Here is a 111,672-nt window from a genome sequence, read left to right as displayed (position 1 = left end):
GATCTGATATTGGGCGGCGCAATCGGTCATTCTCCTTTTGAATGCGCTTTAGTTCCTTCAGTTGGTCTGTTCCCATGCCACCATATTGCTTTCGCCAGTGATAGAATGTCTGCTCCGTTATCTGCACCTGTCGGATGGCGCCGACACGTGGCATTCCTTGGCCGCAAAGTACCTCAACCTTCCGCAGCTTCGTGACAATCTCTTCGGGTTTGTGTCGTTTGATTCTGAGCAGCCCCAGTTTAGTGGTCCAAATTGAAAGTTAGTGCATGATGGGCCTTTGGTCCATCGGAACGATGGCCTCTGGCGCAGGTGGGCGGTAGCCCAGAGCACTATGTGGTCGTTTGGTGTTGTAATGGTTCCTCCATCTTTCAATGATGATCTGGGCTTCACGCAGCGAGTAGAAGATCTCGCCGTTCAACAATTCATCACGCATTCGCCCGTTGAAGCTCTCGCAATATCCGTTTTCCCAGGGTGACCCGGGCTCAATGTAAGCCGTCTTGGCTCCCACGGCTTTGATCCAATTCCTGACAGCTTCGGCGATGAACTCCGGGCCATTGTCTGACCTGATGTAGGCAGGAACTCCTCGCAGGATGAACAAATCCGTCAGGGCGTCGATGACCTCGGTCGAGTTCAGCTTCCGCTTCACCCTGATCGCCAGGCATTCCCGGCTGTGTTCATCCAAGATGTTGAGCGTTCTAAAGGCCCTGCCGTCGTCTGTTCGGTGATGTACGAAGTCGTACGACCAGACATGATTGCGATACTCAGGGCGCAGCCGGACGCACGACCCATCATTCAGCCAGAGCCGCCCCTTCTTTGGTTGTTTCATTGGCACTTTTAGCCCCTCACGCCGCCACAGGCATTCCACACGTTTGTCATTCACCTGCCAACCTGCGTCTCTCAACAAGGCGGCAACCCGACGGTAGCCATATCGACCAAACTGGCGCGTCAGCTCGATCATATCTGCGATCAAGCGTTCTTCGTCAGCACGCCCACATGGTAACCGTCGCTGCGTTGATCGATGCTGGCCCAACACGCGGCAAACACGACGCTCGGAAACCTTCATTTTGCAGCGCACATGATCAATGCAGGCCCGCCTACGCGAAGGGCTCAGAAGTTTCCCGATGCGGCCTCCTTCAAGATCAACTTGTCCAATGTCAGGTCAGAAACCGCACGCCTAAGGCGCTCGTTTTCTTTCTGTAGCCGCCTCAGTTCCTTGAGCTGTTCTGTGCCCATTCCGCCGTACTTCTTCTTCCAGCGATAATAGGTTTGTTCAGTCACGCTGATCTGACGGATCGCGTCAATCCGGGGCATGCCTTGCCCCATCAGAACTTCAACCTGCCGTAACTTCACGACAATCTCTTCCGGCTTGGGTCTCTTAATGGCCATCTATGGTCCTCCGCTTTCCTAACTATAGGGGCGGACCACTTCAAAGGGGGAGGCTCAGGACGTGATGAACGTCTGCGACACCGTCTACGCCGCGCATCGCGTCGACGACCGCAGCGTTATCCATGTCGGGCGGACTGCCGAGCATCAGGGTTCGGATCGGACCTCCAATTTCCGTAACCGCCAAGTACAGAATGTAGAGCGCGATGCCGATGGTGATGGCCGGATCAACCCACCGCATGTCATAGAGGATGATCAGCGATCCGCCAACGATGACCGCCACCGAAGCAAGCGCATCAGACAAGTTGTGAAGAAACAGAGCGCGGATATTCACGCTGTCCTTCTGCATCGAATAGGTCAGCAGTGCCGTCAGCGTATCGACACCAAGCGCCACACCCCCGATGATCACGACCGTCCAGCCCTGCACTTCCGGCGGATCGATCATGCGCATTCCGCCCTCATAGATCAGGTAGACCCCGACAAGGATGAGCGTCGTGTAATTGATTAGCGCAGCCACGATCTCGATCCGGCCATAGCCGAAGGTCATATTCTCGTCAGCAGAACGGCGGGCGATCTTGCGCGCGCCAAACGCAATGACCAGAGACGCCATATCGGAAAAGTTGTGAAGTGCATCTGCGATCAGCGCGAGGCTGCCCGAGAGCACCCCGCCCACGATCTGCGCGACCGTCAGAAGGCCATTCGCCCAGATGGCAATGGAGACACGCCTGTCGCCGGAGTCCGGGTCAATTTGGGCGTGGCCGTGGTCATGCGGCATGGTTCGTGCCCTCAAGGCTGTGATTTGGCAGGGTGAGGCCCGGGACTCGAGGCACATGCCCGCGCCTGATCGCGCGCACCCGCGCGATGGCGCAGCGTACTATTCACTGATCCCATCGATCCTGACGGCAGCCACCACCGCGAAAAAGCCACATGAATCCTCATTTCAGATCGCTTCGATGGCCTGCCTAAGTAGATCGCGAACCTGACCCGCGACAGCATGCAGCGCCGGATTCTCGATCGCCTGCATAGAGGCCACCGGATCGATCGCGCTGACTTCAACGCCGCCATCGACCTCGCGCAGGATCACGTTGCAGGGCAACATCGCGCCAACACGCGGTTCCATCCCGATGGCCTCAAAGGCCATCTTCGGGTTGCAGGCCCCTAGAATGCGATACGGCCGCATCTCCAAACCCAGTTTCTTCTTCATCGTCGTCTTGACGTCGATTTCGGTCAGAACGCCGAAGCCGTTGTCCGCAAGGGCAGCGCGGGTACGCCTGTCGATCTCGTCGAATGTGGCGTCGATGAAATGGCGATTGATCGTATATGTCACTGGAATGCGCTCCTCGATTTTGCGCCCTGAGACGCCGGCTTGGCGACACCGCGCGGAGATCGATCGTTCGCGACTATTTTGGGCGCTTCGTGGCAAGATCCCCGATTGAGTATCTCGCGTGCAGGTTACCGCAACTCGGCCCTGTCGTATTGATCCACATCAGCGACTGCACCCCGCTTTCTCACTAGGGGTAACGAATGGCGCGATTAGATGCCATGCAAATGGAGACACAGAATGGACCACAGGAAAACTGCAATTGTCTCGGGCATTGTGACCGCAGGCGGGTTTGTCGCGACGTCGGCGATGGCACAGGTCGGTGAAATCCCGGATCGTTACGGCTCCTACGCGCATGGACACGATATGATGTGGGGTGGCAACCAATGGGGCGGCTTCGGCATGGTCCTTGGCCCGATATTCATGATCTTGATCTTGGTCGCGATCGTGGCCGGGATCATTTATCTCTTGCGTCTTTTCGGTGTGGCCGGACCTGGCAGCAGCGGTCACGTCGCGCACGACCGAGCCTTGGCGCTGCTCAAGGAGCGATACGCCAAGGGAGAGATCGACTCCGAGGAATTTGCAGAACGTAAGAAATTGCTGGCCGAGTGAGGCGCGCCTCACTCGGCGCTCGTGACCCCGCAATGGCCCCAGACTTGAGGCCGTTGCGGCAATCCTAATACGTGGATTTAAGCCGACAAATCGGCCCGCTCCAATTCCACAAGCGAACGACGCATCGGGATTTCCATTTGCATAAGCACTATCGGGCACTGAAAGGACAAAATGAAACGACGTAAGTTCCTGACCTCGACCTCCGCAGCACTTGCGACAGCGGGTGTCCTGTTTCAATCGTCTGCCCGGCTGGCATCAGCTCAGGGCCAAGGGCCACTTACGCGCCTTGCCATGCCGCCACTTCTCGACACACGGGCGACGAGTCGGCTGTCCCTTGCGACGCAAGCGGGCAGCAGCGGTTTTCTCGGTGGGCCAAGCACGCCAACCGCCGGGTTCAATCAAGAGTATCTGGGTCCGACCATTGTTCTTCAGAACGGCGAACTAGCCGCCGAGGTGCAAAATACACTCGATGAACCTATCAGCGCGCACTGGCATGGCCTTTTGGTGCCCGGAGAGCATGACGGCGGTCCGCACCTTCCGATCGCGCCTGGCGCGACATGGCAACCAGAAATGACGATTGCGCAAGATCCAGCAACTATCTGGTATCACTCGCATATCCATGAGCGAACTGCCGAGCAGGTTTACTTCGGGCTAGCCGGAGTTATTCACGTGACTGATGGCGAGGACGACGCGCGCGGTCTGCCGTCCACCTATGGGGTCGATGATCTGACATTGGTTTTGCAGGACCGGCGGTTCGATGCCTCTGGGCGCATGGTCTACAATCCATCCATGATGAATAGGATGCATGGGTTCACAGGCAACCGGATGCTCGTCAACGGTCAGGCCGGTGCCACGGCGGTGGTACCGCATGGGATCGTGCGCTTACGTCTGCTCAACGGCTCAAATGCGCGCATCTACACGCTCTTTTTCGATGATACGCAGCCGATGCACCTTGTGGCGACGGATGGCGGCTTTCTGCCCGCGCCTGTTGCGCTCGACACACTGCGCCTTGCCCCCGGAGAGCGGGCTGAGATCCTTGTCGATTTCTCGGGCGATGGGGCTCCGGTACTGATGAGTGATCCAAGCCAGGCCTATGGCGTCTTGCAGTTCGGGACCGACGCGACACTACCCACGCGGATTACCCACCTGCCAGATCAACTGGACGGAGTGCTTGAAGACTTGTTAGGGGCCGAGGTCGCAAACCGGCAGTTCTCGCTCGATATGGGTATGGGTGGCATGATGAGGGGTGGTGGCGGGTTCGCTATTAACGGACGTCCCTTCGATATGCGCAGGATAAATTTCGACGTCGCACTTGGAACGGTCGAGCGTTGGCATGTTCGCAGCTCTATGGTTGCGCACCCGTTCCACGTCCATGGCGTGCGGTTCCGGGTGCTGACCGAGAACGGCGCTCCGCCTCGGCCCGAGAACACCGGCTGGAAGGACACCGTCTTGATACCGGGAGAGGCCGAAATCCTGGCCCGGTTCGACCAGCCCGCAAGCGACACGACACCGTTCATGTTCCATTGCCATATCCTTGAACATGAAGACGCTGGTATGATGGGCCAGTTCACCGTCACCTGACGTCCGCGCCGCGGACCACTAAATGGAGGCTTCGACGGCACAAATGCTCGAGTCCTTTCTTGCCACTGAACCGCAGCTTCGCCTCGTCGTGTTTCTCGGCGTTCTGGTGGTGATGGCGTTGTGGGAATTGGCCGTGCCACGGAGGCGGGTGGAGATCCCGCGCGTCATCCGCTGGACAAACCATCTGGCCTTGGTGGTGGTCGATACGATTGTGTTGCGGCTGAGTTTCCCGATCCTTGCAGTCGGTTTGGCGGTCATGGCAGAGGACCGGGGCTGGGGCCTATTCAATATCTTTGGCACGCCTGATTGGATCGCACTCGCGGTTTCGGTCCTCGTTCTTGATCTGGCAATCTATCTGCAGCACGTGTTGTTCCACGCGGTCCCCGCACTCTGGCGACTACACCGGATGCATCACGCCGACCTCGCGTTTGATGTGACCACAGGCTTGCGCTTTCATCCTTTGGAAATTCTGTTGTCGATGGGGATCAAGCTCGCGGTCGTATTGGCTTTGGGCCCACCCGCCGTTGCCGTGTTGATCTTCGAGGTTCTCTTGAATGCGACGGCCATGTTCAATCACTCCAACATTCGGCTGCCGAGGCTTGCGGACCGCCTCCTCCGTCTGATCGTAGTCACGCCAGACATGCACCGCGTTCATCACTCGATCCGACCGGAGGAGACGAATAGCAACTTCGGTTTTAACCTTCCTTGGTGGGATAGATTGCTCGGCACCTACAAAGCGCAACCGACAGATGGACACGAAGGAATGACGATCGGGATCGAGCAATTCCGGACAAGACGGGACCTTTGGCTCGACCGGATGTTAGTGCAGCCCGTAAAAGGTCCTGCAAGCGGTTATCCGATTAATCGTGAGACCGCGAAGAAGCGGTGAGCTGCATGTGGATATCGAATGCAATCCGACCAACGGTAGAGAAGGACGCATGCATGCTTTTGTCGCATCAAGCATTGAATGACTGCTTAGAGCTGAATTGACCGTCCTTTCGGACTTAGATCGACTAAGAAGGACCCAATCCCTGCGGCGACAGCCAAAGACGTTTGTGTAGATTATTCTGAATTTTAGTCCATTGAATGGGGCTAGTTGCGTCGACAATATCTACTTTCTTTGGTGGCAAGTGACGCCACGAACGCTCCACTTAAAGTTGGGTCGCAACGTCGGCATGCATTCCCTTGCCGATGCCGGGCAACGCCGGCGCGATCCATCGCGGCGCTCCACATCCGATTATTGCCAGCCAGAGTTGCGCTGAGCATTTTCATTTGGCTGAGGGCCGCGTATCCTAGATCCTTTGCAACTCCAGACCAGATCAGGATCAACGATGTCCGCGACTTTGATCCTTCAACTCTTTATTGGGTCATACATGCTTAGCGTGGTGGCTTTCATAATTTCTGAAAACCGCACCCCGAAATCGACCTTCGCTTGGATGCTTGTCTTTGCCTTACTGCCGCTAATCGGCTTGGGCATCTATTTGTTCTTTGGGCGCGGCCATAAAGCGTTTGTGCGAAAATTCAAGATGACGGAACAGGGTGTGCCCGACGCAATGGCCGCGTCGTTTGCGCACATTGAGGCTGAACACAACATCTCTTTGGAGCGGTTTCAATCGACGAACCGAACCGCCTCTCGGTTAGCCAAACTGCTTCATTCCAACAGCAATTCGATGGTCACCACGAACAACAAGTTGCAGGTGTTGCAGAATGCCGACCTCGCCTTTCCTGCAATGATCGCCGCAATGGAGCAGGCCGCGCACTCCATTCATCTGCACTATTACAGTTGGAACGCAGACAGCTTTGGCGACCAATTGTTGAGTCTTCTGACACGAAAAGTTGCGCAGGGGGTTGAGGTTCGCATCCTGTACGACCCCATCGGAAGTTTCTCTATGCTCAGCCGTCGGTACCTGCGGCAGGCCCGTGATGCGGGCATCCAGATCATGCCCTTCTCGTCCTTGTGGCGTATCCACACCATATCCTACCGCAACCACCGCAAAATCGCAGTCATCGACGGGCTCATAGGGTTCACCGGCGGACTTAACATCGGTGATGAGCATATTGCCCCACCCGCCGGATTTGATCGCTGGCGTGATACCCACATCCAAGTTGAGGGGAGTGCTGTTTGGGCTCTGCAAAGCATCTTCTTGGTCGATTGGATAAACGCCACCGGCGAAGACCTAGATCCGGCGCCATATTTCGCAGAGTTGTCTGAAACGACCGATGGAGCCTTTTTGCCTGTGCAGATCTGCTTGTCGGGGCCTGACAGCGAATACGAGGCGATCCGTCAGCTGTATTTCGAGATGATTACAACCGCACAACATCAAGTTTTGATCCAGTCGCCGTTCTTCATTCTTGATGAGACGATCAGTGAAGCCCTGAAAATGAAGGCGCTTTCAGGTGTGGATGTGCAGGTGATGATCTCGTCATCTGGCCCTGGGCAAATCTTGCCCTACTGGGCCGCAAACACTTTCGCAGCCGAAATCGCACGGGCCGGTGTTGATGTCCAAATGTATGAAGCAGGGTACCTACACGCCAAGACAATCTGCGTTGACGGCAAGATTTGCTCGATCGGGTCGGCCAACTGGGACATCAGGTCATTCAGCATCAACTACGAGCTAACGGCTGTCATTTATGATGAAGAAGTATCGGCAAAACTAGTGTCGGCGTTTGTGGAAGACCTCAATGGCTGTCGGCCGTTTGATGTTGACGAATACGCCGCAAGACCTCGCCTGTCTCGGTTCAAAGACAGCATGGCGCGATTGGCGTCACCCCTCCTTTAGGACCAGCTAAATGTCGCCTTGATCGGAAGGTGATCTGACGCAATGCGCGTCAGCGGCGTATCGACCACCACCGGGTCCGACGCTGTCAGGCCTTCGGAATGGAACATTCGGTCAAAACGAATGCAGGGCTCTCCGTCGACTTCGGTGTGATGGCCCCCAACGCACGCCAGGGGCCACTATAGCGTTATTCCGGCAGTACCATCCCGCTGTAATCGCCCCGAACGTAGAGCGTGACTGTCACGTCTTGGTCATCGCGATTGCGCCAGAACCAGCCGTGATTGCCGGTGAAAGCAGCCGTTAAGACACCTTCGGCACCAGGAACTCCACGGCCCCGCTCATAGCTAATGTTTTGTCCTCCACCGTCGCCATGCAGGTCGAAGTTCACGACGCCGTTTTCGGCTACCCAAAGGAACTCGGCTACTGCACTCTCTTCCATTACCAGTTTAACTTCGATGCCTTCGCCTGGGGTCAATGTGACAGTGTATTGATCTGTCCATTCGGCATCGATGGTTTGTGCGTGTGCCGCGCCAACAATGAGACCGAAAACCCCGTCGATGAAGCTGGATTGCTCTTCAATCGTCCCATCGTTCTGAAGTTCCAGCAGGCGGTCGGCTTCGGCCTCTTCGGCAAGTTGTCCTTTGATCTCGCCCATTTCAGCAAGGCCGATCACCCCACCGACGCCAGTTGGATCAATCCCGAATTCCGCAGGCAGAACGACCGTCACAAGGATAACTATCGCCGCGACTGCAGCGATGATTGTGGATTTGATTAGTTGGGCTGAGGTCGGCAACTCGTCGAGGTTTGGTTTGTTTCCATTATGCATCTTCTTAGTCTCCAATAGGATCAAGCGACGAAGTAGCTGGTCATCTGATACCCGATCAGAATGAACCCGGCGGACATCATTGCGACGTTTGCGGTGTATGCGTGTTTCCAGAAGGACGTTGTTTTTCGCCAGTATCCCATCACGATCAGGATCATAGCGAGAGCGATCAATTGACCGATCTCAACGCCCACGTTGAAGGCCAATAGGTTTGGTAGCAGCCCATCTTGAGCGATGTCGTAATCTAGGATTTTGGAGGCCAGGCCTAATCCGTGGAAAAAGCCAAAGATCAAAGTTGCAGCCTTGGTGTTAGGCTGAACCCCGAACCACCGTTGATAGGCACCCAAATTGTCGAGGGCCTTGTAAACCACCGAGAGGCCAATGATGGCGTCGACGAGGTAGGAACTCACGTTCCAGCCAAAGTATACCCCTGCCAGCATCGTGGTCGAATGGCCGATGGCAAACAAGCTGACGTAGATGGCGACGTGCTTCATTCTGTAGAGAAAGAAGACGACCCCAAACAAGAACAGCAGGTGGTCATAGCCGGTGACCATGTGTTTGGCCCCCAGATACATAAAGGGGATCAGGTGCATCCCGCTGATCTCTTGGATGTAGCCTGCGTCACCCTCAGTGACGGCATGGGCAGAGGCTGAACTTGCAAGGGCCAAGAGCGCCAGCAAGACTACGGCAAAAAAGATCAGGGATTGTCGCATTGGATGTGACAATGGCCCCGACCCATGGGATCGGTTGTATATCATTGTGGTTTTCCGCTTGGTGAATATGGAGGAAGACAGCACCTCAAAGGTGCATCTTCACACTCGCGGCGGTCTCTCTAGGCCGAAGTCGCTTTGATCCTCTAAGACGTTGTTGGCCAATGCCCAAGTGCTTCCTGTCGGCAGGACAGTAATGGAGGGTGTTCGTGGCGGCAGGAACGCGATGTTGTGATCGTGATCCGCCACATCATGGGAGTGTCCATGATATGCGTCTATCAGATCCACGGCGTCATCATGTGCATGACCGTGTTCTTCAATCCCGGCGTCATGTTCCGCAACGATTTTCGTAAGTTCAGACAGATCGTGCGAGACCACTCGAACATTGGCCGACAAGACCATGCCCACCACCAGAACGAGGGTCAGCGCAACTTTCACAACGATCTTTGCTTTCCGCCGCATCTAGCTTGCTCCCACGGGTCTTAGCCCGCTTGCCTCATCCTCCCTAGGGGGATACATCACCCATATGGCAAAACTCGAACTTCATGCAACCCACCCTGCTGTCGTAAAACGGCTGAAACGTGCCAATGGGCATTTGATGAGCGTCATCAACATGATCGAAAGCGGTCAATCCTGCACCGACATCGCACAACAGCTTCATGCGGTAGAAAAGGCTATTCAGCAGGCCAAACGCACTTTGATCCAAGATCACATTGACCACTGCCTCGATGAAGCCATTGCCGGGCCCGCCAATGTTCAGGTGGTTGCGGACTTCAAAGCGATTACCAAGTATCTATAGGACATAACCCATGCTTTCCGTCCTCGCCGACCGCACTTACCGCCACCTGTTTCTGGCGCAGATCGTTGCATTGCTCGGCACCGGGTTGGCGACCATTGCTCTTGGCTTGTTGGCCTTCAATCTGTCCGGTGAGAGGGCCGGTCTGGTTTTGGGAACAATCTTCACGATCAAGATGGTGGCCTATGTCGGCATCGCCCCTATCGCAGGGGCATTCGCCAATCGTTGGCCACGTAGAACGATGTTGGTTAGCCTCGATCTGGTGAGAGCAGCAGTGGCTCTTTGCCTGCCGTTCGTTAGCGAGATCTGGCAGGTCTACGTCCTGATATTTGTGCTGCAATCCGCTTCCGCTGCATTCACACCTACGTTTCAGGCCACAATACCCGACATCTTGCCGGAAGAGGATCGCTACACACGGGCGCTGTCTCTTTCCCGATTGGCCTATGATTTGGAAAACCTGATCAGTCCGACACTTGCCGCCGTCTTGCTGATGTTTGTGAGCTATCAGGCGCTGTTTCTTGGCACTGTGATCGGGTTTATCGGCTCCGCAGTTCTTGTCGTCTCAGTGCTTCTTCCCAGTCCGAAACCCAGTGCCCCGCGCGGTATCTACGACCGCACCACACGAGGCCTGAGGATTTACCTCGCCACGCCGCGCCTACGAGGGCTTTTGTCCCTCAACCTCGCAGCAGCAGCAGCGGGTGCAATGGTGCTGGTGAATACCGTAGTTCTAGTCCGATCCGATCTGGGCCTGGGCGACACCCAGGTCGCGATTGCACTCAGTGCATTTGGAGGGGGCTCAATGCTGGCCGCGCTCGTGTTGCCTCGGCTTCTAGATACTAGGCCCGACCGCCCGGTAATGATCGGAGGCGCAGCAGTACTCGTGGCTACTCTATTCGGTCTCTCGGGCATGTCGCTTGTTTTCGGCCAGCAATGGTATCCGCTTTTGCTTGGGTGGCTGATCATCGGAATCGGCTATTCCACTGTATTGACCCCATCCGGACGCCTCTTGAAGCGTTCCGCACACCCTGAAGATCGGCCTGCCGTCTATGCAGCGCAATTTGCGTTGTCACATGCCTGCTGGTTGATAACCTATCCACTTGCTGGATCGTTGATCACCATCGCCGGACCCACCGCTGCCCTTGTGTGTCTAGGTTTGCTTGCATCTATCGGGCTACTTACGGGAGTTTCTTTTTGGCCCACAAACGATGACGAGGCATTGAACCATTCACATGATGACCTCCCAGAAGATCATCCACATGTTCGAGATGGGCGGTCACATAGCCATGCGATTGTGATTGATGATTTCCATCAACATTGGCCGCGCGCCTGAAAGTTGCGGGGCATCTGCATTCGACAATTGCCAAAGCAGGGTGTCCATAAACGATCGTCAACGGATAAAATCGACGGCTCCAAGGCAGATCAATGACTTATTGCGGCCAAATACTTTGTGCAAAACCTGCCGAGTTTGGGAACAATTTTTTGGTCGCGCCACGAAGGCCATCGTTACTTGCAAAGGCTTTCTAGGTAGTTTCGGCCCCTTGCGGCCATCTGTGCATAGTGCAGCATCGGTCAGGACAAGCTCGAAGCAGACCTTTGCTGTGTGGGGCGCAGCTTGCGAAGTGAACTTAGTTTGGAATCTGGGTAGTTTACTTCAGCCCAGCCATTCCTACGTTTTAACAGATACACAAAAATTCAGTCGGCCCCCTGCGGGACGCTTGCTCGTTTAGTCCCAATAGGAAAAATTCCTAACTCATTGATATTAAACACATGCCCTAGCAAGCTGCAGTGTCGGGTATTGAATAGAACGCTCCTCCGCTACCAAATTTTCCCGAACATGACCTGAATGACGACCGTCCGTTGGTCGATTTGTAGTCGCATCGCGAAAGCCCCGCCTGTTGGGGCGGGGCTTTCAGGGTCGCGTTGATGCGCCTGCGTTAGGCAAGGCCGTTACTGCCGGCGGGGCGACGCCGGACAGGGCAACAGGTGCAGTGGTAGCGGTCGGAGGCAGCACTTAGCGCCCCCGCTGCAATCCTTGCGTGCTACGCGCCGATGTGGGCTGTCGCCTCGATCTCCAATAGCGCATCATCTTCGACCAATCCCGCGACAATCAGCATCGACATGGCAGGGAAATGACGACCCAGAACCTTGCGGTAGACCTCCCCCACTTCCCGTTGACGAGCCAGGTATTCGGCCTTGTCGATCACGAACCACGTCAGTCGGGTGATATCCTCGACCTTGCCACCTGCCGCGACCACAACGTCCACGATGTTGCGCAAGGCTTGCTCCATCTGCCCGATGAAATCGTGAGAAGTGAACTTCTGCTCCGCGGTCCAGCCGATTTGGCCGCCGATATACAGCGTGCCGTCAGCGGCTAACACACCATCAGCGTAGCCTTTCGCAGGGGCCCAACCATCGGGCTTGATTGTCTTATTTGTCATTGTTTGCTCCTTAGATAGGGCGAGAAGGCCTGCCGCATCGGATCTGACCAAGGTTTTGGGCGATGCGCGGCGTCGATATGAACAAGGGTTAGGTTGGCAGAGAAGCGATGCGCATCCCTGCCCTCAGCAATCACTGAAACCCCAAGGCTGGCAGTGCCAACACGGGTCAATTCCAGCGACAGTGTAAGGTGATCTCCGTGGCGGCTGGGTGCTTGGAAAGTGGTTTCAACCTGCACCGTTGGTACGCCGCCGTCCTTCAGGATGTCCTCAAACGGGAAACCCACGTGATCGAAGAACGCTTCGACCATATCGTTGATGATCTCGAAGTAGCGCGGGTAAAACACCACGCCCGCGGGGTCGCAGTGTCTAAAAAGCACCTTCATGGGCTGGGTGAACGCGGTGTTTGTCACGAGGTTTCTTTCAACAAAAAACGTTGGATCTTGCCGGTCTGGGTCTTGGGCAGCGCCTCGACAAATCGCACGTCACGGGGGTATTTGAACGGCGCGATGGTTGCTTTCACGTGGTCCTGCAGGGCCTTGACCATCTCGGCGGAAGGGGTGGCGTCGGCCAGCACCACGTGGGCCTGCACGATCATCCCGCGCTCCTCGCTTGGCGCACCGACCACGGCGCATTCCGACACGTTGGGATGGGACAGCAGTGCCGCCTCCACTTCGGGGCCCGCGATGTTGTAGCCGGATGAGACGATCATATCGTCGTTACGGGCGGCAAAATGCAGGTATCCGTCCGCATCCATCGTGAAAGCGTCGCCCGAGATGTTCCATCCGTCCAAAACGTAAGCGCCCTGGCGGTCGTCGTTCATGTAGCGGCAGCCGGTGGGGCCACGCACGGCCAGACGCCCGACTTCCCCTCGGGGCAGTTCCTGCCCGTCCTCTCCGATGATCTTGGCCTCGTACCCCGTGACAGGCCGCCCCGTGCAGGCAGGCCGATGATCGTCAAAACGGTTGGAGATGAAGATGTGCAACATCTCGGTCGCGCCAATCCCGTCCAGCATCGGTTTGCCTGTCTTCGCAATCCAATCATCATAGACCGGCGCGGGCAGCGTTTCGCCCGCTGAAACGGCGGCGCGTAGACTGCTGAGGTCTGCGCCCTCCTCCATTGCGGCAAGCATGGCGCGGTAGGCCGTGGGGGCCGTGAAGCACACCGTGGCTTTATATTTCTCAATGATCTCAATCATATTGGGCGGAGAGGCAGTTTCCAGAAGTGTTGCCGTGGCCCCAAAACGCAGCGGAAAAATCGCCAAACCGCCAAGGCCGAACGTGAACGCCAACGGCGGGGAGCCGACGAATACGTCGTCGGGCGTCACGCCCAAGACCTCCCGCGCGTAGCCGTCCGCGATAATCAGGAGGTCGCGGTGGAAATGCATCGTCGCTTTGGGTGATCCAGTCGTGCCTGAGGTGAAGCCCAACAGCGCCACATCCTCGCGCCCCGTCGCCACGGCGTCGAACTGCACCGGCTTTTCCAGCGCCAACCGGTCGAGCTCGGCGTCATGGTTCGACGTGCCGTCAAAGCCCACCACATGGGTCAGGGTGCTGCACAGCTTGGCGCAGCCCTCCATCTCATCCATCAGGCGCGTATCACACAGCGCATGGGTGATCTGCGCCTTCTCCACGATCTGCGCCAATTCCGCGGCCCGCAGCATCGGCATGGTATTCACCACCACCGCGCCCACCTTGGTGGCGGCAAGCCAACATGCCACCATCGCGGGATTGTTGGCCGAGCGGATCAGCACCCGATTGCCGGGAACGACGCCCAGATCTTCTACCAGAACATGGGCCAGCCGGTTAGTCCAATCGGCCAGCTCCTTATAGGTGCGCCGACGCCCGTTGCCGATAAGGGCCGTGCGGTCGCCGAAACCCTTGGCAACCATTGCATCGGTCAACTCCACGCCGACGTTGAGGGTGTCGGGGTAATCGAACCCCTCCAGCAGGAAATCAGGCCACTGATCTTGCGGCGGCAAGTTATCTCTGGAGAACGTATCTTGATGGGCGCTGGCGCTTAACATGGCATACTCGCTTGCTTCTGGGGGCAGAAAACCGCCGGATTTTGAGGCCAAGGACGCAGAGCGGAAAGGCAAGATGCGATTTCCAGATTGGTCACCGTAACACTCCGTGTTGGTGGGTTCCTATTGACCCAGTGTTTGCCGGGCGATGATGATACGCTGGACGTCTGATGCGCCCTCATAGATGCGTAACGCCCTAATTTCTCTGTACAACTTCTCAACCGCCTGACCCGACCTCACGCCATCGCCGCCGTGCAGTTGCACAGCCTTGTCGATAACGTTTTGCGCGTGATCGGTGGCAAATAGCTTGGCCATCGCCGCTTCGCGGGTGATCCGCGGTGCGCCGCTGTCCTTGGTCCAGGCGGCCCGGTAGATCAGCAGCGCAGAGGCGTCGATATCCACGGCCATATCCGCGATATGCCCCTGCACAAGCTGCAAATCGCTGAGCGGAGCACCCTGCACGTGGCGCGCGCTTACGCGGGTCACGGCCTCGTCCAAAGCCCGACGTGCGAAGCCCAAGGCGGCAGCCGCCACCGTCGAGCGGAAGACATCCAGCACCGACATGGCGATCTTGAACCCCGCCCCGCTGTCGCCGATCAAAGCGCTTGCAGGCACGCGGCAGTCGGTGAAATCCAGCGTTGCCAAGGGGTGCGGCGCAATGGTGTCGAGCCGCTCGGCAATGGTCAGGCCCGGCGTATCTGCGGGCACCACAAAGGCCGACAAACCCCGTGCGCCGGGGCCGTCGCCGGTGCGGGCAAAGACCGTGTAGACATCGGCGATGCCGCCGTTGCTGATCCAGGTTTTCTGCCCGTTCAACACGTAAGCTTCGCCATCGCGCGTCGCCGTCATGGTAGAGTTCGCCACGTCTGACCCGGATTGAGGTTCGGTCAGCGCAAAGGCCGAAATCGCCTTGCCCGCCCGCGTCAGCGGCAGCCATTCGGCCTTCTGCGCATCGCTGCCAAACAGCGAGATCGCCCCGGTGCCAAGCCCCTGCATCGCAAAGGCGAAATCTGCCAAACCGTCGTGGCGCGCCAGGGTCTCTCTCGCCAGACAAAGGCGGCGCACGTCCAGCGGACCATCGGGGTTGCCGGTTTCCTGCAAAATGCCTGCCTCGCCCAAATCCGCCACAAGGGTGCGGCAGGCGGTGTCGGTGTCGGCGTGATCGACGTGCAAGCCCCCGGCCACGGCCTCAACCTGCGCGGCCCAATCGCGGTGCGTGTCCTCGAAAAACGGCCAGTGAAGGAAAGTTTTATCTGCCATCAGTTGCCCTCGAACAGGGGTTTTTCTTTGGCGACAAAGGCGGTGTAGGCGCGTTCAAAATCCGCCGTCTGCATGCAGATGGCCTGCGCCTGCGCCTCGGCCTCGATCGCTTGCTCAATCGACATCGACCATTCCTGCGCCAGCATTGTCTTGGTCATCATGTGCCCAAAGTTCGGCCCCGCGGCGATGCGGGCGGCCATCGTCTGCGCCTCGGCGTCCAGCGTGTCGGCGGCGACCAGCTTGTTGTGGAACCCCCATGCATGGCCTTCCTCGGCGGTCATGGCGCGGCCAGTATAAAGCAGCTCTGCCGCGCGGCCCTGCCCGATGATCCGGGGCAAGATTGCGCAGGCCCCCATGTCACAGCCCGCAAGGCCGACGCGGGTGAAAAGGAAGGCTGTCTTGGCCTCGGGCGTGGCGATCCGCAGGTCGGCGGCCATGGCAATAATCGCGCCGGCGCCCACGCAAATCCCATCAATCGCGGCAATCACCGGCTTGCCGCAGTTCACGATCGCCTTGACCAAATCGCCGGTCATCCGGGTGAAGGCCAACAGCTCCTTCATCGACATTTTGGTAAGCGGCCCGATGATGTCATGGACATCCCCGCCCGAACTGAAGTTGCCGCCGTTAGACGCGAAAACCACCGCGTCCACGTCGTCCGAGTAATGCAGATCGCGGAACCAATCACGCATCTCGGCGTAGCTGTCGAACGTCAGCGGGTTCTTCCGCTCGGGGCGATCCAGCGCGATGGTGGCGATGCGGTCGGCGATCTCGCATTTGAAATGAGTGACGTCAGTGCGCATCAGGCATCCCCTTCTGACTGTAGTTTTGCTTCCAGAATCTCCAGCCGCGCGCCGATTTCAGCGGCTTCTTCTGCCCCGAACCCTTCGAGCGTGGCGTCAATCCACGCTTCGTGAGCGGCGGCTTGGCGGGCGAATTCTTCGACGCCGCGCTTGGTCAACCGCACAACCGAGGCGCGGCGGTCGCCGGGCACGGGCACGCGGACCAGAAATCCATCCTCGGCCAAACGGTCCACGATGCCGGTGACATTGCCGTTGGACACCCGCAACACGCCGGAAAGCTGGCTCATCTTCAGGCCGTCTTCAAAGCGCGACAGCGCGGCCATCACGTCGAAGCGCGGCAGAGTGGTGGCAAATTCCTCGCGCAGTTTCTCGCGCAGGGTGGTTTCAATCGCGCGGCTGGTTTTCAGCAGGCGAAGCCAAAGGCGCAGGCGTTCTTTTGAAGGTGGGGCAAGGACCTCTACAGTCTTGGTTTGCATCAGATTTCACCTCCCGACAGGCTTAGAGTATGTCCGTTAACCGACCGCGCCGCGTCCGAGCAGAGCCACAGCGCGGTTTCCGCAACTTCCTCGGGCTGGATCAACCGCGCCTGCGGGTTGCCCTTGGTCAGCGACTTCACCGCGTCTTCCGCGCTCATCCCTGTGGTGGCGACGATGTTCTCGACCGAGCGTTCCAGCAGCGGCGTATCAATGAAGCCGGGGCAGATGGCGTTCACGGTGATCCCGGTTTTCGCCAGTTCCAACGACAGCGCCCGCGTCAGCCCGACAACCCCGTGCTTGGCCGCGCAGTAACCCGCCACATAGGGGTAGCCTTTAAGCCCGGCGGTGGAGGCGATGGCGATCATCCGCCCTGCCCCTTCGGACTTCATGTCTGCCAAAGCGGCCTGCCATACGTTGAAAACCCCGGTCAGGTTCACGTCCAACATGCCGGTCAAATCCGCCGCACTCATCTTGGCAAATGGCTTCGAGGTCGCTGCGCCCGCGTTCGCAATGACAATGGACACCGGCCCATGCTCGGCGCGGGCTGCGTCAAACGCGGCGTGCACCTGGTCCACGTCGGTCACATCGCACAGCTGGTACGACAAGCCCTGCGCCTGCAATGGAGCCTCACTGCGGCCCATGATCGTGACGGCATAACCCGCCGCCGCGAAGCGCTGTGCGGTTTCCGCGCCAACCCCCGTGCCGCCGCCTGTGACAACCACGTGCTTCATACCTTACCCACCATGTCCGCCGCCCGGTCTGCCAGTCGCCACGCCTGATCGCGGCCGGCATCATAGGGTTGGGGCCAGCTTTCTTGTCGGTCCCCAAGGGCCGTCGCCGCATGGAGCGTCCAATAGGGATCGGCCAGATGCGGCCGCGCAAGGCACACCAGATCGGCCCGACCGGCCATGAGGATCGAGTTCACGTGATCGGCCTCGAAGATATTGCCAACGGCCATGGTCTTGATCCCCGCCTCGTTCCTGATCCGGTCGGAGAAGGGCGTTTGGAACATGCGGCCATAGACAGGCTCGGCCTGGGTCGAGGTCTGGCCCGCCGACACGTCGATGATATCCGCGCCTTGGGCTTCAAACATCGCCGCGATCTGCACGGCGTCCTCGGCCGTGACACCGTCGTCCCCGGCCCAATCGCTGGCCGAAATCCGCACCGACATGGGCTTTTCCTGCGGCCAAACGGCCCGCATGGCGGCGAAAACTTCCAGCGGATAGCGCATCCGGCTCTCTAGGCTGCCGCCGTATTCATCCGTTCGCGTGTTGGACAGCGGCGAGATGAAGGACGAGATCAGATAGCCGTGGGCCGCGTGCAATTCGATCATGTCAAAGCCCGCACGATCCGCCATTTCGGCGCTCGCCACGAAGGCGGCTTTCACCGCGTCCATCTGCGCCCGATCCATCGCCTGCGGCGTCGCATTGTCATCAGACCATGGGATATCGGAGGCCGACAAAAGCGGCCAGTTGCCCTCCGCCAGCGGCTTGTCCATCCCCTCCCATCCCACACGGGTCGAGCCCTTCCGCCCCGCGTGGCCGATCTGGCAGCAAATCTTCGCCTCCGTCTCGGCGTGGACAAAGGCGGTAAGCCGCGCCCATGCGGCCTCATGCTCGGGGGCATAAAGACCGGGGCAACCGGGGGTGATCCGGCCATCAGCGGAGACGCATGTCATCTCGGTGTAGACCAGCCCTGCGCCGCCTTTGGCGCGTTCGCCGTAGTGGATCAAATGCCAATCGGTCGGCGCGCCATCCACCGCCTTGTATTGCGCCATCGGCGACACCACGATGCGGTTCCTCAGCTTCATATCGCGCAAGGTGAAAGGCGCGAACATCGGGGCGCGGGCAGGGGTCGTGGCCTCCCCTCCGGCTTGCTCCATGAACCACGCCTCGGCCCCGGCAAGCCACTTCGGGTCCCTCTCACGCAAGTTTTCGTGGCTGATCCGTTGCGAGCGGGTCAGCATGGAGTAATTCAATTGCACTGGATCAAGGTGCAGATACCGCTCCACATCCTCGAACCATTCCACCGAGTTTCGCGCCGCCGATTGCAGGCGCAACACTTCCAACCGCCGCTCGTCCTCGTAGTTGGCGAAGGCTTCTTCCAGCGTCGGCTTCGTGGCAATATCTTCGGCCAGCGCAATGGCACTTTCCAACGCCAGCTTCGTTCCCGACCCGATCGAGAAATGCGCGGTGGCCGAAGCATCGCCCAGAAGCACGACATTCTCGTGGCTCCATTTTTCGCAAAGCACACGGGGGAACTGAATCCACGCAGAGCCGCGAATATGGTTGGCGTTGGTCATCAGCCCGTGACCGCCAAGGTGGTCCTTGAAGATCGCCTCACACACGGCGATGCTTTCTTGCTGGCTCATCTCGCCAAAGCCGTAAGCATCAAAGGTTTTCTGGCTGCATTCCACGATGAAAGTCGCTGTGTCATCGTCAAACTGATACGCGTGCGCCCAGACCCAGCCCTTGTCGGTATCCTCGAAAATAAAGGTAAACGCATCGTCGAACCGCTGGTGCGTACCAAGCCAGACAAACTGGCATTTGCGGGTGTCGATGTCGGGTCGGAACGTGTCGGCAAACTCCATCCGGGTCTTGGAGTTGAGCCCGTCGCAGGCCACCACAACATCAAAGTCGTCTTTATAATCGGACGCCGCGCCGACCTCGGTCTCGAACCGCAGATCAACGCCCAATTCCCGCGCCCGCGCCTGTAGGATCAACAGCAGCTTCTTGCGGCCGATACCGCAGAAACCATGGCCGCTGGACACCAGCTTTTGCCCCTGATGATGCAGCGCCACATCATCCCAATAGGCAAAGTTCTCGCGGATGATCGCGGCGCTTTCAGCGTCATTCTTGGCAAGATTATCAAGGGTTTCGTCCGACAAAACCACGCCCCAGCCAAAGGTATCGTCGGCGCGGTTACGCTCGAACACCACGACTTCGGCCTGAGGATTGCGACGTTTCATCGAAATCCCAAAGTAGAGGCCTCCAGGACCGCCCCCAAGACAAGCAATACGCATGTTCGACCCACTTTCTTGTTCCGATACAGCAACGCTACGGATCGCAAACCTGTATTTCAAGTAAAAACATTTTATGCTTGAAATAAATTCAGCCGCCTTCTACCCATTTCTGAAATTGAAGCCGATGGAGACTTCCCTTGAGCACCACGACATCCGCCAGCACCTCCCCCCAATCCGCCCGCGCCAAGCCTGCGAGCCTGGTTTGGGACGACCCGTTTCTGCTGGAAAACCAGCTGACGGAGGAGGAGCGGATGATCCGCGACAGCGCCCATGCCTATTGCCAAGAGGCCCTGGGGGCGCGCGTCGTCATGGCCAACCGCCACGAGACATTTGACCGCGATATCATGACCGAAATGGGCGATATGGGCCTTCTGGGCGCGACCATCCCCGAGGAATACGGCGGCATCGGCGCCAACTATGTCTCCTACGGGCTGGTCGCCCGCGAGGTGGAGCGGGTCGACAGCGGTTACCGCTCGGCCATGTCGGTGCAAAGCTCGCTGGTGATGCACCCGATCTTCGCCTACGGCACCGAGGCGCAGCGCCAGAAATTCCTGCCTGAGCTGGCCTCGGGACGCATGGTCGGCTGCTTTGGGTTAACCGAACCGGACCACGGATCGGACCCCGGCTCCATGGTCACCCGTGCAAAGCCGGTGGACGGCGGCTACAGCCTGTCCGGCGCGAAGAACTGGATCACCAACTCCCCCATCGCCGATGTCTTCATCATCTGGGCCAAGTCCGACGCCCATGACGGCAAGATCAAGGGCTTCATCCTCGAGAAGGGAATGAAGGGCCTGAACGCCCCGAAGATCGAGGGGAAATTCTCGCTCCGCGCCTCGATTACGGGCATGATCCAGATGGATGAGGTCTTTGTGCCCGAGGATAATTTGCTGCCTGAAGTCAGTGGCTTGGCCGGTCCGTTCGGATGCCTCAACTGGGCGCGTTTCGGCATCGCCTGGGGTGCTATGGGCGCGGCCGAGGCCTGCTTCCACGCCGCCCGCGACTACACCATGGACCGCAAGCAATTTGGCCGCCCGCTGGCGCAAACACAGCTGATCCAGAAGAAGCTGGCCGACATGCAGGCCGAGATCGCCCTGGGCCTGCAAGGCGCCCTGCAACTGGGCCGGATGTTTGACGATCACACCGCGCCTGCCGAGCTGATCAGCCTGATGAAGCGTAACAATTGCGGTAAAGCGTTAACCATTGCCCGCGAAGCCCGCGACATGCACGGCGGCAATGGCGTCAGCGACGAATACGGCGTGATCCGCCACGTGATGAACCTTGAGGCCGTTAACACCTACGAGGGCACCCACGACGTCCACGCCCTCATCATGGGCCGCGGCATCACCGGTTTGCAGGCCTTCGCCTGACCCCATCGCATGGCCCGGACCCGCTGCAAAGCGCCCCGGGCCATGGCACTTTCTCAACGACACGCCTTACCTGACGCAGGAAGGCGTGGCGTTTTCTCCCCGCCTCTCAACCGTCCAGAACCGCCCTCCGGCGAGAGCGCGCATTCTCTTCACCTGTTATATTCGAATAACTTCGTCAGATTTCTTAAAGGCTTTGTGAGCCCGGTAATGCGCACCGTTCAGGCTCCTCTAGCGCGGCTTCCCAAGACACTCATGCCCAAGGCGCAGCGCCCATGAAATCACCACGCTAAGCCTGACGCGCCATGACTTGCAAAGCTTGGCAACGCCCCAAAGCCATCCGCCCCCTGCAAACGGCTTTCACGCCCCGGTCAAAGGTTTTCAAGCGCCCGCGCGTTTGCCGTTTTCACCGTAAAGCGGTTCATTGCGATATGCATAAGTCGTGCCCTTTGAACTCTGCCCGCGCGTTGCGCCAGATGGGGCAGGATGAACGTCGCATCGGCGGCCGGCCGGGTGTTGACCTGGAGGGCGCAGCCATGGGCCTTGCTGAGAGTCACGTCCGTCATCACCTGTGCCGGTGCCCCCGCCGCAAGGCATCGCCCCCCGATAGAAGCACCATATGGTCGGCGAACATCGCGGTCAGGTTCTGGTCGTGCATGACGGCGATCACCCCGCCGCCGCCACGGGCATAGTCGCGGGCGATTTCCATCACCTCCAGCTGATGTCCGATATCAAGGCTGGAAACAGGCTCATCCAGATTCAGCCACCGAGCCTTTCCGTTCTGGGTCGGCGCCCATACAGCCGCACCCACGGCGGCGGCAACGGTCAGGATCGCGATGGATTTCATCCTCTGCACAGGAATGCCGATATGGGCGGCGGCGGCCTCTCCCAATGCTAAGCCATTAAGGCTCCGCGCCAGAAACGGAGCCGCGGCAAGGGCCGTGACCATCAATGGGGCCACTACGATCAGCTTCACCCAAGTGGCCCCCGCCAGTGAACCCAAGCCCCAGAACGTCAAATCCCGTAGTTGTTGATCGTCTGCCATATAGACCAGAATGCCCGACACAGCCCCGGTCAAAGCCCCCAGGGCGATGCCCGCCAAAAGCATGACCGCGACCGATGTTTTGCCTCGGTTGGTGGCCACAACATAAAGCATGATCGTGCTGAGCCATCCGCCAAAGAATGCCGCGAAGGGCACAAGGTAGAAACCCACAGCCGCCTGTATCGCCACGTGCAGAAAGCCGCCCAGAACAATGGCGACCATCGCGCCGAGCCCGGCGCCCGCGCCAACCCCTACCAGGCCGGGATCAGCCAAAGGGTTGCGGAACAACCCCCGCATGACAGCGCCAGACACGGCCAAGGCCGCGCCCACAAGGATGCCCATAATCAAGCGCGGCATTCGAATGTCGAACAAAACCGTGCGCGTCACCCGATCCAGGCTCTCACCCCGCGCCCAAGTGCCGAAGACTTCCACCAGCGAAATACCCGATGCGCCTGTGGTCAGGCTCGTCAAACTGACCACGCCAGCAAAGCCAACAGCAAGAAACTGCACGCACGGGCGCGGGCTTCCCGGTCGCCTGCAACAGGCAACGGGAGGCTCTGGGACAATTCGGCCAAGGCGCTATTCCCCGTTGGTGCCAAGGGCGGCGGCCAAAAGATGGACCGCCTCAGGTGTGCGCGGGCCAAAGCCAAGCAGAAGCAAGCCGTCGATCTGCACCAAGCTGCCAGTGTCCGCAGCGGGCGTCAGGCCAAGGGCGGGATGGGAGAAGACGCCTTCGGCATCGGCGCCGTGATCTCCGCCGCGATCCATCATCAAGTTCACATCGGGGGCCGCGGCCCGCACCGCTTCATCGGTCAGGGGGCGGTAGACTTCAAAGGCGGTCACAGCGTTTTCGCCACCAGCCATGGCGATGATCCCCGACGCTGCCGTGCCAACGCCCGATGCCATGGCGCGCCCGCCCTGCATCGACAGAATGAACATCACGCGGGGGGCGTCTTCGCTGATGTCTTGCGTGACGGCGGCCAGTTCCACGTCGATCTGATCCGCCAGCGTTATGCCTTCTTCCGCTACGCCCAAAGCCTCTGCCACTGTCAGGATCTTTGTCCGCACACCTGCTGCATCGAAGCTTTCGGGAACGGTCACAAAGGTGATCTCCGCATCGGCCAGCACTTCGATCGTTTCCAGCGGGCCAAAGCCTTCTTCGGCAATGATAAGATCAGGCCGCACCGAGAAAACGCCCTCAGGGGACAGGGCGCGCATGTAGCCGACATCGGGTAGCGCCTCGACCTCGGCGGGCCAGCTAGAGGTCGTGTCGCGGGCCACCAGAAGGTGTTCCATATCAAGCGCATAGATGATCTCGGTGATCGAACCGCCAACCGACAGAACGCGCGGTGCATCGTCTTGCGCCCGTCCGGGGTCGGCAAGGAAAGCGGCAAAAAGGCCAGCCGCCATGATCATTGCAAGGCCGCCCGGTGTCAGGCGGCGGGCAGATAGTCGGGGTGCAAGGCTCATGCCACCTCCTCCGCCTGACCAAGGCGCGGCAAGGTATCTGTCAGCGCACTGAACGCCGCGACGTGATCTTCGCCATCTTTATTGCGCAGGGGGAAGCATTGCAGGATCAACATGCCGCGCGCATCAAACGCCTCGATCGAAATCGCCGGGCCGCGTTTTGTCGGCTTGGTGACAAGCCAGACCTCTGCCACGTGATCGGCCCGCAAGTGCAAGTTGAAGCCGGGGTCCATCACGTTCTGCCACGGGCCCATGGGCACCAGCTTGTTGATCGGGCCCGAGTGGATCTGGATACATCCCTTGTTGCCCACAAAGACCATCACCGACAGCGAGCCCTCGGACATCGCCTGAAGCGCATGGTTCACCGCGGATGGGTCAAGGGCCACGACATAGGGCTCCCCCGCCATGCGGTAGGCGCCCAGTCGGTTCATCTTCAGCTTCGAGGTGAGCCGCATGAACTGGTGCGTATCGGTCATCCGGTCCCATTCTTGCCGCAGAGTCTCTACCTTCACGACATCGCCTTTGGCCGCCTCCACCGGCGCACGATCCTCAAAGACCGGTTCCCCTTCAGGGCCCTCCAGATCGCGCAGCATCAGGTCCCACATCGCAATGTTGGACCGCTCCCGCAGGAATACCTTGTGAACCGCATCGCCGGCCGCGTCGAAGACCTGGATGGACCGGCGGATCGTGCCGTCTACTACCTTCTCGACCGCGAATACATGAACCCAATGGCGCGAGAAGATGCGCAGATCGATATCCGCCGCAATCACGCTAGAGGCATGTTCGCCCGCCCGGAAGTTCTCGTAGATGCCAACCTTTTCGTGCACCGCGCTCTCATTGCGGGTCAGAGCCATGACCTCTCCCAAGGTGCAGATCGCCAGGGTCAACCGTGTGGGGTCAGCGACCAGTGGCACCGCGCCAAAGCCCACCTGTGCGGCCACCAAGGCACCTTCTGGCACGCCAAGCTTATCGGCCAAGTCGCGAGCGCGTGTCTTGGGGTTGTCGGTGATTGCCGCGCGAATCGCGTCGGCCTGAATAGAGGTATCTGCGCCCATGTCTGCGCCTCGTTCCGTTCGTGTGTAAGGGGAGAGGGCTTGCGCGGCCCCTGTAACAGAGGCTCCGAGCTGGCACTTTTGCAACGTAGGCCCGTAGGCTCGATTGCTATTGTTGACGCTTTTAGTCAGATACTTTACGCACCGCAAGTATCGCAGGCCAGCACGGGTGAATTTTCCGCGCATACCCCCACGATCTGCCAGCCGGAACGCCCGGCAAGCACCCAAATCAACAACAGCAAAACACGAGGGGGTATGATGTCATACCGCATGGGACACGTGCGTCTGGGGACGTCTACGGCAATGGCCGCAGCATTGGCCGTTTTGGCCGCACCGGGACACGCACAAGAAACCACACCACTGGGACGGATCATTTTGGGGTGGGGCACCGATCAGGTCGCCCTCGACACGCCTCAGGCGGTCACCGTGATCAACCAGGAAGAGATTGAGCGCCAACAAGCCACCACCATCGGCGAGTTCTTTGATGGCGTACCGGGCGTGCAGGCCATCGGGTCCGACCGCGTTCTGGGTCAGACGTTCAACTTTCGCGGCTGGGGGGAAGTCCCGGCGGGGGACGAGGGCCGTGTGGTCGTTCTGCAAGACGGCGCGACACAGTATTACGAACAATACCGCATGGGCTCGCTCTTCTCGGACCCGAACCTCTTTTGCAATATCGAGGTTCTGCGCGGGCCTGCCTCGGCCACGCTTTATGGCTCTGGCGCCATCGGCGGCGTTGTGCGGTTCGAGACCTGCGATTCCTCGGATTAACTGATTGACGGGCAAACCAGCCAATTCCGCTTCTCTGTGGGCGGCGAGACCAAAGGCGAAGGTGGCAACGTCGCCCTGCGCTACGCCACCCAAGTGGGCGACGACTGGCAAGTCTTCGCAAATCTCAACTACCGTGAGGCCGCCAATTACGTGGACGGGGACGGCAATGCGATTGAAGGCTCTGCGTTCGATGCCACCTCGGGCCTTGTCAGCGCGACTTACAGCTTTGACGGCAACCGCTCCCTCCGCTTCATTTACGAGGCTTGGGACAGCGATCTGGACAATACGTCTTACTCGCAAACAGGCTCGGACGGGTTCGGCAATGTGGACCGCCACACGCGTGACCAGACCTTCTCAGCGATCTACGCCTCGGCCGAAGAGTTTGGCGATCTAGAGATGACGTTGACCTATTCCGACACGGACATCACGCAGGAAAACGCAACCTCACCAAGTCCCAGCGTCTTGTTCGAGGATTCCACCTACGGCTATGACACCCTATCGCTCGACGCCCGCGTGAGCACGGACGTGACTTGGGGCAACATTGATACGACCTTGATCTACGGCACCACGATCTCGCGTCAGAGCCGGGTGGCCGAGGCAGAAACCTCGACCTTCATCGACTTCCATCCTGAAGGCACCGCCACGCGCATTGCTGCCTTTGCCCAAGCCGAGATGGATTTCGGCAACGGCCTGACATCGGTGCCCGGCCTACGTCTGGAATATGCGATCAACGAACCCGGCGCCGACGATGCCGCCGCCACGGCGGACAGCCGCGAAACGGTCGAAATCCTGTCCGTATCGCCAAAGGTGGCGTTTACCTACGACATCTCGGATGAATGGGGCATGTTCGGCTCTCTCTCGCAGACGGAACGGGCACCCAACCTGGATGAGTTGTATTCCAACGACGATTCCGACGGCGAAACTGCCGCCACAGACCTTTTGCCCGAAACGGCACGGTCGGTGGAATTGGGCTTCACCTACTCCCGCGCTGGTTTGTTGAACGGCAACGACGGCTTCGACGCCCACGTCACGGCGCATTACTCCTACGTCGAAAACCTGATCGAGCATGATAGCACAGGCGGCACGCCCAATAACCGCAACATCGCCGAGGCCGAGATCTAGGGGGTGGACCTGGAAGTCGCCTATGTTTCGGACATGTGGTTCAGCAACATGTCCCTTTCCATGATCGAAGGCCGCAACCTGACCGATGATGAGGTCTGGAGCCAGCTTCCCCAAGACAACTTCTCGGTCGCCCTGGGCCGTCGCCATGCGGATATCGGGGTGGAGTACGGCTGGACGATGAACGCCTACGCCGACATCGACTATGCCGATACCACATCCATGGGCGTGAGCTCGGACAACTTCTACGGCGGTTATGCCACCCATGATCTGTTCGCCAGCTACGCCCCGCAAGAAGGCGCGCTGGAGGGGTTGGAGTTCCGCTTCGGCATCGACAACGTGTTTGACCGCACCTACGTCAACGCGCTCGACGGTGACAACGGGCGCGGCATGACGGGCCGCCTCTCGGTTGCTCGTGTGTGGAACTTCTGATGCGTGGATCTGCTATCACCATACTGCTTGGTGCCGCCCTTGTCGCAGCCCTCCCTCTGGGGGCTGCCGCGCAGGACGCGCCTGCCGCGCTGATCGTCCAGTTGAACCGCGTTGTACTGCTGGACGGTGCGTGCCGACTGACCTTCATGGCGCAAAACTACATGGATGCGGATATCGAACAGATCGTGTTTGAAACGGTTCTGTTCACCACTGAGGGCAGCATCGACCGTCTGACCCTGTTTGATATGGCGGCTTTACCCACCGCGCGGCCCCGTGTGCGCGAATTTGATATGCCGGGCCTGTCTTGTGACACCCTTGGCCGGGTTCACTTCAATGGTGTGGATACCTGCGCAGGCGACGGGCTGGACCCTGCGCGTTGCGAAGGCGCGTTGTTCCCCGTCAGCCGGGTGGATGATGTGGAGGTGATTGGATGACGCTGGAGATTGCTTTGTCCAATATCGGCGGGCTCGTTGCCCTTGGCGGGCCCGTCGTTGCCCTCCAGCTCGCGATGTCATTGATATCGCTGGCCGTTGTCGTGTTCAAACTGGACCAATTCCTGCACACAGGCGTCGGGCGCCATGCCCGCCTGATCCGTGCAAGCGCGGCCCTTGACCGGGGCGACCGGGACGCGGCACTGCAACTGGCGGGCGAAAGCCGCAGCCATCTTGCACCGCTGTTCGCCCGCCTGATGAACCAAATGACGGAACTGCAAGACCACGACGGCTTCCGCCCCCGGATGGAGGTGGAGGCCGCAGAACGCCTTGACCGGATTGAGACAGGCTTCCGCCTGCTCGACAGCATCGCCCAAGTTGCGCCGCTTCTGGGGCTGTTCGGCACCGTTCTGGGGATGATCGACGCCTTCCAAGCCCTGCAAAGCGCGGGCGATGCCGTGGATCCGTCAATCCTTGCCGGCGGCATCTGGGTTGCGCTGATGACCACCGCCGCCGGGCTGGCCGTGGCGATGCCAACCTCGCCTATCCTGACGTGGTTTGAGACCCGGATGCAGGCGGAACGCGCCTTGGCCGATAGCATGATCGCCCGTGCCTTCTGCCCCGTGGAAGCCCCCGCCGAGGCGCAACGCGCCCCCACGCCCGACTTCGTGCCCCTTGCCGGTTAGGTCCGCCACATATCGCCGCCGTGCCTTGTCGATGACATCCCTGATTGCTGTCATCTCCCTGCTTTTGCTGTTCTTTATGCTGACGTCGACCTTCACCCGCTTTTCCGAGATACAGCTCTCGGCGGCGGGTGGCGGCGCGGCGGCCCCTGCCGAGACGTCCCCCCTGTTCTTGCAGTTCGGGGCCGAGAGCCTGTCGCTCAACGGCACCGTACTTACCATGTCCGCCCTTCCAGCCGAGATCACCGCGCAACACCCTGAAGCGACCGTGATGCTGGTCAGCGCCACTGACGACGTGACCTCTCAACGTCTAGTTGACCTGTTGGTCACGCTCGCCCCGTTCCCCGCCCTTTCCCTCACCGTGCTGGACTAGCCCCATGTCCCTGCGCCGCGCCCCGTCCCGCCGAGTCAAGGAACCCACGATCGCCCTGATCAACGTGGTCTTCCTGATGCTGATCTTCTTCCTGATCGCAGGCTCCTTTGCGTTGCCATTGGACCCGCGCGTGGCGCTGGTGGATACCGCCACGCTGGAAGGCCGCGCCCCGCCTGATGCCACCGTGATCCTGCCCGACGGCACGTTAGAGCTGCGCGGCCAACCCGTGACATTGGCCGAGATCATTGCCAACACCCCCACACCCCGCCTTGTGCCGGACCGCGCGCTTCCTGCCGCTGAACTGGTCACCATCTCGCGACAATTGCGCGATGCGGGGCGCAGAAAGTCTGGATCGTGACCGAAAGAGGTATGGAATGAAGGGCGCAAAGTACATCGGCCTGATCGCCGCCGTTGCCCTGTCGGGCGGCACCCATCTGGCAATTGCGGGCTATGTCACGCCTGACACGGTCGAGCTTGAGGGCGGCGGTGACCCGGCCCCGGCCCGCCTTGGTGCCTCGTTTGCCGATATGGTCGCGGGGATGTCCGGCAGTGACCGGCCCGAGGTCGCGGACCCGGTCGAGGTCGCAGACCGCGCCAGCCCGGCTCAGGCAGACGAAACACCAGATACAGAATTGGCCGAGGCACCAGACACGCTGAGGGCCGAGCCGACGCCGATTGAGCCGACGTCGGTTGAAGCCACAGCGCCTGCGACGCCGCAGGCCAATGAGGCACCGGAATACACCGCGCAGGTGCCTGTATCGGCGCAGCCTGCTGCAACAGTGGCGGTGGCGATCCAGCCTGTCACCCCGCAAGTAAGGGCCGCCGCCGCCCGCTCAGCACCCGCGCAACCCACGCAATCCGCCCCGGCAGAGGACGTAGTGGTGGCCGAGGATGAAGCGGCGCTGACACCGCTCAGCAGCCCCCGGCCCCGCACCCGGCCCGAAGGCTTGGCCCCGCCGCCCCGGCCCGAGCCTCAGCCCCAAGTCGCCACGGGCCGCCCGCAGCCGCCTGCCGCCACAGGCAACGCCGCCGCAAACGCCACGCGCGGCAGTACGACCGGAACCGAAAGCGCCACCGCAACCGCCACGGCCCCCGCCGCGCAACCGGCACCGCAGGCGGGCAACGGGGCAGCCGTGGCCAATTATCCGGGCCAGGTGCTACGCCGAATCTCTCGCGCCGGGCGCCCTCGGGTCCGCCACAATGGGGCCGATGTGGTGATTTCCTTCCGCATCAGCGGCAATGGCGGCCTGGCGGGCCTCTCTGTGGCGCGGTCCTCGGGCAACGCGGAATTGGATCAGGCGGGCCTGTCCATCGTGCAACGCGCAGTCCCCTTTCCGCCCCCACCGGCGGGGGCGCAAACCAGCTTCTCGATCAACTTCGGGGGGCGCTAAAGCCCCTCTGCCACCGCCCAATCCATGGCCTTGAACTTCTCGCGGTAGGCGAAGGTTTCCAGATGACTATCAATGACATAGCGGGCGGTTCCTAACCCTTCCTCCGTCCCTGCCGTAACCTCGAGCTGCAGCATGTCGTCGTCTGCCCACATCCGAGCCGGCCCCGGCGGCAGCGCGGCGCGGCCTGTCCTCTCATCATAGGACACTTCAACCTTGTGGCCGAAGTGTTTGCACAGTTGCTGCAAGTAGCGGCTTGCGTGCGCTGTTGGGAACGTGCCGATCTGCGTCGCCATGGCTCACCCCTTATCTGACTATAATACTCAACATTAGGTTGCACTGCCCTGCCGCCATCGTCTACCCCTTCGCACAACGGTAGCCGCCGCCACCCCCTCAACCTGAACTCAGCCCTTGAGAGGACCTGACATGGCTACCCGTATCCCCACCACTCTTGCTTGCCTTCTTCTGGCCACCGCAGCCCAGGCCGAAGACCTGACGATCCCGACCGCCATCGGCGACGTGACCGTCGCGTCCGGCCCCGAAACCATCGCCGTTCTGGATGCCGCCGCCATCGACACGATCAGCGCCCTTGGCGTCACAGTAGACGCCGTGCCCGCAATGCCACCACTGTCCTACCTATCCGACGTGTTTGAAACCGCTCAGCCTGCGGGCAGCCTGTTTGAGCCGGATTTTGAGGCGCTGGCCGTCCTCGGCCCTGATCTGATTATCGCCGGTGGCCGTTCCTCCACCCAGGTAGAGCCGCTGTCCGAGATCGCGCCAACCATCGACATGACCATTTGGGGCGAAGACATGATCGCCCAAGCCCAAGACCGCATTGCCGCCTACGGCACGATTTTTAAGCAAGAGGCGATGGCCGCAGAACTTTCCGCCGCACTGGACGCACGCTTGGCCGATGCCGTCGCCGCCGCTGAGGGCCAGGGTGAAGCGCTGATCTTGCTGACCAACGGTGGCAACGTGTCGGCCTACGGCGACGACAGTCGGTTTGGCTGGCTGCATTCGGCCCTGAACCTGCCCGAAGCCTACCCCGACCTGACGGCGGAAACCCACGGCGAGGCCGTGTCCTTCGAGTTCATCGCCGAAGTGAACCCCGATTGGATCCTCGTGATCGACCGTGCCGCCGCCATCGGCCAGGATGGAGAGGCCGCCGCCGCCACCCTCGATAACCCGCTGGTCGCAAGCACCACGGCCGCCCAGGAAGGCCAGATCATCTACCTCAGCTCTGCGCCTCTCTATCTGGCTGGTGGCGGTGTGCAGTCGATGATGCTGACGATGGACGAAATCATCGCAGGCTTTGCTGACTAAATGACGCTCAGGTTCGGCATCATTCTGGCCCTTGCGGCCCTTGTGGTGGCGAGCCTCTCCATCGGCGCTGCCAGCCTTTGGTCTGGCGGTTTTGACGCGGCTTGGCTGATCGCGGTCAGTCGTTTTCCCCGTACCGCCGCCGCCTTGTTGACCGGGGCGGGGTTGGCGTTGGCCGGTGTCATCATGCAGCAAAGCGTGCAGAACCGGTTGGTAGAGCCGGGCCTGACCGGCACGCCCGAAGCCGCAACCCTTGGCCTGCTGGCCGTGACCTTGATCGCGCCGGGCATCGTCATTTTCGGCAAGATGACCATCGCCGCCGCCAGCGCCTTGGCGGGCACCTTCGGCTTCCTTGCCCTGTCGCGTTTCGTGCCCCGCCACGACCCGATGTTGCTGCCCTTGGTGGGCATCATTTACGGCGGTATCCTTGGCGCAGTCGGTCTGTGGTTCGCTTGGAACGCCGATCTTTTGCAATTCGTCGGCATCGCCATGTTGGGCGATTTCTCGGGCGTCATGCAGGGCCGGTATGAGCTGTTGTGGATCATCGCCGCCCTGTCCGGCGTGCTGTTCCTGATTGCCGATCGGATCACGATTCTGGGCTTGGGCGAGGATTACGCCCGCTCGCTAGGATTGAACTATTTTCAGACGCAGATGTTGGGGTTGGTGATCGTGGCGATCACGGTGGCCGTGGTTGTGGTGACGGTAGGCTCCATGCCTTTTGTGGGTCTGATCGTGCCCAACCTGATCTCGCGCTGGCGCGGCGACAACATCCGCGCGAACCTTTGGGTGGTGGCGCTGACGGGGGCGGCGCTTGTGCTGGCCTCGGATATTCTGGGCCGCGTCGTGCGCTACCCATACGAGATCCCAGCCGCCACGATCTTCGCCGTTTTCGGCGCGGCGGTGTTCCTTTGGCTGCTCTATGCGCCCCCGCGGCGGAAGCCGCAGTTGGATGGAAATCGGCGCAAGCCCCTGTTGGGTAGAGATCGGCGCAAGCCGCAAATGGACAGCAATCGCAAAGGGGCCGCGTAATGGTCAGGTCCCGGCTCCTCCTCCTTGCCCTGCTACTGACGGTGATGAGCGTGCTTTTCCTATGCTGGAACCTGCGCGCACCGGTCAGTTTCATCCTGACGCTCCGGGCTGAGAAACTGACGGCCCTGATCCTTGTGGGCGCGGCCACGGGCGTGGCAACCACTCTGTTTCAGACCGTGGCGCAGACCCGGCTGCTGACGCCGGGGATCGTCGGTTTCGACGCCCTCTTCGTGTTCCTGCAAACCGCCCTGGTCTTCGCGCTCGGGGGCGTCGGCTATGTCACCCTGCCCCCCTTTGCCACCTTCCTGACCGAGGCTATTGTGCTGGTCCTCGCCGCCGTCGCGCTGTTCGGGATCATCCTGCGCAAAGGTGCCTCTGATCTGGTGCGGATCGTGCTGACGGGCGTGATCTTCGGCATCCTTTTGCGGGGCCTTGCGGGGTTCATGCAACGCATCCTTGATCCGTCCGAATTTGCCATCGTGCAGCAGGCCAGCTTTGCCTCCTTCGGGTCGGTCGAGGGCGACCAACTTCTGGTCGCGGCCCTACTTCTTGGGGCGGCGATCGCCTGCGCCATGGCCCTTGCCTCTCGGCTGGATGTGGCCGCCTTGGGGCGCGATACGGCACGGTCCCTTGGCTTGGCATATGACCGCTTTGTCTTGGCCGTGCTGGCGCTGGTGGCAGCCCTTGTGGTGGTGTCCACGGCGCTTGTGGGGCCGATCACATTTCTGGGCCTTCTGGCCGCCAGCCTTGCCCATGCCATCATCGGGACCCAGCGCCATGCGCTTCTGATCCCGGCCTCCGGCCTGATCGGTGCGATCATTCTGGTGGCGGGGCAATTCATCTTCGAGAGGGTGCTTTCCATGACCTCCACCCTCGCTGTGCTGATCGAGTTCCTCGGCGGCCTGTTGTTCCTGATCTTGATCCTGAGGAGGCGCACGACATGATCGACGTGCAGACCCTATCCCTGAGCCTCACCGGCAAGCCTGTGCTCAAGGACATCACCACCACCCTGCCCGATACCGGCATCACGGCCATCATCGGCCCGAACGGGGCCGGTAAATCGACGTTGCTGCACACTGTTGCGGCGCTTTTGCAGCCGGACAGCGGCCACGTGTGCCTTGGCGGGGCTGATATTCACGCTCTGCCCGCGTCTGAACGCGCCAAGCGACTGGCGATCCTGACCCAGTCGCAACCGCAAATCCCCCGGCTTTCCGTGCGTGATCTGGTGGCTTTCGGACGGTGGCCCCACCATCGCGGGCGGCCCACGGCGCAAGATCACGCGCTGGTGGACGCGGCGATTGCCCAGTTTGAGCTGACAGCGATCGAGACCGCCCAACTGGACGCTTTGTCAGGCGGGCAACGCCAACGGGCCTATATTGCCATGGCATGGGCACAGGGCACGCCGTATCTGTTGTTGGATGAACCCCTTAGCGCCCTTGATCCGCGCGTCAGCAAGGGCATCATGTCCCGCCTGCACCAACTTTCGCGGCCCGGTCCCGATACCCGTTCTGCGGTCATTGTGCTCCATGATCTGCAAATCGCCGCCCAATGGGCCGATCATGTGGTGGCCCTGAAGGACGGGGCATTGTTTGCGCAAGGACCCGCGCAGGAGGTTTTGGCCGATGCCCCCCTCAGCGTTCTTTATAATACGCCGATCAGCGTGCGCCCGTTGGATGACGGGCGCGTCGCCGTGTTGACCTAAACGCGTAGCTTAGCTTGCCGCTGCCAACTTGGCCTCATCATCGGCGGCCTCGATGTTCTTCACCTTCCGGTGCGCGTCTTCCGCCAAGCCAATCCGCCAATAGCCCGAGGCATAGACATCGCCACGGGGCAGCGCTCGGTCGCCGCGCAGGTGCATCCGCAAGCGCCGGATCACGCCGGTTTCGCCCGCCACAAGGGTCTTGATCCGCCCCTCAGGCAGGTCCAGCCCTTCGATCATGTCCGTGGCCAGCGTCGATTCCACCTCTGCGTTATCGTGGATCAGCCAATGCTGCTCGATCCCTGCGGGGGCATCAATCGGCTGACGGTCCGCTTCGCTGAGCACCTCAAAAATCGCGATGCCTTGGGCGTCTCGGGGTAGCTGCTCCAGCCCTGCGGCGGCGACGGGAAGGGCCGACATGTCGGCCGCAATCAGGTAGTAATCGGCTTCGTGATCCGTCAGCTTGGGGGCACCCGGTCCCGCAAAGCCTATGAAATCGCCCGGTTTCGCCCGCGCGGCCCAGGCAGACGCCGGGCCATTGTCGCCGTGGGCCACGAAATCAATGTCGATCTCACACACCTCGGGCCGTGCATGGCGGATGGTATAGGTGCGCGTCGTGGGTTTTGGCCCCTCTGCCATCTGGCGCGCAAGGGCAGCGGCGTCTTGGCCCTCGGCGGGCAGCATGATCTTGCAATGACCACCCGCCGTACTGGCCGGGATCGCGGCCATCTCAGGCCCTGTCAGGGTGACGCGGATCATGTTGGGCGTCACGCGCCGAGCGGCAAGGACTTCCAACATACAAGTAGCGCGTTTGACGGCGGAGGGTTTGGGCGGTGTCATATCGTTGGGCATTATAGCGTCCTTTCAAGCGGCAGGGCCACCGGCCCCAATGTTTCGGTGCTGGACACCTCGGCCAAGGGGGCAACCGGCGGGTGGGCTGGGTGCGATTGCTTCATCAACCTCGCAAAGGCCAAGCGCGATCAAGGTGATGTTCGCGCTGCGCATGGGGGCACTTACAAACCCGACTGTTTCAGTCGGGTTATTACTCTACTAAAACGCTCAACATCAAGAGCGAAGGTGCGCCCGTCGCGGCCGAGCCCCGGACTGATCCGCTATGGCAGGGCCCCAGCGCCGTGCAAGCGGGCCGCGTTTATCCGGGTGGAAGACCGCTGGCGGCGGTTTGGTCGCGCGACTGCTGCTGGCTGACATCGCCACGATCTCAGGCGCCCGAATAGGCGCCCTGCCCGATCCGGCTCGGTCCCGGCCATCGCGGCCGACCCAAGGGTCCATCACGCAAACTAGCGGGATTCGGCTTGACCATTGCTGCCCGCACCGTTCAACCTTCTTCCATAAAATCAATCCAATGCCGCCCACTGATCGCATATCAGCCCCGGCATTGTGATCCGTGTTCCCAGGCAGGTGCCATCGCCGCCCAACCCCATCGGAGCCCACCTATGCCCAACTGGATCGACGCCTGTGCGGCCGACGATATTGACGAAGAAGACCTGATCCGTTTCGATCACGAGGGTCGGACCTTCGCGATCTACCGCAGCCCTTCGGATGAATATTTCTGCACCGATGGGCTTTGCACCCACGAACAGGTCCACCTCGAAGATGGGTTGGTGATCGACCACACCATCGAATGCCCGAAGCACAACGGGCGGTTTGATTACCGCACCGGGGAAGCCCTTCGGGCGCCTGTTTGCGTGAACCTTGTCACCTATCCGGTGAAGGTCGAGGCTGGCCGGGTGCTGATCGAAATCTAAGATCAGCCCTCCCGGCCCGGACCTGCTTCGGGGCAGCTAGAAGCTGCTGCGCAACGCGGCAACGGAATTGGCCAGCAACGCCAGATCGACGCCCACGGCCGTAAAGCCCGAGCCGTGATCCATGAAGCGCTTGGACTCTTTCGCGTCCAACGTCAGGATGCCCGAGGGCACGCCCAGGGCCGCCAAGCGGTCGAAGGCGTCAAGGATCGCGGTCACCACATCGGGGTGCGTTGTTTGCCCTGGCAAGCCCATGGTCGCGCTCAGGTCCGCGGGGCCAATAAAGACCGCGTCGACGCCGTCGGTCTGGGCAATGGCCTCCAGGTTCTCCATCCCCTTCACGGTTTCGATCTGCACGATCAGGCAGAGGTTTTCTTCGACCTCGGTGAAATAATTTTCCACCTGCCCGTAGCGTGTGGCGCGGGTCACGCCGGCCATCCCGCGAATACCGCGTGGCCCATAGCGCATGGATGCCACCGCCGCCGCCGCCTCCTCGGCGGTTTCGACATAGGGGATCAGCAAGGTCTGCGCCCCCATATCCAGAACGCGCTTGATCAGCATCGTGTCGTTTGCCGCTGGACGCACCACGGCTGAGACCGAGGGGAACCCTGCCGCCGCCTGCAAGGCCGTCTGCACCTCGACCGTTTCCACCGCGGAATGTTCGCAATCAATCAACATCCAGTCGAACCCGGCTGCCGCCAGCATTTCCGGCACCGTGTTGCCGCCGATGGTGTTCCAAATGCCAAGCTGATGCCGCCCCTCTTTCAGAGCCGCCTTGAAGTGGTTTGTTGGGTTTTTCATGGGTCTACTCAGCTTTCCATACGGGCGGCACATCCGCCTCTTGAGGGTTAGAAATGTCAATGTGGGAATGTCTGCGGTGCCTAGTATCCAAACGCCCTGGGCAACCACAGCACGAGGCCGGGGTTCAGCAAAAGGATCAAAAGGGCCACGACCAACACGGCAAGGAAGGCCCAGATCTCTCCGATGATTTCGCGTAACGGGATGCCGGTGACCGCGTTGATCACGAACAGCAATATCCCATAGGGCGGCGTGATCAGCCCGATCATCGAATTGACCACGACCAACACGCCGAAATGCACCAGATCAATCCCCAGCTCTCGGCAGGCGGGGATGAATAGCGGCACGATCACAAGGATGATTGTCGTGGCGTCCAACACGCACCCCAGCAGGAGAACCAGAAGGTTGATCAGCAGCAGGAAAACGATGGGGTGCATGTTGATGCCGACCAGAGCGTCAGCAACCATGGCGGGAATATTCTCGGACACGACAATGAAGTTCAGGATCAGCGCGCCGCCAATCACCACGCCCACCGCCGCCGAGGAACGCGCGCTTTCCACAAAAATCCGGTAGAGCGCCTCAAGAGACAGCGCCCGGTAGAACAACCCCGCCAAAAGCAGCGCATAAAGAGCCGCAACGGCGGCGGCCTCGGTCGGCGTGGTGACGCCGCCGTAGATGCCATAAAGCAAGATCACCGGCATCAGCAGCGCCGGGAACGCATTGGCCGTTTTACGCGGAAGCTCTCGCATCGGGACCGGGTCTTCCATCGCGAAACCGCGCTTGTGAGAGATGTAGGTGTTCATCGCCATCAGCACGACACCCATCAACAGGCCCGGCACGATCCCCGCCAGAAACAGCGCCCCGATGGAGGTGTTGGACACCAACGCATAAAGCACCATCGGGATCGACGGCGGAATGATCGGCCCAATCGTGGCCGAAGCCGCCGTGATCGCCGCCGCATAGCCACGCGGGAACCGTCCGCCCTTGGTCATCATCTCGATAATGATCTTCCCGATCCCCGCCGCGTCAGCCACAGCCGAGCCGGACATGCCGGAAAAGATCAGCGAGGCCACGACATTGACGTGGCCCAAACCGCCCCGGAACCGCCCCACAACCGCAACGCAGAACCCCAGCAAGCGGTCCGATATCGTGCCCGCGTTCATGATGTTCGCCGCCACAATGAACAGCGGCACCGCCAACAGAACGAAGCTGCCGAACAGGCCCTGGATGATCTTCTCTCCGGCCAAGGCAAGATCCAACCCCGCAAGGCCAAGATAGACCAGTGACGCGACAATGATCGCATAGCCAATCGGCGTGCCAATCCCCGCCAGCACGAACAGCGTCACAAGGCAGAGGGCCAGTTCATAGCTCATGGCAATTTCTCCGCCTTCGCGGGCGGATCGGTCTCTGCTCCGGGAATGTCATATTCATCGTCGGGCGGGCCGTTGCGCAGCACGTCCACAAAACGCCAGCCATACCGGGCGATCACGGCCACCATGAAGATGGCGTAGACCGAAAAGATCGTGCGCAGTGGAATACGGTCCCCGGTGAACGGGTTTTTCACCGTCGAGGTGCGCCGCATTTTCATCCAGTCGATGTAGTCCAATGTCGGAAGAAACGAGATCGCCATTCCCACCACAATCGCCGCCGCTGCGATCAAGGCGAACACCTGTCGCCCGCGCCGGGGCGCCATCAGGTAGACGATATCAAACGTCACATGGTCGCTGTCGCGCACATTGAACGCGCAGCCCACAAAGACGATCCAGAGCCACAGGATCAAACACAGCTCCAGCGTCCAGCCAAAGGGCGCTTGCAGCACATAGCGTGAGTATATCTGAAGCAGGAACGTCACAAACATCGCGGCCAGCATGGCCCCCGCGATGGCTTCCGTCCCGATGGAGAACCACTTCCTGAGTGTCTCGATCATGGGTCTTTCCTCCGGGACGGCATTTATCAAAAGTCAGTCAACTCAGGTGCTTAGTTTGCACCAAGGGCGTTGATCTGGTCCAGCACACCTTCGGGCCATGTCTCGGCAAATTCACTGTCGATGTAGGCCGCTTGTACGGCTTCGCGGAACGCGGCGACGTCAGGCTCGTAGACGGCCATGCCCTCACCTTCCAGGAAGGCCACCAACTCATCTTCCAGTGCCAACTGGCGCGTGCGGCCCAATTCCGCGGCCTCATCTGCTGCGGCTTGCACGATGGCCTGTTGCTCCGGCGTGAATTCCTGCCAGACAGCTTCCGAGATGGCGATATAGTTCAGGTCCACCAGATGCGAGGTCAGGACGATCTGGTTCGTGACCTCGTAGAAACGGCGGTCCACCACGGTTGGCAGCGGGTTGTCCTGGCCGTCTACCGCGCCGCTCGACAGGGCGGTGTAGACCTCATTGAAAGCCAGCGGTGTGGGGGACGCGCCTAGGGCGCTGCCCAGGAATTGCCAAGCGTCGGTGCCGGGCATCCGCAGGTTCACGCCCGCCAGATCGGCCGGGGTCATCACCTCAAGCTCATCGCGGGTCTGGCGCAGGTTCACCTGACGGCGGCCCAGATACATGACCGACAACAGCCGCACGCCCAATTCATCAATCACGCGCTGGTGGAAGGGCTCGAACAAAGGGTCGTTGAAGACAGCGACCTGGTGCGCCGCGTCTTGGTGCACATAGCCCGCGGTGAAGATCGAGAATTCGGGGAAGAACTGTGCCAGTTCCTGCGCCGAGGTGATCGACATCTCCAGGTTGCCCCGGCTGATCGCCTCCAACTCGGTGCCTTGGGCAAAGAGCGTGGCGTTATAGCTTGGCTGGTAATCGGCAAATTCTGCAATCGCCGGACCAAAGACTTCGGCCATCGCGACCGAGCGTTGGTCGGTTTCCGAGCCCGATGCAGACAGGCGCAGTTGCACCGCGTGGCCATCGGCCAAAGCCGCGCCGGAAAAGCCGCCCATAAGGGTTGCCGCAAGGGCCGCCGTCAGCGTCGCGCGGCGTGTAAGATTGGTAATCATAGAGTCCTCCCAAGGATCAGTTGATCGTGAATAGTGTCTTAAGCAGTATCTTTCTGACATTATAGAGTTCTTCTACAATATCAGCCGTTTCATATGACCTCCTCTCGTCGGGGGCTGCCCGCGTCGGCTCCCAACCGAACGACCTGCCCGCTTGCGGCTGAAACCTGTATGGCCTCCACCACCTCCAGCGTGCGCAGCCCCTCCCATCCCGACACCAGCGGTGTGGTTTGGCCAAGAATGACGGCCGCAAAATGCGCGAGTTGCGCGACCAATGGGTCCGCTGCCTCTCGGGTTATGCTTGTGGCGCTGATCGGTGTCCACCAATCGGGCTCCGGGCCTGCGTGGGACCAGACTCGCAGGTCTGGCACCGATAGCGCGCCTTTTGATCCGCCGATCAAGTAACAACTCTCAGGGGTGGCGGGGTAGACCGGATGCTCTTGCGCGGTCATTTCCCAACTCCACGGGGCGGCGATACTGTCGGACACGGTCAACGTCCCAATCGCCCCATTCTCCAGTTCCAGAACGGCGGCGGCGACGTCTTCATTGGCAAACCCGCGCCGTGACGGAGCGGCCACGGCCCGCACGCTTCGGACCTCACCGCAAAGGTGGCGGATCAGATCCACGTCATGGACCAGATTAACCGAGATCGGCCCCGCCCCGACCTGTTTGCGCCAGGGTGCCTTCTCAAAATAACTGTCCGGCTTGTAGAACCAACACGTCGCCTGCACCGCCCGAACCTCGCCGATATCCCCGGCTTCAATCGCCTCAAACGCGCGTTTTATCAGGGGGTTGTGGCGGCGATGATGGCCGACCAGAACGGGCACGTCCCCGGCGTCAGCCGCCTGCGCCACCGCGACCCCTTCCGCGACCGAGGGGGCCAGGGGCTTCTCGATCAAGATCGGCACGCCGCGCTCGATGCAGGTCATCGCCTGCGCCGCATGCAACGGTGTGGGCGTGGCGATAATGACCCCGTCGGGGGCCTGCGCCGCGATCATTTCTGCAAGGTCTGTATAACACTGCACCCCAAGGGCCGCTGCCGCGCTGCGCTCGACCTCTCCGGGTTCCACAACGCCGACCAAGGCAACACCGGGCAAGCCCGCGACCGCCTTGGCGTGGCGCTGTCCAATTAACCCAAATCCCGAAATTGCGAGGCGTACGCTATCTGACACTTATCGTTCCTACGCCATTGCAAAGCGATGCCGACCGGCCCCGTGGCAAGTCCAATATTCGGGCGATGCTAGGGCAGCCATTTCCGATTCGCAATAAAATCGGATATTTTGACAAATATTCGATTTTACAGCATATTACAGCTACGCCAGCAGGGCACGCACTGCCCTGGAAACACTGAAAATGGACCCGAATGATGAGTGAGATAAACGCCACGGTCGGGGCCAGCACCTATCAGCAGATCAAGCGCGATATTATCTTTGGCGCCTTGCAACCGGGCGCGAAACTGAAGCTGGATACGCTCAAGCAACGCTACCCCGCCAGCCCCTCGACCCTGCGTGAAGCGCTGAGCCGTCTGGCCAGCGACGGCTTCGTCGATGCGCCCCAGCAGCGCGGCTTCTTCGTGACGCCGGTGTCCCACGATGACCTGATCGAGATCGCCAATCTGCGCACCCTGTTGGAGTGCCACGCCCTGCGGGTGTCCATTGAAAGAGGCGATACAGAGTGGGAGGGAAACCTTGTCGCCGCCCGTCACAAACTGGCGCGGCTGGAAAGGCAAATGCTATCGGGTGATCTGTCCGAGGAAGAAACGTGGAAACGCTATGACGGCGAGTTTCACTTGGCGATGATCCAGGCCTGCAACTCTCGTAACTTGCTGTCCCTGCACGAAAAAATCTATGACAAGTATCTGCGCTATCAAATGCTGGTTCTGACCCACCGCGGGTCCGTCGCGGCCGACGAACACGACAAGATGCTAGAGGCCGCGCTCGCGCGCGATGCCGATCTTGCCGCCACTTTGCTGGAACAGCACATCCAGAACGGCCTTCGCCACGCGGCTTCTGCCCTGCAAGCAGCAGCAACGCCCAAAGCCTGACGCGGTCGCCACCGCAAAGGTAAAGGGCACCCCCGAAGGGATGCCCGCCTCAAGCCCTATGGCTTACATCATTTTGAAGACCGACGGGTCCGGCCCGGTGCGCAGGCCCACATCCAACGTGGTGATCGCCTCGATCTCGGCGTCCGTCAGGGTGAAGTCAAAGACGTCCAGATTTTCCGCCTGACGGTGCGGTTTGACGGACCGCGGGATCACCGCGTTGCCCAGTTGCAAATGCCATCGAATGATAACCTGCGCCGGGCTTTTGCCGGTGCGCTTGGCCGCGTTGACGATGGGGTCCGCCTCGAACGAACGTGCATTGCCAAGGGGCGTCCAAGCCTGCGTCACGATATCATGCTCGGCATGGAACGCCCTCATGTCGGGCTGTTGCAGCTCGGGGTTCACCTCGATCTGGTTCAGCACAGGCACTTCGCCAGTCTCCGCGATGATCCGCTCTAGATGGTCCTTGTTGAAGTTCGACACGCCGATAGACCGCATCATCCCTTCGTCGCGCATCTCGATGAAGGCTTTCCACGTCTCGACGTACTTGTCTTGGCTTGGCACCGGCCAATGGATCAGCACGAGGTCAAGCTGGTCCACGCCGATGTTCTTCAAGCTCCGCTCGACCGAGGCGCGCGCCTTGTCGCGGCCATGGTCGGTGTTCCAGACCTTCGTGGTGATAAACAGGTCTTCCCGCGGGACCGAGGCCGCTTTGACGCCCTCCCCCAAGCCCGGCTCATTCATATATAAGTATGCGCCGTCGATCATCCGATATCCGGTCTCGATGGCGCTTTTCACGGCCTCTCCGGCGATCTCCTGTGGCACCTGCCAAATGCCGAAGCCCAGTTGCGGCATCTCGTGGCCGTCGTGAAATTTGATGGTGGTTGTCTTACCCATGTGCGTGCTCCCGTTTGTTCGGCGGCAACCTAACAGCGTCCCACGGGGATGGCGACCACATAGAAGATCGGGCATGTCAGGGGGCCTCACGGACCTCCGCCATCGCCATTTCAGCCAGAATCGGCACGGCCTTTCCGTACAGATGCGCCGTCTGGGTGTTAGAGGCATTTCCCTCCAACGACCGCCGATAAACCCCCTGCAAGATCGCCCCTAACCGAAAGAAGCTGAAGGCGATGTAAAAGCGCCAATTCTCGATGCCGGGCAGCCCCCGACGGGTGCAATATTGCGCCACGTAATCGGCCTCGTCCGGAATGCCCGTCGCCGCGCGATCCACGCCGCCCAAGCCCTTGAACGCCCCCTCATTGGGCAGCCGCCATTGCATGCACTGATAGGCCAGATCGGCGAAGGGGTGGCCGATGGTCGAAAGCTCCCAATCCAGCACCGCCGCGACGCGGTGGCTTTGGGGATCGAAAATCATGTTATCCATCCGAAAGTCCCCATGCACCAGGCCCGAGCGCCCGTCATCCTCCGGCAAGTTCCCGTCTAACCAGCTGATAAGCTGATCCATTTCCGCGATCCCGTCCGTTTCCGAGGCGCGGTATTGGCGCGTCCACGTCGCAAGCTGCCGTTGGAAATAGTCCCCCTTCCGCCCGAAATCAGCCAACCCTGCCGCCTCTGGCTCCACGTCGTGCAAATCCGCCAGCACTTGGTTCATCGCAGCATAGATGGCGCGTCGATCATCCGGCGCCATGCCCGGAAGGGCCGGGTCCCAGTAGATCTGCCCCGCCACATGGCTCATCACCACGAACATGCGCCCCAGGGGGCCATCGGCGTCGCTTTGCGCCAGGATCCGCGGCACAGGCACCGGCGTATCGTGCAACCCGCCGATGATCCGCGCCTCTCGGTCGACGCGGTGCGCCCCGGGCAGTAGCTGCCCCGGCGGTTGCGCCCGTAGAACGAAGGTGCCGCCGCTGGCGTCGACGCGGTAAGTGGGGTTCGATTGCCCGTCGCCGAACTTTTCGAATCCCCGGCACTGCCCAAGACCCGGCACATGGGCCTCCAGCCACGGGCCAAGGGCTGCTATATCGGCGGGCGTCGCGGTCATCTCAACCTGCCTGCCGAGCGCGGAGAAGCTGACGGGCAAGGCTTGTATGGTGAACTTCATCAGGTCCGTCTGCAATGCGGATCGTGCGGGCATAGGCGAAGGCTTCGGCAAGGAACGTATCCTGGCTGACCCCCATCGCTCCGTGCGCCTGAATGGCCCGGTCGATCACCGTTTGCGCCATCTGCGGCACGACGATCTTGGCCATGGCGATCAGGTCTCGGGCGGCTTTGTTGCCTTCACGGTCCATCTTGTCGGCGGCAGCCATGGTCAGCAGGCGGGCTTGCTCGATCTCGCAGGCGGACAAGGCGATATGCTGCTGGATCACGCCCTGCTCGGACAGGGGTTTGCCGAAGGCCACGCGGCTTGCCGTGCGATCAACCATCAGATCCAATGCCCGCTGAGCGCAGCCGATCAAGCGCATACAATGGTGGATGCGCCCCGGCCCAAGGCGACCTTGCGCAATCTCGAACCCACGCCCCTCACCCAGAAGCATGTTGGACGCGGGCACACGCACGTTGTCGAAGACGAACTCGGCATGGCCGTGGGGCGCGTCGTCCGAGCCGAAGACCTTCATCGCGCGGATCATCTTCACGCCGGGCGTGTCCATGGGCACGAGGATCATCGACTGCTGCTTGTGCCGCTCGGCCTCGAAATCGCTTTTCCCCATGACAATCAGGATCTTGCAGCGCGGGTCCGGCGCGCCGGTCGCCCACCATTTGCGCCCGTTGATCACGTAGTCGTCGCCATCGCGCAGGATCGAGGATTGCACGTTCGTGGCATCGGATGAGGCCACGTCAGGCTCGGTCATGCAGAACGCCGACCGGATATCACCCTTCAGAAGCGGCTCCAACCAATCGGCTTTCTGCTGGTCGGTGCCGTATTGGATGAACACTTCCATATTACCCGTGTCCGGCGCGTTGCAGTTGAACACCTCTGGCCCGATGATCGACTGGCCCATGGCTTCGGCCAGAGGCGCATAGTCAAGGTTGTTCAGCCCCGCGCCATGTTCTTCGTGGGGGCACCACAGGTTCCACAGCCCTTCCGCGCGGGCCTTGGCCTTCAACTCTTCCATGATCGGCGGGATCACCCACCGGTCGTCCGAGGCATCCACAAATTCGTGGTATTCACGCTCTGCCGGGATCACATGGCGTTCCATGAAGTCCAGCACCCGCGCCTTCAGTTCCGCCGTCTTGGCGTTGAGTTCGAAATCCATGCAAGTTCCCCCCTTTTGGGTGCCGCAAAGGCACCTCTTTTCCCTACTCAAGAACGAACCGGCCCCAGATACCAGCGCGAAATACGCGCCTATGCGCGACTGTGGGTCCGACGGTCGAAAACGCGGCGCCCAAACAGCGATGCCACAAGGTCCACCATCAAGTTCGCCGTGCGGCCCCGATCATCAAGAAACGGGTTCAGCTCCACCAGATCAAGGGATGTCACAAGGCCGCTGTCGTGCAACATCTCCATCACCAGATGCGCCTCTCGGAAGGTCGCGCCGCCGGGCACGGTTGTCCCCACCGCGGGCGCGATCGAGGGATCGAGGAAATCCACATCGAGGGAGACATGAAGCACGCCCCCCGCCGCCTCTACCTTGGCAAGGAAGTCCTGCAACGGGGCCGCGATCCCGCTTTCGTCAATCTGGCGCATGTCGATGGCGGTCATGCCGCTTTCGGTGATGAACGCACGTTCCGGCGCATCAACGGACCGCAGCCCGATGAAACAGACGTTTTCCGGCGGCACCGGGGCTTTCAGGGGCGGGAACCCCTCGAAGCCGTCCTGGCCCGTGACATAGGCAATCGGCGTGCCGTGCAGGTTGCCCGAGGCGGTGGTTTGCGGCGTGTTGATATCGGGGTGCGCGTCCAGCCACAGCACGAACAAGGGGCGATCTTGCTTGGCGGCATGGGCTGCAACGCCCGCCACGGTGCCCAGCGATAGCGCGTGATCGCCCCCCATGAAGATCGGGAAGCCGTCGGCCATTGCGGCCTCTGCCGCATCGGCCAGAAGGCGCGTCCATTCGATGGTTTCCGCCAAGGCGTGAAGCTCGCCCTTTGGGGCATCGTCGACCCAGACAGGACCGGGAAGGTTGCCCCGATCCTCGGACGTCCAGCCCAGTTCCGCCAGCGTTTGCGCCAAGCCTGCCGTGCGGTAGGCATCCGGCCCCATGACACAGCCCCGGCGGCGCTTGCCGCAATCCATTCCGGCGCCAATCAGGATGCAAGTCTGCTCGTTCATTGCTTGGTATCCTTCCCTCTCACCCTTGGGTGAAAATCTCTCCGTCGACCATCACGGCCTGCACCTCTAGCGCGTCGTCCATGCACGTGAGAGAGGCGCGAAACCCCGCCTCCACCCGGCCCAGCTCATCTTGCAACCGTAGCGAGGCCGCCGGGATACCGCTGGCCATGTGCAACGCTTGCGCCAAGGTGACACCGCCATGGGCCGCCATGTTGCGCACGCAGGTTACCATATCCACGTGGGCCCCCGCCAACCGCCCGGTCACATCAGTCAATCGGTCGCCCTGCAAGGTGATCGCCTTGCCCAACAGATCGAACCCCTGCGCCGTGCCTGCCAGCGTCAGCATCGCGTCGGTCACAAGGAAGAGACGCCCCGGCATTTCGCGCGCCGCAAGCGCAATGTTGCGCCAGTCCACGTGATGGCCGTCGGCGATGATCCCGGCGAATAACTTGCCCGAGAACATGACGGCCCCCGCAACCCCCGGCTCCCGCCCGGTGAGCTGGCTCATGGCGTTGAACAGATGCGTCGCCCCTTGCAGGCCCTCGGCCTCGGCCGCCTCGATCTGGTCGGCGGTGGCGGCGGAATGGCCCGCGAAGACAAGCACGCCCGCTTTCGCCAACCGCGCGATCACGCCCGCGTCCTGGCACTCGGGCGCGATGGTCAGCAGCACGGGGCCGAGTTTCACGGCGTCTTCCACCGCCTTGATGTCTTCCTCTGCCATCGGACGTATGGCCTCGGCCGGGTGAATGCCGGGACGTTCAGGCGACAGGAACGGACCTTCCAGATGCAGGCCCAAAACACCCGGCACCTTGGCCGCCAAGGCGTCGCCCACCGCTGCAATCGCTTGGCGGTAATCCTGGCCGGGGGCGGTGATGAACGTCGGCAGAATATGCGCCGTGCCGCCGACCCTCGCGCCTTCGGCGATCTTCCCGGTGGCCTCAGGGGTCGGGTCAAAGTTGAACTGCACATCCGCCGCGCCGTTGATCTGAAGATCAAGGAAACCGGGCGCGACGATATCAAAGGCGGGCGCATCGCCCGGCGCGTCAGCCCCGCGCACCGCTGTCACACGGCCGCCTTCCACCTCGATCATCTGATTGCTCAGCGGCTCTGCGCCGCCGCCCACAAACAGACGTCGCGCGAAGATCCGGTCAGGAGTATTCACTCTCTTGCCCTCCGGGATGAACGTGGTGGTAATAGTCGGTCAATTGCAACTTGCTGGCGGCGGCCTCGTCCAGGATCACCGTGGTTTGCGGGTGCATTTGCAGGGCCGAAGCCGGGCACATGGCGCTCATCGGTCCCTCGATCATCGCCGCGGCGGCGTCCGCCTTGGCCTCTCCCAATCCCAATAACAGGCAAGTGCGGGCCTCCAGAATCGAGGCGATACCCATCGTGATCGCATATTTCGGCACCGCGTCGTCACTGTCAAAATAGGGGCGGTTGGCACGCAGGGTGCTGTCGGTCAGCGTCTTGATCCTTGTGCGCGACCCAAGGCTCGACGTGGGTTCATTGAAGCCGATATGGCCGTTCTGCCCGATCCCTAGAAGCTGCAGATCAACGCCGCCCGCCTTGGCAATCCGCGCCTCATAGGCCAGCGCTTCCGCCTTGGGGTCGGCGACATCGCCGCGGGGAAGATGCGCGTGATCCTTGCGCATGTCCGTCAGGTCAAACAACGCCTCGGCCATGTAGTGGTGATACGATCCGGGATGATCGGGGGCGAGGCCCACATATTCATCCAGGTTGAACGAGGTTACCCCCGCCATCGAGAAATTGCCCGCCCGGTGCCGCTGCGCCAATTCCTCGTAAAGCGGCACCATCGTGCCCCCGGTCGCAAGGCCCAGAACCGCATCAGGCTTGGCGGCAACTTCCGCCGCCACGATATCCGCTGCCCGTACAATCGCGGCCTCTTTGGTCGGGACGATCAAGATCTTCATGGCCGACACCCCCGTGCTATCGCCCCTGAACCCGTCGCTAATTTAGTCATTTTCATATCAGTAGCGCCCCCTTTTGCGCCAACCAGGTGAACCGCCTCGCGCCGTGCCTGCGCGTCCCGGTTCCCTGTCGGGGGCACCGTAACCGCCCCAGCGCCACAGGCAATGGGGGAGCCGCCCTATAACGCCGTGCGCATCTGGTAGCCGGGCGCGAACAGCAACCGGACCTTGGTGACCGACGTGGCGCCGTCCCATGTCACCCGGTCCATGGCAAAGACCGCCTCTCCCGCCGCACACAACAGGGCTTCGGCCACGTCATCGGGGGCGGCCACGGCGGAAAAGGCGATGTCGCCGTGGGTGTAGGGCACATGATGCAGCAGCCATTCGTTGGCGCTGATCTCCCTGAAATCCTGATCCAGCGCCTCGGGGGCCACCTCGGGGTTGATCCACCGATCTTCCATCGCATAGGGCGTTCCACTGGCCAGATGCAGGGCGCGCACATGCAACAATTGTTGCGTCGCAGACGTGCCCATGGCGGCGCTGGCGCTGATCGGCGGCACTTGCAGCGTCCGGTAGGCCAGTTGATAGCCGTAGACATCTCCTCGATCCTCAATCTCGTGGCGCAACACGGGGATCGTCAGAGTGGCCCGTGCCGCAGGGTGCGCTGCCACCCGTGTGCCCGCCTTGCGCCTGCGGTCCAGAATGCCCGTTTCCGCCAACGCTCTCAGCGCCCGGTTCACGGTGGACCTAGCACAGCCGAACTCTGCGGCCAGATCGGCCTCGTTCGGGATCAACTCCCCCGGGGCCCATTCACGGGAGTGAATCCGGCGCAACGCCTCGTCCTGCACGCTTTGCCAGTTTCGGAACGAAGGGCTGTTCATAGAGCGGCTTTCAAGGCGTCAATCGTCTGCTTGTAGGCGGCCACAATCTCTGGGCGGCGGCGGTGCTGTCCGCCTGTTACCATGTGACGGCCCGCAGACCAAACATCGCGCACCAGCCTGTCATCGCCCGCAAAAATCCACGCGTCCAGCGCGGTGTCGTCCTTGCGCCCCCACAGATGCTCGGACCCTGTGTCGAGCGTCAGCATGTCGGCCCAAGCGCCCACCTCCAACTTGCCCGCTTGGCGTTGCGTGGCCTGTGCGCCGCCCTCCAGCACCGCATCAAACAACCGCCGCCCGGTGGACTTGTCGGCACTGGCAAACGCCGCCCGAGAGCCATCGCGCAGCCGTTGCGAATAATCCAGCGTGCGCAGTTCCTCTGCCAAGGCGATGCGGATGTTGCTGTCTGACCCCACCGCCATCGCCCCGCCGGCGTTGGCCCACCGGATGCCGTCGAAAATGCCGTCCCCAAGGCTGCTTTCGGTGATCGGGCAAAGGCCCGCCACAGCTTGTGAGCGGGCCAGGGCTTCGGTTTCCTCCGACGTCATCTGAGTGCAATGGATCATGCACCACCGGCTGTCGATCTCCATGTTCTGCAACGCCCACTCCACCGGACGCGCACCCCAGGCGGCCTCAACCTCCGTCACTTCCGCCCGCTGCTCGGCCAGATGCATGTGGATCGGCCCTTGCGGAAACAACTGCGCGACTTGTGCCAGGTCTTCCCGGCCCACAGCCCGCAGGGAATGGGGCGACGCCCCAAGGTTTGCGTCCGGCGCGTTCAACAGCCGCCCCGCGTCCTCGCGCAACGCCGTATACCGTTCCAGATCGTTGCCGAACCGGATTTGCCCCGGCCCCAAGTCGCGCCCGTCACAGCCGCCGAATTGGTAAAGGACAGGCAGCAGGCACAGCCCAATTCCGGTCTGCTCGGACGCGGCAATCACCCGGTGCGCGGTCTCTGCCAACGTGTCATAGGCGGCCCCGCCCGGCTGGTGATGCAGATAATGGAATTCTGCGTTGCAGGCATAACCCGCCTCCAGCATCTCCATCTGCACGAACGCGGTAATCGCCTCGATGTGGTCGGGCGTCAGACGGTCGAGGAAGCGGAACATCAGCTGCCGCCACGTCCAGAAGCTATCACGGGGATCCGGGCCGCGTTTCTCTGTCAGCCCGGCCATGGCGCGCTGGAAGGCATGGCTGTGGACGTTCACAGGGGCAGGCAACAGCATCGGCACCCGCTGGCCCGTTGCCGGAACGCCGGTCTCGATGGCGCTGATGCGGCCCGCATCGTCCACATCCACCCGCACATCTGACGCCCACCCCGAGGATAATAGCGCCGTTTCAGCCCAGATCGTCTGCATGATCACTCCGCTTGACAGATTATTATGTGTGCACATAAAAACATTAAGCACGTATATTTGCAAGTGAGTCGCTCCCATGCTTTTGACAAACGCCCATGTCGTGACCCTACAAACCGATGCCGATTACGGCCTGATTGCCGATGGCGCGATTGCCATGGACGGCGACCGGATTGCTTGGGTTGGTTCCGCCGCACAGGTGCCTGCCGCCTACCGCGACGGGCCGCAAACGGACCTCGGCGGGCGGCTCGTGACCCCTGCGTTGATCGACTGCCACACCCATGTGGTGTTTGGCGGCAACCGCGCGACAGAGTTCGAACTTCGCCTCAATGGTGCCAGTTACGAGGCCGTGGCCCGCGCCGGGGGCGGCATCATCTCTACCGTTACCGCAACACGCGCGGCGTCCGAGGATGCGTTGCTGGCCGACGCCCTCAAGCGGGTAGATGCGCTGATTGCAGAAGGTGTGACGCTGATCGAGGTGAAATCCGGCTACGGGCTGACCCAGGAGGCCGAGCTGAAGATGCTTCGCGTCGCCCGCCGGATCGCTCAGGAACGCCCCATCGAGGTCCGCACCAGCTTCCTTGGCGCCCACGCCGTGCCGCCCGAATTCACCGGCCAGCCCGACGCCTATATTGACGAAATTTGCCTTCCCACCCTGCGCGCCGCCCATGGCGAAGGGCTTGTGGATGCCGTGGATGGTTTCTGCGAAGGCATCGCGTTTGACACGGCGCAAATCGCACGGGTCTTCGACGTGGCGGTGGAACTGGGCCTTCCCGTGAAACTTCACGCCGAGCAGTTGTCCAACATTGGCGGCACGCCGTTGGCTGCGCAGTACGCGGCGCTCAGCGCCGATCACTTGGAATACGCAACCGACGCGGACGCGGCAGCTTTGGCCGCATCGGGCACCGTCGCTGTTGTTCTGCCCGGCGCGTTCTACACCCTGCGCGAAACGCAGGCCCCACCGATCCAATCTTTCCGCGACCACGGCGTGTCGATGGCGCTGGCGACCGATTGCAACCCCGGCTCGTCCCCGCTTGCGTCACCGCTTTTGGCCATGAACATGGCCTGCACCCTGTTCCGCATGACCCCACTAGAGGCGCTTTTGGGCCTGACCGTCCATGCCGCCCGCGCGTTGGGAGAGGCGGATCGAGGCCGGATCACGGCGGGCGCTTGCGCCGATCTGTGCGTCTGGGACGCGCACCACCCGTCCGAGCTGGCTTACCGCATCGGGTTTAACCCGCTTCATTCTCGTATTTTCAGGGGGTCGCTATGACCATCACACTTACACCCGGCGCGGCGACACTGGCCCAGTTGCACGACATCTGGGCCGAAGGGCATCCGGTGGTGCTTGACCCGTCCTCCCATGCCGGGATCAAGGCCGCGCAAGCACTGGTCACCAAGGCCGCCAACGGGGAAGAGGCCGTCTATGGCGTCAACACGGGCTTTGGCAAACTGGCCTCGGTCAAGATCGCCGCAAAGGACGTGGCCACCCTGCAACGCAACCTGATCCTGTCGCACTGCTGCGGCGTGGGAGAGGCGTTGGACGAGGCGACAACCCGCCTGATGATGGTGCTCAAGCTGCTGTCACTGGGGCGCGGCGCGTCCGGCGTGGCGATGACCACGGTAGAGATCATTCAGGAAATGCTGGTGCAGGGTGTGACGCCGGTGATCCCCTCCCAGGGGTCCGTCGGGGCGTCGGGCGATCTGGCACCGCTGGCCCATATGGCGGCGGCGATGATTGGGGAAGGCGAGGCGACGGTAGACGGCGTCCGAATGCCAGCCGCAGACGCTTTGGCCAAAGTCGGGATCACGCCCATTGTGTTGGGCGCGAAAGAGGGCCTGGCCCTGATCAACGGCACGCAGTTTTCCACCGCTTGTGCGCTGGTGGGCCTGTGGGGGGCGTGGCGTAACGCGGCGACCTGCGTGCTGACCTGTGCCCTGTCGACCGATGCGATCATGGGGTCCACCGCGCCCCTGCAAGACGCGATCCACACCCTGCGCGGCCACGCGGGCCAGATCGCCGTCGCCCGGGCGCAGCGCGCGTTGATGGAGGGTTCTGTCATCCGCGAAAGCCACCGCGATGGCGACACCCGCGTGCAGGATCCCTATTGCATCCGCTGCCAGCCCCAAGTGACCGGTGCGGCGATGGACCTGTTGCACTTCGCGGGCCGCACGCTGGAGGTGGAGGCCAACGCCGTTACCGACAATCCGCTGGTTCTTGTAGAAGATGATCTGATCGTGTCGGGCGGCAACTTCCACGCCGAACCCGTCGGTTTCGCCGCCGACCAGATCGCTGTTGCGGTGTCGGAACTTGGCGCGATTGCCCAGCGCCGGGTCGCGCTGATGGTGGACCCGACGCTGAGCTTTGACCTGCCGCCCTTCCTGACGCCTGATCCCGGCCTCAACTCGGGCCTGATGATCGCCGAAGTCACAACGGCGGCTTTGATGAGCGAGAACAAGCATCTCGCCAATCCCTGCACCACCGACAGCACGCCGACCTCTGCCAACCAGGAGGACCACGTGAGCATGGCCGCCCACGCCGCCCGGCGGTTGGATCGGATGAACCGCAACCTCAATGTGATCCTCGGGGTCGAGGCGATGTGCGGCGCCCAAGGGATCGAGTTCCGCGCCCCACTGGAAACAAGCCCCGCCTTGAAATCCGCGATCAACGTGTTGCGCAAAAAGGTCCCGACCATCGCGGAAGACCGCTACATGGCGCCCTCCATCGAGACCGCGAGCACCTTGGTCCGCGACGGGACACTGGCGGCCTCGGTCGAACTGCCGGGCTTCGTGAAGGGCCACGCGCAATGACGCCCGTGACCGTCACCCGTGGCGATGGCCCAATCGTTCTGGGCCTGCCCCATACCGGCACCTTTGTGCCTGAAGATGTGGCGGCGCGGCTGAACGACAATGGCCGCAAGCTGGCCGATACGGACTGGCACATCGACCGCCTTTACGACGGGTTGCTGGAGGGCGCGACCACCGTGCGCGCCAATTTCCACCGTTACGTGATCGACGCCAACCGTGACCCTTCGGGCGAAAGCCTCTACCCCGGCCAGAACACCACGACGCTGGTGCCGTTGACGGATTTCGACGGCTTGGACATCTGGGAGAAAGCCCCCACGGCGGAGGAGGTCGAGGCCCGTCGCAGTGCCTTCCACGCCCCCTATCACGCCGCGTTAGAGGCGGAACTGACCCGCGTGCGCGATCTGCACGGCGTGGCGATCCTTTACGATTGCCACTCGATCCGGTCGCGGATTCCGTTCCTGTTTGACGGCACCCTGCCCGACTTCAACACCGGCACCAATATGGGCACCACCTGTGCCCCCGAGATCGAGGCCGCCACCACCGCGATCTGCGCCGCCTCCCCTTACTCGGACATCGTAAATGGCCGCTTCAAGGGCGGCTGGACCACGCGCCACTACGGGCGGCCCGAGGATCATATCCACGCCATCCAGATGGAGTTGGCGCAATCCACCTACCTGACGGAGGAAGCCGCGCCTTGGCAGTATGATGATGCCAAAGCCGCGAAACTCCGCCCCTATCTTACTGAAATCCTGTCTACATTGGCCGATCTGGCCCCGACCCTTGGAGGCTCTCGATGAACAACCCTCGCCATAACCTGCGTGACGTCTTCCCCCCCACCGGCACCGAGATCACCGCCAAAAGCTGGCTGACCGAAGCGCCGATGCGGATGCTGATGAACAACCTGCACCCCGACGTGGCCGAGAACCCCCATGAGCTGGTGGTTTACGGCGGCATCGGCCGCGCCGCGCGCACCTGGGAGGATTTCGACGCCATCGTGGCCGCGCTGAAGGATCTGGAAGATACGCAGACGCTGCTGGTGCAATCGGGCAAGCCCGTGGGCGTGTTTAACACCCACAAGGACGCGCCGCGCGTGCTGATCGCGAACTCCAACCTCGTGCCCCATTGGGCGACGTGGGACCACTTCAACGAGTTGGATAAGAAGGGCCTCGCGATGTACGGCCAGATGACGGCGGGCTCGTGGATTTACATCGGCACGCAAGGTATCGTGCAGGGCACCTATGAGACGTTCATGGAGGCCGGCCGCCAGCATTACGAGGGCGACCTGAAGGGCCGCTGGATCCTGACCGGTGGCCTTGGCGGCATGGGCGGCGCACAGCCTTTGGCCGCCGTGATGGCGGGCGCCTGCTGCCTTGCCGTGGAATGCGACGAGACCCGCGCCGACTTCCGCCTGCGCACGCGCTACGTGGACGAGAAGACCCACGATCTAGACGAGGCCTTGGCGATGATCGACCGCTGGACCAAGGCCGGAGAGGCGAAGTCCGTCGCCCTGATCGGCAACGCGGCGGATGTCTTCCCCGAGTTGGTCAAGCGTGGCGTGAAGCCTGACATGGTCACCGACCAGACCTCGGCCCACGACCCGATCCACGGCTACCTGCCGCAGGGCTGGACCGTCGCCGAATGGCGCGAGAAGCAGGAGAGCGACCCGAAAGCGGTCGAAGCCGCCGCCCGCGCGTCGATGAAAACGCAGGTCGCCGCCATGGTGGACTTCTGGAACCAGGGCGTCCCGACGCTGGACTACGGCAACAACATCCGCCAGGTCGCGCAAGAGGAGGGGTTGGAGAACGCCTTCGCCTTCCCCGGTTTCGTTCCCGCCTACATCCGCCCGCTGTTCTGCCGTGGTGTCGGCCCGTTCCGCTGGTGCGCGCTGTCCGGCGACCCGGAGGATATCTACAAGACCGACGCCAAGGTGAAGGAACTCATCGACGACCCGCATCTGCACAACTGGCTGGACATGGCGCGTGAGCGGATCGAGTTCCAGGGCCTGCCCGCGCGGATCTGCTGGGTGGGTCTGGGCTTGCGTGACAAACTGGGCCTCGCGTTCAACGAGATGGTCCGCAATGGCGAGTTGTCGGCCCCCGTCGTGATCGGTCGTGACCACCTTGATAGCGGCTCGGTTGCGTCTCCCAACCGGGAGACGGAAGCGATGAAGGACGGCTCCGACGCCGTGTCGGACTGGCCGCTGCTCAACGCTATGCTCAACGTCGCAGGCGGCGCCACGTGGGTGTCGCTGCATCACGGTGGCGGCGTCGGCATGGGCTTTTCCCAGCACTCCGGCATGGTGATCTGCTGTGACGGGTCCGAGGATGCTGACCGTCGCCTGCGCAACGTGCTGTGGAACGACCCCGCCACCGGCGTCATGCGCCACGCCGACGCGGGCTACGATGAAGCGCTGGACTGTGCCCGCGAAAAGGGGCTGAACTTGCCCGGAATTCTGGGGAGGTAACAGCATGTTTCTGAAGAACGCTTGGTACGTGGCCGCATGGGATCATGAAGTCACGCACGACTTGCAGCAGGTCATGGTTCTGGGTGAGAAGATTTGCATCTTCCGCACGGAATCCGGTGATCTTGTCGCCTTGGAGGACGCCTGTCCGCACCGCAAGCTGCCGCTGTCCAGGGGGCGGATCAAGGGCGACACGGTGGAATGCGGCTACCACGGGCTGACGTTCAACTGCGCGGGGACCTGTGTATGGGCGCCGGGCTCTGCCGGGATTCCGTCCAACGCCAAGGTCCACGCCTATCCAACCCATGAGAAATACGGGCTGGTCTGGATCTGGATGGGCAACCCGGCGCTGGCCGATGCGAGCGAAATCTTCGAGATCGAGAACTACGATAACCCCGTCTGGGGCATCAACCGCGGTGCCGCGATGGAGTTGGACTGCAACTATCTGCTGATGTGCGACAACCTGCTGGACCCCACCCATGTCGCTTGGGTCCACCAATCCAGCTTTGCCGCCCCCGCCACCAAGGACACGCCCCTACGGATCAAGAAAACCGATGACGGCGTGATCGTCCATCGCTGGATGATGGATCACGAACCCGCGCCGTTTTATAAGAAGGTGGTGGATTTTGAGGGCAATTGCGACCGTCTGCAACACTACGAGGTGCGCTACCCGTCCCACGCGCTGATCCGCGCGGTGTTTACGCCCGCCGGCACCGGCGGACCGGACGGGCCGCTCCATGAAAACACCTTCATCATGGACAGCTACAATTTCATGACCCCCACCGACGAGGGCCGCACGCGGTACTATTGGTTCCAACTGCGCAACATTCGCCCAGATGATGAGGCATTGTCGCAAATGATGAGCGATGACGTGCAGCACGCCTTCGAAGAGGATCGCGCGGTACTGAACGAGGTGCAGAAGGGCATGGCCAACAAGACGTCGCCTCACATCGACCTGCCGATTGACGGCGGCCAATTGCGGTTCCGCAGGCAGCTACAGGCGATGATTAACGAAGAGGCGCAGGTTGATGCGCAAATGGCGGAATAAGCCTCGCGCTTGGCGCTGAGACAGCGCGGGACACCTGCCCTCTTGCAGCAGTTGGTCCGCTGTCATGGCGAGGCCGGGGCGTTTCCCCAAGGCGGGCTGCGTCGCCCACAACGGGCGGTGCGCCGGCCATGGCAGATTTCTGCAATTACGAGTGAAACCGGCGCGGTGCCCCGACAAGGAAATGGAGAGGGCGGCGGGATGAGAAACCCGCCGACAAATTTCTGCGGATTGCGTTAATCACTTTTTAACCCAGCCAGAGGACAAACTTCTCCGATGCATCACTCACGGACGGTTTGCGCCTTTCCTCAGACCACCCTGACGCCCACGCCCTCAAGACGCCGAAAGGCACGGGATTGTGGGAAAACGGGTGCAGGATAGGCGGCCACTTCAGAGCACTCGCATGGGGGGCAGAACCCCCTTGGCAACCGGGCCTAACCACCCCGGTTCACCCACCGCTCCGCCCTTCGGCGGCGCCGCCACTCTTGACGTTAGCGTCAACTTTAAGCTCTATGCCTTAAGGTAAACGACTAGGTAAGAGCATGGAAACGTTATTTTTATTTGTGGCGTTGGGCTTCATCATCGTTTTAGTGGTGAACCTCTTTCGTCGTGGAAATCCCCCACCCCCAAATCAGCATACCATTGATCTCGACCGGCCAAGAGATCGCCCGGCCTATAAACCAACGCCGCAACGGCGGGTCTCAGCCCCGCCGCCCGCGCCCTATTCTGCTGAAACCTCCCAGCCAACGCCCCGGGGTCAGTGCGTTTCCGGCAGGGCCTATGTCGTGGATGGCGACACGATAAAAATCCAGAAAAAGCAGATCCGGCTCTTTGGCATCGACGCGCCGGAAATGAACCACCCTTTCGGCAAACGCGCCAAATGGGCGATGTTTGAATTGTGCAAAAATCAGGTCGTTACAGCCGAGATCACGGCTACGGACGCATATGGCCGTGTCGTCGCCAAATGCACCCTGAGTGACGGGCGGGATTTGTCGGCAGAACTGGTGAAGCAGGGTCTTGCGCTGGATTGGCCGAAGTTTTCCGGCGGCATCTATCGGGCTTTGGAAACCCCCGACGCCCGCAAGAAGCTCTGGCTTGCGGACGCGCGGCAAAAGGGGCGGATGCACCTGTGGGAGCAATTCGATGCCCGCGAACGGGCAAAGGCCGCGCGGTAAGTCCTGTGGCTAGGACTTAGGCCGCCGAAGCCTCGGCTGCCGCACGGATGGCGCGGATATTGTCTCCGTAGGGGGCGGGGTTTTCCACCGAGCCGCCACGGAACACGGCGGAGCCTGCGACCAGAGCGTCTGCGCCCGCGGCCGCCACGAGGGGGGCGGTGTTCACGTCAACGCCACCGTCGATCTCGATATGCACCTCGCGGTCGCCGATCATCCGGCGCAACTCGGCGATCTTGTCCGCCATGTCGATGAAGGATTGCCCACCGAAGCCGGGGTTCACGGTCATCACGCAGATCAGATCGCACAGGTCGAGCACATGGGCGACCGAGCTGGCCGGGGTGCCGGGGTTCAGGGCCACGCCCGCCTTCATCCCCGCGCCGCGAATGGCTTGCAGGGTGCGATGAATGTGGGGGCCTGCCTCCACATGGGCGGTCAGGATATCGGCGCCCGCATCGGCGTAGGCGTCGATATAGGCATCCACCGGAGAGATCATCAGATGCACATCCATCACCGTGGTCACATGCTTGCGCAGGGCTTTCACCATCGGCGGGCCGAAGGTGAGGTTGGGAACGAAGTGGCCATCCATCACGTCAATATGAATCCAGTCCGCGCCCTGGGCCTCCACGGCCTGCACTTCGGCTCCGAAATTGGCAAAATCAGCGGCGAGGATCGACGGTGCGATCTTGATGGAACGATCAAACGGCTTGGCAAGTGGCATGGGGCTTCCTCCGGGTTTGGCGCCTGTTACCGCGCTTGCGGGCCTCTGTCACGTCCCGACGGTGGAAACCGGGTTTTCGATATTTATGAAAAGGTGAAGCAGGGCGGGCGTGGGTCGGGGGAAAGGGCGGGGCGTGAGGCAAGCGGGGACGGGGTGCCGGGCAGATTTTTGACCGTTTGGTCAACCTTGCCTTTTTGCGCGACCCGTGGGACGGTCAGGAAACACTCGGAATCCCTGGATGCCCATGACTCAAACCACCACGATTGAAGCTGCCACCGCGCAGCGCGACCAGCTGCCTCAGGTGCATCTTCCCCGCAATGAGGGGATGGAATTGGATATGGATTGGGTCGCGCGCGTGCAGGCCAATACCTCGGCCATTGAACGGCGCGCGGCAACCTTGCCCGGGCGGCGGTCGGTCAAGAAGGCCTATCAAGCGGCATGGCTGGCCAAGGCGGTGACGCTGATTGATCTGACAACCCTGTCGGGCGACGACACGGCAGGCCGCGTGCGGCGGTTGTGTGCCAAGGCGCGGCAGCCGGTGAGGGCCGATATTCTGGATGCGTTGGGGCTGCCTGCGATCACGACGGGCGCGGTTTGTGTTTACCACGATATGATAGAGGTCGCCGTCGAGGCGCTGGAGGGCACCGGCATCCCGGTTGCCGCCGTATCCACGGGTTTTCCGGCGGGTCTGTCGCCGTTTCATCTGCGCGTGGCGGAGATTGAGGAAAGCGTGAAGGCAGGCGCCAAGGAGATCGACATCGTCATATCGCGGCGCCACGTTTTGACCGGGAATTGGCAGGCGCTTTACGATGAGATGAAAGCGTTCCGCGCCGCGTGCGGGGAGGCCCACGTGAAGGCCATCCTTGCCACCGGAGAATTGGGGACCCTACGCAACGTCGCCCGCGCAAGCTTGATCTGCATGATGGCCGGCGCAGATTTCATCAAGACGTCCACCGGCAAGGAAAGCGTCAATGCGACCCTGCCGGTTTCGTTAACCATGATCCGGGCGATCCGAGAGTATGAGGCCCGCACCGGTTTCAAGGTGGGCTACAAGCCCGCAGGCGGGATCAGCAAGGCGAAGGACTCGTTGGTGTATCTATCGCTAATGAAAGAGGAATTGGGCGACCGTTGGTTGCAGCCCGACCTGTTCCGCTTTGGCGCCTCCTCGCTTCTGGGGGACATTGAGCGGCAGTTGGAACACCACGTCACGGGCGCTTATTCGGCGGGCTACAGGCACGGAATCGGCTGATGAGTCTTTTTGTGCCTCAGGCCGATCCGCCGGATTTGACTGCCTTCCTACCCTTGGCCGCCCCATTGCAGGACAGCCACAAGGACGGGCGCATCGACGCGTCCCATACGCCGTACCTTTATCAGCCGGTTGACCGCCACCTCTTGGATGCGGGCGCCGCGTTGATGATCGGCAGCGCCGGTGCGGACGGCACTGAATTCGCGTTGCGCAAAGGTCAGCCCGGCGTCTGGATGTATCGCCCCAATGACGATGCGTGGACCGAGATCGCCGCCGATATCCTTGAGTTCGAGACCCTTTGGCTGGCCAGCCAGATAAACGTTTGAAAGCTGAGAGCGCCTCCTTTGCCCCTAGACCTTAACCTTATCTTGCTGGTTCTTCTCGTCGGTCTTTCGTTCTGGCTGGCGCTGCGCGTGAGTCGCCCCTTGCGCGAGGAAGCGGGCAAGCTGACGCTCGAACAGGCCCGAGATTTCCAGCAGAACTATCGCAACAAAGCGAAACGCACCGATATGCCTGCGGAGCTGCGCCCGCTTGCCGCTGCTTCGGATCGCGCAAGGCCCACCATCATCGCCGCTTGTGCCGCCAGTGCGGCCTCCATCGCGGCCTACATTTTCCTTGGGGGATAACCCATGACCACCGCCACTATTTTCGAGACCATGGACTACGGCCCCGCCCCCGAGAGCAGCGCCGAAGCGCTTGCCTGGCTAGAGGCCCGAGGCGGCATCGCGGGCCATTTCATCAACGGCACATGGGGGCCGTTGCGCGATGATTTCGCCTCCAACAACCCGGCTACGGGGCAGAAGTTGGCGGGCGTGACCAAGGGCACTGCAGACGAGGTGGCACAAGCCGTCAAAGCCGCCCGCAAGGCGCAACCCGCTTGGGCCAAGGATGCCGGGAAACGGGCGCGTGTGCTCTATGCCATTGCGCGGTTGATGCAGAAGCATTCCCGCCTGTTGGCCACGATGGAGACCCTCGACAACGGCAAGCCGATCCGCGAAAGCCGCGACATCGACGTGCCTTTGGCCACACGACATTTCTACTACCACGCGGGCCTGGCCCAACTGTTGCCGACCGAAATGCCCGATCACAGCGCCCTTGGGGTCTGCGGCCAGATTATCCCATGGAACTTCCCCCTGTTGATGCTGGCCTGGAAGATCGCGCCCGCCCTGGCGGCTGGCAACACCGTGGTGCTGAAACCGGCGGAATATACCTCGCTTTCCGCTATGGTCTTCGCCGAGATCTGCCAGGAGGCCGGCGTGCCGCCCGGCGTGGTAAACATCATCACCGGCGATGGCGAAACCGGCGCGGCCCTGGTGGCGGCAGACGTCGATAAAATCGCCTTCACCGGGTCAACGGAAGTGGGCCGTCGCATCCGGGAGCAGACAGCGGGAAGCGGCAAGCATCTGACCTTGGAGTTGGGCGGAAAGTCACCCTACATCGTGTTCGACGACGCCGATATCGACAGCGCCATCGAAGGCTTGGTGGATGCGATCTGGTTCAACCAGGGTCAGGTCTGCTGCGCCGGATCGCGCCTGTTGGTGCAGGAAAACATCGCCGACGATTTCCACAAACGCCTGAAGGCGCGTATGGCCAAGCTGCGCATGGGCGATCCGATGGACAAATGCATCGACGTGGGCGCCATTGTGGACCCGGTGCAGCACGACACGATCACGCGCTTGGTCGCGGCCTCCGACGGGGATATCCACCACGCCCCCATCGACACGCCCGAAACGGGCTGCTTCTACCCGCCGACGCTGATCACGGGGCTGCACACGGCCTCCCCGCTGATGCAGGAGGAAATCTTTGGGCCGGTGCTGGTCTCCACCACGTTCCGCACCCCGGTTGAAGCCCTCGAAGTCGCCAACAACACCCGCTACGGGCTGGCCGCGACGCTTTGGACCGAGAACGTGAACCTCGCCCTCGATATCGCGCCCAAGCTGGTGGCCGGCGTAGTCTGGGTGAACGCCACGAACCTGTTCGACGCAGCCGCCCCCTTCGGCGGCGTGCGCGAAAGCGGTTTTGGACGCGAAGGCGGATGGGAAGGACTGGGCGCCTACCTGAAATCGGACGCGAAAACCACGCCCGCCAAGGCGCTTACCCCGCCCAAAGCGCCCGCAACACCCGCCGTCGCAGACCTCGACCGGACCGCGAAAATGTACATCGGCGGCAAGCAAGCGCGGCCCGATAGCGGCTATAGCCAGGCGCATTATTCGCGCAAAGGCACGCTTCTGGGACACACGGGCCGTGGCAGCCGCAAAGATATCCGCAACGCGGTCGAGGCCGCCCGTGGCGCCGCAAAATGGGGCAAAAGCTCTGGTCACCTGAGGGCGCAAATCCTCTACTTCCTCGCCGAAAACCTCTCGGCTCGGTCCGAGGAATTCGCCACCCGCATCGCCGATTCCCTCGGCACGCCCCAAGGCAAAGCGGCAACCGAGGTGGACCAGGCGATCTCTACGCTCTTCACCGCCGCCGCTTGGGCCGACAAATTCGACGGCACCGCCAAAGGCGTGCCCCTTCGGGGCGTGGCGCTTGCGATGAAAGAACCGGTCGGCATCATCGGCGCTCTCGCGCCCGACGACGCGCCCCTCCTCGCGTCTACGACGCTCCTCGCAGGCGCTCTGGCGATGGGCAACCGCATCGTTCTGGCCCCGTCTCAGGCCGCCCCTCTGGTCGTCACAGACCTCTACCAGGTGCTCGACACATCAGACGTGCCCGCAGGCGTGGTGAATATCGTGACCGGCCCCCACGCCGATCTCGCGCCCACCCTCGCGAGCCATATGGAGATCGACAGCCTCTGGGCCTTCTCCCCCCATACCGATCCCGTTGCCCTCCAAGCGGCTTCCGCCAGCAACCTCAAACGCACCTGGACCAATAACTCCGGCAACCCCGATTGGACCTCCCCCAACCTGCGCCCCTTTCTCGAGGCCGCCACGGAAACCAAAACAATCTGGATTCCCTACGGCGAATGATCCCGCAACAAGTAAGGGGGAAGCACGCCGCTCCCCCCTTCATCTTGGCCAATACAACTCAATCCCAAACCCTCGGCCCGCGGTTGCGCCTGTAAACCAGACGCTCTCAAACCCAGCTCACCGCCCCGCAAGACGGTCCTTCAACTTGGCCCATCGCACCGCTGTCCCATCTCGGGCCGGCACAAGGACACGGTCCTCAAACCGCTCCCAGATCCGCCAGATCATGAACAACACCACAGCCAGCAACGCCAAAATCACGATGTTCAGCCACGGGAAGAGCTTCACATCGGGGCCCTCCACAGTTCGGATCGAAATCGCGTTGGGGTAGCTCGACAGCATGTTTGACCGCCAGCCATAGTGCGTAATCGCCACCCAGATCGGCGTATCTCGGGTGGACCGCAAATCCTGGGCCTCGGTCTGCAAATCCTGACTGTCGATCTTGAAATAGGGCGGCCACCCAAACAGGCCCGTGTCCTCGTTGCGGTAATCTATCGGAGAATTATCCGCCCTCACCGCGCTGATGATCCTCACATCCCTTTGTACCGACGTGCCCTCGGCCCCGCTATCGGACTGCGCATAGAACCAGGCGCTCCAGCCGGAAATCTCGGTCAGCTGCAACTGCGTATCCACGATCCGCACGATATCGCGTTGGGGCAGCGTGTAGTGGGCGAACGCCCCCAGCAGCGACACAACGATCAGCAAAAATACAATCCGGGCCCAACGCATCTTCATTCTTCCTTCAGTTGCTGAGCCAGACAAAGGCGACCAACCCGATCACTGGCATGACATAGACGCAGACCACCAGCCAGACCCTTATGCGCGACACCTTTGCCGCGATACGCTCATCAATCCATGCCTCTCGGTCACCGGGGCGCCCCTCATGGACCCAATCTTCCTCCAACCGCATCCTTGCGCCCGAGCGGAGGTAGAAAAACATGCAGATATAGACGACGCTTAGCGCCACCAGCATCACAATGGCCGTGCGTCCCAGTCCTAACATTGCCCACATCTCCTTCGTGCTGCGCATTTCTACATATAGTCGAGGTTAAACCGAATTGGCAGGGCTTGCGGCCACCTCGCGACAGGGCCACTCTGCCCCCATGTCAGACACCGCTCTTCTTGCCGCCGTTGCGGCCCGTCGGGACGCGCTTATTGCGCTGACCCAAGACCTTATCCGTATCCCCACCCTCAACCCGCCGGGGCTGCAATACCTTGATATCTGCGAATATCTCGGGGATCGTCTGCGTGCCCAAGGCTTCACGGTGGAATTGATCCGCGCCCATGGTGCCGTCGCCGACAGTGACACCTATCCGCGCTGGAACATGGTCGCGACCCTGCGCAAGGGGCCGGGCGATTGTGTCCATTTCAACAGCCACCACGATGTGGTTGCGGTGGGCCATGGCTGGACCAAGGACCCCTTTGGCGGAGAACTGGAAGACGGCAAGATCTATGGGCGCGGTGCGTGTGACATGAAAGGCGGGCTTGCGGCCTCGGTCATTGCGGCCGAAGCGTTCATCGCCACGCACCCCGAGTTCAACGGCGCGATCGAGATCAGCGCCACGGCGGACGAAGAATCCGGCGGCTACGGCGGCGTCGCCTATCTGGCCGAGCAGGGCTACTTCACGCCCGAGCGGGTGCAGCACGTCATCATCCCCGAGCCGCTCAACAAGGATCGCATCTGTTTGGGCCACCGCGGCGTCTGGTGGGCCGAGATCGAAACCCACGGTCGCATCGCCCACGGCTCCATGCCGTTTCTTGGCGATTGCGCCGTGCGCCACATGGGCGCCGTGCTGGAAGAGATGGAGGCGAGCCTGTTCCCGCTTCTGGCCACCAAGCGCACCGATATGCCCGTGGTCCCCGAAGGGGCAAAGCAATCGACGATGAACATCAACGCGATTCACGGCGGCGAGCCCGTGCAGGACGATGATTACACCGGCCTGCCCGCCGCCTGTGTGCCGGACCGATGCAAGATCACCATCGACCGCCGCTACCTGATCGAGGAGAACGAGGGCGACGTCCGCGCCGAGATCATCGCCGTGCTGGAAAAGGTCAAGGCGTCTCGCCCCAATTTCCACTACGAGCTGAACGAACTCTGGAGCGTGTCCCCCACCATGACCGACCGCGACGCGCCGGTTGTTAAAACGGTCGAGGCTGCGATCTCGAAGGTATTGGAAACGCAGGCAGAATTTGTCGTCTCACCCGGCACCTACGACCAGAAACACATCGACCGGATCGGCACGCTGAAGAACTGCATTGCCTACGGGCCCGGCATCCTTGATCTGGCGCATCAGCCCGATGAATGGGTCGGCGTGCAAGACATGGAAGACAGCGCCAAAGTTATGGCGCTGACCTTGGCGGAACTGCTGCTCTAGACGTTACCAACCAAGGGCAGCCCACTGCCGCCGGGTGGGAGGAGCCCACTCGCGAGGCATCGTACGGGGATTGGTGAACTGGCTACCGGGCACGCGCCCAACCTAGGGCAGCCGCCGGCCGCCGGGTGGGGGAGAAGCCCCCGCCCGGGGGGGCGGACGGGGGCTGCCCGTGCGAGGGCACGGGCGGTTGGCCGCAAGCGATGCGCATCCCCTCTCACCCTCGCAACGAATTTTAAACGAATTCCCCCTAGCCTCCGTACCGCGCCGTTCACCGGTGCCCTGCCCTTTTCCGGAGCGCCCCGTCATGACAGACCCCAAGACCTTCGATCACCTCCTGCTTGGCGTGGGCGCTATGAAAGCGGGCACGACGTGGATTTATGACGCCCTGAACCGTCACCCCGACATCCACTTCTGTCGCGAAAAAGAAGTGCATTACCTCTACGCCTGCCATGTGAACCCCGGCATCTTGTCGGACAAATCGCGGATGCGCCGGGCGCAGGGATATCTGCATTTTGATCCCGAACGCTCTGCCCTTCCGGTGCTGCAACGGCGGGTGGAATGGACGGCGAACTGGCTGAAGGGGCCGGTCGATGACGCGTGGTTCAACGGGCTGTTTCAACACCGCGGCGCGGCGACTTGGGTGGCGGATTTCTCCAACATGAACGCGCTGGTGCCCACCGAAGGGTGGGCGGCGCTCCACGCCCGCACGGCGAAACTGCGGGTCGTCTACACCCTGCGTGAACCGATGGACCGGCTCTGGAGCCATGTGCGCTTTCACCTGAAAATGCAGGGCGCGACTGAGAAATTGGAACAATGGTCCCTCGATCAGCTGGAAGATCACATCCGCACCGGCGGCGATTATTTGCAGCACAGCAATTACGTCGCCGCGATCAAGCGAATGCGCGCGGCGCTGCCGCCGGAATGCCTGCACATCGCCCTGTTCGACCGCATCCCCGACGCCCCCCGCGCCTTCATCGCGGATATTGAGCGGTTCCTGGGCGTCGCCCCCTTTGACCTGCCCGACAGTATCGTGACCCGTGTGGTTAACCCCTCTCCGCCGCGCCCGATGCCCAAAGGCCTAGCCGAGCGTTTCGCACAAGAGACCGCGCAGCAGGTGGAGGGGCTCACCGCCCTTGGCGTGGCGGTGCCTGCGACATGGAACACACCGGAGGCTTTAACTTTTCAGTAGGCCTCCCGGCTTCCCTGCGGCACACTGGGGCAAAATCAGACCTCAGGGAGAGAGATCATGAAAACCACCCTTCGCCCGATCCTGGGCCTTGGCGCCGCCGTCCTGGCGCTGACCGCTGGCACCGCCATGGCGCAACAGACCACCCTTAGCGTCGGCATGCAGCTGGAACCGCCGATGCTGGACCCCACCGGCGGCGCGGCTGCCGCGATTGACGAGGTGGTTTATTCCAACGTGTTTGAAGGGCTGACCCGCTTCGCCGCCGACGGCGCGGTTATTCCCGGCCTCGCGGAAAGCTGGGACATCTCGGAAGATGGCACCACCTACACGTTCCACCTGCGCGAGGGCGTGACCTTCCACGACGGCGCGGCGATGACGGCGGAAGACGTTGTCTTCTCTCTCGACCGGGCGCGGGCCGAAGGCTCCACCAACGCGCAGGCCGCCCTTTTTGCCAATATCGTCAGCGCCGAAGCGGTCGATGACACCACCGTTACCGTCACGCTCGATGGGCCCGACGGCGCGTTCCTGTTCGACATGGCATGGGGTGACGCGGTGATCGTGGACGCCGCCAGCGCCGACACCAACGCCACCAACCCCATAGGCACCGGCGCGTTCGCCTTCACCGAATGGCGCCAAGGCGACAGCATCACGCTGACCCGCAACGACAATTACTGGGGCGACGCCCCGGCGCTGACCGAGGTGACATTCCGCTTCATCTCCGACCCCAACGCCGCCATGGCCGCGATGATGGCCGGCGATCTGGATGCCTTCCCGGTCTTCCCCGCCCCCGAAACACTGGCGCAGTTCGAGGCCGACCCCCGCTTCAACGTCATCGTAGGCTCCACCGAGGGGGAGACGATCCTTGCCATGAACAACGGCGGAGAGGTTCTTTCCAACCCACTGATCCGGCAAGCGATTTCCCACGCGATCAACCGCCAAGACATCATCGACGGCGCGATGTTCGGCTACGGTACGCCCATCGGCACCCACTTCGCGCCCCACAATCCCGACTATGTGGACCTGACCGGGCAATCCGACTTTGATCCAGAACGCGCCCGCGAATTGCTGGCCGAAGCCGGGGCCGAGGATCTGACCCTGCGCCTGATGTTGCCGCCCCCCGCCTATGCCCGCCGTGGTGGCGAGATCGTCGCCAGCCAATTGCGCGACGTGGGCATTGCCACGGAAATCACCAACATCGAATGGGCCGGATGGTTGGAACAGGTGTTCCGAGGCTATGATTTTGACCTGACCATCATCAGCCACACAGAGCCTGCGGACATCAACATCTACGCCCGGCCCGAGTACTATTTCCAGTACGACAACGCCGAGTTCCAAGCCCTGATGGAGGAGCTTTCCGTGACCACGGACCCGGCGGAGCGCACGCGCATCAATCAAGCCGCGCAGCAGATGATCGCGGATGATTACGTAAACGCCTATCTGTTCCAACTGCCCAAGACCGGTGTCGCCAATGCCAATATCGTGGGCCTTTGGGCGAACTCTCCCACCCAGGCGGTCGACGTGACGGGCGTCAGCTGGAGCGAGTAACCTGCTGCTGAAAACAACATTGTAGCGGGGGGCTGACGCCCCCCGTTGCGCTTCGCTGATTGCGCCTGCGGGCCTTCGGCCCTTCGGCGCCCACGCGCCCTGCGGGCGCGATGCTGTTTCACCCAAGGATTTTCCATGACGCCGCCCCTCAACCTTCTTTCCAGCGCCGCCCTCGCCCTCTGCCTGACCGCCCCCGCCTTGGCCGAAACGCTGATGGTGACGAACTTCTACCCCACCGGCCCCGGCTCTTTGCAGGAGGCGTTGGACGCGGCCGCAGCATCGGACGCGCGGACGGTGATCTACATCACCCAAGCCGACGGCACGATCACCACAGAGGTCGGTTTGCGGTACGAGGGCCGCTCGCCGTTGGTCATCATGGGCAACGGCGTGACCATCGCATCCGACAATGACGTGACGCTGCTGTCGGCCATCGGGCCGCAGGTCTTGGCGATCATCGCCACGCGCTTCACCGGACCGGGGGGCTTTTCCCTGGCCAACCAAGGCACCGGAGAGACACCCGGAAAGGGCGTCTTTCTGGACGTCGCCGAAGATGCCGAGGGCGTGGTGAGCCTTGTGCTGACCAACGTTGCGGTATCGGGCGTGGCGGGCCACGGCATCCACGTGTCCGATTGCACCTTGGCCGACGATTGCGGCAGCGGCGATGGCGGGGCGGGAGAAGGCTCTGCCGCGTCGATCCAGTTGGAGTTGAACCGGGTGCATATCTCGGACGTGGGGCAAGGCAGCTTTGACGCCGACGGCTTGCGGGTGGACGAACGCGGGCCGGGCAGCATTGACCTGACCGGGGTGAACCTTGTGGCGACGGGCGTGGGCGCCGATGGGTTCGAGTTGGACGAGGGCCAGGCGGGCGACGTGATCGTGGACCTGATCCGAGCCAATTTTATCGAGAACGGCAGCTACTGCGACCCCGCGGTGCTGGCCTTGTTTCTGCCCGCCCTACCCGAGGGCGAATTTGAGGACTCCGGGGTCATCATAGCCGACCTGCCCCAGCCCGCCGAGGACACGCCGGACATGGATTGTTTCGAGCTGGAGGTTGAGACCATTGAGGACGGCAGCGTGGAGGAATATGAATATTCCATCGACGTGGACGACGGTTTTGACATCGACGAAGCGGGCCCCGGCAGCATCATCGCGACACTGTCCATCGGGCAAATGCTTGGCAATTTCGATGAGGGCTATGACTTCGACGAACACGGCCCCGGCGACATCGACGTGGTCTTCACCGGGATCATCGGCAACGGCAACATCGACGATGCGATCAAGCTATCCGAGGAAGGGCCGGGCAGCGTCTATGTGACCGCCACGGCGGTTGAAGCCTCGTCCAACGGCGGTGTCGGCATCGTGGCCGAGGAAGACGACGCAGGCGATCTGATGATGACGCTGATCAGCTCGGCCACCGCCGGAAATGATGGCGGCGACCTTGGGGTAGAGGCTGTGCAGGACGGCCATGGAGAGGGCAATGTCTATGTCGTGGACAGCGAAATGGCCGACGGGATCGAGACCGACGGCGTGACGCTGGACGTGGACTAAGCCGCCGCTGCCCGGCCTCCGAAACCGTGCGGGCGGGGCGGCACGATCGCTTCACCCGTGGGGCAGTTGCCGCCGGAAGCGTAGCCCTTCCGGCTAGAGCTTGGCAGAGCGTGCTGCGCCTACCCCGTCATCGGCAGAGGATCGGAGACAACATCGGTATCAAAGGCGCCGAAATCGTGCAGGGCAACGCAGGCCTCCTGCTTGGTGGCGACGCGCAGGCAGGTTGCCTCGGGCCATTGCGCCCCTTGGTCCAGATCGGGGAATATCTGCGTAATCTCTGCACGGGCGGAGGTGGAGAGTGCGTCAAGCATCGTGTCGCCCAGAAACAAGGTCTCGGACCACAGGCCCGCGACATTCACCACTTCGTGGTGGTCCAGCAGGATGTGCACATACTCCACCCCCTGCTTGGCGTTTCCGACGTCAATGCCGGGGCGCTGCGTTAACCATTGTGCAGGCACAAGTACCGCCGCAGAACCCAACGCGACATGGCTTTTGCCTGTGCCCACGGCGATGCGGTGTTGCGGCGACACGCTTACGGGGACGGACGGCACGCCCGGCGCAATGGCATCGGGCGCAATCGCCACGGGGGTGAGATGCGGGTTGCGTGCCAGCTGTGCCGCGCTGATCTTGCGCCGACCGATCCAGCGGATTGGCTTGGCATAGCCCTGCGCCGTCAGCACCATATCGCCGGGCGACAGCGTTTCGATCGCCCGAGGGCCGCGGGGCGTTTCCACCTGCGATCCGGCGACAAAGCAGACGAAATCGGGCAGCGTCGCATAGGTGCTGGCGGGGGCATTCACGATATTATTGTTCGTCCCGGTGATCGTATCGCCCACATCAAACGTGCCTTGGGTGGCCACGATCAAGACCGGGTTGGAGTACTGCAACAGCGTGAAACTCACCGGGTTCCCGGCGAGCGTGCCGTTATAGGCTTCGAACGTCTGGAAGTTGGTCGAATCGCCGATAAAGCCGGGAATGCCGCTGACATCGAGCTGCGGACCGTTCCCATCGGGGTCTTCCAGAAGCGCATCATCGTCAATGACATCAACGACATACTCGTTGAGAACTGTCACGTTGGAGGAGCTGACCGGATCTGTATTGATCTCATATATGACGAGCGTTGGCATGGTTTTGGCCCCCAAATATAGGTCTCTTGGACGTACAAAATTAACCTAGCCCGTTAATTCCGCCGTCAATATGACCACGCACGGCCAATTGCGGCCCTAATGGTTAACGCCGTGTCAGGTGCCCTGATCGACGCAAGGTTAACCATGCCCTCTGGTCCATTCCACGCGCGCGCCGTAACGTCGCCCCCATGAGCCGCTACCTCCTTTTCCGTGCCCTGTCCCTGAGCCTGAGCCTGATCGTCGCCAGCTTTGCGATTTTCGCGGTGGTCGAGGTCATTCCCGGAGACCCCGCCGCCTATATGTTGGGCCTGAACGCCACCGATGAGGCCATCGCCAACCTGCGGGCCGAATTGGGGTTGGAGGGCAGCTTGGCCACGCGCTACCTGTCGTGGGTGACGGGGATGGTGACGGGGGATTTCGGCACCTCCTACAATTACCGTGTCCCGGTGGCCGAGTTGATTGCAGACCGGATCTGGGTCTCGGTCCCCTTGGCGGTTCTGGCGCTGATCCTCTCGACGTTGATCGCCGTGCCTGTGGGTGTTCTGGCCGCCGCAAACAGGGGCCGCATCGGCGATTATCTGACCATGGGCGTGACGCAACTGGGCATTGCGGTGCCGAACTTCTGGTTCGCCATGTTCCTTGTGTTGCTGTTCGCGGTGAAGCGGCAGTGGTTCCCCTCGGGCGGGTTTGGCGGCTGGGACGATCCGGGGGCGGCGCTGCGATCCCTCACCTTGCCCGCCATCGCTTTGGCCCTGCCGCAAGCGGCGATTCTGGCACGGGTCATGCGCTCGGCCCTGATCGAGACGTTGGACCAGGATTACATCCGTACCGCCCGCGCCAAGGGCCTGTCACCGCGCCAGGCAATCCTGCGCCACGCCCTGCGCAACGCTCTGATCCCTGTGCTGACGATCATCGGCTTGCAGTTCAGCTTCTTGCTGGCAGGCGCGATCATTATCGAAAACGTCTTCTACCTGCCCGGCCTTGGGCGGCTGATCTTTCAAGGCATCACCCAGAGGGATCTGATCGTGGTGGAAAGCGTCACCATGCTGCTGGTCTTCGCGGTGATCGTCGTGACCTTCCTTGTGGACATCGCCTATGCCGTGGTTGACCCGAGGCTGCGCCGCACATGAAACTCCTGCCCCCTGCCCTTATCTTCGGCACCCTCATCTCGGGCTTTTTCCTTGCCTTGGCGATGCTGTCGCTGGTCTGGACGCCCTACGACACGGCCAGCCTCTCCATTTCGGAGCGCTTGCAACCGGCCTCGGCCGCCCATTGGTTCGGCACCGATCAATTTGGCCGCGATCTTGTGGCGATGCTGATGGAGGGCACGCAGACCTCGATCGCCGTGGCGCTGATCGCCGTGGGCATCGGCGTGGGTCTGGGCGTGCCCCTGGGGTTGGCGGCGGCGGCCACCAAGGGGTCCCTGCTGGATGAGGTCATCATGCGGGGCAACGACCTGATTTTCGCCTTCCCTTCCCTTGTGATCGCGATCCTGATTACCGCTGTCTACGGCCCCTCGGCCACCAATGCGATCCTGGCGATCGGCATCTTCAACATCCCGGTTTTCGCCCGTGTCGCCCGTGGCGGGGCGCTGCCGATCTGGACGCTGGATTACATCCTTGCCGCCCGCACCGCCGGTAAAACCCCCACAAGGATCAGCTTCGAGCACATCCTGCCCAACATCGCCAACCTGTTGATTGTGCAGGCAACTATCCAGTTCTCCCTTGGCATTCTGGCCGAGGCGGGCCTGTCCTATGTGGGCCTTGGGGCGCAACCGCCCACGGCGTCCCTTGGCAAGATGTTGGCCGACGCGCAGACCATGGTTTATTCCCATCCCCATCTGGCGTTTTTGCCGGGCCTGTCGATTGTGCTTCTGGTGCTTGGCCTCAACCTGATGGGCGACGGGCTGCGCGACGCCCTCGATCCGCGTCTGCGGAGGGCGCGGGGATGATCGAGGTTGAAGGGCTGTCTCTGAGCATCGGGCGCATGGCGATCCTGAATGACGTGGGCCTGTCGATCCGCCCGAAAGAGATCTTCGGTCTGGTGGGCGAAAGCGGCTCGGGCAAGTCGCTGACGGCGCTGGCGCTGATGGGCCTGCTCCCCTTACGCGCCGAGACACGGGGCCGTGCCATGCTGGACGGGGTGGACCTGCTGGCGCTGGATGAACGCGCGTTGCAAGGCCTGCGCGGCAATGACATTTCGATGATTTTTCAAGAGCCGATGACCGCTCTGAACCCGGTGAAGACCATCGGCGATCAGGTGGCCGAAACCCTGCTGATCCACACCCGCACCACCCGTGCCACGGCCCGAGAGATCGCCCGCAACAGGCTTGACCGTGTGGGCCTGTCCCATATCGCGTTGGACCGTTTCCCCCACGAGCTATCGGGCGGCCAGCGCCAGCGCGTCTGTATCGCCAGTGCAATTGCCCTGCGTCCACGCCTGTTGATCGCGGATGAGCCCACGACGGCGCTGGATGTCACGACTCAGGCGCAAATCCTTGATCTGTTAAAGGAATTGATCGCAGAAGAGGGGATGTCGCTGCTGCTGATTACCCACGACCTTGCCGTGGTGTCCGACATGGCCGACCGCATCGCGGTGATGCAAAGCGGCCAGATTGTAGAACAGGGACCAACGGCGCAGGTATTGCGCGACCAGGCCCACCCCTACACACGGGCGCTGTTTGCGGCATCCTCCCATCAGCCCGACCGCACGGCAGAGGCCGCACCCGATGCGATCTTGTCCGTGCAAGACGTGCATCGCCACTACCCCGGCCCCCGCCAGGGCTTCCACCGAGGCCCGCCCGTGCGCGCCGTCGATGGGGTCTCCTTCGATCTGCAACGGGGCGAAAGCCTTGGGCTTGTGGGCGAGAGCGGTTGCGGGAAGTCCACCCTGACCCGCGCGATCCTTGGCCTTGATCCGGTGAGTTCGGGCAGCATCACCCTTAACGGCCACAACGTCAGCCCGCAGATGCCGCGCGCACTACGGGCCGATGTGCAGGTCGTGTTCCAAGACCCCTACGGCAGCTTCAACCCACGCTGGCGCGTCGACCGCATCGTGACAGAGCCGTTCCACCTGCTCGAGACCAAACCCGACCCCGGCCCCGCCGTAGCCGAAGCGCTGGAGGCCGTGCGCCTGTCGCCCGGTGATGCCCTGAAATACCCCCACGAATTCTCGGGCGGGCAACGGCAGCGCATCGCCATTGCCCGCGCGTTGATCACCAAGCCCAAGCTTTTGGTGCTGGACGAAGCGGTCAGTGCGTTGGACGTGTCGGTACGGGCGCAAACCCTTGATTTGCTGGCAGATTTGCAGGAGCGTTTCGGGTTGAGCTATCTGTTTATTTCCCACGACCTGACGGTTGTAAGGTCCATCACGGACCGCGTTATGGTGATGCAGAAGGGCAAGATCGTGGAGAAAGGTGACACGCAAGCTGTCTTCACCAACCCGCAACATGCTTACACCCAGACCCTTCTGAACGCCGCACCCACACTCCCCGGAGGCCCCCATGACACCCTGGTTTGACCCCTCTCTTCTGTTCATCGACGGCCAATGGCGGGCTTGTGCCAGCGGCGAAACCCTGCCGGTGGTGAATCCGTCAAACGGCGAGGACATCGCGCGTATTGCGCGCGGTGGAGGAGCCGACGTGGACGCCGCCGTAAAAGCCGCGACAGCGGCGCTGGAAGGCGACTGGGGCGCGATGACCGCCGCAGAGCGGGGCCGTATCCTGTTGCGCTTGAGCCAGTTGGTTTTGGACAACGCCGAGGCGCTGGCCCAGATGGAATCCGCCGACGTTGGCAAGCCCCTGACCCAAGCCCGAGGCGACGTGACCGCGCTGGCCCGCTACTGTGAATTCTACGGCGGCGCGGCCGACAAGCTGACCGGGGAAACGATCCCGTTCCAGCAGGGCTTCACCGTCTACACCCTGCGCGAACCCCACGGCGTGACCGGCCATATCATCCCGTGGAACTACCCGATGCAGATCATCGGCCGCTCGATCGGCGCGGCGCTGGCCACGGGCAATGCCTGCGTGTTGAAGCCAGCGGAAGAGGCCTGCCTGACGGCGCTGGCCTTCGCCGATCTGGCCCGCCAAGCGGGCCTGCCCGCGGGCGCATTGAACGTGGTGCCGGGACTTGGGGCCGAGGCAGGGGCGGCGTTGACCGCTCATCCGGGGGTGCGGCATCTGTCGTTCACCGGGTCCGTGGCGACCGGGCGACGCGTGCAGATTGCCGCCGCCGAGAATATCGTGCCAGTGACGTTGGAATTGGGGGGCAAGTCGCCTCAGATCGTGTTTGGCGATGCCGATCTGGACAAGGCGCTGCCGTTCCTGGTGAACGCGGGCATCCAGAACGCGGGACAGACCTGTTCGGCGGGCTCTCGTATCCTTGTGCAACGGGACCTCCACGATGACTTAGCCGCCCGCATGGCCGAGGAAATCTCGGCGCTAACGATTGCGCCTGCGGGAGAAGATGCGCGGGTGGGACCGTTGGTCTCGGCCCGGCAAAAGGCGATTGTGGAGGGCTTTCTGGAACAAGCGCGCCCCGACCAGATTCTGGCGCGGGCGGAGTTGCCCGAAGGCTTGCCAGAGGGCGGCAACTACGTGGCGCCCGTGTTGTTGGGCAACATCGGGGCGGAGCATCCCTTGGCGCAGGATGAGATTTTCGGCCCCGTGCAGGTGTTGATCCCGTTCGAGGACGAAGAGGACGCGGTGCGCATCGCCAATGGGACAAAGTTTGGCCTGGTCGCCTCGGTCTGGAGTGCGGACGGGGGGCGGCAGATGCGATTGGCCAAGCGGCTGAAGGCAGGGCAGGTGTTCTTGAACAACTACGGCGCTGCGGGCGGGGTTGAGTTGCCGTTCGGCGGCGTCGGACATTCCGGCCACGGGCGGGAAAAGGGGTTTGAGGCGCTTTATGCTTTCACCACCTTGAAGACGGTAGCGGCCCATCACGGGTGATGGGTGTGTGTGGCAGGTGTCGTTGGGGGGCCAGCCCCCCACGCGGTTTTTCCTGAGGGAAAAACGCGCGTTCCCCCCGGAGGTGTATTTGCCAAGATGAAGGGGGGGAGGCGGATGTGGCGCCAACAGGAAGGGAGTTGACGATGAGACTTGAGGGAAAGACCGCGATTGTAACGGGGGCGGGGTCGGGCTTTGGGGCCGGGATTGCGAGGATATTTACCAGGGAAGGTGCCGCCGTGATGGTGGCGGATGTGAACGAGGGCGCGGCAGGGGCGGTGGCCGAGGAAATCGGCGGGGTCGCTGTGCGGGTGGATGTGTCCAAGGGCGCGGATGTGGCGGCCATGGCGGAAGCGGCGATGGGCCAGTGGGGGCGCATTGATATCGTGGTGAACAACGCGGGCATCACCCATTTGCCGACGCCGTTGGAGGAGGTCAGCGAAGAGGAGTTTGACCGTATCCTCGCGGTGAATGCCAAGTCTGTTTATCTGACGGCAAGGGAGATTGTGCCCCATATGAGGGCCGCGGGAACGGGGGCGATTTTGAACATCGCCTCCACCGCCGGGCTCTCGCCGAGGCCGAACTTGAATTGGTACAATGCCTCCAAGGGGTGGATGATTACCGCGACGAAGACCATGGCTGTGGAATTGGCACCCGCCGGCATTCGGGTGAACGCGTTATGCCCCGTCGCCGGGGAGACGCCGTTGCTGGCAAGTTTCATGGGGGAGGACACGCCGGAGATGCGCGCCAAGTTCCTATCCACGATCCCCTTGGGGCGGTTCAGCCAGCCCGAGGACATGGGGGAAGCGGCGGCGTTTTTGTGCTCGGACGCGGCCTCGATGATTACCGGGACGGCGTTGGAAGTGGACGGGGGGCGGTGCATATGATGGGGCCGGGTCCGCGCAATCTGATTACCGATGTGGCGGGGCTACGGGTCGGGAACGCGCAGGACGCGGGCGTGAAGTCCGGGGCCACCGTATTGGTCGCTGACGCGCCGTTCACGGCCGCGGTGCATGTCATGGGCGGCGCGCCCGGCACGAGAGAGACAGACCTTCTGGCGCCCGACAAGACGGTGCAGAGCGCTGACGCGCTGGTGCTGTCGGGGGGATCGGCCTTCGGCCTTGATGCCGCCTCCGGCGTGGCGGATGCCCTGCGGGCAGAGGGGAGAGGGTTCGAGGTTGGCGATCAAGTGGTGCCGATTGTGCCATCGGCGATCTTGTTTGATCTCATCAATGGCGGCGACAAGGGCTGGAAAGAGAACCCCTATAAAGCCCTTGGCCGTACTGCTTTGGCCGATGCGGCGGCGGAATTCGCCTTGGGCTCGCTCGGGGCCGGAACGGGGGCGTTGATTGCGGATATGAAGGGGGGCCTGGGCTCGGCCTCTTTGCGGATCGGCCCCTATACCGTTGGCGCGTTAGTAGCGGTGAATGCCTTGGGCCGGGTCACAGTGGGCGATGGGCCAGAGTTTTGGGCCGCTCCGTTTGAGATGGGTGGTGAGTTTGGCGGGCGAGGTATGGCAGGCACCTTTGATGCGGGCGCTGTGCCGCCCTTGAAGGGCGGAGACAGCCGCAACACCACCATCGCCATCGTCGCCACCGATGCGGCCCTGACCCAAGCGCAGGCCACGAGGTTGGCGGTGGCCGCCCATGATGGCATGGCACGGGCGATCTACCCCAGTCACACGCCGATGGACGGAGATTTGGTCTTTGCCGCCGCCACGGGCGCTGTGCCCTTGGCGGAGGAGCATGATCTGCTGATGCTGGGGCACGGGGCGGCGCTGTGCTTGTCTCGGGCGATTGCGAGGGGCGTCTATGAGGCGCATCCGGCGGAGGGCGACGTGATGCCCACCTATCGGGAAAAATTCGGCTAGGGCGCCCCCGCCACGCAAACATTTAGCAGAAACGCAAAAGGCCCCGCCGATTTGGCAGGGCCTTTGTCTATTTGTGCGCCAGCGAAGGGTCAGTGCAATTGGCGACCGACTTCTTCAATCGCGTCGTCGATCAGCTTGTTCTGATCGGCGGCGCTTGTGCTTTTGGCGATCACTTCGGCAGCGGCAGCAACGGCCACGGCGGCGGCGTTGTCGCGGACCGAGCGGTTGGCCTTGGTCACAGCGCTGGAGATCTGATCTTCAGCGGCGGCCAGACGACGGGTGATCGACGCGGCGATGTCGGCCTTGGCCTGCTCTGCCGCTGTTTCGGCGTTGATACGGGCTTCGGACACGATGCGGGCGGATTGCTCTTCCACTTCGCGGGCCTTGCGCTCGTAGGAGGCCAGAAGGGTCTGTGCCTCTTCCCGCAGGGCGCGGGCTTCGTCCAGCTCAGAGCGGATGCCATCGGCGCGGCTGTCCAGCATGCCCATCAACATCTTCGGGACACCGAAGTAGAAGATGACGGCAAGGAACAGCAGGAAGCCGAGGAAAACGATCCAATCCGTGTTACCCAGAGAGGGCGACAGCAAGCCGTGGGGCGCGTCTTCCGCCGCGAAGGCAGGGGTTGCAGCAATCGCCAGGAGAATGGTCAAATAGCGCATGATCTTACCCTCTCACTCGGTTGGCGACGGCGCTGGCAACGGCAGCGGTGTCGACGTCATTGCCCGGCCCGAGGGCGCGAACGATTTCGGCGGCAACATCACGGGCGACCTCTTCTGCCGTGGCAACTGCCCCGGCTTCGATCTCGGCGATGCGGGCTTCGCCTTCGGCGGTTTGAGCCGCGATCTGGGCGTCAGCCTTGTCAATCTCGACCTGCAATTGCGCTTGGATCTCCTCACGGGTTTCCTGAGCAATCTTCGAGGCCTCGGCCCGTGCGTTGGCCAGCGCAGTGTTGTAGCTTTCTTCCGCCTCAGTTGCCTGACGCTTCAGATCTTCGGCAGTGGCCAAGTCGTTGGTCAGCGTGCCTTGACGCTCTGCGATAACAGCAGAGATCCGGGGCAGTGCGACTTTTGCCAGAACGAAATAGATCGCCACCAGTGTCAGAACCAACCAGAAGACCTGGTTGTCAAATGTCCCGATGTCCAACTGCGGCATACCTGCCGCGTCGGTCGCACCGTGGTCGGTTCCGATGGCAACCTCTAGGCCGGCCTCAAGCCCGCCATGGGCGTCATCGCCGTGGCCTGCATTTTCGGCTTCGTCAGCCATGGGTTTTCCTCCAACCGGAATTCGGGGTGTTACGGTGGCGCGCTATCACGGGGGACAGCGCGCCGAACGTAAGGATCTTTAGTCTACTGTCTTAGACAGCGAACATCAGCAGCAGAGCGACGAGGAAGGCGAAGATGCCCAGAGCCTCGGCGAACGCGATGCCGATGAAGAGAGTTGCGGTCTGGCCAGCAGCCGCAGAGGGGTTGCGCAGGGCGCCGGCGAGGAAGTTGCCAGCAACATGGCCCACACCGATAGCGGCGGCACCAGAACCGATGGCGGCCAGGCCGGCACCGATGAATTGACCCATTTGTGCGATATCGCCTTCCATGATGTATCTCCTTACGTTTCTTTAATTGCCGGGCCTTTGGCCCGAGTTGGAAGTTATTCATCCGGACGCAGCGCCCGGGGGAATGGTAGACCGGGCCTTGGCCCGGGTTGTCTTAGTGAGCGGGGTGAAGCGCGTCCTTCAAATAAACGCACGTCAGGATTGTGAACACGTAGGCCTGAATGGCCGCCACGAGAACTTCGAGGCCATAGATCGCCACGATGCCGATGATCGGCGCGATACCGGCCAGGCCAAGCGCCCCGGCGAAACCCGCGAAAACCTTCAGAACCGCGTGGCCTGCCATGATGTTGCCTGCCAGACGAATGGAGTGGCTAACGGGGCGCACGAAGTAGGAAATCAGCTCGATGATCGCCAGAACCGGGCGCAGCACCAGCGGTGCGGAGGAGACCCAGAAGAGGCTCAGGAAGCCGATGCCGTTCTTGACGAAGCCAATAACCGTTACCGTCAGGAACACCGCCATAGCGAGGATCGCTGTCACGGCGATATGCGACGTCGTGGTGAAGCTGGTCGGGAACAGGCCAAGGAAGTTGGCGAACAGGATGTAGAGGAACAGCGTGAAGATGTAGGGGAAGTAGGGCAGCGCGTCCTTGCCTGCCACGTCCTCGACCATGCCGCGCACAAAGCCATAGGCCAGCTCTGCAATCGACTGGCTGCGCGACGGGATCACGGCGCGACCGCGAGTGCCCCAAACCATCAGCGCGATAACGCACAGAACCGACAGCGCCATCCAAAGCGTTGCGTTGGTGATCGTGAACATGCCCACATCGCCATGGCCGAACAGGGGCGACACAACGAACTGGTCCATCGGGTGGATCGCAAGGCCGCCTGCGTAGTCGTCCATGTAGGCCGCGATGAAGCCCAGAACGGCAAGGCCGATCAGGACGAAAGCGACCACGCGGCCGGTACCGTTAGAGTCCGTCTTGGTCTCGGTGTTGGTGCTCTCAGTCGCCATCGTGCGTCCCCGTTCCATCTGCCGCGTTTCCGCGTGCTGCTTTATCTTCGCGCTCCAGCGCGTCTCGCTGGACCTCATTGGCCGAGCGGATCATCGTCTTGATCCCGGCAATAAGCCCCAAAATAACAAACACGACCATCAGCCACGGTGTGGTGCCGAACAACCAGTCCAGCCCGTAGCCTATGCCGAAGCCAATGACCAAACCGGCCACCAACTCGATCACCATCCGCCACGCCAATTGCGCCTGGGAGTGATGCTCTTCCACTGTCGAGCGCTCCGGGTTGGCCCGAGACTTTGCCGCCGCAATCCGCGCTTCAAGCGCTTGCATGCGGTCTTCGTCGTTCTCAGACATCGCCATACCGCCTTCGTGGAAAGGTTGCGCGGAAGCTAGGGCGCGCCGCCGTCAGAGTCAACGCGCATGACCTACGTCTAACTAATTGTAATATAACAGTTTTCGAAACAGCCGCCCGACCCAACCGCGCGAATGCCGCCTTGCAGCATATTCAACCATTTGGTTGACGTTTCCGCCCGCAGCCCCCTACTGGCCCCATGGCCATAGCGAACCAACCCTCTCTCGACGCCGTTTTCGCCGCCCTCGCGGACCCGACCCGCCGGGCGATCCTGCACATGTTACTGGAAGATGACATGGCCGTTACCGATGTGGCCGACCCGTTCGAGATGTCTTTGGCCGCGATCTCGAAGCACCTTGGCGTGCTCAGCGCAGCGGGGCTGATCACACAGGAAAAACGCGGACGGGTGAAGTGGTGCAAACTGGAACCTGATGCCTTGAAGACGGCCTCGGTCTGGATGCAGGGGTTTGGGCAGTTTGAGCCCGTCGACGTGGACGTGCTCGAACGCTGGCTCGGACAAGAGGGCCTGTCCGAGGCCATTGGCTTGGATGAAGGCGGACTGGAGTAAGGCGCTGCCGTGGCAGCCCCGCCGCCCCGATGGGCTCAGGCGATCCCGGCGAGGCGCAAAATGACCACAACGACGACAATAAGACCGATGATATAAAGAATATTACGCATTGCGCGCTCCTTCAGATGAAGTTGATGATGGCGACGACGACGACGATCAAGCCGATGATAGTAAGTATTCCACGCATTGCGAACGCTCCTTTTGATGGGTCTTGTGGTATAACGGCTCAAAAGCGCTGCGGTTCCCTCTGCCGGTGAAATGAATCCTTGCCGGAACCCGGAAGCGGGCGCTTAGCCCTGCGCCTGCACCGCCCAGAAAGGACCACGCCATGGCACTTCGCTTATCACTTTTGCTGTCTGTTGCTGCTGGACCTGCCCTTGCGCAGGCCACCTGCGAGGCCCCCGTGGGCCCGATCGAAACCTGCCTCGTGGGGGCTTGGATCGGCACCTCTACCATCCCCGAGGCGCTGGAGCGCGCCATGATGTCCATGCCCGACGCGGTGAGAGCCAACTTCAGCAACCTCGGTCAGCCGGTGGGGATGATCATCTACGACGACGGCTTCTTTGAAACCTTCCCGATCGCCGCCGAAGGCGTGGCGGACTTCGTCGATGACGACGGCGACGTCACAACCTACGAGATGACGGGCCAGACCGTGACCACAGCGGGCTACATCACAGCCCTCGGCGGCACGCTGGACATTTGCTACCTGCCCGGCGGGCAAGGGAACCTGAACGGGCAAATGACCGTCACCACGGGCGGCAACAGCACCACCTTGCCGCTGCCCACGATGCCCGGAAACACCTTCAACCCGGTGATCAGCTACAGCTGCTCAGGCGACACGATGCAGCAAAACGTGGCCCTGCCCGCCCCGATCGGCACCATTACCTATGACATGATCCGTGTGCCGCTTGCGGCCTTCCCTTTCGCCCGAGACGGCGCGGCGGGCGAATGACCTAGTCTTTCAACAGCATCAACAAGGCCAGAACCGTCAGCCCGACGCCCCCCAACACCAAAGCGCCCGGCACCGGTTGGCCCAAGGCGATCTCCCACAAGATCACCCAGGACGGCGTCAGATAGGTGTAGGCCATGACCTTTGACGACGGCAGCCTGAGCGACGCGAACTGGATCAGGAACACCGTCGCCGCACTGGCAAACACCGCCGTATAGGCAATGGTGATCCAGACCAGCGGCCGCAACGCCGCCCAATCGGTCGCCACGATGTCGCCGATGCCCCAGATGGTAATGACACTGGCACAGGCCAAAAGGGTCAGGAACGAGAACACCAGAACCGCTTCACCCCGGTTCAGGACCCTCACCATCGGCGTATAAAGCGCATGGCCAACACAGCCGACAAAATAGATCGCCTCGCCGCGCCCGATCTCGAACGCCATCAGCGCTTCCAAATCCGCCCGGAAAATCACCCAGGCCGCCCCCAATCCGCCGATCACCAAGGCGCCGGCAATCCGCGCGCTGACAACTTGGCGCAACAAGAACCAGCCAAATACGGCGCTCAACACGGGCGTCAGCGTAAACACCGCCGCCGCGGACACAGGCGGCGCGGTCTTCAACCCCTCAAACATCAACACGAAATAGAAGGCGAAGATCCCGCCCAACACCCCATACCTCCACGGCGCTCGCAACGCCGCCCTGGGCACGCCTCCTCTGGCAAAGACGAACGCCCCCATGATCGCCGCAGCTATCGCAAACCGCACCGCGTTCAGCGCCGTGGGCGCCAATTCGTCGGCGACCTGCCCCCCAAGGGAGAACGACCCCGCCACCAGCGCCGAGAACGCCAACATCGCCAGATGCCCGCCCCTCGCCGATCCCATCGCTTCTCTCACACCACTCTCCCCGTCTTCGAAATGCGCCCTCCCCCCTTCACCTTGGCCATACACCTCCGGGGGGGTCTGGGCCCCTGGGGCACAGACGGGGGCAGCGCCCCCAAACCAGGCCAGATCAAACCGCCCGGCTCAGGTTTCCCGCCAGCTCTCCACCTGGTCCTTCAAGTGCCGCACGAAGGTCTGCACCTTGGCGGTCCGGTGCAAATCCATGTGAGTCACGAGCCAGAACTTGGCAGTCCAATCCTCCATCGCGGGCAGAACCTCCACCAGATCCGTGGTCCCATCGCGATCCCATGACGCCACAAAGCCGATCCCGATGCCTGCCAGAACTGCCTCCTTCGCGGCGTCCATCGACGACGTGCGGAAGTAAATCGCGCTGTTTGGGACGTTGTCGGTCAACCACTTGAAATAGGGCGCGCGGGGCAGCTCTTCGGTGGAGCCGACAAACCGGTGCGAGCCGACGTTTTCTTCAGTCAACATCCCGTAGCGCTCCACATAGCTGCGGCTCGCCACCAGCCGCAGGGTCTCGGTGAAAAACGGCTGCACCACGTTGTCGGGTTCGTCAGGCAGCTTGCCGGCACGGATCGCCACATGGGCCTCTCCATATTCCAGCCGGAACACCCTTGTGTCCGTGACAAGGCGCACCCTCAGATCGGGGTGGCGTTCCTGAAACAGGCCGATCGTCGGCACCAATAGGGGTGACAGTGCCGCGATGGAGGTCACGATCAACTCTCCCGTCACCTCGTCGCCGCGGCCCTTGATCCGGCCCGCCAGCTGCGCGAATTGATCGTCGGTCTGCCCCGCGACGGCCAGCAGATCCTGCCCCGCCTCGGTCGGGGAATAGCCTCGGGCGTGGCGTTGGAACAGCTTCGCCCCCAACCGGGCCTCCAGCGCATCAATGTGGCGGATCACCGTGGCGTGGTGCACGCCCAATGCCTCTGCGGCGCCCGAAACGGTGCCGATCTTGGCGACCTGAAACGCCGTTCTGACTTCATCCCAATTGTCCATCTATCCACCTTTGCCCTCATGTGTGCGCCATCCCACACAACCAGCGATTTCCCCCACCATGGGTGCACAGGCCCGCCGTTGCAACGTGTCAGTCGCACCGTCTCCGCCATGATCGTGCGATTTCGCACATAAAATCCTAAATTTCACCAGGTTGCGATCGCAAATGCAGATATCACATTCCGCCCATCACATTCGATCACACTGGCAATCACACTGGATTAACCCAATGACCCATATTCTGCGCATCGACGCTTCCGCCCGCCGGGAAGGCTCTGTCTCCCGGGACCTCACCTCTCAGATCATCGCCCGTCTTGGCGGCACCGTGACCACGCGCGACCTTGCCGATGGCGTGCCCCTGATGACCGAGGAATGGGTCGGCGCCAACTTCACCCCTGCCGACGCCCGCACCGCTGAACAGGCCGAAATCCTGGCCCATTCCGACGTGCTGGTGGCCGAGCTTCAGGCAGCCGATACCATCGTGATCGGCCTGCCAATCTATAACTTCGGCGCGCCTGCCGCCCTGAAAGCATGGGTGGACCAAGTCGCCCGCGCGGGCCTGACGTTCCACTATACCGAGAACGGCCCCGAGGGTCTGTTGACCGGGAAGCGCGTGATCGTCGCGATGGCTTCTGGTGGCACGCAGTTCGGGTCCGAGATCGACTTTGCCACCGGCTACCTGCGCCACGTCCTTGGCTTTATCGGCATTACCGACGTGACCTTTGTGACAGCCGACCGTCTGGCACTGGACGCGGAGAAAACTCTGGCCAAAGCCCGCGCCCAGGTCGAGGCACTGGCCGCCTGATCTTTCAATTTACGAAGGCGGCGCTCTGCCGCCTTCGTTTTGAGACGGGCGAAATCGTGCTATCCTGCCCTCCATGAGCGTCTTCATACCCGTAAACATCTGTCTGTTTTTAATGAGCGCCGCTCCAGCCGCCGCCCTGACCTGCGAGATATCGTTCACGATCGAAGTGACTCAAGGCGTGGGCCCGATCCGCCCCGGCACACACCTGCCCGGCCGCGCCGAATACACCACCACGGGCCGAACTTTTCGACAGGAGGGCGGCTCTACCGCGCATCTGGCGGCTGGCTCCATGACCATCGGGGACAACATCACCGGCCCGATCTGGACGCTGATCGCCACCTCGCGCCCCCATGCCGCCGACCTGATCGGCGTCTATGCCCATCATATCGAAGGGCTCTCTTTCGCCGGGTTGGACTATGAAGGCCCGATGGCGTTGACCCTGTTTGGCGAGCCGGGGTCACGCCCGACGCCAGAACCGCCGATGACGCAAGCAGAATGGGATGACATGGACCTGCGCCGGGCCTTCACCCTTCATGCCGACGGTGACATGTTGGCCGGTGATGTGCTGGATTTGACGGCGGTGTGCAGCTAAACGCAATTGCCCAAAAGATTGCACCAATTCAGGCATAGAATAGCCCAAGTCCAAAGCGATGAACCGGGACATCGCACGCACAAGGCAGACCCCATGAAGATCACCGAGCAAACAGACGAAAGCGTCACCCTTCACAGCGACGTCACCGGAGCGCGCAACACGATCCTTGGGGCGACAATGGCCGCGCTGGTCGTGACTGTCGCAGGTATGGTGATGGAATCCACGCTTCTGGTTATCATCGGCGCGCTCTGCGTCATCGCCCTTTATGGCGCGTTTATCTTTGGTCTGGAGACGCTACATGCCACGCTCGACATTGTGGACGGCACCGCCGAGGTAGAGCGCAAGCGCCGGGGGCAGCCCGTGGCCCGCGCCATTGTGCCCCTCGAAACAATCCTGCCCGCGCCCGATGCCTATGACCCGGAACGCGCCTTCATGCGCAATCTGCACGCCACCGCCGCGACACGGGCCAGCCAATTGCTGCCCGCCCCCGCCATGGCCCCCACCGATGCCCGCCGGGTGCTGGCCTGGGCGGCCAACGCCTGATCCGCCACAACAAGCGGGCGAAACGGCCAACATTGATTGACTCACCCACCATTCCCGCCTAAATCCCCAAGCAATAGCCGGAAAGCCAAGCTTCCCGGTCCCGCGCGCGTTCGTAGGATCGCCCCCCGTCAGCGAGTTTCGCCCACGGGGGTTGTTTCGCATTGAAGCACGCATCACGGGACTTGGGTTTGTTGGCTGCGCCCTTATCTTCAAGGGCAAAGTACCGGGATCGCGAAAGGGGCCATGCCCATGTTTGAGAATCTATCCGAGCGCCTAGGCGGTGTCTTTGACCGCCTCACCAAACAGGGCGCCCTGTCCGAGGATGACGTTCGCACCGCCCTGCGCGAAGTGCGTGTCGCTTTGCTGGAGGCGGACGTTTCCCTGCCCGTCGCCCGCACGTTCATCAAGAACGTCGAAAAGAAAGCCACCGGCGCGGCTGTCACCAAGTCGATCACGCCCGGCCAGCAAGTGGTCAAGATCGTCCATGACGAGCTGATCGCCACCCTGCGCGGCGCGGAAGACCCCGGCGTTCTTAAAATCGACAACCCGCCCGCGCCGATCCTGATGGTGGGCCTGCAAGGCTCGGGTAAGACCACGACCACAGCCAAGCTCGCCAAGCGGTTGAAGGATCGGGAGGGCAAGAAGGTCCTGATGGCCTCGCTCGACACCAACCGCCCCGCCGCGATGGAGCAGTTGGCGATTCTGGGCACGCAAATCGGCGTCGACACCTTGCCAATCGTACCGGGCGAAGACCCCGTCCAGATCGCCAAGCGCGCCAAGACGCAGGCCAGCCTTGCGGGCTACGATGTCTATATGCTCGACACCGCAGGCCGTTTGCACATCGACGCCGAACTGATCGCCCAAGCCGCCGCCGTGCGCGACGTGGCCAACCCGCGCGAAACGCTGCTGGTGGTCGACGGCCTGACCGGTCAGGACGCGGTCAACGTCGCCACGGAGTTCGACGACAAGATCGGCGTCAGCGGCGTCGTCCTGACCCGGATGGACGGCGACGGCCGCGGCGGTGCGGCGCTTTCCATGCGCGAGATCACCGGCAAGCCGATCCGCTTTGTGGGCCTCGGCGAAAAGCTGGACGCGATTGAAACGTTCGAGCCTGAGCGCATCGCGGGCCGTATCCTTGGCATGGGCGACATTGTTGCTCTGGTCGAGAAGGCACAGGAAACGCTGGAGGCCGAACAGGCCGAGCGGATGATGAAGCGCTTCCAGAAGGGTCAGTTCAACATGAACGATCTGAAAGGCCAGCTAGAGCAGATGCAGAAGATGGGCGGCATGCAGGGCATGATGGGCATGATGCCCGGCATGGCAAAGATGTCGAAACAGATCGAGGAAGCGGGCTTTGACGACAAGGTGATCGTGCGCCAGATCGCTCTGATCCAGTCGATGACCAAGAAAGAACGCGCCAACCCCGGCATCCTGCAAGCCAGCCGCAAGAAGCGGATCGCCAAGGGCGCGGGCCAAGACGTATCGGACCTGAACAAGCTTCTGAAGATGCATCGCCAGATGGCCGACGCGATGAAGAAGATGGGCAAAATGGGCAAGAAGGGCCTGATGCGCGGCGGTTTGGGCGCGTTGATGGGCAAAGGCGGCGGCATGCCTGCGGGTATGGACGCAGGCGCCATGGGCGGCATGGACCCCAAGGCGCTGGAACGCGCGGCCAAGCAGATGGGCGCGGGCGGCGGTGGCCTGCCGGGCCTTGGCGGCATGGGCGACCTGAGCGGGTTGGGCAAGAAGAAGTGACACCGCGCCTCGCCCATATCCCCACGCTGGAGACCGAGCGTCTGACCTTCCGCGCCCCCGAGGCGTCGGATTTCGAGGCGTTCAAAGCCTTCGCTCTGTCCAAGCGGGCCACCTTCGTGGGCGGCGGGCCGGACAAGGACGTGGGCTATGCGTGGCGCGTTCTGGCGACCATCACCGGACATTGGCACCTGCGTGGCTTTGGCTGCTTTGCCGTGGTGCGCAAGGATACAGGCGGCGTTGTGGGCACCATGGGCCCTTGGCGACCCGAGCCTTACCCCGAAAACGAGTTCTCCTGGACCGTTTGGGACGAGACCGCCGAAGGCAAGGGCTTCGCGTTCGAGGCCATGACCGCCATCCGCCGTTACGCCTACACCGCCCTCGGCTGGACCACCGCCGTCAGCAATATCGACGCCACCAACACGCGCTCGGTCGCGCTGGCCACGCGCCTTGGCTGCGTGATTGACGCCGACGCACGTGGCCCCCACCCCGATGATGTGGTCTACCGCCACCCCAGCGCGGCAGAGGTCTTGGCATGATGATTATCCCCACCCTCCTGTCCGAGCGCCTGACCCTACGCGCCCCCTCCCTTGGGGATTTCGAGGCAATCGCCGCCTTCCGCGCGTCCGAGCGGTCGCATTTCGTCGGCGGCCCCTCGACCGAAGCGGAAAGCTGGCAATACCTTGCGGCGATGATCGGCCACTGGCACCTGCGCGGCTATGGCCGCTGGATCGTCACCGAGACCGGCAACGAGGAAGAAGCCCTTGGCATCGTCGGCCCGCTCTGCCCCGTGGATTGGCCCGAGCCCGAGATCGCCTGGACCATGTTCGCCAATGGCGAAGGCAAAGGCTACGCCTACGAGGCCGCCCTGCTGGCCCGTGATTACGCCTATCAGACGTTGGAGTGGGAAACCGCCGCCAGCTTCGTGAACGCCGATAATGCGCCCTCTCTGGCGCTGGCCAAGAAACTCGGCTGTCGCATGGATGGTACGTTCGAGCATGGCAAATTCGGCACCATGCAGATCTGGCGTCACCCCTCTCCGGCAGAGGTGCTGGCATGATCCCCGTCCTGCACACCAAGCGCCTGACCCTGCGCGGCCCCGAGCCTGGCGACTGGCCCGGCTTCCGCGACTATTTCGCCTCCGAACGTGCCGCCTATACCGGCGGGCAGAAGGACGAAAAGCAGGCCTGGACGATCTTCGCCGCCGAATTCGGCCATTGGGCGATCCGTGGCTTCGGCATGTGGACGGTGGAACACGCGGGCACCCCCGTGGGCATCGTCGGCTGCTGGTATCCCGCCGGGTGGCCCGAGAAGGAAATCGGCTGGATGCTCTGGGAAAATGCCGAGGGCAAAGGCATCGCCTTTGAGGCAGCGCAGGCCGTACGCGCCCATTGCTACGGGCCCTTCGGCTGGACCTCGGCCGTCAGCTACATCCATCGCGACAACGCGCGCTCCATCGCGCTGGCCGAGCGCCTTGGCTGCCAGCTCGATGCCGCGGCCACTCACCCCAACCCCGACGCGCTGGTGTATCGCCACCCGTCGCCACAGGAGGCCGCCCCATGAGCGACGCAGTCACCAAAGCCGCCGAGGTCCTGAAGGGCCACCGCGAAAGCATCGACCGCCTCGATGCGATCTTGATCTACACCCTGGGTGAGCGTTTCAAGCACACCCAAGCTGTCGGCGCATTGAAAGCCGAACACGACCTTCCCCCGAGCGATCCCACGCGCGAAGCCGCCCAGATCGCCCGGTTAGAAGACTTGTCACAACGGGCCGATCTGGATCCCGCTTTTGCCAAGAAACTCATGCGCTTCGTCATCGACGAAGTCATCCGTCACCACGAACAACATCAATCCTAAGGGCGCATTGCCCGCAGAAATTCACTCAGGAGATACCTACCATGGCTATGAAAATTCGTCTCGCCCGCGGCGGTTCCAAAAAGCGCCCCTTCTATCGCATCGTTGCTTCCGACAGCCGCATGCCCCGCGACGGCCGCTTCATCGAGAAGCTCGGCACCTACAACCCACTCCTGCCCAAGGACAGCGAAGACCGCGTCAAGATGGACATGGAGCGTGTTCAGCACTGGCTCGACAAGGGCGCTCAGCCCACTGACCGCATCAGCCGCTTCCTCGAGGCCGCCGGCGTCGTCGAAAAGAAAGAGCGCGCCAACATGAAAAAAGCACAGCCCGGCAAGAAAGCCGTTGAGCGTGCCGAAGAAAAAGCCGCCAAAGCAGCCGCCGCCGCAGAAGCAGCAGCCGCCCCCGCGGAAGAGCCCGCAGCAGAAGAAGCCGCCGCAGAGGAGTAAATCCTCAACGCGGCCCCCGCGCGCGTCACTTGCGCGCCGCGGCGGCCCACAGCATCGGCATGGGGCAGGACATCTGATCTTGCCCCATGTTCCCATCCCGGCGGTCCCCGGCCCAAACTCCGCACCGCCCCTTTCGCGCTCCAACCGCCCGAGGCCCCCATGCCCCCATCGCCCTCCAAACCCGACCACGTCTGCGTTGGCGCGATTTCCGGCTCTTTCGGGGTGCGCGGCGAAGTGCGCCTGAAAAGCTTCTGTGCCGAGCCTTCCGACATCGGCGCCTACGGCCCCCTCACAACCGAGGACGGCGCCACATCCTACACCATAAACCTGACGCGCCCGGTCAAATCCGGCTACGCCGCGATGCTCTCCGGTGTCGCCACCAAGGAAAACGCCGACGCGCTGCGCGGCACTCGCCTCTATGCGCCCCGCTCGGCCCTGCCTTCCCTGCCCGATGATGAGTTCTACCACGCCGACCTCGTCGGCCTCACCGCCCTGGATACCGGCGGTGAACCCATCGGCAAAGTGGCCTCTGTCGCCAACCACGGCGCGGGCGATATCCTGGAAATCACCGGGCCGGGTCTCGGCAACGGGCTTCTTATCCCCTTCACCCTCGCCGCCGTCCCCACCGTGGATCTCGCCTCTGGCCGGGTCATCATCGACATGCCCGACGGCCTGCTCGACAATGCTCCCGCCCCCAACACGCCCTCCGCGCCCTTGGGACAGGACTTCGACTAGACGCGCCCGGCTCCTTCATCTTGGAAAATACACCTCTGGGGGTGAGCGCATCCTCAAGGATGCGCAGAGGGGGCTAGCCCCCTTAGCGACACTGGCCCCAAACGCCCCGCCTCACCCGGGCCTCAGGCGCGGATGCGCCAGCCGGATTTGAATATCCATCCGATCACGGCAATGCAGGTTCCGGTGAAGCCCAAAATCGCCACCAAGGACCAGGCCAGCGCCACATCGGCCACGCCAAAGAAGCTCCACCGAAACCCCGAGATCAAATAGACCACCGGGTTGAACAGCGTCACGGTCTGCCAGCTCTCGGGCAGCATCGAGATCGAGTAGAACGCGCCGCCCAAGAACACCAAGGGCGTCACCGCCAAAAGCGGGATCAACTGCAACTGCTCAAAGTTCTGCGCCCAAATCCCGATGATAAAGCCGAACAGGCTGAACGACAGGCAGGTCAACACAAGGAACGTCAGCATCCACATCGGATGCAGAATTTGCAGGTTCACAAAGAAGAATGCTGTGGCCAGAATGATTAACCCGATCATGAAACTCTTGGTCGCGGCCGCCAAAACGTAGCCTGCGGTGATTTCCAGAAACGAGGCCGGTGCCGACAGCAATTCGTAGATCGTGCCAATAAACTTCGGGAAGTATATCCCGAAACTGGCGTTGGAAATCGACTGGGTCAGCACTGTCAGCATGATCAAGCCCGGCACGATGAACGCGCCGTAGCTGACGCCCTCCACTTGTTCGATCCGCGACCCGATCGCCGTGCCGAACACGATGAAATACAGCGACGTGGACAGGACCGGCGATACGATGGACTGGGCCAAGGTGCGGAACGTGCGGGCCATCTCGAAGACATAGATGGATTTTACGGCCTGAAGGTTCATGCCTCTTCCCCTTCTTTCACGAGACCCACGAAAATCTCTTCCAATGAACTCTGCTTGGTTTCCACGTCGGCCACGACCAGCCCTTCGCTCTGCAAGGCCGCCAACAGACGGACGATACCGGTGCGCTCTGCGCGGGTGTCGTAGCGGTAAACCAACCGGCCGCCGCCCTGCTCCAACACCAGATCGCGGTCCGCCAAAACGGCGGGGATGGCGTCAATCGGCTCGGCCAGATCAATGCGAAGCTCCTTCTGCCCCATGCGGGCCATCAGGTTGGCCTTCTCTTCCACCAGCAGGATTTTGCCGTTGTTGATCACCCCCACCCGGTCGGCCATCGCTTCGGCCTCTTCGATGTAGTGGGTGGTCAAAATGATCGTCACGCCGCTTTCCTGCAAGCTGCGCACGATGTCCCACATGTCGCGGCGCAGCTCTACGTCCACGCCCGCCGTAGGCTCATCCAGAAACAACAATCGAGGCTCGTGGGACAGTGCCTTGGCAATCAACACCCGCCGCTTCATCCCCCCCGACAGGGTGCGGATCGCGTCGTCCTTCTTATCCCACAACGACAGCTGCCGCAGGATCTTCTCCAGATAGGCATCATTGCGCGGCTTCCCGAACAGCCCGCGCGAGAAACGGACCGTGTTGATCACCTTCTCGAACGGCTCCAGGTTGATCTCCTGGGGCACCAACCCGATCAGGCTGCGGGCGGCACGGTAATCGGTTTGTGTATCATGCCCCCCGACCGAGACCTTCCCGCTGGTGGGCTGCACGATCCCGCAAATCGTAGAGATCAGGGTCGTCTTGCCCGCACCGTTGGGGCCAAGCAGGGCCAGAATCTCGCCCTCGGCAATCTCTAGCGATACGGCATCCAGCGCGGTGAAGCCGCCGGCGTATATCTTCGACAGCTGATCGACGACCAGAATAGGTTTACTCATGGGGGAGGCTCCTTCGCAGGGACGCAATGTACCGATCCGCCCCCCGAGCGACAAGGTGCATGTCTGCGGTGCTTCTGCGCGCTGACGCAGGGGGCCGGATGCGGGATTCCCGCCATGTCAGAGCCACCCGGCAGGCGTTAGACAGGGTGCATCACTTACCCCTTCAAAGGAATTTAATCATGTTCTTCGTTTATGCCGCCCTCGGCGCCGTTGTTTCCGTTATCACGCTGGTTGTAATGCGTGCCCGCCAAGACAAAGACGAGAAGTAATTGATCGCCCGCGCCCGCCCGCGTAGACGGGCGGGATGACACAGCCCCCTACCAAATCACACGGCCGCCTGACGCAATCCGCCAGCCTGAAACCCCGTGAGTTAATGACCGAACGCCCCCGCCTTGCAAAAGCCTGGTGCGCCAAGGTCATCACCTTGTTCCCCGAGACATTCCCCGGCGTGCTTGATGCCTCCCTGACAGGCAAGGCCTTGCAAAAGGGCCTTTGGGCGCTGGAAACCGTTGATCTACGCACCTTCGGGACCGGCAAGCACCGGCAAGTGGACGACACGCCAGCGGGTGGCGGCGCGGGGCTGGTTTTGAAGCCCGACGTGATGGGCCGTGCGCTGGATATCGCATCGCGCGGCACCCCTGCGGACCCGGCTGAATGGCCTGTCGTCTACATGACCCCGCGCGGCAAACCCTTCACCCAAGCCGATGCCGAGCGGTTCTCGAAGGCCAAAGGCATGACCATCGTCTGCGGCCGGTTCGAGGGGTTGGACCAACGGGTGATCGACGCCTACGCCATGGAAGAGATCTGCGTCGGCGACGCGGTCCTGACCGGCGGAGAAATCCCCGCGCAACTGGTTCTGGACGCCACCACGCGGCTGATCCCCGGCGTTTTGGGCAACGCAGAATCCACCCAGGAAGAAAGCTTCTCGGACGGGCTGCTGGAGCACCCACAATACACCAAACCCGCCGATTGGCGCGGGCATCAGGTGCCGCCCGTGCTGCTGTCGGGCGATCACGGCAAGGTCGCCGAATGGCGGAAGGAACAAGCCAAGGCGCTGACGCAAGAGCGGCGGCCGGATTTATGGGCGGCCCATGAGAAAGACGCAGGGTAGCATCAAAGGCCACGTTACACGCTTCGCGATCATGGGCGACGCAAACGCGCGTCGCCGGCCTCTGGAACCGATCACCATGCGGTCCCCTTTGCGGGGTGTGTGTTTCCTAAAATGGTATTAAGTTGCGGCGAGCTTACCGACGTGACACCCTTCTCAGCAACACAAATGGCATGCACGCAGGAGGCTCTTGAAAAAGAGCCTGGTTTTGCCAGAGGCACGTCAATGGATCTGGAGAACGTTTTGAAGGCAGGAAAAAACCGTGCGCATTGGGACCTGGCAACTGCCGGCGCGATGGCACATTCCGTGCGGCATGCGCAGATCCCACTGATCATTTCGGACCCGAACCGACCCGACAATCCCATTGTTTTCGCGAACCAGGCATTTCTGGATCTTGTCGGATACACCGAGGAAGAGATCGTCGGAAAGAATTGCAGGCTTTTGCAAGGGCGCGACACGACAGAAGAAAACGTGAAATTCGTGCGCGCCGCGCTTGATGAACGGAGAGTCGATACCGTTGAACTTGTGAACTACCGTAAAGACGGCACGGCTTTCATCAACGCGCTTCAAATTGGCCCGATCCTGGATGACGATGGCGAGCTAATTTTCTTTTTCGGCTCGCAATTAGATGTTACGGCCAAACGCAAAGCCGAAGCCGAGGCACGCAAGCTTGCCGATGAAGAGCTTATTCACAGGCTGCGAAATATCGTTAACGTGATGAGTTCCATCATTAGGATGTCAGCCCGCGAGCACGATGACGTAAATGATCTGGCGGAAGTTGTAGAAGCGCGTCTGAGGGCATTGAGCGACGCTCACTTCGAGACAATCAGAAAGCCAGAAGGCCAGACCCTTGCCTTTGACACGCTGTCTCAGCGAATCCTTTCTGCCTACGCCCCCCAAGGGGAGCAGCAGTTTCAACTCAGCGGCCCCAGCATAGCACTTTCCAATCACATACTATCGTGTGTTGCACTTTGCCTGCACGAGCTGGCCACAAATTCCGTGAAGCACGGGTCCTTCAGCGCGGACGGTGGTAACGTTCACGTCGATTGGAAAGTTCAAGCCAATGAAGACAGCAACCGATTGATGATGACATGGTCCGAAAGCGGCGGCCCCGCGGTCGCAAAGCCAGAGCGCAGCAGCGGCTCGAGAATTATCAAGAACCTGATCGCCACCGTAGACGGATCTTTCGAAATGGACTGGGCAGAGACCGGATTGGTCGTGCGCGCGGAGTTCCCCCTGTAATCGCCGACACAAGACCTGTCCGCAGACCGCGTGGGCAAGGAGCGGACGCGGGATTTCCGCGCCCCAGGTTCTGGACGCCACCACACGGCTTACCTCCTGCGTTCCGGGCAACGCAGCAGCCCCCCAAAAAGAGAGCGCTCCTCGGACGGGCTGCCAGAGCATCCACAACACATCAAGCCCGCCGATCGGCATGAGCATCAGATGCCGCCCGCGCTGCTTTCGGGCGACCCCGGCATGGTGGCCGAATGGCGGAAGGAACAGGCCGACAAGACAGAACAGTGGCCGGTTTGCGGGACGAAGCGGGATTTCGCTGCGGCTGCGCCAATTGCTGCGTCAGTATGGCGCCACGTCTAAGGAACGCTGATCCATTGCTCCTCAATTCTCGCCTGCCAAGTCTCGATCAGAAACAAGGCCATGGACCCAGCCAAGTTGACCGTCAAAGCGGCATGACGTGGCTTGAATGGAACGCGTGAGCGCCCACCAGCATGGGCATCGCCACTTTTGTTTCTCAGAGAACCAATAGTCTGAACGACGCTTTGGCAATTTCCCAGAATCGTTTTGAAAACTTCTTCTTGGTGCTGCGATGGTGCGAGTTTCAAGACCCTCGCAGCTTCTGAATAGAGCTTCGGCACGTTCCACTTGGACTCCCACTTTGCGCCGCTGTCCTCGATAATATGCTTGCAGACCTCCTCAAGTAACGCGCTTGCGGCGGTAATAGCTCCATCCGGGTCCGTCGTTCGTCTATCCAAAGCCTTGGCCCAAAAAGCTTGGACAGCGGGCGCATCATAGAAAGCAAGACCATTTGTAATTGCTGCGTCAGCCGCACCGCCACCTGCTTCCAGAAAGGTCAATACGGGTTTGAAAGCTTCGACAACGTGGCCTCGGCGCACGGCCCAAGAACCCGCACCACTCGCCACGCTTGATAGCGTTGACCGCAACGATGCGGCATCATTTGAGAAACGCACAAACTCCGGCAGAAGCCGCTTGCTTGCCGGGTCTTCCATTAGCTTTCTTCTGGCCAATTTGTACTCAGGCTCCGAACCACCCCCAGTCGTTAGGCCAATGATGTTGTTTTTCAGGAGCATCGCGCATTCAAAAAGATCATTAGGAATGTTTGGTTCGCCGAAATCGCCATTGGTCATTTTCTTTCCCCAAACCAAGTGTTTCCGAGTAGTGAATTACGGGGGTGTCAAACGTTTGACCTGTCTACACACCGGACACTTGAGCACAGCGTAGCATCCAGTTGGGTCTGGCTCAATTCGGACACTCATTTCAGCCTCTGCACATTGGCCGCGATGGTCCCAATCGCCCCTTGCCCCATACCTCTCCGCCGCTTATACGCAGCCTGTTCACGGTTGGAATCAGCCAGTGGACTGTGGTGCTATGGGACATCCGCGAAGTTTCGGCGCGGGCGAGGCCTTGGGACCACGTTGTAGAATGTAGATTGCACGACCCTCTGGCGGGCGCTCCCGAATGGGAATGAAGCGGACCCGGTCGAAGACCAGAGCTCTCGGGTGACGGAAAATCAAGCGGGAAAACCGCGTCAGATAAAGGAGCGTTTCAGATGAACCTGATCGCACAATTGGAAGCCGAGCAAGTTGCAGAACTTGCCAAGGACATTCCGGATTTCAAAGCGGGCGACACCATTCGCGTCGGCTTCCGGGTTACCGAGGGCACACGTACCCGTGTGCAGAACTACGAAGGCGTCTGCATCGCACGCAAGAACGGCCACGGCATTGCCGGCTCGTTCACCGTGCGCAAGATCTCCTTCGGTGAGGGCGTGGAGCGTGTGTTCCCCCTGCATTCGACAAACATCGACAGCATTACCGTCGTGCGCCGTGGCCGCGTGCGTCGTTCCAAGCTGTACTACCTCCGCTCGCGTCGCGGTAAGTCCGCGCGTATCGCCGAGGATACCCGTTACAAGCCGCTCAAAGCCAAAGCATAAGGAGATCACGAGATGAAAAAGGACCTGCATCCCGAGTACCACGTGATCAACGTGAAAATGACCAACGGCGACATCGTTCAGATGCGCTCGCACTGGGGCGCCGAAGGCGACACCCTGGCGCTGGACATTGACCCCACGGTTCACCCTGCCTGGACCGGCGGCGGCGCCCGTCTGCTGGACACCGGCGGCCGTGTATCGAAGTTCAAGAAAAAGTACGAAGGTCTGGGCTTCTAAGGAACCGACTTTTGTTACGCGTCAGGCGCCGCTCCTTCGGGGGCGGCGTTTTGCGTTTTGGGGTGGGTCTGTTGGAGGTAAGGGCATCGTTTGGGGAGAGTGAGGGATTGAGTTGTATGGGCCAAGGTGAATGAGAGGCAGGCGCGAAAGCCTTGGGCGCGGCGGCATGGGGGATAAGGATCAGGGGGCGACGGGCGCGGCGCGGGAGAACAGGGGGCGGCGGGTGGAGATCGCGCGATGGGCCTCGTCCTGGGCTCCGGTGCGCATCAGGCAGAGCAGCCAGGTAAGCTCCAGCAGGTCGCGCTGCGCCTTGGAGCCACCAAGGCGGGCATGGTCGGCCATGACGGGAGTGAGCTCCACAAGAGCGAGGGCATAGTGGCCCCGCGCGATGGCACCCCAAGCGCGGGCCACGGGTTGCACCAAGTCGGCGGCGTATCCACGGGAGGCCTCGGCCACTTTGGCCAAGGCGGCCCCGTCGCCCGCCATGGCATGGGCCAAGGCGGCGTGGATATCTGCAAAACTCTGAGAGGGGTTGGGGAAATGTTGCGTCGCATAGGCGCTGAGGGCGCGCCAGTCTTCCGCCGCGACCTCTGCCCCTGCCATTTCCGCCCGCCAGAGGAGGGCCGCCCCGTCGGTGAGGACATTTATCGGCAAAGCATGGCCCGCGCCCGGCGCAATCTCATCCCGGTAGTGGCGCCACATGGCATCCCAATCGCCATCTTGCAAAGCCCAAAGCGCCTGGTGCCAGGACAGGTGCCCGTGCAGCACCGATTGCGGCGCATAGTCGGCCATCCAGGCGTTTAAATAGGCACGTCCTTCGGCTGTCCGACCCTGCTCATACAGCGCATGGGCTTTGAAGTGAGAGCCATTGGCGTTGGCGCCGTAGCGTGCCAGTGAAGCCTCCATCATCTCGAGCCCCGCACCCGCCTGACCCACTTCTGTGAGCGACAGCGCATGCATGGAGCCCATCCACCAATCGTCGCCGTAATGCGGCAGCAGAGCTCCCGTATAGGCCAGCAGGGCCGCCTCACGTCCCGGTTGGCCGGAAAAACCGATCAGGCCAAAGATGTTGGTGCAGATCTGCGCGACCATGGCATCACAGGGATGTTCAAGGACATGGGCCTCCACCGCGGCGCGGGCCTCCACCGGCTTGGCAGAGAACAGCAGGTTGAACACCGCGATGTGAGAAAGCTCGCGCGCTCCAAGGCCGCCGGACAGCGCAACGGCCCGTTCCATCAACGGTTTGATCGCCCCCATGTCACCCGCATACATCGCCGCTCGGGCCGCGCCCACATGGGCCAGCGCGAAGCCTTCATCCGCTGCCACCGCCTTGGCAAAAGCCTCTTGCGCACCCGATGTGGCGGCCAGGACGTGGTCCACGCCGATGTCATAGGCCCGCGCAGCAGCCGCGCTGGCGGTACCAAGCGTGTTTCCATACCGGTCCGTTTCCATTGCCAGCCCCTTCCTTGCATTGCGGCAAAAGGGTCGCACGGGGCACATGATCCGTCCATCATTTATGGCTTTGCGCTTAACAAATCCCCCAAGGCAGGCGTATACACCCCGAAAGGGCCCGATACGCACGAGGCCGTAAAACCGTATAAAAACAAGGCAGGACAGGCCATGGCGCATATCATTGTTCTCGGGAACGAGAAGGGCGGATCCGGCAAATCGACGACCTCCATGCATATCGCAACAGCATTGGCGCGGCTGGGTCATGTGGTCGGAGGGCTTGATCTGGACCTACGCCAACGCAGCTTCCACCGCTATCTGGACAACCGCCGTGCCACGGCAGAACGGCGTGGCATGGACCTTGCCTGCCCCCTGATCCTCGACCTGCCCGACATCTCGGCCGATGACGTGCCCGAGGGTGTGAACATCTACGACCACCGCCTGTCCTCTGCCGTTGCCGAACACGAAGGCCGCTGCGACTTCATCGTGATCGACTGCCCCGGTAGCCACACGCGCCTGAGCCAAGTCGCCCACAGCCTGGCCGATACGCTGGTCACTCCCCTCAACGACAGCTTCGTGGACTTCGACCTTCTGGCCAAGGTCGACCCCGAAACCTTCGACCTCAAAGGCCCCTCCGTCTATTCCGAGATGGTCTGGCACGCGCGACAACTGCGGGCCAAGGCGGGCCTCCAACCCACCGATTGGGTCGTCGTCCGCAACCGCCTTCCCGCCCAACAGATGCACAACAAGGCGAAGATGGGCCGCGCTCTGGAGGAACTCTCCAAACGCATCGGCTTTCGCGTGGCCCCCGGCTTTTCCGAACGGGTGATCTTCCGGGAACTCTTCCCCACCGGCATGACCCTCCTCGACCTGCGCGATATGGGCGTCGAGCGGATGAACATCTCCAACGTCGCCGCCCGCCAAGAACTGCGTGACCTGATGACAGCCCTCAACCTTCCGGGCGTCACCGTCAACTTCTGACGCTCCTTCATCTTGGCAAATACACCTCTGGGGGTGGGCGCATCCCACAGGATGCGCCAAGGGGGCTAGCCCCCTCCCCTTTCAAAATACAACGCGGCGCAGCCGCACATTTTGACTGCGCCACAGCCTTAGTCGTAGCGCAGGGCCGTCGCTTTGCCGCGGAAGATAACGTAGGCCAATACCGAATAGCCCGCGATCACAGGCACCACGAAGCACGCCCCCACCAGAATGATCAGCAGGCTCTCCGGCGCCGCTGCGGCCTCGTAGATCGTCAACCTTTCCGGCACCACGTAGGGGTAGAACGAATACGCCAACCCCACGTAGGCCAGCGCGAACAGCCCCGTGGCCACCGCGAAGGGTTGCCACGACCGCGCGTCGCCCTCGAACGGCATCACCCGGACCATCCGCCATAGCCACAGCACCAATAGCCCCGAGATCACCGGGATCGGGGCCAGCCAAAGGGCCTCGGGGAACTGTAACCAACGCTCCCAGATCCGGGCCGACACCAGAGGCGTCGCCAAGGACACTGCGCCGATGCCCAGAACCACGCCCCACAGGCTCTGCCGTGCCCATTTCACGGCCTTCCCCTGCAAGTCCGCTTCGGTCTTGAGGATCAACCAGCATGCCCCGATGAAGCTATAGCCGACCGTCAGGAATACAGCCGTCAGCGCCGCGAAGGCATAAGTCGCCCATGTCTGCTGCAACCCCATCACATAAAGGCCCAACATGAACCCCTGGCTCAACGCCGTCAGGGTTGAACCCACCAGGAACAGCCGGTTCCACAGGCTCTTGTGCCGCGCGTGGGCCTTGGCTCGGAACTCGAACGCCACGCCGCGCAGGATCAGGCCGATCAGCATGACAAACACCGGCAGATACAGCGCCGAAAGGATCATCCCATGGGCGGTCGGAAAGGCTACCAGCAAAAGGCCCACGGCCAGGACCAACCATGTCTCGTTCGCGTCCCAGAACGGCCCGATAGAGCCGATCATCCGGTCCTTCTCGGCATCCTCGGCAAAGGGGAACAAGATCCCCACCCCCAGATCGAACCCGTCCAAGACCACATAGACAAGGATCGAGAACCCCATGAGAGAGGCAAAAGCCCAGGGCAACCAGTCGGCGGGGTTTGCGAAATCAGGCAACATGGATGTGCTCCTCTCCGGTCAGAGCTTCAACCTGCGCCTTGCCGGAATGGCTCATGTCATTGGCGCGGCCATCCTCGCCCCGTGCTGCTTTCCGCGCGAGGTACGCGATCACCGAAATGTAGGCCATGAGCAGCAAGCCATAGACCACAAGGTAGCCCACCAGCGTGCTTGCCACCATCGGCGCGGGCACGTCGGCCACGGCCATATCCGTGGTCATGATCCCCTGCACCAACCACGGCTGGCGGCCGATCTCGGTCGTATACCAGCCCGCAAGGGTGGCCACCCACCCGCTGAAGGCCATCGGGGCCAGGACCCAGAAGAAGGGCTTGGGCAGGCCTTCCACGGCCAGCCAATGGCCCGCCTCTGCGTCCACATGCATCCGGCGGCGTTTCCACATCAAAAACATCGTGGCCCATGACACCAACAGCATTGCCAGCCCGGTGCCCACCATGACCCGGAAGCTCCAGAACACCGGGAAGACGGGGGGATGCATCGGCGTGCCATCTTCGGCCACAAAGTCGTTCAGGCCCTGCAAGACTCCATCGGCATGGTGGGTCAGGATGATGGAGGCCACATTTGGGACCGCCACCTCGAAATGGTTGGTCCGCGCCGCCTCATCAGGAATGGCAAACAGAAGCAACGGTTGATGCGGCCCGGTTTCCCAGATCCCTTCCATTGCGGCGATCTTCTGGGGCTGATGCTCCAGCGTGTTCAACCCATGGGTATCGCCCACGAAGATCTGCACCGGGATCAGCAGCGCGCCGATGCAGACGCCAACTTTCAGCGCCGTGCGCACATCGCGGGACCGATCCCCCAACAGCCACCGGAACGCCGAGACCCCGGCGACCAGAAACGCCACCGTCAGGCCCGAGGCCAGCAGCATGTGGAAGAACCGATACGGCATGGACGGGTTGAAGATAATCGCCCACCAGTCGGTGGCATGGGCCACGCCGTCGATCATCTCGTACCCTTGCGGCGTGTGCATCCACGAATTCAGCACGATAATCCAGAACGCCGAAACCGTTGTCCCGAACGCCACAAGGAAGGTCGCCAATATGTGCAGCCACCCGGGCACGCGGGAAAAGCCAAACAGCATGATGCCCACGAAAGCGGCCTCAAGGAAAAAGGCCGTCAGGATCTCGTAAGCCAGAAGCGGGCCTGCGATGTTGCCCACGGTCTCCATGAACCCCGGCCAGTTGGTGCCGAATTGGAACGACATGGTGATGCCACTGACCACGCCCATAGCGAACGACAGGGCAAAGACCTTCACCCAGAACCGATAGATGTTCATCCACTTCTGATCCCCGGTCTGCGCAAAACGCACCCGGAAGAACAACAGCACCCACCCAAGAGCGATGGTGATCGTGGGAAACAGGATGTGGAACGAGATGTTGGCCGCAAACTGAATGCGGCTGAAGATCAAAGTGTCTAACGCTTCCATCGTCTACACCTTCCGTTTTGTGAATGTGGGGAACACGCCCCCGGCCTTGTCGATCACGCCCGCGATTTTGCTGCCAAGGGTCATCATCTTGACCAAACGCTCTGTCTCCAGCTTCTCCATATCGTCGTAGAAGCCAGTCATCAGCTCGATCATTTCGCGCAACTCGCCGATGCGGGCCTCGGCATAGTCATCGCCTGCGGGGCCGGCCATTTCCAACTCTCGCAGCTTGGTCAGCGTCGGGTCAATCTCTCGCTTCTTGCGTTCGGCGATGAGGATACGGGTGATTTCCCACAGGTCTTCGGGCGTGGTGAAATAGTCTCGGCGATCGTCGGGGATGTGGCGCAGGCGTACGAGGCCCCATGCCTGAAGCTCTTTCAACCCCATCGAGGTGTTGGAGCGGCTGACCCCCAGCCCTTCGGTGATCTGCTCGGCGTTCAGCGGGTCCGAGGACAGGAACAACAGCGCATAAATCTGCCCCACGGTGCGGTTGATCCCCCACCGGCTGCCCATCTCGCCGAAATGCAGAACAAACTCCTGCTGTAGATTTGTAAGGTTCATAGGCCATCCTGTTCGCGCATATCCGGCATTTCCGAGGTAATACCGTCATTTCAGTAATTTCTGAAATTAAGATAAAGCGGATATCCGAAAAGGCAAAGCCCCTGCGACAATGAGGGGCAACCCCTAGGCGGTGGCCAGCGCCAGACCGTCCACAACGGCGGTAAATGCGTTGGACCGCAGGACTTCCGCCTGCGGGCAGATGGCCTGTGCCTCATCGGCGATGAACCCCATCAGGCTGGAGCCACCCACAAGGATGATCCGGCCCACATCGATGCCGCTGATGCCTGCTTGGGTCAAGGTCTCGGCCATGGCGGCACGTAGCTCGGTCCTTGTCGGGGCCAGATCGCGGTTCAGATCGTCGACGGCCAAAGCGATCTTCAGGCCCCGTTGCAGCGCCCCCATATCAATTGCCGCGCTGCCCTCGCCATTGTTCGCGGCGATCTTGCCGCGCTCGACCGCGAAGGCCAGCTCATGGCCCAATTCCAGTTCCAACACCTCGGCAAAGCGTTCCATCGCCGGGCGGTCAACCGCGTGGCGCACCATGTCGGCAACCATGCGGCGGGTGTCTTGGGTATAGAGGAACGGGATTTTCGCCCAGGTGGACAGCTCCACATAAGGCGCTCGGGGCACCGGCAGAAGACCCGCGCCCATGGTGCGGCGCAACTGCCCGCCAAGGCCCAGAACCGGCATCGCATGGGCCATGGAGACCGCATGGTCAAAATCCGTCCCGCCAAGGCGGATACCGTGGCTGGCAAGGATATCCGGCCCGCTCGCACCGTTGCGAAACACCGAGAAATCCGAGGTGCCGCCGCCGATGTCCACGATCAGGCCCAAGCCATCCGCGGCCCCCATCGCCTGACACGAAATCGCAGCGGCTTCGGGTTCGGCCAGAAAATCCACATGGGTGAAGCCCGCGGCGGTGTAGCAGCCGCGCAGGTCCTTCTCGGCCTGCGTGTCCCTTTCCGGGTGGTCGCTGTGGAACCGCACGGGCCGGCCCGACAGGGCACGGGTGATCGAACGGCCTGTCTGCGTCTCGGCCTTGGTGCGCAGAACCGTGAGGAAGGCGGTAATCACGTCCGTCACCGCCCGCCTGCGCCCGCTGATTAGCCGCGTCTCGTGGACCAAGGGCACGCCAAGGATGCTTTTGAGCGCCCGCATATAGCGGCCCTCTTCGCCCTCGATCAGCGATTGCGCGGCTTGGCTGCCGATCTGCATCTCGCCACCATCGGCGGGAAAGAAGACGGCGGTGGGCAGGGTCGCTTCGCCCGGCTCCACATCAATCCGCACGATCGCGCCATCGTGCAACAGCGCCGCGGCAGAGTTCGAGGTGCCGAAGTCAACGGCAAGGGTATCTGGATGGGTCACGGCGGGCCTTCAACGCGAGGGGGGAGACAAGGCCGCGCTGGCTATCCGAGTTTCGCCAAGCGCACAACCCGGCAGGGCCGTGCGACAATGCCTAATCCGGCACCCATTCAAAGGCGTCACCCTTAGCCCGAATGCGCCCAAGCGATGGCATCAGAAAATGCGTCCCCAACACCCGTGCGCCGCTGTCGGTGACCGTTTCCAACAGGTGCCTGCGCGATGCCACGGCCTGTTCAGCATCGGCGTCATAGACGAAATGCCAATCGGGGTAGCAACACTGCGGCGTGGTATGGATTGCATCGCCGGTTATCACTGCCTCTGCCCCCTGAGAGTGGATACGCACGCTGACATGACCGGGCGTATGGCCCGGCGTGGGGATGAGGGTGATCGCGTCACCGATACCATGATCCGGGCCGACTTCCTCGGCCTGTCCGGCTTCCACTACGGGGTGAATGCTCTCATCATACATCGGGTGCGGGTTCTCGTGCAGCATCTTGAGGTCGGCGGCGGGAAAGAGGTAACGCGCCTTGGGGAAGGTGGGCACCCAACGGCCATCTTCCAACCGCGTGTTCCAGCCGATGTGGTCAATATGCAGGTGGGTGCAAAAGACGTAATCCACATCCGCAGGGCTTACCCCCGCCGCCGTCAAAGCCGCCATAAAGCGGCCATCATCGCGCTGGTTCCAATCCGCCACACTGGGCACGGATTTGTGGTTGCCAACACAGGCATCCACCAGCACCACATGATCGCGGGTTTTCAGAAGGAAGCCTTGCACGGGCAGGATCACACAGCCCGTTGCAGGCTCGATCACGCCGGGGGCCTCGGCCTCCATCAGCTGCGCCACATCGGGGCCTGCATTGGGGAAAAGGCGTGTTGCTTCCCGGAAAGGGCCATTCATCTCAAGAATGCGCCAGACCTCTACCTCACCGATTTTACACAACATTTCTGCGCCCTTTCCCGCTGCTCGCCCATAACCTCGCATTTTTTGCCCGCGAGTGAAACTTTTTGGCGCGGTCCCACGTGGCTTCAAGCGTAACCGGCTTCTGACGGGGCCGAGCCTGATGACATAAAGGACAGACACATGCTTCGCACATTGACCGCCGCTTCCGCCCTCGCCCTTGCCACCGCCCCTGCTTTTGCCGATGGCCACGCTGGCAATTCTGGCTACGCTTTGGCCGCTGACGGCTTGACCTTGCATGTCATGGGCTCCATCGCCGCCCCCGGCGAAGTGCAAAGCTTCGATCTGGCCAACGAGATCGACGGCATCGCATGGCGCCCCGTCACGGGTGAGCTTCTGGGCTACACCAACGACGCGATCTACGTGATCGACACGACCTCGGGCGCGTTGACAGATGTTGAGGCCGCCTATGGCGACGGCGCGATGATCGCCGATGGCGCATTTACCGCGTTTGACTTCAACAACGGCATCGACGCCGTGCGCGCCGTGTCTTCCGCTGGCGACAACCTCGTGTATTTCCCCGCAGGCTTTGGCGACAACGATGAACGCGCCAACACGGTGATCCGCGTGACCGATCTGGCCTATGCTGAGGGCGATGCCAATGAGGGCACAACGCCGATGGTCTTTGCCAACGCTTATACCAACGCGATCAACGGCATGACGGCGGAGAGCACGTTCCAATACGGGATCGACGCCGCAACCGACGCCCTGATCTCGATCGCCAACAACGCCGGCACCTTGGCCACTGTCGCCCCGATCACCGTTGACGGTGAGGCCGTGGATTTGGCCGCTGCGGGCGGGTTTGACATCGTATCCCCGGAAGAAGGCTCGGACGCGGCGTTTGCGATCTTGCAAATGGAAGGCTCGGACATGAGCGGTCTTTACGCCATCGACCTGGAATCTGGCGCGGCTACGGCCCTTGCTGAACTGCCGATGGGCGGCCTGCGCGGCTTCGCTGTCTCCATGGGCATGTAATTCCTGCCCCTTCCCGCAGGGAGGACCTCTCCTCACTGGCCCCGGCGCACCTGCGTCGGGGTCTTTTTTGTGTGCCTGGCAGGGCGCTTTGCTGAATTGAAGCTAGTGAGGGGTGATCCATGCTGCTCGGAAACGAAGGCTCCCGAAGCGGACGGGGGTGCGACCTGATCTGTGCCAGGAGTTGTCATTAAAACGTGCCTCGGCGCATCCGCGATGGCTCCCTCATTCGGGCAGCACCGCGATGCCTTTTCCGCTACCCAGTCGCCAAACTTGAGTACGGTTCTTGCCGCATGTGAAGCGGAGAACATGACAGGTGATGGAGGACGCAAAAGCCCTTGCAGAAACGCTTAAAGCCCCCGCCACCATTCCCGGGCGTGGCCTGTCCAAAGCGTGGCAGAGGCCGGACCCGCACTGATATCCGGTCTCAGCGCCTAGCCCGCGCCTTTACCCCCTTGGCGCACGCGAAAACGCCGCCACCGGGAAAGCCCAGTGGCGGCGCTATCAATATACAGACGCGTTAGCAGCGTCAGTCGCGTAGGTTAGCCTTCGTATGCAGGCTGTGCTTCAAGCGCTTCTTGCGTGCTGTCGATGTAGACCCGCACGTCGCCGCCTTCACCGCGTACGATTTGCAGTTCGTCAAAGGTCACAGCGATCGAATGCTCACCCAGGCCGAGGAAGCCGCCGATATCCAGCACGGCACGTTCCAGTGTACCGTCGTCGCTCAGCAGCAGCTCGCTGACTTCACCCACATCTTCATCACCGGAACCGTAGACGCGAGCGCCGGTCAGGTCTTCTGTGGTCAGATCATCGCGGCCAACGGTCTCATAGCCGTCACGCTCGATTGCGGGCTGAGCCATCCGAGGACGGTCAGGATCGTCCATTGTCATCATGTCTGCGTCTTCGTCCATGTCGGCGTCTGCGTCCATGTCGGAATGCATTTCTTCATCGCCGCCCATGGCCATTGCTGTGCGCTCGTACTCGGGCGCCTGCTCCACATCGGCAACAGCAGCGTTCACGACCAGGAAGTATTCGTCGGAATCTTCACCATCGGAAACGAATTGGATCTGGTCCATGTTCACGGCGACATCACGCTCACCGATGCCCAAGAAGCCACCGACACCAACGATAACGGACTGTACGTCGCCGTCACGGGTCAGGATGATTTCGTTGATCTCACCGATGTCGTCCCACTCTTGTTCGCCATCATCAGTGACAAAGGGGCCTGTTTCGTTCTCGGTCACGTAAACCCGTGCGCCGATCACCTCGGAGGCGTTCAGGTTCGTCTCTGCATTGAATGCCTCGCCCGAGAAGGGGCCGGAGTGGGCGTCAGCGAATGCGCCAGTAGCCATTACGGATGCGGCAGCGGTAGTGATAAGAAAACGTTTCATGTTGTCTCTCCTTTTTCATCGGCGCGCTTCGTCCGCGCCTTGCATTGGAGAAACGGGCATCCCGGCCCATTGTTCCGATTAATTCGCCCAAATGCGGCTAATATATTTCTTCAAAAAGGCGGAACGAAACCGCGTTGGAAAGCGTTCGCGCCCGCCCGCGCTTCCTTAGATGTCGTCGAAGATGTCGTAGCCTCCGCGCGAACGAAAAAGGCCCCGCCGTTGCCGGCAGGGCCTTTCCCAATTCTATCGCAGAACGATTACTCGTCGTCTTGCTTCAGCGCGGCGCCAAGAATGTCGCCAAGCGATGCACCGGAGTCGGAGGAGCCGAACTGTTCCACGGCCTCTTTCTCTTCCGCGATCTCACGCGCCTTGATCGACAGACCCAGACGACGCGACTTGGCGTCGATGTTGGTGACGCGAACGTCCAGCTTGTCGCCAACCTGGAAACGCTCAGGGCGCTGCTCGGAACGGTCACGCGACAGGTCGGAACGGCGGATGAAGGACTTCATGCCCTCGTAGTCCACCTCGATGCCGCCCTCTTCAATGGCCGTCACTTCAACGGTGATGATGGAGCCGCGCTTCACGCCTTCGATGGTCTCGCCGAAGGGGTCGCCGTCAACTGCCTTGATGGACAGGCTGATGCGCTCCTTGTCGGTGTCAACCTCGGTGACGACGGCCTTCACGATGTCGCCCTTGCGGAACTCACCGATCATGTCTTCACCACGGCCTTCCCATGTCAGGTCAGACAGGTGAACCATGCCGTCGATCTCGCCTTCAAGACCCACGAACAGACCGAATTCGGTGATGTTCTTGACTTCACCTTCAACCTGCGTGCCCTCGGGGTGGCTCTCTGCGAACACTTCCCATGGGTTGCGCTGGGTCTGCTTGAGGCCAAGCGAGACGCGACGCTTCACAGTGTCGATCTCCAGCACCATCACTTCAACTTCCTGGGAAGTGGAAACGATCTTGCCCGGATGCACGTTCTTCTTGGTCCAGGACATCTCGGAGACGTGGACAAGGCCCTCGACGCCGGCTTCCAGTTCCACGAACGCACCGTAGTCGGTGATGTTCGTCACGCGGCCCGTGTGCACGGTGTCCAGTGCGTACTTGGCGGCCACGGCATCCCATGGATCGTCCTGCAGCTGCTTCATGCCAAGGCTGATGCGGTGCGTCTCTTTGTTGACCTTGATCACCTGCACCTTGACGGTCTCGCCAATGGTCAGGATCTCTTTCGGGTCGTTGACGCGGCGCCATGCCATGTCGGTGACGTGCAGCAGGCCGTCCACACCGCCCAGGTCGACGAATGCGCCGTACTCGGTGATGTTCTTGACTACGCCGTCCACAACGTCGCCTTCGTTCAGCTTGCCGATGACCTCGGCGCGCTGCTCGGCGCGGGACTCTTCCAGGATTGCACGGCGCGAGACAACGATGTTGCCACGGCGACGGTCCATCTTCAGGATCTGGAACGGCTGCTTGAGACCCATCAGAGGGCCCGCATCGCGCACGGGGCGCACATCAACCTGAGAGCCGGGCAAGAACGCAACCGCGCCACCCAGATCTACGGTGAAGCCACCTTTTACGCGGCCAAAGATTGCGCCTTCGACGCGCTCTTCTGCGGCATAGGCCTTTTCCAGACGATCCCAAGCGGCCTCACGGCGGGCCATCTCGTGCGACAGCACGGCCTCGCCACGGGCGTTCTCGACGTTGCGAAGGTAAACTTCGACTTCGTCGCCGACCTCGATCGAGGGCGCTTCACCGGGATTTGCGAATTCTTTGAGTTCGACACGGCCTTCCATCTTGTAGCCGACGTCGATGATGGCCTGGCCCGCTTCAATCGCGATGACCTTGCCTTTGACAACCGAGCCCTCGTCGGGCGTGTCAATTTCGAAGCTTTCGTTCAGAAGGGCTTCGAATTCCTCCATTGCGTTCATTGCCATGTGGCGTCTGTTTCCTATCAATTTGATGCTGGCCGCGCGGTTGTCTCCGCCGGTCTTGGTTTATTGGTACGCTACCGCCCATTGGGCTACTTGAGCGCGGGTATCCCCCACAATGCGCCGTAAACGAAAGAAGGCCGGAGCGACTCCGACCTGCCTGTACCTTCGCCCACGATTTATACACCGTCTTGGACAGGCGCGCGTATAGCTGGGGTTTTCCTTGTTTGCAAGGGTTCCGCTATCGGAAGGCCTTGGATCGCGCAGCCACACCGCTCGCGGCTTCAACCTTAAGCCCCGCGCTTGGCCTGAACGGCGGCAATCGCTTCGGCAATTGCGGCCTCTGCGGTCATTTCGCTGGTATCGAGGGTCAACGCATCATCTGCTGCCATCATCGGGGCCGTCGCCCGATCTGCGTCACGGGCATCACGGGCACGGACATCGGCAAGAACGGTTTCAAAATCAGCCTCTTGACCGCGCTCTGCAAACTCATCCATCCGCCGCTTGGCCCGCACCTCGGCGCTGGCGGTAACATATAGCTTCACCTCCGCCCGGGGGCAAATGACAGTACCGATATCGCGCCCGTCCAGAACGGCACCGCCAATGCGATGGGCAAAGGCGCGTTGGAATTCCAACAGCGCATCGCGGACCTCAGGGATCACCGCGACCTTGGAGGCCGCCTGCGCAACCTCGGGCGTGCGCAGGACATCGGGCGTGGCAAGATCATCGGGGGTCAGGGCCAAGGCGGCCTCGATCGCGCGCTCCCCGCGCAGGACTCTCGCGCCCACGGCACGGTACAAAAGCCCGGTATCGAGATGCGCAAAACCGAACTTCTCGGCCACCGCGTGCCCGATCGTTCCCTTGCCCGCTGCCGCAGGCCCATCAATAGCAACTGTAAATCTCATGGTCTCTGGTTCTCACATTCCCGCCCCCCAAGGCAATTGGCCTAGGATCAATACTGGAAAATTCCTTGCGAGAGACGGGATGAGCCCCCCCTCTCGTTGGGGGCAGCCTAAGCGCAGTGCCAACGCCGCGCCAGTCGGCGCTTGGGGCCCACGCCCCTCCTCGCTACGCTCCTCGCAGGAAGGCTCAGGCGACGGGCACCAAAGTTGCCCCAAGCGCGCCCATCAGTGGCTCAAAAATCGGGAACGAGGTCAAAATCGGGCCGGAATCGTCAATCGTGATCCCCTCTTGGCTGGCAAAACCCGCGCAGAGGAACGACATGGCGATCCGATGATCCAAATGTGTGGCCACCGTTGCGCCGCCTTTGACGCCGCCGGGGCCGCGCCCCTCGACGATCCACCAATCGGGGCCATCCTCGACCGTCACCCCGTTCAGGCGCAACCCATCGGCCATGGCCGCGATCCGGTCGCTTTCCTTCACTCGCAGCTCCTTGACGCCGCGCATAACGGTCGCGCCTTCCGCATTGGCCGCGACAACGGACAAAATCGGATATTCATCAATCATGCTCGCCGCCCGCTCTGGCGGCACTTCGATGCCCTTCATGTTCGGCGAGAACTTGGCCCTCAGATCGGCAACAGGTTCTCCCCCCTCTTCGCGGGGGTTCTCATAGGTCAGATCCGCGCCCATATCCCTTAGCGTCTCGAACAATCCTGCCCGGGTGGGGTTGAGGCCGATGTTTGGCACCACCACGTCCGAGCCTTCCGTAATCAGCGCCGCGCAGACAGGAAACGCGGCAGAGCTTGGATCTCGGGGCACCGCAATCACCTGCGGCTTCAACTCCGGCTGGCCCTGCAAAGTAATCACCCGGCCCTCCGCTGTGACGTCGGTGGAAACTACCGCGCCGAAACCCGCCAACATCCGCTCACTATGGTCGCGCGTGGCCTCTTCCTCGATCACAACCGTCTCTCCGGGGGCGTTCAAACCCGCCAACAACACCGCGGATTTCACCTGCGCCGAGGGCACCGGCGTCGTGTATCGCACCGGCATCGGGTCAGTGGCGCCCACTAGGGTCATCGGCAAACGCCCCTGCGCCCGCCCGTAGGCTTTCGTGCCAAACAACGCCAAGGGGTCCGTCACCCGCGCCATGGGCCGCGACCGAAGAGAAGCATCCCCGGTAAACGTCACCGATATGGGCGAGGTCGCCATCGCCCCCATCAACAACCGCACGCCGGTGCCGGAGTTCCCGCAATCCAACACATCATCCGGCTCGGCAAAGCCGCCAACCCCGACCCCGTGAATGGACCATGTTCCATCCGCCTCTCGGGTCACATCCGCCCCAAACGCCCGCATCGCGGCGGCGGTGTCCAACACGTCCTGGCCCTCAAGCAGGCCCGTCACCCGAGTCTCGCCCACAGCCATCGCACCAAAAATCAGCGACCGATGGGAAATTGACTTATCGCCCGGCACTTCTGCCACGCCCATCAAAGCACCGCTCTTTCGGGCCATCATCGGTTTCGGATCACCATGTCCAGACATGTCACGCGCCTCTCATTCAGGGTCGCAGCGGTGATAGACCCGGCCCGCCCCCTCGTCCACACCCCAAACGCTTGGGGCCTCCCCTTCATCTTGGCAAATACACCTCCGGGGGTATGCGCATCCCTTGGATGCGCAGAGGGGGCTGGCCCCCTCCCGTCCTCAACCCTTTCGGAACGTCATGTAATGGGGCACCCGGCCCTCTCTGAAGGCTTTCTGCTCGTATCGTGTGGAAATCCAATCCCCCCACGGCTCCCGCCAATCCCCTGCCTTCTGCGCCAACCACTCAAACCCCGCTTTCGGAACTTCCTCCATGGTCTGGCGCACGTAATCCTTGATGTCAGTCGCCACGCGGAACTCCGCGCCATCCTTCAACACCCGGTGCAAAGGGGCCAGATGCTCTGGCGTCACAAATCGACGGCGATGATGGCGGGTCTTGGGCCAGGGATCGGGGTAAAGCAAAAAC

115 protein-coding genes and 4 pseudogenes (2 of these 119 cut by a window edge) are annotated in these 111,672 nt (G+C 61.8%); 60 read left to right on the top strand and 59 right to left on the bottom strand.

Annotated elements, in window-relative coordinates:
• The 4 genes and pseudogenes from AADW23_RS06880 to AADW23_RS06865 form a co-directional block, all read right to left on the bottom strand.
• A pseudogene (locus AADW23_RS06880) lies at positions 1-232 on the bottom strand (IS3 family transposase); it reaches 898 nt to the left of the window's first position.
• A gap of 27 nt (positions 233-259) precedes the next feature.
• A protein-coding gene (locus AADW23_RS06875) for an IS3 family transposase (RefSeq protein WP_341863775.1) occupies positions 260-1,386 on the bottom strand; the annotation gives its coding sequence in 2 pieces (ribosomal slippage) (positions 260-1,122 and positions 1,122-1,386; 1,128 coding nt in all).
• A 58-nt stretch (positions 1,387-1,444) separates the two neighbouring features.
• Positions 1,445-2,158, bottom strand: a pseudogene (locus tag AADW23_RS06870) (cation diffusion facilitator family transporter); the annotation flags it as partial.
• A gap of 165 nt (positions 2,159-2,323) precedes the next feature.
• Positions 2,324-2,710 carry a DUF302 domain-containing protein gene (locus tag AADW23_RS06865; RefSeq protein WP_341863774.1) on the bottom strand — a complete coding sequence of 129 codons (387 nt, stop codon included), beginning with the start codon at positions 2,708-2,710 and terminating at the stop codon, positions 2,324-2,326.
• A gap of 234 nt (positions 2,711-2,944) precedes the next feature.
• Here AADW23_RS06865 and AADW23_RS06860 point away from each other — a divergent pair, with 234 nt between their 5' ends.
• The 4 genes from AADW23_RS06860 to cls all read left to right on the top strand — a co-directional run bounded on the left by AADW23_RS06860 (position 2,945) and on the right by cls (position 7,677).
• Positions 2,945-3,316 (top strand): SHOCT domain-containing protein, encoded by a 372-nt coding sequence (locus tag AADW23_RS06860; protein ID WP_341863773.1) that lies wholly within the window; start codon positions 2,945-2,947, stop codon positions 3,314-3,316.
• 171 nt (positions 3,317-3,487) lie between these two features.
• Complete coding sequence (locus AADW23_RS06855) at positions 3,488-4,897, top strand: multicopper oxidase domain-containing protein (protein WP_341863772.1); 1,410 nt, start codon at positions 3,488-3,490, stop codon at positions 4,895-4,897.
• 43 nt (positions 4,898-4,940) lie between these two features.
• A complete protein-coding gene (locus AADW23_RS06850; RefSeq protein ID WP_341864294.1) occupies positions 4,941-5,786 on the top strand; it encodes a sterol desaturase family protein in 846 nt (281 codons plus the stop codon).
• A gap of 442 nt (positions 5,787-6,228) precedes the next feature.
• Entirely contained in the window at positions 6,229-7,677 is a 1,449-nt protein-coding gene (gene cls, locus AADW23_RS06845; protein WP_341863771.1) for a cardiolipin synthase, read from the top strand.
• 184 nt (positions 7,678-7,861) lie between these two features.
• On the opposite strand, the gene AADW23_RS06840 is transcribed toward cls, so the two are convergent.
• The 3 genes from AADW23_RS06840 to AADW23_RS06830 form a co-directional block, all read right to left on the bottom strand.
• The gene (locus AADW23_RS06840; RefSeq protein ID WP_341863770.1) at positions 7,862-8,500 is read right to left on the bottom strand and encodes a transmembrane anchor protein; all 639 of its coding nucleotides are present in this window, start codon (positions 8,498-8,500) and stop codon (positions 7,862-7,864) included.
• A 20-nt stretch (positions 8,501-8,520) separates the two neighbouring features.
• Positions 8,521-9,210: a HupE/UreJ family protein gene (locus AADW23_RS06835; protein WP_341863769.1), complete on the bottom strand. Its 690-nt coding sequence runs from the start codon at positions 9,208-9,210 to the stop codon at positions 8,521-8,523.
• A 99-nt stretch (positions 9,211-9,309) separates the two neighbouring features.
• Positions 9,310-9,669 (bottom strand): hypothetical protein, encoded by a 360-nt coding sequence (locus AADW23_RS06830; RefSeq protein ID WP_341863768.1) that lies wholly within the window; start codon positions 9,667-9,669, stop codon positions 9,310-9,312.
• A gap of 64 nt (positions 9,670-9,733) precedes the next feature.
• On the opposite strand from AADW23_RS06830, the gene AADW23_RS06825 reads away from it, so the two are divergent.
• Together AADW23_RS06825 and AADW23_RS06820 are read left to right on the top strand one after the other, a co-directional pair.
• A complete protein-coding gene (locus AADW23_RS06825) occupies positions 9,734-10,006 on the top strand; it encodes a metal-sensing transcriptional repressor (RefSeq protein WP_341863767.1) in 273 nt (90 codons plus the stop codon).
• A 10-nt stretch (positions 10,007-10,016) separates the two neighbouring features.
• Positions 10,017-11,333 (top strand): MFS transporter, encoded by a 1,317-nt coding sequence (locus AADW23_RS06820; protein ID WP_341863766.1) that lies wholly within the window; start codon positions 10,017-10,019, stop codon positions 11,331-11,333.
• Positions 11,334-12,042: 709 nt separating this feature from the next.
• Here the strand turns inward: AADW23_RS06820 and AADW23_RS06815 are convergent.
• The 8 genes from AADW23_RS06815 to AADW23_RS06780 all read right to left on the bottom strand — a co-directional run bounded on the left by AADW23_RS06815 (position 12,043) and on the right by AADW23_RS06780 (position 20,019).
• On the bottom strand, positions 12,043-12,441 hold the full coding sequence (locus AADW23_RS06815; RefSeq protein ID WP_341863765.1) for a RidA family protein: 399 nt from the start codon (positions 12,439-12,441) through the stop codon (positions 12,043-12,045).
• On the bottom strand, positions 12,438-12,851 hold the full coding sequence (locus tag AADW23_RS06810) for a thioesterase family protein (RefSeq protein WP_341863764.1): 414 nt from the start codon (positions 12,849-12,851) through the stop codon (positions 12,438-12,440). The genes AADW23_RS06815 and AADW23_RS06810 overlap by 4 nt, the downstream gene beginning before the upstream one ends.
• Positions 12,848-14,464 (bottom strand): AMP-binding protein, encoded by a 1,617-nt coding sequence (locus tag AADW23_RS06805; RefSeq protein ID WP_341863763.1) that lies wholly within the window; start codon positions 14,462-14,464, stop codon positions 12,848-12,850. Before AADW23_RS06805 ends, AADW23_RS06810 begins: the two co-directional genes overlap by 4 nt.
• Before the next feature lie 120 nt (positions 14,465-14,584).
• Complete coding sequence (locus AADW23_RS06800; protein WP_341863762.1) at positions 14,585-15,721, bottom strand: acyl-CoA dehydrogenase family protein; 1,137 nt, start codon at positions 15,719-15,721, stop codon at positions 14,585-14,587.
• The gene (locus AADW23_RS06795) at positions 15,721-16,521 is read right to left on the bottom strand and encodes an enoyl-CoA hydratase family protein (protein ID WP_341863761.1); all 801 of its coding nucleotides are present in this window, start codon (positions 16,519-16,521) and stop codon (positions 15,721-15,723) included. The genes AADW23_RS06800 and AADW23_RS06795 overlap by 1 nt, the downstream gene beginning before the upstream one ends.
• On the bottom strand, positions 16,521-16,997 hold the full coding sequence (locus AADW23_RS06790; RefSeq protein ID WP_341863760.1) for a MarR family transcriptional regulator: 477 nt from the start codon (positions 16,995-16,997) through the stop codon (positions 16,521-16,523). The genes AADW23_RS06795 and AADW23_RS06790 overlap by 1 nt, the downstream gene beginning before the upstream one ends.
• Positions 16,997-17,728: an SDR family NAD(P)-dependent oxidoreductase gene (locus AADW23_RS06785; protein WP_341863759.1), complete on the bottom strand. Its 732-nt coding sequence runs from the start codon at positions 17,726-17,728 to the stop codon at positions 16,997-16,999. The genes AADW23_RS06790 and AADW23_RS06785 overlap by 1 nt, the downstream gene beginning before the upstream one ends.
• Positions 17,725-20,019: a bifunctional salicylyl-CoA 5-hydroxylase/oxidoreductase gene (locus tag AADW23_RS06780; protein ID WP_341863758.1), complete on the bottom strand. Its 2,295-nt coding sequence runs from the start codon at positions 20,017-20,019 to the stop codon at positions 17,725-17,727. Before AADW23_RS06780 ends, AADW23_RS06785 begins: the two co-directional genes overlap by 4 nt.
• 197 nt (positions 20,020-20,216) lie before the next feature.
• Here AADW23_RS06780 and AADW23_RS06775 point away from each other — a divergent pair, with 197 nt between their 5' ends.
• On the top strand, positions 20,217-21,386 hold the full coding sequence (locus AADW23_RS06775) for an acyl-CoA dehydrogenase (protein WP_341864293.1): 1,170 nt from the start codon (positions 20,217-20,219) through the stop codon (positions 21,384-21,386).
• Positions 21,387-21,844: 458 nt separating this feature from the next.
• On the opposite strand, the pseudogene AADW23_RS06770 reads toward AADW23_RS06775, so the two are convergent.
• From AADW23_RS06770 to AADW23_RS06755, 4 genes and pseudogenes are all read right to left on the bottom strand, one after another.
• Positions 21,845-22,182, bottom strand: a pseudogene (locus AADW23_RS06770) (iron ABC transporter); the annotation flags it as partial.
• A pseudogene (locus AADW23_RS06765) lies at positions 22,180-23,000 on the bottom strand (iron ABC transporter permease); the annotation flags it as partial. The pseudogenes AADW23_RS06770 and AADW23_RS06765, both read right to left, overlap by 3 nt.
• Before the next feature lie 4 nt (positions 23,001-23,004).
• Positions 23,005-23,895 carry an ABC transporter substrate-binding protein gene (locus AADW23_RS06760; RefSeq protein WP_341863757.1) on the bottom strand — a complete coding sequence of 297 codons (891 nt, stop codon included), beginning with the start codon at positions 23,893-23,895 and terminating at the stop codon, positions 23,005-23,007.
• Positions 23,892-24,947 (bottom strand): ChuX/HutX family heme-like substrate-binding protein, encoded by a 1,056-nt coding sequence (locus AADW23_RS06755; protein WP_341863756.1) that lies wholly within the window; start codon positions 24,945-24,947, stop codon positions 23,892-23,894. The genes AADW23_RS06760 and AADW23_RS06755 overlap by 4 nt, the downstream gene beginning before the upstream one ends.
• Positions 24,948-25,199: 252 nt before the next feature.
• On the opposite strand from AADW23_RS06755, the gene AADW23_RS06750 reads away from it, so the two are divergent.
• From AADW23_RS06750 to AADW23_RS06715, 8 genes are read left to right on the top strand one after another with little or no spacing between them, the layout of a single operon-like run.
• Complete coding sequence (locus tag AADW23_RS06750) at positions 25,200-25,712, top strand: TonB-dependent receptor plug domain-containing protein (protein WP_341863755.1); 513 nt, start codon at positions 25,200-25,202, stop codon at positions 25,710-25,712.
• A gap of 36 nt (positions 25,713-25,748) precedes the next feature.
• Positions 25,749-26,834 (top strand): TonB-dependent receptor, encoded by a 1,086-nt coding sequence (locus AADW23_RS06745; protein ID WP_341863754.1) that lies wholly within the window; start codon positions 25,749-25,751, stop codon positions 26,832-26,834.
• Positions 26,835-26,837: 3 nt separating this feature from the next.
• The gene (locus AADW23_RS06740; protein WP_341863753.1) at positions 26,838-27,263 is read left to right on the top strand and encodes a hypothetical protein; all 426 of its coding nucleotides are present in this window, start codon (positions 26,838-26,840) and stop codon (positions 27,261-27,263) included.
• Complete coding sequence (locus AADW23_RS06735; protein WP_341863752.1) at positions 27,263-27,697, top strand: hypothetical protein; 435 nt, start codon at positions 27,263-27,265, stop codon at positions 27,695-27,697. The genes AADW23_RS06740 and AADW23_RS06735 overlap by 1 nt, the downstream gene beginning before the upstream one ends.
• A complete protein-coding gene (locus AADW23_RS06730) occupies positions 27,694-28,380 on the top strand; it encodes a MotA/TolQ/ExbB proton channel family protein (protein ID WP_341863751.1) in 687 nt (228 codons plus the stop codon). The genes AADW23_RS06735 and AADW23_RS06730 overlap by 4 nt, the downstream gene beginning before the upstream one ends.
• A gap of 31 nt (positions 28,381-28,411) precedes the next feature.
• Positions 28,412-28,750 (top strand): biopolymer transporter ExbD, encoded by a 339-nt coding sequence (locus tag AADW23_RS06725; RefSeq protein ID WP_341863750.1) that lies wholly within the window; start codon positions 28,412-28,414, stop codon positions 28,748-28,750.
• A 4-nt stretch (positions 28,751-28,754) separates the two neighbouring features.
• A complete protein-coding gene (locus tag AADW23_RS06720) occupies positions 28,755-29,108 on the top strand; it encodes a biopolymer transporter ExbD (RefSeq protein ID WP_341863749.1) in 354 nt (117 codons plus the stop codon).
• Positions 29,109-29,124: 16 nt separating this feature from the next.
• The gene (locus AADW23_RS06715; RefSeq protein WP_341863748.1) at positions 29,125-30,141 is read left to right on the top strand and encodes a TonB family protein; all 1,017 of its coding nucleotides are present in this window, start codon (positions 29,125-29,127) and stop codon (positions 30,139-30,141) included.
• On the opposite strand, the gene AADW23_RS06710 is transcribed toward AADW23_RS06715, so the two are convergent.
• Positions 30,138-30,434, bottom strand: coding sequence for a DUF2218 domain-containing protein (locus tag AADW23_RS06710; RefSeq protein ID WP_341863747.1), 297 nt, complete (start codon positions 30,432-30,434; stop codon positions 30,138-30,140). The two genes, AADW23_RS06715 and AADW23_RS06710, sit on opposite strands and share 4 nt — an antisense overlap.
• Positions 30,435-30,564: 130 nt before the next feature.
• On the opposite strand from AADW23_RS06710, the gene AADW23_RS06705 reads away from it, so the two are divergent.
• Genes AADW23_RS06705 through AADW23_RS06690 form a run of 4 tightly spaced genes read left to right on the top strand, consistent with a single transcriptional unit; the run spans position 30,565 to position 34,189 of the window.
• Positions 30,565-31,461 carry a siderophore ABC transporter substrate-binding protein gene (locus AADW23_RS06705; protein WP_341863746.1) on the top strand — a complete coding sequence of 299 codons (897 nt, stop codon included), beginning with the start codon at positions 30,565-30,567 and terminating at the stop codon, positions 31,459-31,461.
• Complete coding sequence (locus tag AADW23_RS06700) at positions 31,462-32,487, top strand: iron chelate uptake ABC transporter family permease subunit (RefSeq protein ID WP_341863745.1); 1,026 nt, start codon at positions 31,462-31,464, stop codon at positions 32,485-32,487.
• Positions 32,487-33,431 carry an iron chelate uptake ABC transporter family permease subunit gene (locus AADW23_RS06695; RefSeq protein ID WP_341863744.1) on the top strand — a complete coding sequence of 315 codons (945 nt, stop codon included), beginning with the start codon at positions 32,487-32,489 and terminating at the stop codon, positions 33,429-33,431. The genes AADW23_RS06700 and AADW23_RS06695 overlap by 1 nt, the downstream gene beginning before the upstream one ends.
• Positions 33,428-34,189 (top strand): ATP-binding cassette domain-containing protein, encoded by a 762-nt coding sequence (locus tag AADW23_RS06690; RefSeq protein WP_341863743.1) that lies wholly within the window; start codon positions 33,428-33,430, stop codon positions 34,187-34,189. The genes AADW23_RS06695 and AADW23_RS06690 overlap by 4 nt, the downstream gene beginning before the upstream one ends.
• A 9-nt stretch (positions 34,190-34,198) precedes the next feature.
• On the opposite strand, the gene AADW23_RS06685 is transcribed toward AADW23_RS06690, so the two are convergent.
• The gene (locus tag AADW23_RS06685; protein ID WP_341863742.1) at positions 34,199-35,038 is read right to left on the bottom strand and encodes a siderophore-interacting protein; all 840 of its coding nucleotides are present in this window, start codon (positions 35,036-35,038) and stop codon (positions 34,199-34,201) included.
• A gap of 602 nt (positions 35,039-35,640) precedes the next feature.
• Between AADW23_RS06685 and AADW23_RS06680 the strand changes: the two genes are divergently transcribed.
• Complete coding sequence (locus tag AADW23_RS06680; RefSeq protein ID WP_341863741.1) at positions 35,641-35,952, top strand: MocE family 2Fe-2S type ferredoxin; 312 nt, start codon at positions 35,641-35,643, stop codon at positions 35,950-35,952.
• A gap of 36 nt (positions 35,953-35,988) precedes the next feature.
• On the opposite strand, the gene AADW23_RS06675 is transcribed toward AADW23_RS06680, so the two are convergent.
• The 5 genes from AADW23_RS06675 to AADW23_RS06655 form a co-directional block, all read right to left on the bottom strand.
• Positions 35,989-36,750, bottom strand: coding sequence for an aldolase/citrate lyase family protein (locus AADW23_RS06675; RefSeq protein ID WP_341863740.1), 762 nt, complete (start codon positions 36,748-36,750; stop codon positions 35,989-35,991).
• Between the two features lie 80 nt (positions 36,751-36,830).
• Positions 36,831-38,120 carry a TRAP transporter large permease gene (locus AADW23_RS06670; protein ID WP_341863739.1) on the bottom strand — a complete coding sequence of 430 codons (1,290 nt, stop codon included), beginning with the start codon at positions 38,118-38,120 and terminating at the stop codon, positions 36,831-36,833.
• Positions 38,117-38,674, bottom strand: a complete 558-nt coding sequence (locus AADW23_RS06665; protein ID WP_341863738.1) for a TRAP transporter small permease subunit — start codon at positions 38,672-38,674, stop codon at positions 38,117-38,119. The genes AADW23_RS06670 and AADW23_RS06665 overlap by 4 nt, the downstream gene beginning before the upstream one ends.
• Before the next feature lie 50 nt (positions 38,675-38,724).
• A complete protein-coding gene (dctP, locus tag AADW23_RS06660; protein WP_341863737.1) occupies positions 38,725-39,741 on the bottom strand; it encodes a TRAP transporter substrate-binding protein DctP in 1,017 nt (338 codons plus the stop codon).
• A gap of 89 nt (positions 39,742-39,830) precedes the next feature.
• Positions 39,831-40,910: a Gfo/Idh/MocA family oxidoreductase gene (locus tag AADW23_RS06655; protein ID WP_341863736.1), complete on the bottom strand. Its 1,080-nt coding sequence runs from the start codon at positions 40,908-40,910 to the stop codon at positions 39,831-39,833.
• Positions 40,911-41,104: 194 nt separating this feature from the next.
• Between AADW23_RS06655 and AADW23_RS06650 the strand changes: the two genes are divergently transcribed.
• Positions 41,105-41,782 carry a GntR family transcriptional regulator gene (locus AADW23_RS06650; protein ID WP_341863735.1) on the top strand — a complete coding sequence of 226 codons (678 nt, stop codon included), beginning with the start codon at positions 41,105-41,107 and terminating at the stop codon, positions 41,780-41,782.
• A gap of 63 nt (positions 41,783-41,845) precedes the next feature.
• Here AADW23_RS06650 and AADW23_RS06645 read toward each other — a convergent pair whose 3' ends face one another.
• From AADW23_RS06645 to AADW23_RS06610, 8 genes are all read right to left on the bottom strand, one after another.
• Positions 41,846-42,676, bottom strand: a complete 831-nt coding sequence (locus AADW23_RS06645; RefSeq protein ID WP_341863734.1) for an aldo/keto reductase — start codon at positions 42,674-42,676, stop codon at positions 41,846-41,848.
• Between the two features lie 76 nt (positions 42,677-42,752).
• The gene (locus AADW23_RS06640; protein ID WP_341863733.1) at positions 42,753-43,841 is read right to left on the bottom strand and encodes a phosphotransferase; all 1,089 of its coding nucleotides are present in this window, start codon (positions 43,839-43,841) and stop codon (positions 42,753-42,755) included.
• Positions 43,783-44,994, bottom strand: a complete 1,212-nt coding sequence (locus AADW23_RS06635; protein ID WP_341863732.1) for an acyl-CoA dehydrogenase family protein — start codon at positions 44,992-44,994, stop codon at positions 43,783-43,785. Before AADW23_RS06635 ends, AADW23_RS06640 begins: the two co-directional genes overlap by 59 nt.
• Positions 44,995-45,083: 89 nt before the next feature.
• The gene (rocF, locus tag AADW23_RS06630; protein WP_341863731.1) at positions 45,084-46,010 is read right to left on the bottom strand and encodes an arginase; all 927 of its coding nucleotides are present in this window, start codon (positions 46,008-46,010) and stop codon (positions 45,084-45,086) included.
• 19 nt (positions 46,011-46,029) lie between these two features.
• A complete protein-coding gene (nagA, locus tag AADW23_RS06625) occupies positions 46,030-47,172 on the bottom strand; it encodes an N-acetylglucosamine-6-phosphate deacetylase (protein WP_341863730.1) in 1,143 nt (380 codons plus the stop codon).
• Positions 47,159-47,941 carry a glucosamine-6-phosphate deaminase gene (gene nagB / locus AADW23_RS06620; protein WP_341863729.1) on the bottom strand — a complete coding sequence of 261 codons (783 nt, stop codon included), beginning with the start codon at positions 47,939-47,941 and terminating at the stop codon, positions 47,159-47,161. The genes nagA and nagB overlap by 14 nt, the downstream gene beginning before the upstream one ends.
• Before the next feature lie 176 nt (positions 47,942-48,117).
• Positions 48,118-48,819: a GntR family transcriptional regulator gene (locus AADW23_RS06615; RefSeq protein WP_341863728.1), complete on the bottom strand. Its 702-nt coding sequence runs from the start codon at positions 48,817-48,819 to the stop codon at positions 48,118-48,120.
• Positions 48,816-50,174: a formimidoylglutamate deiminase gene (locus tag AADW23_RS06610; protein ID WP_341863727.1), complete on the bottom strand. Its 1,359-nt coding sequence runs from the start codon at positions 50,172-50,174 to the stop codon at positions 48,816-48,818. Before AADW23_RS06610 ends, AADW23_RS06615 begins: the two co-directional genes overlap by 4 nt.
• Positions 50,175-50,250: 76 nt before the next feature.
• Here AADW23_RS06610 and hutI point away from each other — a divergent pair, with 76 nt between their 5' ends.
• From hutI to AADW23_RS06580, 6 genes are all read left to right on the top strand, one after another.
• Complete coding sequence (gene hutI / locus AADW23_RS06605; RefSeq protein WP_341863726.1) at positions 50,251-51,444, top strand: imidazolonepropionase; 1,194 nt, start codon at positions 50,251-50,253, stop codon at positions 51,442-51,444.
• A complete protein-coding gene (gene hutH, locus AADW23_RS06600) occupies positions 51,441-52,982 on the top strand; it encodes a histidine ammonia-lyase (RefSeq protein WP_341863725.1) in 1,542 nt (513 codons plus the stop codon). Before hutI ends, hutH begins: the two co-directional genes overlap by 4 nt.
• Complete coding sequence (gene hutG / locus AADW23_RS06595) at positions 52,979-53,776, top strand: N-formylglutamate deformylase (protein ID WP_341863724.1); 798 nt, start codon at positions 52,979-52,981, stop codon at positions 53,774-53,776. Before hutH ends, hutG begins: the two co-directional genes overlap by 4 nt.
• Complete coding sequence (hutU, locus tag AADW23_RS06590) at positions 53,773-55,443, top strand: urocanate hydratase (RefSeq protein ID WP_341863723.1); 1,671 nt, start codon at positions 53,773-53,775, stop codon at positions 55,441-55,443. Before hutG ends, hutU begins: the two co-directional genes overlap by 4 nt.
• 4 nt (positions 55,444-55,447) lie before the next feature.
• Positions 55,448-56,488 (top strand): aromatic ring-hydroxylating dioxygenase subunit alpha, encoded by a 1,041-nt coding sequence (locus AADW23_RS06585; RefSeq protein WP_341863722.1) that lies wholly within the window; start codon positions 55,448-55,450, stop codon positions 56,486-56,488.
• Between the two features lie 782 nt (positions 56,489-57,270).
• Positions 57,271-57,660: a thermonuclease family protein gene (locus AADW23_RS06580; RefSeq protein ID WP_341863721.1), complete on the top strand. Its 390-nt coding sequence runs from the start codon at positions 57,271-57,273 to the stop codon at positions 57,658-57,660.
• A 16-nt stretch (positions 57,661-57,676) separates the two neighbouring features.
• Here AADW23_RS06580 and rpe read toward each other — a convergent pair whose 3' ends face one another.
• Positions 57,677-58,378, bottom strand: coding sequence for a ribulose-phosphate 3-epimerase (rpe, locus tag AADW23_RS06575; protein ID WP_341863720.1), 702 nt, complete (start codon positions 58,376-58,378; stop codon positions 57,677-57,679).
• 238 nt (positions 58,379-58,616) lie between these two features.
• Between rpe and deoC the strand changes: the two genes are divergently transcribed.
• The 4 genes from deoC to AADW23_RS06555 are packed head-to-tail and all read left to right on the top strand — an operon-like array spanning position 58,617 to position 62,593.
• Positions 58,617-59,627 carry a deoxyribose-phosphate aldolase gene (deoC, locus tag AADW23_RS06570; protein ID WP_341863719.1) on the top strand — a complete coding sequence of 337 codons (1,011 nt, stop codon included), beginning with the start codon at positions 58,617-58,619 and terminating at the stop codon, positions 59,625-59,627.
• Positions 59,627-59,950: a hypothetical protein gene (locus AADW23_RS06565; protein ID WP_341863718.1), complete on the top strand. Its 324-nt coding sequence runs from the start codon at positions 59,627-59,629 to the stop codon at positions 59,948-59,950. Before deoC ends, AADW23_RS06565 begins: the two co-directional genes overlap by 1 nt.
• Before the next feature lie 18 nt (positions 59,951-59,968).
• Positions 59,969-60,250, top strand: a complete 282-nt coding sequence (locus AADW23_RS06560; RefSeq protein WP_341863717.1) for a hypothetical protein — start codon at positions 59,969-59,971, stop codon at positions 60,248-60,250.
• 3 nt (positions 60,251-60,253) lie between these two features.
• Positions 60,254-62,593 (top strand): aldehyde dehydrogenase family protein, encoded by a 2,340-nt coding sequence (locus AADW23_RS06555; protein ID WP_341863716.1) that lies wholly within the window; start codon positions 60,254-60,256, stop codon positions 62,591-62,593.
• A gap of 117 nt (positions 62,594-62,710) precedes the next feature.
• On the opposite strand, the gene AADW23_RS06550 is transcribed toward AADW23_RS06555, so the two are convergent.
• Positions 62,711-63,319 carry a DUF1523 family protein gene (locus AADW23_RS06550; RefSeq protein ID WP_341863715.1) on the bottom strand — a complete coding sequence of 203 codons (609 nt, stop codon included), beginning with the start codon at positions 63,317-63,319 and terminating at the stop codon, positions 62,711-62,713.
• A gap of 13 nt (positions 63,320-63,332) precedes the next feature.
• Positions 63,333-63,593 (bottom strand): hypothetical protein, encoded by a 261-nt coding sequence (locus tag AADW23_RS06545; protein WP_341863714.1) that lies wholly within the window; start codon positions 63,591-63,593, stop codon positions 63,333-63,335.
• Positions 63,594-63,693: 100 nt separating this feature from the next.
• Here AADW23_RS06545 and AADW23_RS06540 point away from each other — a divergent pair, with 100 nt between their 5' ends.
• The 4 genes from AADW23_RS06540 to AADW23_RS06525 all read left to right on the top strand — a co-directional run bounded on the left by AADW23_RS06540 (position 63,694) and on the right by AADW23_RS06525 (position 69,244).
• The gene (locus AADW23_RS06540) at positions 63,694-64,965 is read left to right on the top strand and encodes an acetylornithine deacetylase/succinyl-diaminopimelate desuccinylase family protein (RefSeq protein WP_341863713.1); all 1,272 of its coding nucleotides are present in this window, start codon (positions 63,694-63,696) and stop codon (positions 64,963-64,965) included.
• A 304-nt stretch (positions 64,966-65,269) separates the two neighbouring features.
• Positions 65,270-66,154, top strand: coding sequence for a sulfotransferase (locus tag AADW23_RS06535; protein WP_341863712.1), 885 nt, complete (start codon positions 65,270-65,272; stop codon positions 66,152-66,154).
• A gap of 57 nt (positions 66,155-66,211) precedes the next feature.
• Positions 66,212-67,696 carry an ABC transporter substrate-binding protein gene (locus AADW23_RS06530; RefSeq protein ID WP_341863711.1) on the top strand — a complete coding sequence of 495 codons (1,485 nt, stop codon included), beginning with the start codon at positions 66,212-66,214 and terminating at the stop codon, positions 67,694-67,696.
• Positions 67,697-67,831: 135 nt separating this feature from the next.
• Entirely contained in the window at positions 67,832-69,244 is a 1,413-nt protein-coding gene (locus AADW23_RS06525; RefSeq protein ID WP_341863710.1) for a hypothetical protein, read from the top strand.
• Positions 69,245-69,363: 119 nt separating this feature from the next.
• Here AADW23_RS06525 and AADW23_RS06520 read toward each other — a convergent pair whose 3' ends face one another.
• Positions 69,364-70,371, bottom strand: a complete 1,008-nt coding sequence (locus AADW23_RS06520) for a Hint domain-containing protein (protein WP_341863709.1) — start codon at positions 70,369-70,371, stop codon at positions 69,364-69,366.
• A gap of 188 nt (positions 70,372-70,559) precedes the next feature.
• Between AADW23_RS06520 and AADW23_RS06515 the strand changes: the two genes are divergently transcribed.
• From AADW23_RS06515 to AADW23_RS06490, 6 genes are all read left to right on the top strand, one after another.
• Positions 70,560-71,501 (top strand): ABC transporter permease, encoded by a 942-nt coding sequence (locus tag AADW23_RS06515; RefSeq protein WP_341863708.1) that lies wholly within the window; start codon positions 70,560-70,562, stop codon positions 71,499-71,501.
• Positions 71,502-71,506: 5 nt separating this feature from the next.
• Positions 71,507-72,322 carry an ABC transporter permease gene (locus tag AADW23_RS06510; RefSeq protein WP_341864292.1) on the top strand — a complete coding sequence of 272 codons (816 nt, stop codon included), beginning with the start codon at positions 71,507-71,509 and terminating at the stop codon, positions 72,320-72,322.
• Positions 72,319-73,890 (top strand): ABC transporter ATP-binding protein, encoded by a 1,572-nt coding sequence (locus tag AADW23_RS06505; protein ID WP_341863707.1) that lies wholly within the window; start codon positions 72,319-72,321, stop codon positions 73,888-73,890. The genes AADW23_RS06510 and AADW23_RS06505 overlap by 4 nt, the downstream gene beginning before the upstream one ends.
• Entirely contained in the window at positions 73,874-75,319 is a 1,446-nt protein-coding gene (locus AADW23_RS06500; RefSeq protein WP_341863706.1) for an aldehyde dehydrogenase family protein, read from the top strand. The genes AADW23_RS06505 and AADW23_RS06500 overlap by 17 nt, the downstream gene beginning before the upstream one ends.
• 143 nt (positions 75,320-75,462) lie before the next feature.
• On the top strand, positions 75,463-76,203 hold the full coding sequence (locus tag AADW23_RS06495; protein WP_341863705.1) for a glucose 1-dehydrogenase: 741 nt from the start codon (positions 75,463-75,465) through the stop codon (positions 76,201-76,203).
• Positions 76,203-77,186 carry a P1 family peptidase gene (locus tag AADW23_RS06490; protein ID WP_341864291.1) on the top strand — a complete coding sequence of 328 codons (984 nt, stop codon included), beginning with the start codon at positions 76,203-76,205 and terminating at the stop codon, positions 77,184-77,186. The genes AADW23_RS06495 and AADW23_RS06490 overlap by 1 nt, the downstream gene beginning before the upstream one ends.
• An 89-nt stretch (positions 77,187-77,275) precedes the next feature.
• On the opposite strand, the gene AADW23_RS06485 is transcribed toward AADW23_RS06490, so the two are convergent.
• The 5 genes from AADW23_RS06485 to AADW23_RS06465 all read right to left on the bottom strand — a co-directional run bounded on the left by AADW23_RS06485 (position 77,276) and on the right by AADW23_RS06465 (position 80,099).
• Complete coding sequence (locus AADW23_RS06485) at positions 77,276-77,845, bottom strand: F0F1 ATP synthase subunit B (protein ID WP_341863704.1); 570 nt, start codon at positions 77,843-77,845, stop codon at positions 77,276-77,278.
• Between the two features lie 4 nt (positions 77,846-77,849).
• A complete protein-coding gene (locus tag AADW23_RS06480; protein WP_341863703.1) occupies positions 77,850-78,449 on the bottom strand; it encodes a F0F1 ATP synthase subunit B' in 600 nt (199 codons plus the stop codon).
• A gap of 91 nt (positions 78,450-78,540) precedes the next feature.
• On the bottom strand, positions 78,541-78,777 hold the full coding sequence (locus AADW23_RS06475; RefSeq protein ID WP_011453893.1) for a F0F1 ATP synthase subunit C: 237 nt from the start codon (positions 78,775-78,777) through the stop codon (positions 78,541-78,543).
• A 112-nt stretch (positions 78,778-78,889) separates the two neighbouring features.
• Positions 78,890-79,636, bottom strand: a complete 747-nt coding sequence (locus AADW23_RS06470; RefSeq protein ID WP_341864290.1) for a F0F1 ATP synthase subunit A — start codon at positions 79,634-79,636, stop codon at positions 78,890-78,892.
• Between the two features lie 100 nt (positions 79,637-79,736).
• On the bottom strand, positions 79,737-80,099 hold the full coding sequence (locus AADW23_RS06465) for an AtpZ/AtpI family protein (RefSeq protein WP_341863702.1): 363 nt from the start codon (positions 80,097-80,099) through the stop codon (positions 79,737-79,739).
• 197 nt (positions 80,100-80,296) lie between these two features.
• Here AADW23_RS06465 and AADW23_RS06460 point away from each other — a divergent pair, with 197 nt between their 5' ends.
• A complete protein-coding gene (locus AADW23_RS06460; protein ID WP_341863701.1) occupies positions 80,297-80,665 on the top strand; it encodes a metalloregulator ArsR/SmtB family transcription factor in 369 nt (122 codons plus the stop codon).
• Positions 80,666-80,993: 328 nt separating this feature from the next.
• On the top strand, positions 80,994-81,617 hold the full coding sequence (locus AADW23_RS06455; protein ID WP_341863700.1) for a hypothetical protein: 624 nt from the start codon (positions 80,994-80,996) through the stop codon (positions 81,615-81,617).
• Position 81,618: 1 nt separating this feature from the next.
• On the opposite strand, the gene AADW23_RS06450 is transcribed toward AADW23_RS06455, so the two are convergent.
• On the bottom strand, positions 81,619-82,494 hold the full coding sequence (locus tag AADW23_RS06450) for a DMT family transporter (protein ID WP_341864289.1): 876 nt from the start codon (positions 82,492-82,494) through the stop codon (positions 81,619-81,621).
• Positions 82,495-82,635: 141 nt separating this feature from the next.
• Complete coding sequence (locus AADW23_RS06445) at positions 82,636-83,514, bottom strand: LysR family transcriptional regulator (RefSeq protein ID WP_341863699.1); 879 nt, start codon at positions 83,512-83,514, stop codon at positions 82,636-82,638.
• A 226-nt stretch (positions 83,515-83,740) separates the two neighbouring features.
• Between AADW23_RS06445 and AADW23_RS06440 the strand changes: the two genes are divergently transcribed.
• From AADW23_RS06440 to rimM, 10 genes are all read left to right on the top strand, one after another.
• Positions 83,741-84,316, top strand: a complete 576-nt coding sequence (locus tag AADW23_RS06440; RefSeq protein WP_341863698.1) for an NAD(P)H-dependent oxidoreductase — start codon at positions 83,741-83,743, stop codon at positions 84,314-84,316.
• Between the two features lie 112 nt (positions 84,317-84,428).
• Positions 84,429-84,908 carry a hypothetical protein gene (locus AADW23_RS06435; RefSeq protein WP_341863697.1) on the top strand — a complete coding sequence of 160 codons (480 nt, stop codon included), beginning with the start codon at positions 84,429-84,431 and terminating at the stop codon, positions 84,906-84,908.
• 93 nt (positions 84,909-85,001) lie between these two features.
• Entirely contained in the window at positions 85,002-85,451 is a 450-nt protein-coding gene (locus AADW23_RS06430) for a hypothetical protein (RefSeq protein WP_341863696.1), read from the top strand.
• Between the two features lie 249 nt (positions 85,452-85,700).
• Positions 85,701-87,206, top strand: coding sequence for a signal recognition particle protein (gene ffh / locus AADW23_RS06425; protein WP_341863695.1), 1,506 nt, complete (start codon positions 85,701-85,703; stop codon positions 87,204-87,206).
• Positions 87,203-87,742 carry a GNAT family N-acetyltransferase gene (locus AADW23_RS06420; protein ID WP_341863694.1) on the top strand — a complete coding sequence of 180 codons (540 nt, stop codon included), beginning with the start codon at positions 87,203-87,205 and terminating at the stop codon, positions 87,740-87,742. Before ffh ends, AADW23_RS06420 begins: the two co-directional genes overlap by 4 nt.
• Positions 87,739-88,263, top strand: coding sequence for a GNAT family N-acetyltransferase (locus AADW23_RS06415; protein WP_341863693.1), 525 nt, complete (start codon positions 87,739-87,741; stop codon positions 88,261-88,263). Before AADW23_RS06420 ends, AADW23_RS06415 begins: the two co-directional genes overlap by 4 nt.
• Complete coding sequence (locus tag AADW23_RS06410) at positions 88,260-88,766, top strand: GNAT family N-acetyltransferase (RefSeq protein WP_341863692.1); 507 nt, start codon at positions 88,260-88,262, stop codon at positions 88,764-88,766. The genes AADW23_RS06415 and AADW23_RS06410 overlap by 4 nt, the downstream gene beginning before the upstream one ends.
• Entirely contained in the window at positions 88,763-89,059 is a 297-nt protein-coding gene (locus AADW23_RS06405; RefSeq protein WP_341863691.1) for a chorismate mutase, read from the top strand. The genes AADW23_RS06410 and AADW23_RS06405 overlap by 4 nt, the downstream gene beginning before the upstream one ends.
• Positions 89,060-89,100: 41 nt before the next feature.
• Entirely contained in the window at positions 89,101-89,505 is a 405-nt protein-coding gene (rpsP, locus tag AADW23_RS06400; RefSeq protein WP_341863690.1) for a 30S ribosomal protein S16, read from the top strand.
• A 159-nt stretch (positions 89,506-89,664) separates the two neighbouring features.
• Complete coding sequence (gene rimM, locus AADW23_RS06395; protein WP_341863689.1) at positions 89,665-90,240, top strand: ribosome maturation factor RimM; 576 nt, start codon at positions 89,665-89,667, stop codon at positions 90,238-90,240.
• Between the two features lie 122 nt (positions 90,241-90,362).
• Here the strand turns inward: rimM and AADW23_RS06390 are convergent, their stop codons facing one another.
• Positions 90,363-91,124: an ABC transporter permease gene (locus tag AADW23_RS06390; RefSeq protein WP_341863688.1), complete on the bottom strand. Its 762-nt coding sequence runs from the start codon at positions 91,122-91,124 to the stop codon at positions 90,363-90,365.
• On the bottom strand, positions 91,121-92,056 hold the full coding sequence (locus AADW23_RS06385) for an ABC transporter ATP-binding protein (protein ID WP_341863687.1): 936 nt from the start codon (positions 92,054-92,056) through the stop codon (positions 91,121-91,123). Before AADW23_RS06385 ends, AADW23_RS06390 begins: the two co-directional genes overlap by 4 nt.
• Before the next feature lie 304 nt (positions 92,057-92,360).
• Here AADW23_RS06385 and trmD point away from each other — a divergent pair, with 304 nt between their 5' ends.
• The 3 genes from trmD (at position 92,361) to AADW23_RS06370 (ending at position 94,760) form a co-directional block, all read left to right on the top strand.
• Positions 92,361-93,167 (top strand): tRNA (guanosine(37)-N1)-methyltransferase TrmD, encoded by an 807-nt coding sequence (gene trmD / locus AADW23_RS06380; protein ID WP_341863686.1) that lies wholly within the window; start codon positions 92,361-92,363, stop codon positions 93,165-93,167.
• Positions 93,168-93,389: 222 nt separating this feature from the next.
• Positions 93,390-94,406 carry a PAS domain-containing protein gene (locus AADW23_RS06375; RefSeq protein ID WP_341863685.1) on the top strand — a complete coding sequence of 339 codons (1,017 nt, stop codon included), beginning with the start codon at positions 93,390-93,392 and terminating at the stop codon, positions 94,404-94,406.
• Between the two features lie 201 nt (positions 94,407-94,607).
• Complete coding sequence (locus tag AADW23_RS06370; protein WP_341863684.1) at positions 94,608-94,760, top strand: hypothetical protein; 153 nt, start codon at positions 94,608-94,610, stop codon at positions 94,758-94,760.
• Here the strand turns inward: AADW23_RS06370 and AADW23_RS06365 are convergent.
• On the bottom strand, positions 94,757-95,548 hold the full coding sequence (locus AADW23_RS06365) for an abortive infection family protein (RefSeq protein ID WP_341863683.1): 792 nt from the start codon (positions 95,546-95,548) through the stop codon (positions 94,757-94,759). The genes AADW23_RS06370 and AADW23_RS06365 overlap by 4 nt on opposite strands.
• 422 nt (positions 95,549-95,970) lie before the next feature.
• Between AADW23_RS06365 and rplS the strand changes: the two genes are divergently transcribed.
• On the top strand, positions 95,971-96,351 hold the full coding sequence (gene rplS / locus AADW23_RS06360; protein WP_341863682.1) for a 50S ribosomal protein L19: 381 nt from the start codon (positions 95,971-95,973) through the stop codon (positions 96,349-96,351).
• 12 nt (positions 96,352-96,363) lie between these two features.
• Positions 96,364-96,585, top strand: coding sequence for a 50S ribosomal protein L31 (gene rpmE / locus AADW23_RS06355; RefSeq protein ID WP_341863681.1), 222 nt, complete (start codon positions 96,364-96,366; stop codon positions 96,583-96,585).
• A gap of 180 nt (positions 96,586-96,765) precedes the next feature.
• Here rpmE and AADW23_RS06350 read toward each other — a convergent pair whose 3' ends face one another.
• Entirely contained in the window at positions 96,766-98,037 is a 1,272-nt protein-coding gene (locus tag AADW23_RS06350; RefSeq protein WP_341863680.1) for a tetratricopeptide repeat protein, read from the bottom strand.
• Between the two features lie 168 nt (positions 98,038-98,205).
• Between AADW23_RS06350 and AADW23_RS06345 the strand changes: the two genes are divergently transcribed.
• Positions 98,206-99,015 (top strand): division plane positioning ATPase MipZ, encoded by an 810-nt coding sequence (locus tag AADW23_RS06345; protein WP_341863679.1) that lies wholly within the window; start codon positions 98,206-98,208, stop codon positions 99,013-99,015.
• Between the two features lie 128 nt (positions 99,016-99,143).
• Here AADW23_RS06345 and AADW23_RS06340 read toward each other — a convergent pair whose 3' ends face one another.
• The 5 genes from AADW23_RS06340 to AADW23_RS06320 all read right to left on the bottom strand — a co-directional run bounded on the left by AADW23_RS06340 (position 99,144) and on the right by AADW23_RS06320 (position 104,461).
• Positions 99,144-100,157: a cytochrome d ubiquinol oxidase subunit II gene (locus tag AADW23_RS06340; protein ID WP_341863678.1), complete on the bottom strand. Its 1,014-nt coding sequence runs from the start codon at positions 100,155-100,157 to the stop codon at positions 99,144-99,146.
• A complete protein-coding gene (locus AADW23_RS06335) occupies positions 100,147-101,598 on the bottom strand; it encodes a cytochrome ubiquinol oxidase subunit I (protein WP_341863677.1) in 1,452 nt (483 codons plus the stop codon). The genes AADW23_RS06340 and AADW23_RS06335 overlap by 11 nt, the downstream gene beginning before the upstream one ends.
• Positions 101,599-101,601: 3 nt before the next feature.
• Positions 101,602-102,156: a GbsR/MarR family transcriptional regulator gene (locus AADW23_RS06330; protein ID WP_341863676.1), complete on the bottom strand. Its 555-nt coding sequence runs from the start codon at positions 102,154-102,156 to the stop codon at positions 101,602-101,604.
• Between the two features lie 123 nt (positions 102,157-102,279).
• Positions 102,280-103,521 carry an Hsp70 family protein gene (locus AADW23_RS06325; protein WP_341863675.1) on the bottom strand — a complete coding sequence of 414 codons (1,242 nt, stop codon included), beginning with the start codon at positions 103,519-103,521 and terminating at the stop codon, positions 102,280-102,282.
• A gap of 91 nt (positions 103,522-103,612) precedes the next feature.
• A complete protein-coding gene (locus AADW23_RS06320; protein ID WP_341863674.1) occupies positions 103,613-104,461 on the bottom strand; it encodes an MBL fold metallo-hydrolase in 849 nt (282 codons plus the stop codon).
• Positions 104,462-104,599: 138 nt separating this feature from the next.
• On the opposite strand from AADW23_RS06320, the gene AADW23_RS06315 reads away from it, so the two are divergent.
• Complete coding sequence (locus AADW23_RS06315) at positions 104,600-105,451, top strand: DUF4394 domain-containing protein (RefSeq protein WP_341863673.1); 852 nt, start codon at positions 104,600-104,602, stop codon at positions 105,449-105,451.
• A gap of 539 nt (positions 105,452-105,990) precedes the next feature.
• Here the strand turns inward: AADW23_RS06315 and AADW23_RS06310 are convergent.
• The 5 genes from AADW23_RS06310 to AADW23_RS06290 all read right to left on the bottom strand — a co-directional run.
• A complete protein-coding gene (locus AADW23_RS06310; RefSeq protein WP_341863672.1) occupies positions 105,991-106,839 on the bottom strand; it encodes a PRC-barrel domain-containing protein in 849 nt (282 codons plus the stop codon).
• Positions 106,840-107,096: 257 nt separating this feature from the next.
• The gene (rpsA, locus tag AADW23_RS06305) at positions 107,097-108,761 is read right to left on the bottom strand and encodes a 30S ribosomal protein S1 (RefSeq protein WP_341864288.1); all 1,665 of its coding nucleotides are present in this window, start codon (positions 108,759-108,761) and stop codon (positions 107,097-107,099) included.
• 299 nt (positions 108,762-109,060) lie between these two features.
• Entirely contained in the window at positions 109,061-109,675 is a 615-nt protein-coding gene (locus AADW23_RS06300; protein WP_341863671.1) for a (d)CMP kinase, read from the bottom strand.
• Positions 109,676-109,859: 184 nt separating this feature from the next.
• Positions 109,860-111,209: a 3-phosphoshikimate 1-carboxyvinyltransferase gene (aroA, locus tag AADW23_RS06295; protein ID WP_341863670.1), complete on the bottom strand. Its 1,350-nt coding sequence runs from the start codon at positions 111,207-111,209 to the stop codon at positions 109,860-109,862.
• Between the two features lie 159 nt (positions 111,210-111,368).
• Positions 111,369-111,672, bottom strand: the 3' portion of a protein-coding gene (locus AADW23_RS06290; protein WP_341863669.1) for a tRNA (guanine(46)-N(7))-methyltransferase TrmB. Its footprint extends 404 nt past the window's final position; the window shows 304 of its 708 coding nt (coding positions 405-708); its start codon lies beyond the right edge, outside the window; its stop codon occupies positions 111,369-111,371.

Origin of the sequence: Gymnodinialimonas sp. 57CJ19 (genome assembly GCF_038396845.1) — a bacterium.
Taxonomy (GTDB): Bacteria; Pseudomonadota; Alphaproteobacteria; order Rhodobacterales; family Rhodobacteraceae; genus Gymnodinialimonas.
The sequence above is the reverse complement of the archived record's forward strand: the minus strand, read 5'-3'. Positions and strand labels throughout refer to the sequence as shown.

Bases quoted from the DNA above. Each gene is read 5' to 3' on its own strand.
- AADW23_RS06860 (WP_341863773.1), top strand. From the start codon at position 2,945: ATGGACCACAGGAAAACTGCAATTGTCTCGGGCATTGTGACCGCAGGC.
- AADW23_RS06855 (WP_341863772.1), top strand. From the start codon at position 3,488: ATGAAACGACGTAAGTTCCTGACCTCGACCTCCGCAGCACTTGCGACA.
- AADW23_RS06850 (WP_341864294.1), top strand. From the start codon at position 4,941: ATGCTCGAGTCCTTTCTTGCCACTGAACCGCAGCTTCGCCTCGTCGTG.
- cls (WP_341863771.1), top strand. From the start codon at position 6,229: ATGTCCGCGACTTTGATCCTTCAACTCTTTATTGGGTCATACATGCTT.
- AADW23_RS06840 (WP_341863770.1), bottom strand. From the start codon at position 8,500: ATGCATAATGGAAACAAACCAAACCTCGACGAGTTGCCGACCTCAGCC.
- AADW23_RS06835 (WP_341863769.1), bottom strand. From the start codon at position 9,210: ATGCGACAATCCCTGATCTTTTTTGCCGTAGTCTTGCTGGCGCTCTTG.
- AADW23_RS06830 (WP_341863768.1), bottom strand. From the start codon at position 9,669: ATGCGGCGGAAAGCAAAGATCGTTGTGAAAGTTGCGCTGACCCTCGTT.
- AADW23_RS06825 (WP_341863767.1), top strand. From the start codon at position 9,734: ATGGCAAAACTCGAACTTCATGCAACCCACCCTGCTGTCGTAAAACGG.
- AADW23_RS06820 (WP_341863766.1), top strand. From the start codon at position 10,017: ATGCTTTCCGTCCTCGCCGACCGCACTTACCGCCACCTGTTTCTGGCG.
- AADW23_RS06815 (WP_341863765.1), bottom strand. From the start codon at position 12,441: ATGACAAATAAGACAATCAAGCCCGATGGTTGGGCCCCTGCGAAAGGC.
- AADW23_RS06805 (WP_341863763.1), bottom strand. From the start codon at position 14,464: ATGTTAAGCGCCAGCGCCCATCAAGATACGTTCTCCAGAGATAACTTG.
- AADW23_RS06800 (WP_341863762.1), bottom strand. From the start codon at position 15,721: ATGGCAGATAAAACTTTCCTTCACTGGCCGTTTTTCGAGGACACGCAC.
- AADW23_RS06795 (WP_341863761.1), bottom strand. From the start codon at position 16,521: ATGCGCACTGACGTCACTCATTTCAAATGCGAGATCGCCGACCGCATC.
- AADW23_RS06790 (WP_341863760.1), bottom strand. From the start codon at position 16,997: ATGCAAACCAAGACTGTAGAGGTCCTTGCCCCACCTTCAAAAGAACGC.
- AADW23_RS06785 (WP_341863759.1), bottom strand. From the start codon at position 17,728: ATGAAGCACGTGGTTGTCACAGGCGGCGGCACGGGGGTTGGCGCGGAA.
- AADW23_RS06780 (WP_341863758.1), bottom strand. From the start codon at position 20,019: ATGCGTATTGCTTGTCTTGGGGGCGGTCCTGGAGGCCTCTACTTTGGG.
- AADW23_RS06760 (WP_341863757.1), bottom strand. From the start codon at position 23,895: ATGAGCCTTGCACCCCGACTATCTGCCCGCCGCCTGACACCGGGCGGC.
- AADW23_RS06755 (WP_341863756.1), bottom strand. From the start codon at position 24,947: ATGGGCGCAGATACCTCTATTCAGGCCGACGCGATTCGCGCGGCAATC.
- AADW23_RS06750 (WP_341863755.1), top strand. From the start codon at position 25,200: ATGATGTCATACCGCATGGGACACGTGCGTCTGGGGACGTCTACGGCA.
- AADW23_RS06735 (WP_341863752.1), top strand. From the start codon at position 27,263: ATGCGTGGATCTGCTATCACCATACTGCTTGGTGCCGCCCTTGTCGCA.
- AADW23_RS06730 (WP_341863751.1), top strand. From the start codon at position 27,694: ATGACGCTGGAGATTGCTTTGTCCAATATCGGCGGGCTCGTTGCCCTT.
- AADW23_RS06725 (WP_341863750.1), top strand. From the start codon at position 28,412: ATGACATCCCTGATTGCTGTCATCTCCCTGCTTTTGCTGTTCTTTATG.
- AADW23_RS06720 (WP_341863749.1), top strand. From the start codon at position 28,755: ATGTCCCTGCGCCGCGCCCCGTCCCGCCGAGTCAAGGAACCCACGATC.
- AADW23_RS06715 (WP_341863748.1), top strand. From the start codon at position 29,125: ATGAAGGGCGCAAAGTACATCGGCCTGATCGCCGCCGTTGCCCTGTCG.
- AADW23_RS06710 (WP_341863747.1), bottom strand. From the start codon at position 30,434: ATGGCGACGCAGATCGGCACGTTCCCAACAGCGCACGCAAGCCGCTAC.
- AADW23_RS06705 (WP_341863746.1), top strand. From the start codon at position 30,565: ATGGCTACCCGTATCCCCACCACTCTTGCTTGCCTTCTTCTGGCCACC.
- AADW23_RS06700 (WP_341863745.1), top strand. From the start codon at position 31,462: ATGACGCTCAGGTTCGGCATCATTCTGGCCCTTGCGGCCCTTGTGGTG.
- AADW23_RS06695 (WP_341863744.1), top strand. From the start codon at position 32,487: ATGGTCAGGTCCCGGCTCCTCCTCCTTGCCCTGCTACTGACGGTGATG.
- AADW23_RS06690 (WP_341863743.1), top strand. From the start codon at position 33,428: ATGATCGACGTGCAGACCCTATCCCTGAGCCTCACCGGCAAGCCTGTG.
- AADW23_RS06685 (WP_341863742.1), bottom strand. From the start codon at position 35,038: ATGCCCAACGATATGACACCGCCCAAACCCTCCGCCGTCAAACGCGCT.
- AADW23_RS06680 (WP_341863741.1), top strand. From the start codon at position 35,641: ATGCCCAACTGGATCGACGCCTGTGCGGCCGACGATATTGACGAAGAA.
- AADW23_RS06675 (WP_341863740.1), bottom strand. From the start codon at position 36,750: ATGAAAAACCCAACAAACCACTTCAAGGCGGCTCTGAAAGAGGGGCGG.
- AADW23_RS06670 (WP_341863739.1), bottom strand. From the start codon at position 38,120: ATGAGCTATGAACTGGCCCTCTGCCTTGTGACGCTGTTCGTGCTGGCG.
- AADW23_RS06665 (WP_341863738.1), bottom strand. From the start codon at position 38,674: ATGATCGAGACACTCAGGAAGTGGTTCTCCATCGGGACGGAAGCCATC.
- dctP (WP_341863737.1), bottom strand. From the start codon at position 39,741: ATGATTACCAATCTTACACGCCGCGCGACGCTGACGGCGGCCCTTGCG.
- AADW23_RS06650 (WP_341863735.1), top strand. From the start codon at position 41,105: ATGAGTGAGATAAACGCCACGGTCGGGGCCAGCACCTATCAGCAGATC.
- AADW23_RS06645 (WP_341863734.1), bottom strand. From the start codon at position 42,676: ATGGGTAAGACAACCACCATCAAATTTCACGACGGCCACGAGATGCCG.
- AADW23_RS06640 (WP_341863733.1), bottom strand. From the start codon at position 43,841: ATGAAGTTCACCATACAAGCCTTGCCCGTCAGCTTCTCCGCGCTCGGC.
- AADW23_RS06635 (WP_341863732.1), bottom strand. From the start codon at position 44,994: ATGGATTTCGAACTCAACGCCAAGACGGCGGAACTGAAGGCGCGGGTG.
- rocF (WP_341863731.1), bottom strand. From the start codon at position 46,010: ATGAACGAGCAGACTTGCATCCTGATTGGCGCCGGAATGGATTGCGGC.
- nagB (WP_341863729.1), bottom strand. From the start codon at position 47,941: ATGAAGATCTTGATCGTCCCGACCAAAGAGGCCGCGATTGTACGGGCA.
- AADW23_RS06615 (WP_341863728.1), bottom strand. From the start codon at position 48,819: ATGAACAGCCCTTCGTTCCGAAACTGGCAAAGCGTGCAGGACGAGGCG.
- AADW23_RS06610 (WP_341863727.1), bottom strand. From the start codon at position 50,174: ATGCAGACGATCTGGGCTGAAACGGCGCTATTATCCTCGGGGTGGGCG.
- hutI (WP_341863726.1), top strand. From the start codon at position 50,251: ATGCTTTTGACAAACGCCCATGTCGTGACCCTACAAACCGATGCCGAT.
- hutH (WP_341863725.1), top strand. From the start codon at position 51,441: ATGACCATCACACTTACACCCGGCGCGGCGACACTGGCCCAGTTGCAC.
- hutG (WP_341863724.1), top strand. From the start codon at position 52,979: ATGACGCCCGTGACCGTCACCCGTGGCGATGGCCCAATCGTTCTGGGC.
- hutU (WP_341863723.1), top strand. From the start codon at position 53,773: ATGAACAACCCTCGCCATAACCTGCGTGACGTCTTCCCCCCCACCGGC.
- AADW23_RS06585 (WP_341863722.1), top strand. From the start codon at position 55,448: ATGTTTCTGAAGAACGCTTGGTACGTGGCCGCATGGGATCATGAAGTC.
- rpe (WP_341863720.1), bottom strand. From the start codon at position 58,378: ATGCCACTTGCCAAGCCGTTTGATCGTTCCATCAAGATCGCACCGTCG.
- deoC (WP_341863719.1), top strand. From the start codon at position 58,617: ATGCCCATGACTCAAACCACCACGATTGAAGCTGCCACCGCGCAGCGC.
- AADW23_RS06565 (WP_341863718.1), top strand. From the start codon at position 59,627: ATGAGTCTTTTTGTGCCTCAGGCCGATCCGCCGGATTTGACTGCCTTC.
- AADW23_RS06555 (WP_341863716.1), top strand. From the start codon at position 60,254: ATGACCACCGCCACTATTTTCGAGACCATGGACTACGGCCCCGCCCCC.
- AADW23_RS06550 (WP_341863715.1), bottom strand. From the start codon at position 63,319: ATGCGTTGGGCCCGGATTGTATTTTTGCTGATCGTTGTGTCGCTGCTG.
- AADW23_RS06545 (WP_341863714.1), bottom strand. From the start codon at position 63,593: ATGTTAGGACTGGGACGCACGGCCATTGTGATGCTGGTGGCGCTAAGC.
- AADW23_RS06540 (WP_341863713.1), top strand. From the start codon at position 63,694: ATGTCAGACACCGCTCTTCTTGCCGCCGTTGCGGCCCGTCGGGACGCG.
- AADW23_RS06535 (WP_341863712.1), top strand. From the start codon at position 65,270: ATGACAGACCCCAAGACCTTCGATCACCTCCTGCTTGGCGTGGGCGCT.
- AADW23_RS06530 (WP_341863711.1), top strand. From the start codon at position 66,212: ATGAAAACCACCCTTCGCCCGATCCTGGGCCTTGGCGCCGCCGTCCTG.
- AADW23_RS06525 (WP_341863710.1), top strand. From the start codon at position 67,832: ATGACGCCGCCCCTCAACCTTCTTTCCAGCGCCGCCCTCGCCCTCTGC.
- AADW23_RS06520 (WP_341863709.1), bottom strand. From the start codon at position 70,371: ATGCCAACGCTCGTCATATATGAGATCAATACAGATCCGGTCAGCTCC.
- AADW23_RS06515 (WP_341863708.1), top strand. From the start codon at position 70,560: ATGAGCCGCTACCTCCTTTTCCGTGCCCTGTCCCTGAGCCTGAGCCTG.
- AADW23_RS06505 (WP_341863707.1), top strand. From the start codon at position 72,319: ATGATCGAGGTTGAAGGGCTGTCTCTGAGCATCGGGCGCATGGCGATC.
- AADW23_RS06500 (WP_341863706.1), top strand. From the start codon at position 73,874: ATGACACCCTGGTTTGACCCCTCTCTTCTGTTCATCGACGGCCAATGG.
- AADW23_RS06495 (WP_341863705.1), top strand. From the start codon at position 75,463: ATGAGACTTGAGGGAAAGACCGCGATTGTAACGGGGGCGGGGTCGGGC.
- AADW23_RS06490 (WP_341864291.1), top strand. From the start codon at position 76,203: ATGGGGCCGGGTCCGCGCAATCTGATTACCGATGTGGCGGGGCTACGG.
- AADW23_RS06485 (WP_341863704.1), bottom strand. From the start codon at position 77,845: ATGCGCTATTTGACCATTCTCCTGGCGATTGCTGCAACCCCTGCCTTC.
- AADW23_RS06480 (WP_341863703.1), bottom strand. From the start codon at position 78,449: ATGGCTGACGAAGCCGAAAATGCAGGCCACGGCGATGACGCCCATGGC.
- AADW23_RS06475 (WP_011453893.1), bottom strand. From the start codon at position 78,777: ATGGAAGGCGATATCGCACAAATGGGTCAATTCATCGGTGCCGGCCTG.
- AADW23_RS06470 (WP_341864290.1), bottom strand. From the start codon at position 79,636: ATGGACGACTACGCAGGCGGCCTTGCGATCCACCCGATGGACCAGTTC.
- AADW23_RS06465 (WP_341863702.1), bottom strand. From the start codon at position 80,099: ATGTCTGAGAACGACGAAGACCGCATGCAAGCGCTTGAAGCGCGGATT.
- AADW23_RS06460 (WP_341863701.1), top strand. From the start codon at position 80,297: ATGGCCATAGCGAACCAACCCTCTCTCGACGCCGTTTTCGCCGCCCTC.
- AADW23_RS06455 (WP_341863700.1), top strand. From the start codon at position 80,994: ATGGCACTTCGCTTATCACTTTTGCTGTCTGTTGCTGCTGGACCTGCC.
- AADW23_RS06450 (WP_341864289.1), bottom strand. From the start codon at position 82,494: ATGGGATCGGCGAGGGGCGGGCATCTGGCGATGTTGGCGTTCTCGGCG.
- AADW23_RS06445 (WP_341863699.1), bottom strand. From the start codon at position 83,514: ATGGACAATTGGGATGAAGTCAGAACGGCGTTTCAGGTCGCCAAGATC.
- AADW23_RS06440 (WP_341863698.1), top strand. From the start codon at position 83,741: ATGACCCATATTCTGCGCATCGACGCTTCCGCCCGCCGGGAAGGCTCT.
- AADW23_RS06435 (WP_341863697.1), top strand. From the start codon at position 84,429: ATGAGCGCCGCTCCAGCCGCCGCCCTGACCTGCGAGATATCGTTCACG.
- AADW23_RS06430 (WP_341863696.1), top strand. From the start codon at position 85,002: ATGAAGATCACCGAGCAAACAGACGAAAGCGTCACCCTTCACAGCGAC.
- ffh (WP_341863695.1), top strand. From the start codon at position 85,701: ATGTTTGAGAATCTATCCGAGCGCCTAGGCGGTGTCTTTGACCGCCTC.
- AADW23_RS06415 (WP_341863693.1), top strand. From the start codon at position 87,739: ATGATGATTATCCCCACCCTCCTGTCCGAGCGCCTGACCCTACGCGCC.
- AADW23_RS06410 (WP_341863692.1), top strand. From the start codon at position 88,260: ATGATCCCCGTCCTGCACACCAAGCGCCTGACCCTGCGCGGCCCCGAG.
- AADW23_RS06405 (WP_341863691.1), top strand. From the start codon at position 88,763: ATGAGCGACGCAGTCACCAAAGCCGCCGAGGTCCTGAAGGGCCACCGC.
- rpsP (WP_341863690.1), top strand. From the start codon at position 89,101: ATGGCTATGAAAATTCGTCTCGCCCGCGGCGGTTCCAAAAAGCGCCCC.
- rimM (WP_341863689.1), top strand. From the start codon at position 89,665: ATGCCCCCATCGCCCTCCAAACCCGACCACGTCTGCGTTGGCGCGATT.
- AADW23_RS06390 (WP_341863688.1), bottom strand. From the start codon at position 91,124: ATGAACCTTCAGGCCGTAAAATCCATCTATGTCTTCGAGATGGCCCGC.
- AADW23_RS06385 (WP_341863687.1), bottom strand. From the start codon at position 92,056: ATGAGTAAACCTATTCTGGTCGTCGATCAGCTGTCGAAGATATACGCC.
- trmD (WP_341863686.1), top strand. From the start codon at position 92,361: ATGACACAGCCCCCTACCAAATCACACGGCCGCCTGACGCAATCCGCC.
- AADW23_RS06375 (WP_341863685.1), top strand. From the start codon at position 93,390: ATGGATCTGGAGAACGTTTTGAAGGCAGGAAAAAACCGTGCGCATTGG.
- AADW23_RS06370 (WP_341863684.1), top strand. From the start codon at position 94,608: ATGCCGCCCGCGCTGCTTTCGGGCGACCCCGGCATGGTGGCCGAATGG.
- AADW23_RS06365 (WP_341863683.1), bottom strand. From the start codon at position 95,548: ATGACCAATGGCGATTTCGGCGAACCAAACATTCCTAATGATCTTTTT.
- rplS (WP_341863682.1), top strand. From the start codon at position 95,971: ATGAACCTGATCGCACAATTGGAAGCCGAGCAAGTTGCAGAACTTGCC.
- rpmE (WP_341863681.1), top strand. From the start codon at position 96,364: ATGAAAAAGGACCTGCATCCCGAGTACCACGTGATCAACGTGAAAATG.
- AADW23_RS06350 (WP_341863680.1), bottom strand. From the start codon at position 98,037: ATGGAAACGGACCGGTATGGAAACACGCTTGGTACCGCCAGCGCGGCT.
- AADW23_RS06345 (WP_341863679.1), top strand. From the start codon at position 98,206: ATGGCGCATATCATTGTTCTCGGGAACGAGAAGGGCGGATCCGGCAAA.
- AADW23_RS06340 (WP_341863678.1), bottom strand. From the start codon at position 100,157: ATGTTGCCTGATTTCGCAAACCCCGCCGACTGGTTGCCCTGGGCTTTT.
- AADW23_RS06335 (WP_341863677.1), bottom strand. From the start codon at position 101,598: ATGGAAGCGTTAGACACTTTGATCTTCAGCCGCATTCAGTTTGCGGCC.
- AADW23_RS06330 (WP_341863676.1), bottom strand. From the start codon at position 102,156: ATGAACCTTACAAATCTACAGCAGGAGTTTGTTCTGCATTTCGGCGAG.
- AADW23_RS06320 (WP_341863674.1), bottom strand. From the start codon at position 104,461: ATGTTGTGTAAAATCGGTGAGGTAGAGGTCTGGCGCATTCTTGAGATG.
- AADW23_RS06315 (WP_341863673.1), top strand. From the start codon at position 104,600: ATGCTTCGCACATTGACCGCCGCTTCCGCCCTCGCCCTTGCCACCGCC.
- AADW23_RS06310 (WP_341863672.1), bottom strand. From the start codon at position 106,839: ATGAAACGTTTTCTTATCACTACCGCTGCCGCATCCGTAATGGCTACT.
- rpsA (WP_341864288.1), bottom strand. From the start codon at position 108,761: ATGGAGGAATTCGAAGCCCTTCTGAACGAAAGCTTCGAAATTGACACG.
- AADW23_RS06300 (WP_341863671.1), bottom strand. From the start codon at position 109,675: ATGAGATTTACAGTTGCTATTGATGGGCCTGCGGCAGCGGGCAAGGGA.
- aroA (WP_341863670.1), bottom strand. From the start codon at position 111,209: ATGTCTGGACATGGTGATCCGAAACCGATGATGGCCCGAAAGAGCGGT.